This is a genomic window from Collinsella sp. CLA-ER-H11, assembly GCF_040092445.1.
Lineage (GTDB): Bacteria > Actinomycetota > Coriobacteriia > Coriobacteriales > Coriobacteriaceae > Collinsella.
Genome location: NZ_JBBNLN010000002.1, coordinates 1 through 115,343, shown reverse-complemented (window position 1 = coordinate 115,343; position 115,343 = coordinate 1). Strand labels below are relative to the sequence as shown.

Here is a 115,343-nt window from a genome sequence, read left to right as displayed (position 1 = left end):
CGTAGTCGGAATAATAGGAATCCCCGTTTTTCACTCCTACAATCCCACGGTACAAGGCTTGTTAAGCCATTAGCAAAACTTGCAAAATTTAGCAAAAGATGCAAAAGTTAGCAAAACCTGCAAAGGGGCCACCATGGATCGCAGCAAATGTCTCCGCCATGCCAGGCATGCTCGAAGATATTATCGAGCGAACCAAAGAAGCCGCAGATAGCTACCTCTCACAGCCTCACGCGCGCATAAACGGTGTTCAAATTGGCCCAGTGGGCATCGATTGGACATATGCTCAAGAGGCTCAGGGCAACTGGCGCACGCGCATGAATGGCATCTTTAAGCAACTCGGAAAACATGACATCGGGCTTCTCATCACCATCGATGAAGTCACCGTCGATCTCGAAGAAATGCTTCAATTTGCCTCTGTTTACCAGCACTTTGTACGCGAAGGTAAAAAAGTTGCCCTACTCATGGCAGGACTGCCCTACAAAGTATCGGCGTTGCTGCGTAACGATTCCGTCTCGTTCCTCAGACGTTCCCAATATCATCAGTTAGGGCGAATCACTGACGTTGAAATTGCAAACGCGTTTCGCAAAACCGTTGAGGCCGGAGGACGTTCAATCACACCAGAGGCGCTCGAGGATGCTGTGAAGGCCGTCGACGGATTCCCCTACATGATGCAACTCGTCGGATATCGCACATGGGATGTTTCGGAGAACTCGCCCAAAATCAGCGCACCTGATGTCCAGCAGGGCTCTCTGCTTGCCCGTATGGAGCTACGCGATCGAATTCTCGAAACGACCTATCGGGAGCTTTCTGACAAAGACATCGAATTCTTGTTGGCGATGCTGCCCGATTCTGGCCCCAGCAGGGTCTCGGAGATAGCCAAACGCATGGGCGTCGCCAGCAACTACGCAAGCCAATACAAACGCCGCCTCCTGGAGGACGGCGTCATCGGAGAGCGCGGGCGTGGTCTCGTTGGCTTTGACATCCCCGCGTTCAGGGAGTTCCTGAGCGAGAAGGCATCCTAGCACGCCAAGATTGTCCGCAAGGGCAACGGCGCATGGCAATCAACGATTCACCTGGCAAGGACGGCAAGTACTTCAAATAATGCTGATTGCCATGCGTTCTTCTTGTCCTTAGGCGAGCTTGCGAGCGAGCTCTCGCACCTCTTCCAACTTGGGCGACGATACCATGCTGTCGCGCTCGGTCATACCGTTGATGGTGACAATGCCCTGGTCCTCCCACTTGCAGTACGCGCACGCTGACTTGTACATAGTGATCGCCGCATCATAGACGCCCTCGCTGTGGCTATCGAGCAAAAGGGCCGTCTTGGTGAACGGAAATCCCGTGGCACCGAAGGCGTACAGACGGTCGATGGCGGCCTTTTCCTGCGCGGTGATATCGAACCAGTAGATAGGCGAGGCGAAGACGACCATATCTGCGTCTTTCAGCGACTCGATCACACCGGCCATGTCATCCTTCTGCACGCAGACGCCCTCATGGGTGAAGCAGTACTGGCATCCCAAGCAGCCCGCAATCTTTTTGCTGGCAACGCGGACGACCTCGACCGTATTGCCGCCCTCACGCGCAGTCTCGGCAAACGCCTCGACCATAGTGTCGGTATTGGCGCCCTTGCGCGGGCTACCGCTCAATACAACGATTTTCATAGGATTCCCTCTCCTTCATGCTGCAGGCGCGCAGCATGTTTTCTTGTAACCAAAACGAATGGAGCTATTCAGTCGTCTGTAGACCGCATCTCTCGTTCGCGCTCTCCAAAGAAGGTGCAAGCAGAAGCATCACGGGCATTGATCGGCGCCGATATGGATCACGACATGAAACCGTAAGGGTTGGCCAGAGGTTGCTAGATTCAATAGCTCTCAGCAATGGAGCGAATGACGACTTCGGCGATATAATCCGTGTCATCTTGATTGTTCCTGCGCGGAAGGTACAGCTCATGTCCAAGCTCAACATCGACCAGCGATCGATTCGCGATCTTCTCACCGATAAGCGGTCAGACTTCCTCATCCCCGACTACCAGAGGCCCTACGCCTGGGGCGAGGATGAATGCGCAACGCTGTGGGATGACCTGTTCTCGTTCGCTTTTCCAGGCGATGACTACGAGCGTTTCGACAGCGAAAACGACGAATACTTTCTAGGGCCCATCGTCACCTTTAAGAACCTCTCTGGCCAACTTGAGATCATTGACGGCCAGCAGCGCCTCACCACCATCATGCTGCTGCTCCGCGCGTTCTACGACAAGTTCACCAACATGAAGGATAAGCAGTCTGTGAAGATGCGCGAGGCAATCGCCCGTTGTGTATGGAAAACCGACGAGTTCGACGAGCCCGACATGGAGCGCCTCAAGATCGACTCCGAGGTTGCATCGGACAACGACAAGAATGAATTCCTCGAGATTTTACGAGAGGGCAACGTAGGCGATGGCTGGAAGAGCGCTTATGCCCGCAACTTCGCTTTCTTCCAGAGGAAAATTGAACAACTGGTGAGCGAGTGGCCCACCTACACCGTCTACATGGCCACACGCGTTATCAACAATGTGATACTGTTGCCCATTGAAGCGGAGTCGCAGGACACCGCGCTACGCATCTTCTCGACTCTAAACGACCGAGGGTTGCCTCTCTCGGATGCCGACATCTTCAAGAGCCAGTTCTACAAGCATTATTCCGACACGGGGCGCAAGGACGAGTTCATCCGTCGCTGGAAGGCACTCGAGGAGGGAGCGAACGCTATCTTCCGGCCCATGCGCGGCACACCAACCGATGAGCTATTTACGCGCTACATGTACTACCGCCGCGCGAAGAAAGGCATCCGCGACACGACCACCGCATCGTTGCGCGACTTCTTCGGTGCCGATGGCTACGCCATGCTCAAGGAGGACGCCACGCTCGACGATCTCGAGGCGCTGCTCGGCTTCCGGAAACGCGTCGACGCGCAGGAAGGGTTCAGTGAGCGCGTGCTCCGCAGGCTCTTCGTGCTGAACTACGCCCCCAACGGCATGTGGACCTATCTGCTAAGCGTCTGGTTCCTCGCCAACCGCGACAGCAAAAGTGCCCTCGATGACGAGGCACTCTACGGCTTTCTAAACAAGATCACGGCATTCATTCTCGCCTACGCCATTGAGCGCCCCGGCGTGAATGCGCTGCGTTCGCCAGTGTATCCCGAGATGATCAACATCGTGGAGCACCGCCCGGTGGAGTTTCCTAACCACCACTTCAATCGCGCAAATATTGCTGAGCGATTCCGAACCTACGTGTTCACCAACGGCAGGCCTGTAACGAAGTCCATACTCACTTGGTGGGCGTACGCAGACCCAGATCAGCCACTCATGGACCTAGACACCACGCTTGAAATTGAGCACATCTATGCCAAGAAGCGCAACGAGATAGACCCGCTCGTCGATCAATCCAGCCTGGAGGCGTTGGGTAACAAGGCGCTGCTCGAGAAGCGTGTAAACATCCGCGCGGCCGACTACAGATTCTGCGATAAACGCAAGTACTATGAGGGATACACCGACGGCAACGGCAAGCGCAAAGCCGGAACAAAGATCGCGGAACTCAAGCGCCTGACACAAGTCATGGGAGACTTCACCGAAATAGACATCGCGACTCGCACGGCACGGATCATCGATGCCTTCGTGGACTACCTGGGCAACAACGGACTTTTGAGCTAAAGAGCGAACATGTTCGAAAGACTAACCAAGTACGCTGGCAAGCTGGCGGACAGAAACATGAATGTCGAGTTTGGGGGCGGGACGTTCGGACTCGAGGATTTCGTCGACGATTTCTATGAACTGGACGGGTTCGCAGACACCAGCTACTTCGAGACGCTTGAACGCCATAGCATCGACACCTCGGAAGGTATAGACAGCTGCGACATCGACCATGGGGACATTGACCTGATACGTGCATGCATCACGTGGTGCGTTCGTGGCGACCGCTTCTGCGACGGACTCCTTGCCGCGCAAGCTAGGAGCGGGTTTCTGGACCGCTGCCTCTCCCGACTGAAGGAGCTCGACGAAAGTTAGTCAGCGACTCCGAATACACTTGGACCGTGGCCGCCACTAGCGTCAGTAGTAAATCCAGAGACAGTCTCCATCGAAAAGAGTGATTGACCACTGCCGCCAGTTCTCCGAATCCATTTTGCAGGGTTTACACTCGCAGAAGGAGCCCTTGGCAGCATCGTCGTGATGCGCGTCGCCTACCACGAGACTTTCAGGTGATATTTCACAGCGGGGCTATCCGCCTTTATCATCTTACACGTCGCATTGTTTTTCTCGCATGCAGCGCTGGAGTTATTTAGGGAGCATTTAATGGATATGCTGACGTCACTTTTGCCCATGTTCATTCTCCTTGGCATCGTAGTGTTCGCATCCGACAGACAGGAGAAACGGAAGGTCGAACTCGAAAAGGTCAAAGCAAAAGCCGAGTGGGACCGTGCGAGCGAGAGTTTCAGAGACGATGTGACCCAAGAAGAGCTTGAGGAAATTGTCGCCAATACGCGACGATCAGTAAAAAGACTTGAGTCCCTTACCGTAGCCGGGCACAGAGTCTACGGGGCAGTTGCTACTCTCAGCGGCATCAGCTCATGGAAGTTCGTAATTGACTTTGACTACAAGGGCCACCTCACAAGCGATTACACCGTAGCGAGCTCAAACGAAGACTCGGGTATCCCCGAGCGCGTAGCAGTCCTGATTGCCAAGGGAATTAGGACCTGGACGCCAGGAGGCCGCAAGGTGCGCGCGTCTTTCTGCCCCTATTGCGGCGTCAAGGCATCCGGCGACGCGTCGTACTGCTCTTCCTGCGGAGCCAGGCTGCCGCAGGTGCCGAAGAGGCCGTAGCTGGGACTAAAATGGCTGCGGGCATGGACAATAGAATGTAAATCTAAATACTGAACCGGGGTGCCAGATATGACGTTTGACAAACTGTTCGCCAACCAAGAGCCAAGGACCTCCACCCCCGACGCAGACGTGCACGAGCGCGATGATGCGGGTGGACGTCACATAAGCTCGGAGTACCTGACGGCGAGATAGAGTAAGGCGGAAGCCGCATGGCCGAGGGCAGCCAAATAGCTTCCGATTGATTACGTTTCGGCGCATGGAGTTGCGCCCGACAGGTCTAGTTGACGACTCTAACTCTCTGCAAACTCAGCCGTTTCTCCCGTAAGCCTCTGCACACGTTGTTCCTTCTCGACAATGAAACGCTTGTGGTAGAAGAGGTCGGCGAAGTCTAGGATACTGTTCATTTGCGCTGTGTCAAAAAAGGCACCGAAACCCGCTCCCACCACGGGAACAAGTCTGCCGACGTTCTTCAGAGTCAGCTTCTGACCAATTTGAGTAAGGGTTTTCTTAAATACGCCAGCCTCGATTGCCTTCTTGCCACCGTTCTCCAAAGCCTTTTGGGCTGCTTTGTTGGCGAGCGCGCGCATCTGGGCGATAGCGAGCGCGGCGCCACCTTTCTCGACCATCGCGGTCCAGCCCTTCTTTGCGGCTTGTTTCACGGCCGCGCTCTCGGCATATACGAGAACCTTCCCGATATAATCAGTAGCTGGGTTCCCCTTGGGGCACGGCGACATCGCCCTTTGGAACACCTCGCTGGCAATGATGAGCTCTGCGGGGTCTTCTTTGACGTCGTAGCCATAGAACATGGCCACTGACTGGACTGCCCTGAAATAAACAAGCATGCTGAGCGCGATGTTTGCAGGGAGACCCCAGAACCCGATAGCACCCGTTCCTCCGCCCTCGGCAAGTGCGATTCCCATGTGCTGCGGGCGCTCCTTGGCCGAGACGGCAGCGACGTCATATGCGCGCAGCAGACAGATTTGCGAAATATCCGAAACCTTTTGTGCCTGTTTTCCCGCGTTGACGCACTGTATGACGTGTTCTTTGCTCACGCTTGCCTTTGCCGCCTGTTTCTCGAGCTCTCCGAAGCCATCGGCAGCCTTCTTGATGGCAGCCGCCATGAGCTCCTGCTCCGTCAGATCCTCGAATGTATCCCTGGCGATGTCACTAACTTTACCGGCAATCTCCTTGACCGGAGCGGGCGTGAGTTCATCGGCTTTCCTCCCGGCTTTTGCCAGAATACCGGGAGAGGTCATCTTCTCGTAGCGTTTGGCGAGGGAGTCGATCTCTTCACATTCGCGGTCGTCAATTATCGGATCCGGTAGGATATATTCGCCATTCTCAGCAACGACATTTCCCTCGAATGAATCCCCGTATTCACCGCCGAAAGCCTGATGAATCCTCTTCGCTCCGTTCGCGGCCCCCTGCACCATGCCCTTGGCCATATTCCCGAAGTCAGGCATCTTCATATCATTAATGCTCTTTCCCATGGTTCTCCCTTCTCGGTATGTCCGCCTGCCTTATATAGGGCGAGAAATTATCGCGAGGCACTTCATGAACCGAAGGCGCGTATCCGCGAAATGAAATTTGTTCATACTGTTTAAAGATTTTACGCCTAGTGAACCTCCTATCTTTTAGTTGCCTGCTGATTTGTGACCACCGCAGAAGAACCCTTGATTATCAACTTCATCCCACGCCCCCCTACGTTCACCGTCGGCGTTTGCCATATAGTTACTTACGGCTCTTTTGGCTACCTCCAAGTGCCAGGAAAGTTCCCCGGCTATTTTATATTTATTTCCATTAGGAGCCCCATTGGCCAAAGAGCCCAGTATCTTCGTTGACGAGAACGGCGACATGGTGAAAAGGCTCGCTAGCATTTGCTCACACTCATCTACCGCCGCAAATAGTTCGAAAATCCGATAAGACTAATGAAGCGCATGGGCGCGATGTCTCCGCCGTCACGGCTGAATACCTAGACCCCTTCCAATCCCTTGACAACGTGAGGGCTTATTACGACAACTGCCAGCACAAAGCCCTATTTTGCGACGTTAGCCGCACGCGCTCGGCGCACACCAGAGCTACCAACACGGCACATGTCGAAAAAATGAGAGTGGATAATCTCCCACATTGAGCCTTGCTTGGGGCTCAATGTGGGAGATTATCCACTCTCATTCATCAGGCGTCCGAAAATCCACGCTCGTGCGTCCGTATTTCCACACTCGTGCTGCGCGCTCGCGAAGCATCGCGGATGTTGATTAGGAGCGACATGAATCGCGGTATGAAGCCGTAGGGGTTGCCTGGAGGTTGCCCGGAGGCTGCCAAAAGAAAAGCTCCTGACCTGTCGATGCAGGTCAGGAGCTTGAAATCGCCGAATATCAGCTATTCCCACTCTTTCACGCTCGTTTATTGTTGTGCCATTCCAGTCAACTCCAGTTGGGTCGTCGGCTTTAGGTGTCTTGCCACCGAATCTCGCCGTGTGTCTTCGCGTAGGAGTTTGAGACAAAACGTGGAGCAACGCAGAAAACTTTTCGGCATCGAAGGCCCGCAGTTTCATTTTTGTCCCAAGGACAAAACAGGTCGGATTGCAAGTTGCAGACATCTTGGCTGAGGACGTGAATCCGCTATTTCAGCCCCTCTTCACCTATTTCGAGGAAGGAATCATAGCTAGCGGCTTTATCCCTGCGCGTTTCAGCAGGTCAGAAGCCGTATGCTGTGACCATGACTGGAAGAATCGTTGCTGGGGGCTTGGCATTGAATCAAGGTGCGCCTTATTTCAGATATTCCTCAAAGAATGCCTTCAGCTTTCCAAACGGAATGATGTCCATCTGATCGTAAAGGTCGGTGTGGCTGGCACCAGGGATAATGAGCAATTCCTTGTTGTCCCCCGTCAGCTTGCCGTACGCGGTTTCGCTGAAATAGCGGGAGTGCGCCTTCTCGCCATGCACCAGCAACACAGCAGAGCGGATTTCGCTGCTGTATTGCAAAATCGGCATATTCAAAAATGACAGCGAAGACGTCGCATTCCAGCCACCGTTGGAGTTCAGGCTGCGGGGATGATAGCCTCGCGGAGTTTTGTAGTAGGCATAATAGTCCGCTACAAACTGCGGCGCATCCTCCGGTAGCGGATCGACCACGCCGCCCGCCAGCGCATAGCTGCCGTTTTTATAGTCCTCGGTGCGCTGCGCGTTCAGTGCTCTTCGCTTCTCAAAGCGTGCCTGCTCGGAATCCTCGGCGTCAAAATAGCCGTTTGCGGTCACGCGAGTCATATCGTACATGGTCATAGCCGCGGTAGCTTTGATACGGGTGTCGATGGCCGCCGCATTGACTGCCATGCCGCCCCAACCGCAGATACCGATGATGCCGATACGCTCCGGGTCAACGCTTTCCTGCACAGAGAGGAAATCCACCGCTGCGCAGAAGTCCTCGGTGTTGATGTCCGGCGATGCTACATAGCGGGGCGTGCCGCCGCTCTCGCCGGTATAGGACGGGTCGAAGGCAATTGCGAAAAAGCCCAGCTCCGCCATTTTCTGCGCGTACAGACCGGAGGACTGTTCCTTCACCGCGCCAAACGGGCCGCTGACGGCGATGGCGGGCAGTTTGCCTTCCGCGTTCTTAGGCACGTAAACGTCAGCCACCAGCGTGATGCCGTATCGGTTATGGAAGGTCGCCTTGCTGTGCTCAACCTTATCGCTTTTGGGGAATACTTTGTCCCATTCCTGCGTCAGATTCAACTGTTCCATACCTAAACCTCCTTGTCAGTCGCTTTAAGGTATTGCTCGTCGTCCACGGGCTCCAACCACTCGTTGGAGGCCTCCTCGCCCGGAACCTCCACCGCGAGATGGGAGAACCAGCTGTCGGGCACCGCACCGTGCCAGTGCTTTACGCCTGCGGGAATATTTACTACATCGCCGGGGCACAGCTCCTGTGCCGGTTTGCCCCATTCCTGGTAAAACCCTCGGCCAGCCACGCAGACGAGAATCTGCCCGCCGCCGCTTTTGGCGTGATGGGTGTGCCAGTTGTTGCGGCAGCCGGGCTCAAACGTAACGTTGTAAATGCCGACCTGCTCGGTGGAAAGGGGCGCGAGGTAGCTTTGCCCGATAAAGTACTTCGCAAATGCGTCGTTGGGGGCACCGATGGGAAAGGCCATCTCGTTTTGATGCTTGGTTCTTGCGTCGGCGGCATCGCTATCCTCCCAGACCTCCTTCGCCATGCGAAAGGCCGCCCATGCCTTGGGCCAGCCTGCGTAAAACGCCGCGTGCGTAAGGATTTCCGCTATCTCCGCCCTGGTCACGCCGTTGTTCTTTGCGGACATCAGATGATATTGGAACGAAGAGTCCGTCAGCCCCTGTGCCATCAAGGCAACCACCGTCACCACGCTGCGGTCTCGAAGGGAAAGCCTGTCTTCTCGGCTCCACACCTCGCCGAACAGCACATCGTCATTGAGCTGTGCGAATTTGGGAGCAAAGTCCCCCAGGGCATCTCTGCCCGCTGTCTGTTTGATTGCCATGATCGATTTCCTCCTGTCGATGGTTTTGAGTGCAAAACTGCTTCCGCCCAGCTAGGCCGCGCCTAGACTCCTGTGCCCATTCGTCGCGCCTGCTCAAGAGCGGGATGCCCGCCGATTTCGCCCACGCCGTTCAAGCCGCCGGCGAATACCGTTCCGGCAAGTGTGCGCCTTTGGCGAAAATCCCTTGCGCTCCCAATTTATATTGACGAAAATGAAGGTAATACCTAAACCTGACTTTAGGTCAAGGAGTAAATTCGAGATTTGTCCGGAGGGACCATGTACACAATCGGACAGGTGGCGGATATGTTCGGTCTGCCCGTTTCCACGCTGCGCTATTACGACAAGCAGGGATTGTTCCCGGAATTGGAGCGGACGTCCGGCATTCGCCGATTCGGCGATACGGAACTCGAGGCGCTTCGGGTCATCGAATGCCTGAAGAAGGCTGGGATGGAGATCAAGGACATCCGGCTGTTCATGGAATGGTGTGCGGAGGGCCCATCGACATATCCCAAGCGCAAGGCCATGTTCGAGGAGCGAAAGGCCCACATGGAGTCGGAGATCGCGAACATGAACCGTGCGCTGGATATGTTGAAGTTCAAATGCTGGTACTACGAGCAGGCGATCCAAGATGGCAACGAGGATAGAGTGAAGGCGCTGATTCCCGACAATTTGCCGGAAGAAATCAAAGATACCTACGATAACGCCCACACTCAATAATGCCGCCCGATGCTCAAGGGGCTTTGGCAAGGAGTCGTTTTAGGCAGACATGCAAAAAGAAAGCCTCCGAACCAGAAGGTTCGGAGGCTGTTATTCCCGTTATTTCGCTGGTGGCTTTGCCCTATGGCGACGCCGAAACAGCATCAGGCGGTACTCGACGGTATCAAAACGCGAGTTCAGAAGCCAGTTCCCGTTATTCCCATAGGCATAAGCGCATCTGCTCGCGATTGCCTATCGATGCTCTGCCTCGAGCACGGCAGACACCGCATCGAGGAACTCCCGCACATGGTCTGCGGGCTGCAGCGAATGAAGCAGTCCGTAAGACACGAGACAGTCCCAATCGGTAGGGACGGTTTTGAGCATGGGGTGGACGTTGGCCCACAACGGCAGCGTCGCAAGCGCGAGGTCCTCGTTCGCGCCGCGATTGAACACCTCCGCCCGATATTGCGGAAAGTCTACGAGCGCGATTTGAGGATGATGCAAGAGTATCTCGTCGCGCACGCGATCGATTTCGGCGTTCCAGCCCCGGCGTATAAGCATAAGACTGTGATTGTGGAGGTCGTCGAATGTGACGATGTCGCGTTTGGCGAGTTCGCTGTCGACGGGAACGGCGCACCAGAGCGGCTCGCGCGAAAGCTCGAGGCCCAGGCACCCGCGCTCTTTAAGAAAGGCATCGTCGAAAATCCCCACCACGATATCCATGTCTTGCCCGAGGTTCGCCAAACCGCGCGCCGCCGAGGGTGTGTTTTCAAACGTGACCACCTGAAGGCTCATGCCAGGGCAACGTTCCTTCACCTTCGGCCACAGCTTCGTGAGCGGCGTGCTGGGTGTCATGAGCGACACTCCCACGCGGATGATGCGCTTCTCTCCACGCTCGGCGACGCGGGCGCGTGCGATTGATTCTTGAGAGTACTGCACGATATGGCGGGCGTCGGCGAGCAGCGACCTGCCTGCTCGCGTAAGCGAAAGCCCCTGATGCGATCGGTGGAACAGCGTAAGGCCTAGCCGCGACTCCAGCAGGTTCATCTGCTTGATGACGGCCGTGGGCGTGATGAAGGACTCTTGTGCCGCCTTGGAGAAGCTACCCGCCTCCGCCACGCGGATGAAAGTGTCAAGCTGTGGGTTGTACATCGATCCTCCTGTCACGCATTATGTGCCGTATATACCCCATGGTTATATCCATCATTCCAACGTGAACTTCTCGCACGTCAGTAAACGCCGTAGCCTTGTATTCGAAAAGTCACCATTAAGGAGGAGACCATGGAGTATCTGAAGCTCAACAACGACGTAGAGATGCCCATCGAGGGTTTGGGCACCTTCCTCATGACCCCGGCCGAGGCCGAAACGGCCGCAACCGCCGCGCTCGCGGCTGGCTACGAGCACATCGACACCGCCAACGCCTACATGAACGAGCGCGCCGTGGGCCGTGCCATCGCCAAAAGCGGCATCGCGCGCGACAAGATCTTCGTCTCCACCAAGCTCTGGCCGAGCGTCTACGACGCGGGCATGCCGGCGGTGGACGCCACGCTCCAGCGCCTGGGGCTCGACTACGTCGACATGCTCATCCTGCACCAGCCGGTAGGCGACTACCTGGCCGCGTGGCGCACGATGGAAGAGGCGTACCGCGCAGGCAAGGTGCGCGCCCTCGGCCTCTCCAACTTCCCGCAAGACAAGATCGCCGAGGTCATCGAGGTCGCCGACATCAAGCCGCAGCTCGTGACCGTTGAGTGCCACCCCTACCACGTCCAGCGCGACCTGCGCGCCTACCTCGTGCCGTACGGCACGGTGATCGAGGCGTGGTACCCGCTCGGCCACGGCGACAAAGGTCTTCTGGAGGAGCCCGTCTTCGTCGCTCTCGCCGAGAAGTACGGCAAGACCCCAACCCAGGTGATCCTGCGCTGGCACGTGCAGATGGGCACCTCCATCATCCCCGGCTCCAAGAACCCCGCCCACATCGCCGACAACGTGAACATCTTCGACTTCTCCCTCACCGAAAACGAGATGGCCGAGATTGCCAAGCTCGACGGGACCATGACCTACTACACCGCCACTGAGGAAGCACTCGCGGGCTACCTGGCCATACGCCCCGATTTCGACGCGCAGGAGTAGCGCTCAGACGACAACGGACCAACCAAGCCGCCGCCGAGGACCAGTCGACTGTCGAGGATGAGCCCGCCGCAGTGCCCGCTGCAGACGGCAACGTCCTCGTGACCTACTACTCGGCACAGAGCCACACCGCTGTCGTAGCTCAGACCATTGCCGACGAGCTCGGCGCCGATCTCTTTGAGGTGACGCCTAGAACCTGCGGGTTATAACCCCGTGCGCACCCCAGCGTTATAGAACCCTCACCAACGGAAACTTCCGCCGGCGCGGCACCCCTCGTATGGTGGATACGTCAAGTTGCGAGAAAGGAAGGCACCATGGACTACATCACCTTGAACAACGGCGTCAGGATGCCGCAGCTCGGCTTCGGCGTGTACCAGATCCCGGACGCCGCGGGATGCCAGCGCGCCGTGGAGGACGCGCTCTCGGTCGGCTACCGGCTGCTCGACACGGCCGCGAGCTACGGCAACGAAGAGGCGGTCGGGGCCGCCATTCGTGCGAGCGGCCTGCCGCGCGACGAGGTGTTCGTGACGACCAAGCTGTGGATGTCGGATGTGAGCTACGAGGGGGCCAAGCGCGGCTTCGACGCGTCGCTCAAGCGGCTGGGGCTCGACTACGTCGATCTCTACCTCATCCATCAGCCGTTCGGCGACGTCTTCGGCGCGTGGCGCGCCATGGAGGAGCTCTACGAGCAGGGCGTTATCCGCGCCATAGGCACAGCTAACTTCTACCCCGATCACCTCGCAAACCTCATCTCGTTCAACCGCATCGCCCCCGCCGTGAACCAAGTCGAGTGCAACGTGTTCTTCCAGCAGCGCGAGGCGCAGGAGTACATGGCCGGCAAGGAGGTGGCCATGGAGGGTTGGGCGCCCTTTGCGGAGGGCAGAAACGACCTCTTCCGCAACGAGGTCCTCGCTCGCATCGGCGAGGCGCACGGCAAGACGGTCGCCCAGGTCGTGTTGCGCTGGCTGCTGCAGCGCGGTGTGGTCTGTATCCCTAAGAGCACGCACCGCGATCGCATGGAGCAGAACTTCGACGTCTTCGACTTCGCGCTGGGCGACGACGAGATGGTCGCCATCGCCGCGCTCGACACCGGGCGCAGCGCGTTCTTCGACCACCACGACCCCGCCACCATCGAATGGATGTCCGGGCTCGTGCGCAACGTGTAGACGAGCGTCAGACCGCACTGATAACTTACTAGGAGGAATTGCCATGAACTCATTCACGTACGACTACCCGGTCAGGAACTACTTCGGCGAGGGGGCCATGGACCAGGCACTCGACGCCGAGATGGGTGCCATGGGCAAGACAGTGATGCTCGCCTACGGCGGAGGTTCGGTCAAGCGAGCCGGCGTCTACGGCCACGTGGTCGATAAGCTCACGAGCGCGGGCAAGCGCGTGGTGGACTTCGGCGGCATCATGCCCAACCCGACCTACGAGAAGTGCCAGGAAGGCGCCGCGCTCGCACGCGAGGAGCAAGTCGACTTCATTCTCGCCGTCGGCGGCGGGTCGGTCTTCGACTGCTGCAAGGTAGTCTCCGCGCAGGCGATGCTTGACGAGGACATCGAGACGTTCGAGCACGCCGACGGCAAGATGCCGAGCTCGTTCATCCCCATGGGCTGCATCGTTACGCTCTCCGGCACGGGCGCCGAGCAGAACAACGGCGCCGTCATCACCAACGAGGAGACGCACGTGAAGGGCGCCTATCTGGGGGCGATGCCCATGTGGGCGGCGCTCGACCCGGCGCTCACGCTCACCGTACCGCACGCGCAGTTCATGAGCGGCGCGTTCGACACGCTCTCGCACTGCATGGAGAGCTATTTCGGAAGCCCGCGCGAACGCAACGTCACCGACGACATCAACCTCGCCATCCAGCGTAACGTCATCCGCAACATGCGGATCATCGCGGACGACAATCAGAACCTCGAGGCGCTAAGCGAGCTCGTATACGACTCCGCCATGGCCGAGAACGGCGTGCTCAAGATCGGCAAGTCAACGGACTTCCAGGCGCACATGATCCAGCACCAGTACGGCGCGTACACCCACACCAACCACGGAATGGGCCTCGCGGTCATCCACCCTGCGCTCTACCGCCACCTGGCCCTCGAGGCGCCCGCGCAGTTCGCCCGCTGGGCGCGCGAGGTGTGGGGCGTCGACGCCAAGGGCAAAGACGACCTTACGGTGGCGCTCGAGGGCATCGACCGCCTGCAGACGTTCATCGGCGAGATGGGGCTTCCCACGAGCTTCGCCGAGATGGGCTCCGACGCGTCCGACGAGACGCTGCACAAGGTTGCGGACACCTGCGTGCTCACCGGCGGCTGCGCCAAGAAACTGGAGCGCAGCGAGGTGTTCCAGATTCTGACCGAGTGCCTCTAGATCGGCGGGGGTCCCGATCCGCCCGCGCCGAAGGAAACCGGAAGGCCCCTCGTTTTTCACGAGGGGCCTTCTGAGTTTTTGCCCGATTGTGAAACCATGTGGCTTGCAGGTGCGACGGTTGCGAAACGCCCCCATCGGTCGCCATCAGAACCGTACGAAACCGTATGAAATACAAGAACAAATGTTCTATTACTACTCCCACTCGATGACTAATCCAGTCCGAGTGTTGTCGATGCGTGTCGCGTCGTACCGCCCGAGGGCTGATTCGTGCGCAATTTGAGCGAATCAGGCCCTTAATTCGCGGTTTCGGGAATGACTCAATTGATTCGCAAAACCGCAGGTCGCTCCTTTAATCACTCCCTGGTTTCCGCCGGAGTTCGTAGCGGGTGGCGTGAAAAGGGGCGATTCAAAGGGTCGGAGAGATGCGTCTTGGCCAAGAAATAAGGTTAGCCTTATCTTACTTCATGGTTCGTGTGTTATAGTTAGATTGCTCTAACTGTTTGGGGGCGATAGCCATGCACGAACGCAAGGGCTTCTGGGACAAGAATGCCGGTCGGTACGACCGTTTCATGCGAAAGGACCGGGCGGCGTATGAGAAGATGTATGAGCTGATCAGGCCGGTGGTGAAAGCAAAAACCGTGCTGGAGGTTGCCACCGGCACGGGGCTTATCGCAAAGAGCATCGTGAATGCGGCGGCGCACATCGAGGCTACGGACGCTTCTGCAAAGATGATCCTTGAAGCGAAACGGGGCAATCAATCCGCAAAGCTGCACTTTTCCGTACAAGATATGTTCCGCCTGCCCTATGCACAGAAGTCCTTCGAAGTGGTGATCGCGTCCAACGCGCTTCACATAGTGCCGCATCCGGAAAAGGCCCTGCAAGAAATCGGGCGGGTGCTGAAGGACGACGGCGTGCTCATCGCGCCAACCTTCACCCATGCGGGAAACTCGGTTTCCGGCAAGGCAAAAGCCTTTTTCATGAGTATGGCGGGATTCCCCCTCCACAGCAGGTGGACAAGCGAGGAATACCTACGTTTCCTGCGTCAAAACGGCTGGGCGGTGCAGAAAAGCGCGGTGCTGAAGGCCTCGTTCCCGTTGACCTATGCGGAATGCACGAAATCGGAGAGGCCAGATGTCGTTCTTTGAAAACACCCGCAAGCCCGTGGGACTCGGCGGAAAACTTATGGTTGCCATGATGAATCTGGGCCACAGCCCTGTGGCGCGATGGGGACTTCGATTTCTACGACTTGCCCCAAATGCCAAGGTGCTGGATTGCGGCTGCGGCGGCGGGGCGAACATAAAACGGCTGCTGAAAAAATGCCCGCATGGCGTCGTCAAGGGCATCGACTATTCGCCCGTCAGCGTGGAGAAGGCTAGAAAGCTCAACCGAACTGCAATTCAGGAGGGGCGTTGCGCCGTTCTGCAAGGAAGTGTGGCGGATATGGCGTTTGAAAATTGCTACTTCGATGCTGCCACGGCCTTTGAGACCGTCTATTTTTGGCCCGATTTGCCCCGATGCTTCCGTGAGGTCTGGCGGACGCTGAAGCCAGGCGGGACAATTCTTATCTGCAACGAGAGCAATGGCGATACGGACAAGGACGAGAGGTGGACGCAGATCATCGGCGGCATGACCATCTACAAGGACATTGAATTAAAGGCATGTCTGGAGCAGGCGGGTTTTCACGAGGTGCAGATACACAAAAAGAAAAAGTGGCTCTGCGTCACGGCGCGGAAGTAAGGATATCAAGCACGGGCATTTTTGCATCCATCCTGCATATGGCGATAGGCATGACGGTCATAGCGGCTATGCTGGCGGCAATTATGACAGTTTTTATTCACTGAGGAAGAAACCTATGAAATATAAAATTGAGAAAAACACCGTGCAGGAGACGCTGATCCTCCCGCTGTATTCCCGGAAGCTGTGTACGGAGCTGTACCCGAACCTTTACAGGGATGAAACAGCGGTTCGTCTGCTCGACCAAATCGACTACGACTTTTCAGAGGCAGAGAAAAACTCCCGCAGCCTGATGCAGCGCTTTGGTGCGCTGGAGGTGGCCACACGGCAGAGTGATCTTGCTTTCGAGGTGCGGGATTACCTGAAAGGCCACCCCAATGCGGCGGTGGTCAATCTGGGCTGCGGGCTGGACAACACCGGCAGAACCTGCGGCAACGGTAGATGCAAGATCTACAATCTGGACTTCCCGGATGTGATTGCCTTGCGACAGCAGCTACTGCCCGCCGGGGATCGGGAACAAAATATCCCCTGCGACCTGAAAGACACCGCATGGTTTGGCAAAATCGATGCCTCCGGCGGGGCGGTGTTCTTTGCCTCCGGGGTGTTCTATTACTTTCTAACCCAGGAGGTCCGGGAACTGGTGCGGGGAATGGCGGACGCTTTTCCCGAAGGTGTGCTGGTCTTTGATGCTGCCAATCGGACGGCGGTAAAGATGATCGCAAAAACATGGCTTAAGACTGCAAAAATCAAGGATGTTGGGGCATATTTTGCGGTTTCGGATGCCGCCAAGGAAATCGGCACGTGGGACAGCCGTCTGCAGGTCACAAGTCGCGGCTATATGCTGGGTTACAACGATTTGAGAGACCCTTCCGTCAGCGGCTTTTTCCGGTTTCTCGCAAGGGTCGGTGACAACGGGATGAAAATGCAAATCGTGAAAATAAGATTTTGAGAGGCAAAAATGCAAAAGACGAGCGCTTCTTGCCGCCCAATTGGCAAGAAGCGCTCGTCTTTTCTTAACGCGTTGTATGGCGGAGAGAGCGCAAGTTACGCGAGCGCCCTTCTTGCCAGCTCGGCCGCGCCAAGGATTCCTTGGTCGCCGCCGCAGCCCGGGGCGCAGATGTAGCTCTCTATGTCCTTAAGCTCGGCGGTCTGGATGTAGCCACCCAGATATTCGAGGGTCTTCTTGCGGACGATGCCGTAGAGCTGCTCCTGGTGCATCACGCCGCCGCCGAGGACGATACGGCGAGGCGAGTACATGAGCACGAGGTTCGCGCACATCTGCCCCAGATAATCCCCCTCGAGCGCCCACACCTCAGCGTTGTCCGCGAGCTCGGCCGCGGGCTTTCCCCAGCGCGCGGCGATGGCGGGGCCGGAGGCGAGGCCCTCGAGACAGCTCGCGTGGCTCGGGCAGACGCAGCGTCCCTCCTCGGTGGGACGGGTCCTTACCAGCATGTGGCCGGCCTCGGGGTGCAGCATGCCGTGAAGGAGCCTGCCCGCGCACATGACGCCCGCGCCCACGCCGGTGCCGATGGTCACGTAGACGGCGTCCTCGAGCCCCTTGCAGCAGCCGAAGACTACTTCGCCGAGGCAGGCAACGTTCACGTCCGTGTCGTAGGCCACCGGAATCCCGAGGGCGTCGGCGAACGCGGCGCGAAGACCATAGCCTCGCCACGCGAGCTTGGGCGTCTGGAGGATGGAACCGAAGCGCTCATCGTTGGGGTCGACGCAGGTCGGGCCGAAGGCGCCGATGCCCAACGCGTCCACATCGCGGGCGGCGAACCACTCGATCATCTGCGGGACGGTCTCGGCGGGCGTAAGCGTCGGGGTCTCCATACGGTCGAGAACCTCGCCGTCGCCGGACACCACGGCACAGACCATCTTGGTCCCGCCGGCCTCGAGGGCGCCGAGCCTCATTTGCTTTTCGCTCATGTGATCCTCCTTACAAAGGGACGCCCGCAGTCATGGTCAACCGCGGGCGCCCATAACGTTGGCTTGTTTCGAGGCGATCCTACCTGGGCACGCGGTCCTGCCTTGCGGCAAACGGGGCGAGCACGGCGTGCGGCTCGCTTTGGTACCAGTAGGCGACGGTGGAGATGTCGTCCTCGCGCTCGTAGAGCTTGATGTCGTCGTTGCCGAGGTCCTGGAACGTCACGCGAAGGTCCTCCTTGAACGAGATCGGGTCGGGAAGGTGCCACCTGTAGAGGCCATGCCTGGGCAGCGCGTCGTCGTTGGTCGCGAGCATCGGGTTCGGGTTCGGCTTGCCCGCGCTGAAGCGGTCGCGCGTGGCGTCGCGCGTCGAGCGGTACGGGTAGCCGGCGAACAGCGTGTTGAAGCACTGCGCCTCGGGCAGCGCGTGGGGCGGCCTGTCGAGGAAGGCCCAGGCACCGCCGAAGTAGTCCTCGGCTCCCGTCGAGGTGACCGTGGGGAACTCCTCGTCGCCGTCGAGGAAGAACTTCATCTCGCCCTCGCCCCACCAATAGCGCTCCAGGGCGCACAGGGCCATGTAGGTGCCGACGTAGTAGCCCTTACCGCGCACGCCGTCGAGCACGGTGTAGTCGACGCCCCTGCGGGTGCTGCGCTCGCGGTTAAAACGGGCGTGGAAGTACATGGCGTCGTCCGGCACGTCGGTGAGCGCGTAGTTGAACGTGTAGAAGATGTACTTAATGAACCCGGGGTGCTCGCTCGTAAGCGTGACCTTGGCGTGCTTCCTGAAAGGCATCTCGAAGTAGCAGTTCATGCCGCCCGTCGGGTTCACGCAGATGGGCATCGAGTTGACGATGGCGCGCTCACCGAAGCCGTTGCAGAAGAAGTCGCCGACAGGGCACTCGACCGAGGGGGTCTCCTCGTCGTCCCAGTAGAAGCGCAGCACGAGGTCGCGCATGACGAAGCTGCCGGCGGCGGTCTTGTCGGGGACGGTCATCCAGATGTGGCGGATGATGCCGGGGCCCTCGATGTCCGCGAGCGTGATGGTCTCGCCGGACTCAAGGGGCACGCAGCACGAGCCCTTGCGGCCGACGCCGAGGTGGCTGGCCGACATGGCGGCACGGCCCTTCTCGCCCGTGATGTTCTCGGGGGTGATGGCGCGGCTTTCCTCACCGCCGTGCATCCACACGTCCTTAAGGAACTCTCTCATCGTCGACCTCCTCTATTCGTCGTCTTCGCACTCGGCGGAACTGGCACCGTTCACGTAGACGATCTGCTGGCGCGCCTCGTCGACGAGGGCGTCGAAGTCAAGTTTCTCGTCGGGGCGCGCGAGCGCGACCGCCATGGCGAGCGGGAGGTTGACACCCGCGATTACGTGGATCCGGTCGGAGGCGAAGCGGGAGAAGCGCTGGTTCACGCTGCCGCCGAGCGCGTCGGTGAGGACGACGACCTCGTCAGTGCCCGAAAGAGCCGCCTCGACCGCCGCGTCGAGCCCCTCGCCGTTGTCGTTCACGTAGGCGCACACGGCGTTGACGGCGTCGCTCTTACCCGTAAGGAACTCGAGGGTGTCCTTGAAGCCCTGGGCGAGAAGGGAATGGCTCGCCACAACTATCTTTCTCATTGATTCACCAATCTCTTGGGTCGAAGCTAGGCAAGGATGCCGGCGGCGGAGGCGACCATCGCGAGGACGATCACCACGAGGATGAGGGCCGTCATGCTCGCGTTCTTCTTGGTAAAAAGGTAATACGCGCTTCCCGTGATGGCGGCGGGGATCATGGCAGGCAGGATCTTGTCGAGCAGCGGCTGAATCTCCATCGAGACGTCGCCGAAGCTGAAGCTAATCGGGCAGGTGACGCCGATGACCGAGGCGATGAGGCAGCCGACCACGGTGAGGCCGAGCACGGAGGCGGCGGCAGTGAGGTTGGGAAGCTTCTCGCTGAAGTCGGTGACGAGCTTCACGCCCTGCTTGTAGCCGAACTCGAGGGCGTGCATGCGGACCCAGAAGATGGCCAGGATGAGCGCGAACCAGATGCCGGCTCCCACGGGGTTGCCCTCGATGGCCATGTAGGCGGCGATGGAGCCCATGATGGTCGGGATCATGGTCATGAGCAGGGAGTCGCCGACGCCGGCGAGCGGTCCCATGGTGCCGATCTTCAGGTCTTGGACGGCGTCCGCCGCCGCTAGGCCGTCGCGTTCCTCCATGGCCACGCAGGCGCCAAGGATGATGGCAGCGAGCCAAGGCTGGGTGTTGTAGTAGCGGAAGTGGTTGTTGAGCGCTTGCTTATAGTCCTCGTCGTTCGTGTAGATCTTCCTCAGGACCGGCGAGAGGGCGTAGGCGACTGAGGCGCCCTGCTGGGTCTGGTAGTTGAAGGTGCACACGCTCATGAGCCAGCGCCAGTTCGCGTTGCGCAGGTCCTTCTTGGTGACCTTGTAGCCGGAGGGCTTGCCCTCGGCGACGGCGGTGATGTTCTCGTTTTCCATGGTTACTCATCCTCTCCGATGAAGGCGTCTGCGGAAGCGTGGGCGGCGAGCTCGGTGTCCCTCTCGGCACGCTGGTAGAACGCGATCGCGAGGGCAACGCCGACGATGGCGGCGCCGATGATGGGCACGTTCAGGAAGGCCGAGAGGAAGAAGCCGACGAGCAGGTACTGGAAGTACTTGCCGGTGGGCATGTAGCGGAGCAGCATGGCGATACCGATGGCCGGGAGCATCTTGCCGGCGAGGGTGAGGCCGGAGAGGAACCACTGAGGCATGACCTCGAGGAGCCAGTTTACGGCGGGCTGGCCGAGCGTCACGGAGACAAAGACGGGCAGGGCGGCGCACAGGCCGAAGAGCACGGGGCAGACCCACAGGATGGCGTTCATCTGCTTGAACTTGCCCTCGTCGCAGAACTTCTGGGACTTCTCGACGACGAAGCCGTTGAGGATCTTGACGATGACGTCGAGCTGGATGCCGAGCATGCCGACCGGCAGGCCGATGGCGAGGCCCGTGTCGGAGCCCAGGGTCACGCCGTAGGCGGTGGCGATGATGGCCATCGTGCCGTAGTCGGGAATCGACGAGCCGCCGAAGCCCGCGACGCCGAGCTGCATGAGCTGGATGGTGCCACCGATGACGAGGCCGGTCTGCCAGTCGCCCATGACGACGCCGGTGATAAGGCCCCAGAAGACGGCATAGTTGACGAAGATCATCGGGATGCCGTAGTAGTCCACGTGCTTGATGAAGGCCAGCAGGGTCAAAAGGACGACCTGCAGGATAGTGAAGTTGACCATGATCCCTCCTTAGATGAGGTCGGCGACGGAGACGGGCTTGTCGGCGGGCACGAACTGTGCCGTCACCTTGACGCCGCGGGCGATGAGCGCCTTGTAGCTCTGGACGTTCTCGGCGGAGGCATAGGCGCGCTGGGTGAGCTGGACGCCGCCCTCCTTGACGAGCGAGCCGCCGACGATCAGCGACGGGAGCTCGATGCCCGACTCGACCAGGTGGAGGATCGTCTCGGGCTCCTTGGCGATGACAAAGACCTTCTCGCGGTCGTACTTGCCCGCCGCGAAGTTCTTGAGCGCGGTCTGCTCGGAGATGATCGAGACGGCCATGCCCGCGGGGCGCGCCATCCTCATAGTGGACTTCAGGACCTCGTCGCCGGCGACCTTGTCGTCGATGACCATGACTCGGGTCGCGCCCGACACCGGGGCCCACTGCGTCACGATGATGCCGTGAAGCAGGCGATTGTCGATTCGTGCCATAACAACACTCATGTTTGCTCCTATCAAATGAAGTTTTACGTTCGGTACTGCCTCGGCGCTATCCGGATTCGCGCCGGGCAAGGGGTTATCGGATTATTGAGGACGCGCAGTCAGCTTGCGGCGGCGCGGGGAAGGTCACTCGTCGAGCAGGAGGTCCGAGGAGCCGAGGCGCTCTTCTCGCGCCGGGGCGGCGCTCACGCTTATGTAGTCGAAGACATATGCGATCTCGCTTTCGGGAACCTCTACGCGATAGCGCGTCGAGATGCTCGAGAAGCTCTGCCTGAAGGACTCGATGAAATCGGCACGCTCCTCCTCGAAGCGGTCCTGGCCAACGTAGGTCTCAATGGGGTTTCTGGTAACAAGGCGCTCAACGAGACAGCAGAGGTGGACGTAGAGCCCAATGATGGCGTTGCTGCCGATCTTCTCGCCTGTCCTGCGCTGAAGCTCGTGCACGGCGCTCTCGATCTCGTGGAATAGCCGCTCCGGGTCGAGGATGGTGATGGAGCGGATGACGTTCTGCAGCGTCATGTTCGAGAGCAGCTTCTCGTGGAAAGAAGAGAGCTCGGAAGCGTCAAGCCACCTGCCGAACACGGCATCGACCTTAGAGGCGGACGCCGTCGACATGATGTCCTCGAGGGCGACGAAGGGGATGGAGGCGACCCCGGGGTCTCCCGTGCCGATGACGGCGCAGACGCGGTGCTCGGAGAAAACGGCGTCGTTCGACCCGTTCGCGACAAGCTGCTTGAAGGGCCTCGTGAGCAGGCGCGCGCCTATGGTGCGCGGGAGGCTCTGCGAGACGAGCTGGCGTATCCTCTCCGCGGCGTCGACCCCGGACTCGGAGCAGAAGACGATGGCGTCCTCACGGTTGATGCGCTCGATCACCTTGCAGTGCGTCACGCACGCGGCGGTCGCATCGCCAAGAACCTCGGCGATGGACTTGCCGCCGAGCAGCCCGACCCCGATCTCGAGCGCAAGACCGGTAGAGACGTTGTTCACCACGCCGATAGTGGAGTCGGTAACGTTCTCGAGGGCCTTATAGGCCTCCTCCAAGGAGCCCATATCGACGAGGAACACAACCCCGGTGCAGTAGGAATGGCGGTCGACGAGGCGCTGGAGCGGACCGACGATGTCCTTCAGCTGCTGGTCGTAGGGCATGTCGACCGCCTCGTACACATGCATACCGAGCATACGGTTCGCCGCGTCGGCGATGCTCGTCGCCGTTGAGTAGCCGTGGGACAAGATGACGCAGAGCGTTCGAAGGGCCTTCGCGTCGCGAGACTCCGATGCGACGCACAGCGTCAGAAGCGTCTTCGTGAAGTGATCGAGCGAGATTCCCAGCGCCCCTTCCACGTCTGCGGCGACCTGATCGGAAACGCTCGAGGCAAACGGTAATTCGGAGGTCACGGCACCGAGGAGATGGGAGATTTGCTCCGCACAGGCAGACTTTCGCTTAGCCAGGCCGATGCCCGGCCACAACTGCAGGCAAATCTCCTGGGCCAGCAGAAAAGCGACCTTCCTCGAAAGCTCGATGCCATAAGAAGAGCCTGCGTCGGCAAGGACCGCGCCCACGATGCGCTCGAAGGCGCGCGACCTCGAGGAGGTAACGCCGCGGCCGAAGATCAAGTGATCCTCAACGCCGCGCACAGCGGAGACAGCTTGCGAGACGAGCTCGGAGACAGAGAGCTCCCCGGCGCAGAATCGCTCATCGAGAGAGCACAGGGCATCGAGCGCCTGCTCGACCGGCCCTGTGCTCTCGGCGGCATCCAGGGACGCGTCGATCAGAACGCCATCGTCGGGCTGTTGGTCGATCTGCGCGGAGGAGAGGAGCCCGCTGGGAAGAAGATACGGGCGAACGACGACGTAGTCGCCCTCGCGATTGAGGAACGCTTTGGCGCAGCAGTTCGTCACGCAGGCGCGCAAGCCGGCGATGTTATCGGAAAAGTCCGCGTTCACGAGGCAACGGTATGCGCCGCGGCTGATCTTCACATCAGAACCGATTCGGCACCCCTCGCTACGCAGGAAGCTCAAGATGAGATCCTCGCGCTCCTCGGGGGTCCGCTCCTTGAGTGAGGGGACGCGGGCACAGATGGGCATTTTGCTGTAGGCCGAGGAAACCTTCAGGTCATCGGCGGAAAGCGTCGTCGAAAGAACGAGGCGAGCGCGCGGCGCATCCTGGGAGGCATCGAGCCCGAGGGCCGTCGCAAGGCAGTGCTCCATCGCAGAGGGAGAGAGTGCCTCGATGCCGTTCACAAAAACCACGCCCCCGCGCGATTTCGCGATCGACTCGTCAAGAAGCCCGTTGAACGAGGCGGCGTCCGGGACCCCGGCGCAGTCGATGCGCACATAGGAGGAGTCGCGGGACAGCAAGCCCTGGTTCTTGCCGTACTCGTACACAAGGCGAGAAAGGAAAGACTTACCGACACCCACGCCGCCGCTCAAGAGGATGGGTAGGCCAAACGGAGGGTACTGAACCGCAGCCTTGCACTGCTCGACAACGGAGCTGAGGCTCAGGTCAAAGCCCACGGCACGCGCGAAGTCACGGTGATCGGCGATTCCCGTCGCCTGGATGAGGTCGGCGAGCGAGGCGTACTCGCTTGCAGAGAGCTTTACCTGAAAACGCTTCTGGAACGCGCGGCGATGAAAATAACGGACAGGCCTGCCCGCCACCTTAACCACAAGGCCGGCGCGAACAAGGTCGTTGAGGTACTGGCTCGCCAGGCTCCTGGAGATGATGAGCGTCTCGGCGATGTCGGAGGTGGACAGACGGGCAAGGTCGTCGAGCGAGACGGCAGAGGTGAGGGCCTCGAGATGCTCGAGAATCCTGTCCCTCATGTCGACGGGCTTCTTTGCCAAGCTGTCCTGTGCGGTCTTGTCCATGACTTCTTACCTCCTTGTACAAGGAGTATAAGGGGAACACAGAGAACGGAAGGGGGCGCGTGGGGGAATCAACAGCCCCGAGGAGAAGTTCACCACTTGAGGGGCAGAAAACAACGGCCATTGAACATTCAGGGCCGACGCTCAACACTTCGGCTCGACACTTCGCTTTGGAAAGGGCCCTGCGCGATGGTGCAGCCCTCCATCTCGCAGCACAGGTCGCCGAAGGTCGCGAGGATGCGCTCCTTCTGTTCCGTGGGCGAGACGGCTCGGTGGGCAAGGTCCTCTCAAAAGGGGTCGTCCGACGCCGCAAGACCTCGATGACCGACTACCGCCTCGAGCAAGTGGCGGATTACCTCTGCACCATCGAACTTGCCTTGGTCAAGTGCGAGGCCAAGGAGAACGGTGAGGCGCACAACAAGTTCTTCGGAGGTATAGGCTCTTTCAAGAGGAACTGGCTCAAGCAAGCCCGCAGCAAGCGGATATAGCTGGTCTCGCGGTTTCGCAAGGAACGGTCAGTTCTCCTCTGGCGAGGAACCCCGGGCGACGTGCTTCGAGCAGCGGAAGCTGAAGCAGAAGCAGCGCGGGCATTGATTGGTGCCGACATGGGCCCAGACGTGAACAGTGCTACGTCCCCTGTTCACGGGGCGCGAAACCGCAAAGGTTGCACAGAGGTTGCAAAATAAGAAGCCCCCGACCTGTTTTCGCAGGTCAGAGGCTTGAAATCAACGAATATCGTTTATTCCCACTCGATGGTCGCGGGCGGCTTGGACGTGATGTCGTAGCACACGCGGTTGGCGCCGGGAACCTCGGCCACGATGCGGCCGGAGATGCGGGCCAGCACGTCGTAGGGCAGCTTGGCCCAGTCGGCGGTCATGGCATCGCTGGACTCGACGGCACGCAGGATGATCGGGCGCTGGTAGGTGCGCTCGTCGCCCATAACGCCAACGGACTTGATGTCGGGCAGGACCGCGAAATACTGCCAGCAGCTGTGCTCGGAGTTGCGCTCGCCGGTCTGCTCAAACAGACGCTGGTTGTAGGCGTCGAGCTCCTCGCGCACGATGGCGTCGGCGTTCTTGAGGATTTCGAGCTTCTCCTTGTCGACCGCACCAATGATGCGGATGGCAAGACCCGGGCCCGGGAAAGGCTGGCGGAACACGATGTGACCCGGCAGGCCCAGCGCCAGACCAAGCGCGCGGACCTCGTCCTTAAAGAAATGGTCGAGCGGCTCAATGAGGTCGAAGTGCACGCCCTCGGGGAACGGAATCAGGTTGTGATGGCTCTTGATGGTGGCCGTCTTACCGCCCGTCTTGCGAGCGCCGGACTCGATGATGTCGGGGTAGATGGTGCCCTGAGCCAGATACTTAACCGGCTTGCCATCGGTCTCGAGCTGCTGCGCCACGGCGAAGAACTCTTTCCAGAACTGCGTGCCGATGATGCGGCGCTTCTCCTCGGGCTCGGTCACGCCGGCCAGAAGCTCGGCATAGCGGTCCTCGGCGTGGACGTGGATAAAGTCGACGTCAAACTGCTTGGTGAAGACCTCCTCCACCTGCTCGGGCTCGCCCTTGCGCAGCAGACCGTGGTTGATGAACACGCAGGTCATCTGCTTGCCCACGGCGCGGGCGCCCAGCGCAGCCACGACGGAGGAGTCGACGCCGCCGGACAGGGCCAGAATCACGCGGTCGTCGCCGACCTTCTCGCGGAACTCGGCCGTCATGGTCTCGACCAGGTTGTCCATGCTCCAGTTGGGCTCCAGGCCGCAGATCTCAAACAGGAAATTGCTCAGCAGCTGCTGACCGTACTCGGAGTGCTTGACCTCGGGGTGGAACTGCGTGGTGAAAATCTTGCGCTCGACGCACTCCATGGCAGCAACCGGGCACACGTCAGTGCTGGCGGTAACGGTAAAGCCCTCGGGCACCTCGGAAACGGCGTCGCGATGGCTCATCCACACGGTTTGCTCCATGGGCGTGGAGTTAAAGAGCTTGGCGCCGGCCGTGCGCGTGATGGTGGCGCGGCCGTACTCGCCCACCTCGGAGTGGCCGACCTTGCCGCCGAGCGTCACGGCCGTGATCTGATGGCCGTAGCAAAAGCCCAGGACGGGAAGGCCCAGGTCAAAGATGGCGGGGTCGATAGACGGAGCGTCCTCGGCGTACACGGAGGCCGGGCCGCCGGAAAGGATGAGCGCAGAGGCGTTCATCTCGCGAATCTCATCGGCCGAGATATCGCAGGGGACAATCTCGGAATACACGTTGAGGTCGCGGACGCGACGGGCAATGAGCTGACCGTACTGCGCACCAAAGTCGAGTACGAGGACCTTTGCGGAAGCCTTTTGATCCATGGTTTCCCCCTCTTGTTGGCGGGGAGCCGGTGCCCACCCGCGTGAATGAACGAAAATAACCTCCATAGTGTACACGTTATATGGGGTTTCTCGCCCCTCGCAGCCATCAGCGCACGGCAAACGCACGACCTGGGCCCCTATTTGACGGCAATTGAAGTGTTACCAAACGTTACAGATGATGTAATACGTTTGAACATTGGACGCCCTGTGCCACAATACTGCCGAACGACTCCGCCTCTGCGGCGGCAAATACGATAGGAATATCAGCATGAAGCGCATCCTTCTCATCGCCACGGGCGGCACCATCGCATCGACCGAGGACGGCAACGGCCTCTCCCCCGCCCTGACCGGTGAGGAGCTCGCCCAGGGCGTCCCCGAGATCTCGGACCTCTGCGAGCTCGACGTGGTACAGCCCATGAACATCGACAGTACCAATATGCGCCCGAGCGACTGGATGCGTATCCGCGACGTCATCGTCGAGGGCTATGCCGACCACGACGGTTTTGTGGTCCTGCATGGCACCGACACCATGAGCTACACCGCGGCAGCACTTTCCTATCTGATTCAGGACAGCCCCAAGCCCATCGTGCTCACCGGCTCGCAAAAGCCCATGGGCAACCCCTTTACCGACGCCAAGCTCAACCTGTACCAGAGCCTGCTCTATGCGCTCGACGAGCATTCGCACGATGTGTCGATCGTGTTTGGCGGCGTCGCCATTGCCGGCACGCGCGCCCGCAAGCAGCGCACCATGAGCTTTAACGCGTTCATTAGCGTCAACTATCCGCCCATTGCCTACATCCGCAACGACCGCATTGTGCGCAACGGGCTCCACGGCACTCATCTGGGCGAAAACCCGGTGCGTTTCTACGACAGTATCGACCCGCGCGTGTTTGTCCTTAAGCTGACGCCCGGCGTGAACCCGGGTATCCTGGACGCCCTAGCCGATAGCTACGATGCTGTAATTCTTGAGACCTTTGGCATCGGCGGTATCCCCGAGTTTGGTGAGTCGGGCGAGTCGTTCCAGGAGGCGATTTTCCGCTGGGTCGATTCGGGCCGCACCGTCGTTATGACCACGCAGGTCCCCGAAGAGGGCCTCGATCTGGGCGTTTATGAGGTCGGCCGTGCTTACGCCGATCATCCGGGTATTCTGCGCGGCGACGACATGACCACCGAGACGCTCGTGGCCAAGACCATGTGGGCACTCGGCCAGTCACGTGATGCCGCCGAGATCCAGCGCCTGTTCTACAGCCAAGTCAACCACGACCGCATCCCGATGGTGTAATTCGGTTGTCGACGGGTATCCCCTATTCGATACCCTCGAGAAGCTCTGACACCGTCATGCCGAGTGCGGGCGCGATCTTAAATAGAACCTTGAGCGTGAAATTTGCCGTCCCATCTTCGATTCGGTCGAGGTAGGGTCGGCTGATTCCTGTCGCCACACAAAAATCAACCTTGGAGATACCAAGGTCTCTGCGTGTCTCTTCGACCCGCCTGCCAAGAATCTGTTTCGCACGTTCGTCCATGCAGCCGAGTTTGAAATGGAGCCGAACATAAACGTAAACTATAGTTTACGTTTTGCCGAATACACAGGAGTTTTCTATGTCGGGATCTTCGGTCCGCACGTACCGAGCCACGCTTCGCACAAACAGCGCACCGCCCAAGCTCGTCGTCGTTGAAGCAGAATGTCTTTCGCCCGATGAGCGCATAGCATTTGCATTGCTATCAAGTCGCGTCGCCGCCGTTTTGGTCCCTTGCCCGGCGCAAGGTGAACTTGCCATCCAATGCCAAGCGCACAGCTGCTCGCTCAATCAGGCTGCCGTAATCGTAACCAGCCAACGCGGCCTGTCGCTCCTTTTGGAAGCCGGCATCGCGCTCGCCCTCCGCGGCGCCGGATACGAAAACGAGGCCGCCGCCGACATGGTCTTTCAACCACGATCGAGCGGCGGCCTCGCAGCAGCCATCGAATATGCTTGCAGGCTCGTTGCCTAAAGGCGCAAGCTAAAAGCCCAGGCCAAAGCCCATACCGGTAATCGCCGAATACATAAAGTAGACGTTGATTACGTTGAGAAATACACCCGTGATGCAACCGTTGCGCAGGTAGCGCTCGCACACGATGCGTGCCATGGCGGCGGAGTCATCGTTGTTTTTTGCCTGGCGTCCCGCCGTAAAGTACGTCGCCACGCTCAGCAGCAGATTGAGCACCGGCAACGCCAGCAACTCGTAGCTCTTGCCCCAGCGCGTCGCCTCGCCGGCAGCATTAAACTTTGTTGCCACCTCGGGACCAATGTTGGGGATAACACACGCTGCGACCACCAGCGGAATCACCGCAAGTACGAGCAGCGCAATACCCATGTAGCCAGCTTTTTTGCCATATTTAAACATATGCGTCGTCCTTACACGTTAAAGCGGAAGTGCACGACGTCGCCATCGGCCATGACATAGTCCTTGCCCTCAATACGCAGCTTGCCGGCAGCCTTGGCGCCCTGCTCGCCACCGAGCTCGATGTAGTCGTCATAGCCAATGACCTCGGCCTTAATAAAGCCACGCTCAAAGTCGGTGTGGATGACGCCGGCGGCCTGCGGGGCGGTCGCGCCCTGACGCACCGTCCAGGCCTTGACCTCCATCTCGCCGGCCGTAAAGAACGACTGCAGGCCGAGCAGCTTGTAGGCAGCCTGAGCGAGCACGTCCAGGCCGGGCTGCTCCAGGCCCAGGCTCTCCAGGTAGTCGGCCGCGTCCTCGGGATCGAGCTCGGAAAGCTCGGCCTCGATCTTGGCGCAGATAGGCAGCGGCTTGACACCGTCGATGGGCGCCAGGTCGTCGTTGAGCATATCCTCGTCCACGTTGGCCACATACAGGATGGGCTTCATGGTGAGCAGGAACAGACCCTTGGCGGCGGCACGCTCCTCGTCGGTCATCTCCATGGATGCGGCGCGCTTGCCCTCGTTGAGCCAGGCAAGCAGGCGCTTGGCCACCTCGAACTTGGGCATGAGCTCCTTGTCGCGCTTGGCCTCCTTCTCGAGCTTGGGCAGCTGCTTCTCGAGCGTGCCCATGTCGGCCAGGATGAGCTCGGTCATGATGGTGTCGGCATCGCCGGCGGGATCGACGAACTCGCCCGTGCGGCCCACCTCACGCATGACGTTGGGGTCCTTAAAGTAGCGCACGACCTCGCAGATGGCATCGGTCTCGCGAATGTTTGCCAAAAACTGGTTGCCCAAGCCCTCGCCCTCGTTGGCACCCTTCACCAGGCCCGCGATGTCGACAAACTCGACCGTAGCCGGCACAATGCGGCCTGGGTTGACGATGTCGGCAAGCTTTTGTAGGCGGCTATCGGGCACATCGACGATACCCACGTTGGGGTCGATCGTGGCGAAAGGGTAGTTGGCGGCAAGGCCGGTCTTTTTGGTAAGCGCGGTGAACAGCGTCGACTTGCCCACGTTGGGCAGGCCCACGATACCGATGGAAAGGGACACGACAGCTCCTTTTGGTACAGGTACTTCAAACTGCATAAGTATAGCGCCGCCGCAGCATCCGGGCGAATCCGGACACCGCGGCGGCGCAAATGAAGCAGAGATGCGTGAGGGTTCTAGACAGTAGTCCTTACTTAAGCTCGGGCCAGAAATCCTTGTTGGCCTCGATGAGCTCGTCCAGGATCTGCTTGGCAACGCTCGCCGAAGGAATGGTCTTGGAGAGCGTGAGCGCCTGCCAGAGCTTCTGGTAGCTGCCCTCGACCCAAGCCTGGACAACGAGCTTCTCAACGGAAACCTGCTGCTCCATCAGGCCCTTCTGGAACTGCGGAATCGGGCCCTGGCAGATCTTCTCAAAGCCGTTGGAGCCAACGATGCAAGGCACCTCGACCATGGCCGTCGGGTCGAAGTTGGGCACAGCGCCATCGTTGGGGACAATCAGCAGGAAGCGCTCGAGCGTGTTCTCGGCCAGCGCGCAGGCAAGGTCGACGATGTAGTTGGCATGTACATCCGGCTCAAAGCCGCCGTCCTTGGCAGTACCCTTGGCGATGATGTCGCGGCAAGCGCCAAAGACCTTCTTCTCGCGGCCGTCCATAACCTCATTGGCGCGAGTGTAGTTGGGGTCAGACGTCTCGACGACATAGTCCGGGTACAGGTAGTACTTGAGGTAGGTGTTGGGAATCGTCTCGGGATCGACAGCATAGACATCCTTGGCCTTGCCGAAGGTGTGAATCCAGCTCTCCTCGACATGCTGCTCCTTACCGGCCTCGTGCTCGATGCCGTCCAGGTAGCCGTTCTTAGCCATGTGCTCCTTAATCTGCGGCATGAGGTCGTTGCCCTCCTTGTCGTAGATTTTGCTCCACCAACCAAAGTGGTTGAGGCCGTAGTAGCTATACTGCAGCTCGCGACGATCCTTGATGCCGCACATACGGCTCATCTTATCCATAAGGTCGATCGGCATGTCGCAGATGTTGATGATGCGGCTGTTGGGGCGCAGCACGCGGCAGGCCTCGGCGACGATGGCCGCGGGGTTGGAGTAGTTGAGCATCCAGGCGTTGGGGCTGTACTTCTCCATGTAGTCGAGGATCTCGATGACGCCGCCGATGGAGCGCATGCCGTAGGCGATACCGCCGGCACCGCAGGTCTCTTGGCCAACGCAGCCGTACTTGAGAGGAATCTTCTCGTCGAGCTCACGCATGGCGTACAGGCCGACGCGGATGTGAGCAAGTACGAAGTCGGTCCCGGTGAATGCGGTCTCGGGATCGGTGGTGTAGCTAAACTCAACCTCGGGAGCGTTCTCGTGGAAGTAGATCTCGCAGGCCTTTGCCACGATCTCCTGGCGCTCGGCGTTGTTGTCGTAGAAGGTCACCTTGTTGACCGGGAAGCGGTCGCGCTCCTCAAGCAGCATCAGGGCAATGCCCGGAGTGAAGGTAGAGCCACCGCCGGCAATGGTCACGGCATAGTTTTTCTTGGACATGATGTCCTCCTCATTCTGGCCGCTTGCTCAATCCATCCCCGCACGCGGCCTGTACGGTTTGGAATTGTTACCTAGAAGTGGAGTTTTTTATCTCTAGAATCGGCCTTGCGGTGCATACCGGCTCTGCAAGGCCGATTTTTTCGATGGACGATGGTTTACAGAAGACTCTCGAACTTCAGAAGACTCTCGAACTTCTCGCGAACCTGCGGGACGGTAAGGCCGATGATGACCTGGATTGACTGACCTTGAACCACCAAGCCATGCGTACCGATCGCCTTGAAGGAAGCCTCGGGTGCAACGACGCTCTTGTCCTTGACGTTAACGCGCAGACGGGTAGCGCAGTTAGTTACATCGATGATGTTATCCGTGCCACCGAGCAGATCGAGGATGTTTTCGGCAAGCACCAAGCGCTCATCATCTTTACTCTGGGCGACCGATTTGCCAGCAGCAGCACCGCCCTGCTTTTGCTTGTAGTCGGCCTTGGACTTGAGCTCGACCTCAACATCGTCATCCTCGCGACCGGGGGTCTTAAAGTCGAACTTGACGATCAGGAAACGGAAGACCACGACCCAAAGGGCGGTAAAGCACAGACCGACAAGGATGGAGATGGCGTACCGCAGACCGTGTGCGGCCCAAAGGGGCAGCCAGTCCCACGAGAGCATCGAGATGATGCCGCCGTCGAAGATGCCCACGACGCCAAGGAGGTTTTGAGCCATGCAGCCAAGCGCTCCGAGCACGCAGTGGACGACGAACAGGCCGGGCGCGATGAACAGGAAGGTGAAGTCAAGCGGCTCGGTAATACCGCAAAGCATAGCGGTAAGGGTGACGGGAATGAGCAGAGCCTTGACGCGCTGCTTGCGCTCGGGTTTGGCGGTCATGTAAAACGCAATGGCGACGCCAAGCGAGCCGAAGACTTTAGTCCAACCAGGGCAGGTATAGGCAGCCCAGGGTGCAGCATCCTTAAGAGCAATGCTCGGATCGGCAGCCAGTTGGGGCAGGATGTTGGCCCAAGCAGCAAAGATGCCGCCGTTGACCGCCGCGTTGTCGTAATAGAACGGCGTATAGATAAAGTGGTGCAGGCCTGTAGGAATCAGCACGCGCTCGAAGAAAGCAAAGACGCCCACGCCAAACGTACCGGCGGAAAGGATGAATCCCTGGAAGGCGGAGATAGCAGCCTGAACATGCGGCCACACCAGGCAGGCGATAAGAGCGACCGGAACCATAACGAAGAAACCGATCATATAGATGAACACGGAGCCCGAGAACACGCCCAGCCACTCAGGAAGTTCGGTGTCGAAGTACTTGTTGTGAAGCATCGTGGCGATACCTGAAATGATAAGCGCGCCCATGATGCCCATATCAAGCGTTTTGATGCTCGCGATAGTGGCAAGACCAGTACCGCTGCCCGCCTCGACAGAGTAGTCGACCCCAAAGACAGGGCCCCACTGCCCCAAGATTGTGCTTACAAAGTAGTTGAAGGTAAGGTAGATGGCCAAAGCCTCCATGCAGCAGCGAGCGTTCTGCTTGTTCGCGAGCGAGATTGGCAACGCTACGCAAAACAGCAACGGCATCTGGTTAAAGAGCGTCCAACCACCCTGGAGCAGCACATTCCAGCAATCAAACCAAAGATGGCCCGCAGTGGCCATCTCGCCAAAGATCGCCTCGGTGGTAAACAACGTACCCAGGCCGACGACGATTCCGGAAAATGCGAAAAGAATTGCAGGCGTGTACATTGCACCGCCGAAACGTTGTATCTTTTGCATCATGACGGGGAATCCCCCTCTCTTCATTCGGAGCGCTGCGGTTTTGGCTTCACTCGAGACCGCAGACGCGCCGTTTGCGTGTACCTCGTGCAATAGGACGGGTGGGCCCGCTTCCCTGACTTCTTGCGCTTCCATTTTTATCATATCACTTATCTAGACAAGTTAGCATAAATACTACGGTCGGTAAACGGTTAATTATTGGCCGTAAACGGTATATGTCCAGTATTTCGCCTGTTAAATCTGACATAGCTGATGACTGCATTATAAATTTCTTTTCTACTTGTCTAGATGTGCTTGTCTATATCTATAGACATACCTATACTTCATTACAACATTCACCGCCACGTTAAGGAGTCACCATGAAAAGCGCGGTCTTCTATGGAAAGCACGACCTCAGAGTCGAGGAATCGGCAAAGCCGGCCGTGGGCAGGCGCGACGTTCTGATCAACGTCAAAGCTTGCGGCGTCTGCGGTACCGACGTTCATATCTATGAAGGCGACAAGGGTGCAGCCGACGTTACCCCGCCCACGATCCTTGGTCATGAGTTTGCGGGCGTTGTCAAGGCCGTGGGCAGCGACGTCGCTGGCTTTAAACCGGGCGATCGCGTGTGCATCGACCCAAACCATCCCTGCGGCTGCTGCGAACCCTGCCGCGACGGAATCAACCACTACTGCGAGCATATGACCGGTTACGGCACCACCGTTAACGGCGGCTTTGCCGAGTACTGCTCCGTCGATATGCAGCAAGTCTACAAGTTGGGCGATCACACCAGCTTCGAGCAGGGCGCTATGACCGAGCCCGTCGCCTGCTGCCTGCACGGCATCGATATGTGCAACATCAAGCCCGGCAGCACAGTTGTCGTTATCGGCGGTGGCATGATCGGTCTGCTCATGATGCAGCTTGCTAAAAACGCCGGCGCCACCAAGGTTGTCTTGCTCGAGCCCGTCGAAGGCAAGCGCGAGGTTGCGCTCAAACTCGGCGCCGACCTGGCAATTGATTCCATCCACGAGGACGTCCCGGCCCGCCTGAAGCAGGAGGGCGTCGGCAACGTCGATGTCGTTATCGAGTGTGTTGGCAAGCCCGTCACCATCGAGCAGGCCATCCAGATCGCCGGCCACAAGGCTACGGTCATGATGTTCGGCCTCACCAAGCCCGATGAGACAATCACCGTCAAGCCCTTCGAGGTCTTCCAGAAGGAGCTTGTGCTTACCTCGTCCTACATTAACCCTTATACGCAGCGTCGTGCGCTCGAGCTCATCGACTCTGGCAGGCTCGACGTATCCTCGATGGTCGCCAAGGTGGCTTCCCTCGATGAACTCGGCGCCATCCTGTCAGACCCGGCCCTGCGTGCCATGGGCAAATATATAATCGACCCCAGCAAGTAAATCGATTGACACCTGCGCGGGCGGCCCTCATCCGTCGTTCACGCGCCCAGCTCTAGGAGACCGTCATGGCGCGAGCCATCTTCCAAACTATTTATGACAACGTGAAGCAGTCGATTGACGACGGCACATACGCCTATCAGAGTTATCTGCCTTCGGAGACTGAGCTCACGCAGCTGTTTGACTGTTCGCGCATGACGGTCCGTCGCGCCATCTCGATGCTTGCGGCAGATGGTTACGTGCTCCCCCAGCAAGGCAAAGGCATGCGCGTCATTCGCAACATCAGTGACGAGAAGAGTCGTGGTGGCGGCGGACTCGAGACCTTTAAGGAAATCGCGACCAGCCGAGGCTTTGAGCTCAAGACTGTCACCACCGTCTTTGAGCTCCTCGTCTGTAGCAAGGCACTCTCCGGGATTACCGGGTTTCCCGAAGGCTGTGAGCTCACACGCGCCAAACGCATTCGTTATGCAGACGGACATGCCGTGTGCTCCGACGATTCCTATTACCTAAGCTCACAGGTACCGGGACTGACACCCGAGATTGTCAACGATTCGATTTATCGTTACCTCGAAGAAGACCTTGGCATTAAGATTGCCACGGGCAAACGCGATGTAACGATTGAGCACCCCACGCCCGAAGATGCGCGCGTGCTCGATCTCGACGACTTTAACGCACTCGCCGTTATACGCGGGCAGACCTACAACGCCGACGGCATCCTTATGGAATACACCGAGACAAAACAGGTCCCCGGGTTCTTTTTGCTCCATGAAACCGTGACGCGCAACGGTACCGGTCGAACCGGCCACCAAAGCAGCATGAACTAACCATTTATTAGTTGCGGTGGAATAGTTCCTAGAATGGCCAGCTTAAGGGCAAAACAGGAACTATTCCACCGCAACTTTTTTGGCCGGTGGGGCAGTACCTGTCCCACCGGCCATCATTTACGTTCTTTTAGCTAGTCTGCGAGCTTCTCCACCTGATCGAGCATCTTGTCGAGCTTGGCCTTTGCTTCGGCCTTGACCTTCTCAGCTTCTTCATGAGCCTTCGCCTTCTGGGCGGCCTTTTCCTCGGCCTCGGGATCGACGACCACCAGGTTGGATGCATCATGCTCAACCAACTTAAGCGCATGCTCGGGACACACCTTGACGCAAGCTCCGCAACCTAGGCAATACGTGGACTCCAGTGCAAAGCGACCGCTTCCCACCAAATCGCAGGCGAACGTGGGGCATACATTGACGCACTCGCCGCACGACGTGCACTTGTCAAAATCGCACTCCGGCGTGCTCACCTGCATGTTCTGGGCAAGCTCGGGGTGGTTTTGCAGCGTCGAGAGCACCAGCTGCCGCCCGTGCGTGAGCGAACGGCGACGCTTGGTCGTCGTGGTGCCGCACATGGTGTTGAGCGTGCGCTCCAGCTGGGTAATCTGATGGCGATGGGCCTTGAGCTTTTGCGTCACCGAGGCCAGCGCCGCCGTCGCCGGATTGAGCTTGGTCACCGTCAGGCCCGTGGTGCGGGCGATCTTTTCCATGTACTCCTTGCGCTCGTACTCGCGGCGCTTATGGCACTTGAGGCTCTTGGGGTCGACCTCCAGGCCCATGCCCGTACCAGCCCACTCCTCGGCAGTGGCAATGGCCTCGCCCAGAATATCCTCGCCACCGGTGTTGCGGCACTTATCGCACACGCCCAACGGCAGGTAGACGCTCACGTTGGGATAATCGGCCAGTACCGAGAACCAGGTCTCGGCCGTAATATCGCCCACGCAGGCAACGACGACCTCGTTTTCGCGCGGCATGCGCTTAAGGGCGCGTGTGCAGGTGACGTAGGCGGTCTCGTGGCTCGTAGCAGCAGAGACGATATCGTCATACAGGTTTTTGGGCGCCAAGCGCGGCGAGATGATTGCCTCGGTCGGACAGGCAGCGGCGCACAGGCCGCACTTGCGACAGGAGTCGAGGATCTCGATGGCGTCTTCCTCGACCTCGATAGCGTTGACCGGGCACACGTCCATGCACGCGGTGCAGCCGCTCTTTTCGTTTTTGCAGGTCAGGCACGGAATGGTGTTACCGCGCGGACGCTCCTTGTAGTCGGCAGGATTCCACTGCGGCGCCGACGGATCGAGTGCATCGGTCACACCGCCAAGCGGGTTTTTAAGAAAGTCGAAACCCTTGCTGATCTCGATAATGTCATCAAACAGATCGTGTTCCTGCGCCATGCGCGGCCCCTCCCTGAGCAGTGCAAACAAGCAAGAGATAATGATACGCTATCGGCCCACGCCTCGGGCAAATTACACGCGGAGCATCTTTGCAGCAAATAGCCCATGGCCTATCGCCGTCTCGATTGCACAAGGTCAATCAAGCGCCAAACTATGCCTCGCACATGAGCTGCACGAGTTTTTGTTTGGTCACCTTGGCCTGTTCGTTAGCCATATTGCGCTCGTTTCTAAAGACCGCATTTGCAACACCCTGCAGATCGCCATCGGAAATCACGCTGCACGGACCGTCCATCGACGCCGCCGTGGGGCATACGCACAACGGCAACTCGGCATAAAACGCAACGGCCTTGGCGATATCGAGCATCTTGCCGCCGCCAATACCCACTACCATGTCGCAATACTCGGCCTGGGCTTCCTTAGCCATTTCGAAAACGGCCTCTTCCGTACACGGACCGTCATAAATCTTAAAGAACGGCTCGCTTAGATCGTCGTCCAGAAATCCATCGACGATCTGTCTGCACAGCCGATCCTCGGTGCCCTGGTCAAACAAGACATAGGCAGCGCAGCCCAACCATGACAAATACTTGCCTTGACGCGACAGTTCGCCCGGCCCCTGAACATACCGGCCGGGACCGCCGTAAACCACAGGAAGCGCCATACGAGAATCCGCCCTTCATCAAACAACGATTGGTGCAAAGTAACCTGACCCCTTTGCACCATAGCAAAAAGGGGCAAAGCCATCTGTTGGCTTTGCCCCTTCCTTAGCTTGATTTACTCATCCATGAGATAGTAGTGACCCAGTGCGTCGGCACCCAGAATGGCGTTTGCAACCATCTCGGGCGTCACCTCAAACGGCATGTTGCACATGGTGTCATCGGGTGCGCAGGCGGCCTCGGCAACAATCATGGCCTGCTCGCGCGTAAGCTCGGCAACGCCAAGTTCCTTCATCGTGACCGGCAGGCCCAGCTCAATGCAGAAGCCCAAGACTTCCTCGAGTTTCTCAGTCGGAGCATCCTCGAGTACCAGCTGGACGATAGTGCCAAAGGCGACCTTCTCGCCGTGATACATGCCGTGGCACTCGGGCAGCATCGTCAGGCCATTGTGGATGGCATGAGCAGCAGCAAGGCCCGAGCTCTCAAAGCCGATGCCGGAGAGCAGCGTGTTTGCCTCGATGATATGCTCGACGGCAGGCGTGAGCGCACCCTTCTCCAGCGCGACCTTGGCCTTAACGCCATCGGCCATAAGCGTCTCGTAGCAGAGCTTGGCAAGCGCCAGACCGGCCATGCCGCCCTTGCCGCCAGCGCAGGTGCCGCCGTCGGCATCGTGCGTTGCCTGGGCCTCGAAATAGGTTGCGAGCGCATCGCCCATGCCGGAAACCGTCAGGCGCACCGGGCTCGCCGCGATAACCGTCGTATCCATAAGGACAATATTGGGGTTTGCCTTAAGGAAGAGGTACTTGTCGAACTGGCCGTCATCGGTATAAAGCACCGAAAGCGCCGAACACGGGGCATCGGTCGAAGCAATGGTGGGGCAAATGATAACCGGGGACTCCAGGTAGTAGGCGACGGCCTTCGCGGTGTCGAGGATCTTGCCGCCACCGACGCCGACGACGATATCGCAACCGTTGTCGCGAGCGAGCGCAACCAGGCGATCGACCTCGCCCTTGGAGCACTCGCCGTTAAAATCCTCAAACAGCAGCTCGGCCTTAGCCTCGGCAAAGCCGCCCTCGATCTTGGCACCGACGCGCTTCTTGCCCGAAGGCGTCACGATGACGAGGGCCTTAGCGCCGAGCGGCTCGACATAGGAGCCGAGCTTGGCCAGCTCGTCCGGACCCTGGATGTACTTGCTGGGGCTATTGAAAATTGCAGCCATAACTATCCCATTCTCTAAAAGAAAAAAGAAAGGGGCTCCGTACAGATACGTGCGGAGCCCCTCGTTACGATAACAAGAGTCGATTAGAAATCGATGTCGGTGTCGTAGTAGCAGGCCTTGAGGATCTTCTCGAAGTCGGCAGCCTTGGTCTCACGCGGGTTCTCGGGCGTGCAGGCGTCGGTCTCGGCGTTCGCGGCGATCTCGGGAAGCTTGGCGAGGAACTCCTCCTCGGAGACCATCTGCGGGTTCTCGGCGTCGACCTTCACGCCACCATTCGCGTAATCCTTGATGGACTGCGGAATGTTGAGCTGGTCGTTGAGGTCGCGAATCTTCTGGACGAGCGCAGCGATGAGCTCCTCGTTGGTCTCGCCGGGAAGGTGCAGGATCTCCTTGGCCACGTAAGCATAACGCTCGGCAGCACGGGGATCCTTGGAGTTCCACTGGATGACCTTGCCCAGGTACATGGCGTTAGCAGCACCGTGGATGATGTGGCCGTTCTCGAAGGCAGCACCGGTCTTGTGAGCCATGGAGTGAACGATGCCGAGCAGGCCCGAGGAGAAGGCGATACCGGCGATGCACTGAGCCTCGTGCATGTGCTGACGGGCCTCATGGTCGCCAGCATAGGACTTGGGCAGCCACTCGACGATCTCGCGGATGCCGTGCAGAGCGTTGGCGTCGGTGAACATGGAAGCGCAGGTGGAAACGTAGGCCTCCATGCAGTGGGTCAGAGCGTCCATGCCGGTGTGAGCGCACAGCTTGGCGGGCATGGTGTAGGTGAGCTCGGGGTCGACGATGGCGACATCAGGGGTGATGTTGAAGTCGGCCAGCGGGTACTTGATGCCCTTGGCATAGTCGGTAATGACGGAGAAGGCAGTGACCTCGGTAGCGGTACCGGAGGTAGAGGAGATGGCGCAGAAGTGAGCCTTCTGACGCAGCTCGGGGAAGCTGAACGGCTGGATGATGTTATCGAAGGACTCCTCGGGATACTCGTAGAAGACCCACATGGCCTTAGCGGCATCGATGGGCGAGCCGCCGCCGATGGCGATAATCCAGTCGGGCTCGAACTCGCGCATGGCCTCGGCGCCCTTCATGACCGTCTCGATGGACGGATCGGACTCGACGCCCTCGAACAGCTTGACCTCCATGCCGGCCTCTTTGAGGTCGGCCTCAACGTCCTGCAGGAACCCGCCGCGGCGCATAGAGCTGCCGCCAGAAACGATGATGGCCTTCTTGCCCTTGAGGTTCTTCACCTCGTGGCGAGCACCCTCACCAAAGTACAGATCGCGAGGATTGGTAAAACGTCCCATACTGTGCCTCCTAAACAAGCCCCTCTTAGACTTGCGTATATAACGGAGCACCCAATTGGCTCCGTTAGGACCGTTTTGCGCGTTGCCGGCGATGACAATGCGCGATGTCTAAACGTCTCAACGCTCAGACAAACACTATTCTACCGTTCTGGTTGGTCAGTTATTCACCTAAAGCCGACAATGATGAAACGTTTTTTCTATCCCTGAAGACCCTTGTGGGGCATTCATACTCCCAAGCTGGGCAAACGTTTTATCAAGGTTGACCACATATCCCGGGCAGGACTGTGGCCCTCCAAAATGCGCCCCGTTCGCCGCCAAAAATCGACCGTTTGCGGCACCGTGATACCACTCAGTCGTCCAAGGTGCCGACATTTGTGCGACATCCGTCTTCGTGGTGCAAAGGTGCATGTCCAAGTGCGGCACCCCCGGTGTGCCACATGCGGGTAAACTAGAACCTTATATAGAGACATTTGAACCCTAACCGCAGCAAAGGAGGCCCCATGGCATTCGATCCCATTCAAGAGGATTGCCATCGCCTCGTTCTTGAGGCCTTGCGCCGCGACAATATCCCGCTCACCGACGGTGCCGCCGTAGAGCGTCTGATGGAACAATTCACCCGCAACCCCGCGCCGCTCATCGTGCACGACCGCGACCGCGCCGGGCACCTCATTGCCAAGGTGGTCGAGGCTGTCGACTACCGCATTCCCTTTATCCCTGACGATACCCAGGCAGAGCAAGAAGAGGCCGCTGCCGAGAACATGCTTCGCGAGGCAGCCGCGCTCGACCCCACCAACTGGGATGCCCAGCGCATGCTGATCGCCCTCACCGCCAACTCCAACGAGGAGTACGTACAGTACTTGGTATCCAAGCGCGATGAAGTCGAGCACGACCTGGCACTCAAGATCGCCTCGGCGCAGGACCCCTACGAGCGCGAGGCCGCAGGCGACCTTATGCGCCGCCCCTACCTGCGCTGGCTTGCCGCCCTTGCGTCGCGCGCCCTCATTAGCGGCCGCTATCGCATGTCGCTCGAAGCCGCAAACCGCAGCCTCGACTTTGCCCCCAACGATCCGGCCGGCGTCCGTCACACCGCGATGCTCGCCATGGCGAAGCTCGAATACCCCGCCGAGGAGCTCAAGCGCTTTCGCTCTGCCCACTCCGTCCCCTATCTCACCAACACGCCGCTACGCCGTCGTCCCAAGGACGCGGAGCGCGACTTGGACCCATGGACGCTCATCGCGCTGATGAGCGCTGCCTGGCGCGAGCTGGACTACGAGGGTGCCGAGCGCTACTTGCGCATCCTGGTGCGCTCATGCCCGCACGCGGCCGAAGCACTCTACTTCCAAACCGAGTTTCCCGATGGCGTCTATGCCCGCGTCAACGTGGGCGTGGGCTCCACCGACGAGCTTGTCCTTGCGCTGTCCGAGGCGACGCCGGTACTGCAGGAGGGCCTGGGCGCCCCCGACAATGCCAGCTTTGCCGCCTGGGTCGCCACCAACGATATCGTGCGTTCCCAGATCGACGAGCGCATCCTGCGGGCGGCCGAGCAGGGCTTGCCGTTTAAGGGAGGAGACCTCTAATGGATCCGAGCGTCTACATCCCCGCCTACCTGGAGCGCGCCTACGTTGCGTCGCACCCCGAACTCACCGATGCAGCACGCGAGCTTGTCCATAACAACGTGAGCGTCAACCCTCATAAGTATGCGCAGACCGAGCATACCCAAGCGCTGCTGTCCTATGCCGGCGTCCACCGCCACTTGCTCGACGAACTCCATCGCATCGAGGACATGGGCAGCGACGAGGAGTTTGAGCAGACGCGCAACCGCCTGTTCGACGACATGCGCGACGAGCTGCTCAAGATTGTTCGTGTCGATGCGCTGGCCGTCGATGCCCAGTTGCTCGCCATCATCCTGGCGGACACGCCCGTCGATGCCTGCCTGGGCGATCTGATGAAGCTCGAGGCGAGCACGGCCGACTACCTGCAACAGAGCGTGCCCGGGTTTGATATGGAGGCCCCGCACTACTGGGCCAACAAGGTTTTGACGGACGGCGTGACGGCGGCCTATCTCACCGCAAGCGAGCCGGCGCTTATCGGGTGGCTCCACACGCTCGAGGCCATCTCGCAGCTGTGCATGGCGAGCGCTCGCTACCGTGCTGCCGCCAACTATTCTCGCCGCGTTCTTAAGGCGGAAGGCTATCCCACCCGAGCTGCAGGCACCGTGCTACTCGCCCTCGCTCGCCTGGAAGACGAGGACGGCTTTTTTGCCCTGGCCCACCAGCTCGAGGAGCAGATGGGGGCCGATGCCCTCGAGAGCTCCCCCTGGTACCTACTCGCCCGCACGATCCTGTTGTTCAAAACGAACAAGATGCGCCCGGCGACACGCGCGCTGCGCGAGTTTGCCAACCGCTGCGAGGGCGGCGCGTTCTTTTTGCTGAACCCCATGTATCAGACACCGTACCTTCCCTGCCGGCCCGAACCGCACGACCCCTGGGACCTTTCGCATCAGGCAGTTTGGGAGGCCGACGGCATCATCTCGGATACTCCCGACTTTGCCCCCTGGGCCAACGCTTGCGAAGACGTATCGCAGCTTGCCCAGGAATTTGCGCGCCGTTACGGCTTTTAACGGCACAAACGTCACGACCATGTCATTCACGTTAGGAACGGCTTCATGAACTTCCGCTCATCTCTCGCCTGCACCTCGAGCGATATCGCCCGCTGGGGACTGCGCTCCGTCCTTAAGCGCCAGGGCGGCGTACTCCCCGGCCGCATCGCCATGAAGATTGACCCCGAGCTGCTAAGCGACCTCGCGGGCCTTGTCGACCGCAGCGTGGTGATCACCGGCACCAACGGCAAGACCACCACCTCCAACCTCATCGCCGATGCCGTTGCCGCCAGCGGCGCCACCGTGGTATGCAACCGCGCCGGCAACAACATGGAGCCAGGCGTGGTGGGCGCGTTGCTCGAGGCGCGCGGCAACCTTAAGCGAACCGCCAGCAGCAAGCGCGTAGGCGTCTTTGAGTGCGACGAGCTCTACACGGTGCGCGTCCTGCCCAAGCTCAAGCCGACCTACTTTGTGCTGCTCAACCTGTTCCGCGACCAGCTGGACCGCTACGGCGAGATCGACCACACCCAGGACGTCATCGCCCACGCACTGGAGCTTTCGCCGGCAACGACGCTCATCTATAACGCCGACGATCCGCTGTGCGCCTCGATCGCCGCGCGCGTCCCCAACATGAGCATCGCCTTTGGCATCGACGGCGCCACGGGCACCGAGTCCGATCGCATTAGTGACTCGCGTTTTTGCTCGCAGTGCAACGCGCCGCTGGAGTACGACTATGTGCAGTACGGACAGCTTGGAGCATACCATTGCCCCTCGTGCGGCTGGGGTCGTCCCGCGCTGGTCCGTCGCGTAACGGACGTTGAGCTCACCTGCAACGGCTACGGCTTTGACCTGAACTTTGGACCCAATACCGACGCACCCGCAACGCACATCGCCACGCGCTACAACGGCCTATACATGGTCTATAACGTTGCCGCCGCCTTCTTTGCGGCGCGCGAGCTGGGCGTGGGCGCGGCACATCTACAGTCCACGCTCGATGCCTACGTCCCCGCCGGCGGACGCATGGGCCGCTGGGAGATCGCCGGCCGTACCGTCGAGGCAAACCTGGCCAAGAATCCCGTGGGCTTCGATCGCCAGATCCAGTCCATTAAGACGGCGGGCGGCAGACTCTGCGCCTTCTTTCTGAACGACAACGACGCCGACGGCCACGATGTCTCGTGGATCTACGACGTCGACTTCGAGCGCATCGCCGATACCCCAGGGCTTGTCGCCTTTGCCGGCGGCACGCGTGCACACGATATGCAGGTACGCCTGAAGTACGCCGGCATCGACTCCGCCATCATCTCGAATATCGAGCAGGCAATCGGCGCCGTGGCAGACGAGGAGGCTGGCGACACTTTCTACGCCGTCGCCAATTACACGGCCTTCCCGCCGCTGGTCAAGGAGCTCGACGAGCTTAAGGGCACCGATGCGAGCTCGGTTGCCTCCCACGCCGCAACGCGCGCCGATGGCAGCGCTGTCCCCACCGATATTGCGCCGGTCGAGCTCTCGCGCCCCCTGCGCATCGTCTACCTGTATCCCGATGCCCTCAACCTCTATGGCGACGGCGGCAACGTCATTGCCCTCGAGCGCCGCTGCGCCTGGCGCGGCATTCCCGTGCGTGTGGACGAGGTCCGCATGGGCGAGTCGCTCGATCTCACCGACGCCGACATCGTTATGATGGGCGGTGGCTCCGACCGCGACCAGCTTGCCGTGGCACACGAGCTGCTCGCTCAAAAAGACAAGGTCGCGTCCTATGTTGAGGATGGCGGCTCGCTGCTCGCTATCTGCGGCAGCTATCAGCTGCTCGGCCGTTCGTACTATATGGGTGAGAATCGCCTCGAGGGCCTGGGCGTCATTGCCGCCGAAACCGTGCGCGGCTCCGACCGCCTGATCGGCAACGTCGCCGTCAAGACCGACCTGGCACCCGAGCCCTTTGTGGGATTCGAGAACCACGGTGGCCGCACGCTTTTGGACGCCGATGCCACGCCGCTCGGAACGTCTGTCGTCACGGGCACCGGTAACAACGGCGACGATGGCTTTGAGGGTCTCATCTACAAGGGCGTCATCGGCACGTACCTACACGGACCGGCACTGCCCAAGAACCCCGAACTCGCCGACTGGCTCATCACCCACGCTCTCGAGCGCCGTGGCGATGCACAGGCCACCGCTCTGCTGCCGCTCAAGCCCCTCGACGACGCTTACGAGCACGCCGCCCACGACGCCGCGATGAAGCTCCTCCCCTAACGCCCCGCCACCACAAAGGGGACAGGCACCTTTGTGGTGGTTTTGATCTGCCACGTTTGTTTGTCTCGATCTGTAACATCTAGGCCGTTGAAAGTCGTCTTACTGTTACAGATTGAGATATTCGTCCCGACGCCCGCCGTCTGTCTCGATCTGTAACAGATAGAGCCGATTTGCCTGCCCAGATGTTACAGATTGAGATATTTGAAAATCAGGATAGGGAGCCAGCTCCTGTGTGGTGGTTTTCCAGTTTGCCAACGATATACGCGCCGGCAAAAAAGTCTGCTATACTCTTTCCCGCTGTCCCCATCGTCTAGCGGCCAAGGACGCCACCCTTTCAAGGTGGATATCGCGGGTTCGAATCCCGCTGGGGGCACCATTTAAACTGAGAAGCCCGTTGCCCTTGCGGTAACGGGCTTTTTGCTATTCATGTGCCGGGATTCGAACCCGGCAGGGTGCGGAGCTGAGGAAACGCGGAGCGTTTTCCAGCGCAGCACGCAAGGAGCGGAGCGACACAGCGGAAGCGGGCGGCGCCAGCCGCACGCGGACATCCCACTGGGGGCACCAACTTTAAAATGTTCGAACCCGCCGGATGTAAGGTCCGACGGGTTCGTTCTTTTTGCCGTTATAAGACGAAAAGTACTCAACGCCCTTGCGCTAGATAAACAGCTCGCACTCCTTCCGCTCGGCACAAACTTTGCTCAACATCTTGGTAGTCGCAGAGAGCATGACGGGATTTACCGCGCGAGCGCCCCACGGACATACGGCAATGCAGCGCATGCAGGAAATGCAGGCCTTTTTGTCCACCCGCTTGGGATCGTCTTTATCGATAGCGCCAACGGGACACACTGCGGCGCAAGCCCCGCAGGCGGTGCACTCCTTTGTGGCCTTAGGCACCATACCGGTGCCCCCGGCCTTCTTATAGGGACGATTGCCCGGAATAGCCGGCTCAGAAGCATCTCCCGCAGATATCTTTTGCTGAATCTGATTCGCAAACCCAGCGAGCTGCGCCGCGTCCTGTGGGTCTGGCCGACCGGCTGCAAACTGGCGAACAATAGAATGCTCGGCGATGGCAGAAACCGCCGCGATCACCCGAAAGCCCGCGCCCTTTGCCGCATCCTCAAGCTCGACCAGCGTGTCCTCATACGCGCGGTTTCCGTAAACACAAACCAGAACCGCCTGCGCACCGTTTCCCCGCATCATACCCAAGCGCTCCGCAGCCACAGCCGGGACTCGCCCGCCATACGAGGGTACCGTGATCACGGCTACATCCTCTTTTGTCATCGCAACCGTGCGAAAACCAAGCCCGCTATCGGTCAGATCTACAGCAACGGTTTCCCCTTCCAACGCATTGGCAATGTAGCCAGACGCCTTTTCCGTTCCGCCGGTCGGGCTAAACACGATATCGAATACCTTCATCGGATAATCCTCCCCTTTATGAACAAACGGCCGAAACGTCCGCGTGCCAAAACAGGTTACAACTTTTAAGATGCCCCGCGTGAAACGCCCGCTCGGCTGCAAGTTCAAAGCAGGTCAAAGCGGCAAAAAAGAAGGGGCCTCACACAGGCGAGACCCCTTCACACGCAAAATCAAACGTGTCTGTTACACATAGAACAGAATGTCGTCGTAGGTCGGGACCGGCCAGTAGTCGGCGGCCACGATCTCCTCCATGGCATCCACGGCGGCGCGCAGCGTATCCATAGCGGGAACGACCTCGTGCGCGTACACGTTGGCCTGCTCCTGACCATCGAGGGCTTCGGCCTTCTGATGCACGGCATCGAGCGCCTTGATGGAGTCGTTGATGGCGGTGATACCGTTGCAGAGCTTGTTGAGCGTGTTCTGCTCGCACTGCATGGCGGCCTCCGCACCAGCGGCACGAATAGTCTCAAGGCCCTTAGCGACCTTGGTGGCATAGGCAGTAATGACCGGGCGATAGGTACGACGCGCCTCGCGAACCATCGTGGTGGCCTCGATGTTCATGAGCTTGTTGTACTTCTCGAGCTTGCAGTCGTAGCGGCACTGGGCCTCGGCCTTGGTCAGGACACCCGTCTCCTCAAAGAGCGCAATGGCCTTATCGGAAACAAAGGCGGGCAGGGCGTCGGCCGTGGTCTTGTTGTTGGCAAGGCCGCGCTTCTCGGCCTCAACGGGCCACTCGTCGGAGTAGCCATCGCCGGAAAAGAGGATGCGCTGGTGGTCGGTCAGGACCTTCTTGCAGTACTCGAGCGCGGCGTCCTGGAACTCATCCTCGGGCGTACCCTCAAGCGCGTCGGCGAAGGACTTGAGCGACTTGGCCACGGCGGCATCGAGCACCAGGTTGGAGTCGGAGACGTTCTGCTCGGAGCCGCAGGCACGGAACTCAAACTTATTGCCGGTAAAGGCAAACGGGGAGGTGCGGTTGCGGTCGGTGTTGTCCTGCATCAGCTTGGGCAGGGTATCGGCGCCCAGGTCGAGCACGCCGCGCGTGGCATGGACGGAAGCCTTGCCATCGATGATCTTCTCGACGACCTCGGTAAGCTGGTCGCCCAGGAAGATGGACATAATCGCCGGAGGAGCCTCGTTGGCGCCCAGACGATGGTCGTTGCCGGCCGAGGCAACGGAGGCACGCAGGAGCTCCTGATAGTTATCGACGGCCTCGATCACCGCGGTGAGGAAGACGATGAACTGCAGGTTGTCGAGCGGGGTGTCGCCCGGATCGAGCAGATTCTCGGACTCGGTGCCAAGCGACCAGTTGTTGTGCTTGCCCGAACCGTTGATGCCCTCAAAGGGCTTCTCGTGCAGCAGGCAGACCAAGTCGTGGCGGGAGGCGATGAGCTTCATCTTCTCCATCATGACCAGATTCTGGTCGATGGCCTCGTTGACCTCGCCATAGACCGGTGCGAGCTCATGCTGGCAGGGAGCAACCTCGTTGTGCTTGGTCTTGGCGGGAATGCCAAGCGCCCACAGTTCATCGTCCAGGTCCTTCATATAGGCCGAGACGGTGGGGCGGATAGCGCCAAAGTAGTGCTCCTCGAGCTCCTGGCCCTTGCAGGGAGCGGCACCAAAGAGGGTGCGGCCGGTGATGACCAGGTCCTTGCGCTTGCGATAGGCGTCCTTCTTGATCAGGAAGTACTCCTGCTCGTCGCCCACGGAAGGAACGACCTTCTTGGGGGTCTTGCCAAACAGCGCCAAGACGCGCTTAGACTCACGCGAGAGCGCGGTCATGGAACGCAGCAGCGGGGTCTTCTTGTCCAGGGCCTCGCCCGTGTAGGAGCAGAAAGCCGTGGGGATGCACAGGACATCGTCCTTGATAAAGGCGGGGCTAGTGGGATCCCAAGCGGTGTAGCCACGGGCCTCGAAGGTAGCGCGCAGGCCGCCGTTGGGGAAGCTCGAGGCATCGGGCTCGCCCTGGATGAGGTTCTTGCCCGTAAACTTGGTAATGGCGGTGCCGTCGTGGTTGGGCTCCAGGAAGCTGTCGTGCTTCTCGGAAGTAATACCCGAAAGCGGCTGGAACCAGTGCGCATAGTGCGTCGCGCCCTTGGAGATGGCCCAGACCTTCATGGCGTGGGCAACGGCGTTGGCCACATCCAGGTCGAGCGGCTCACCGCCCTCGAGGGTTGCAGCAAGGCGCTTCCAAATGTCCTTGGGGAGGTAATCCTTCATGACTTCCTCAGAGAACACCATGGTCCCGAAGCGGTCAGTAAGTTCGGCCATACGGAACTCCCTTCGTATCGGCACCGCGTGAGAAGCGGTGTTGATTACTAACGAACGAGTCATAGCTTAGACTCGCCGTGTTTCCGCGACATTACCGTTATGTTGCCGTCGCGAAACCAATCAATGAGGTTACCCTATCGAGGCGGCGTTGCCACCCTCAACAGTCAATCAACTGCATAAATTGCAGACCTCTCCCCATGGTTTAAGGGTGGTCAATGTAGGATGGGGCTCTATTAACTGGTATTTCGCATCAGATACCATTCAATATAGCCCCATCCTACATTGACCGCTCTGTTATAGGAAATGCCGATAGCAAGGCATCTTTGATTGGTATCCCCAAATAGCGAGTGAAACTCCACCGTGGCACAGTGGTGCAGTAGAATCCTTACAACACATCACACTATTACGTATCTAGAGGAGCACGATATGCGCGTCGACGAGGTTTTTAAGCAGGCAGCATCCCAGGGCACCGCGCCCATTTCGTTTGAGATGTTCCCGCCCAAGGGCGAGCTGACCCTCGACACGGCTCGCGAGGTGGCAGGCAATCTGTGCAAGCTTTCGCCGAGCTTTGTCTCGGTCACCTGCTCGGCCGGCGGCTCGGGCAACGGTGCCACCACCGCCCCCATCGCGCATATGATTACGAGCGAATTCGATACGCCCTCGGTGGCGCACCTCACCTGCGTTGGCCGCACCCACGCCGACATCGCCGCCAAGATTGACGAGTATCGCTCGGCCGGTGTGGAAAACGTGCTAGCCCTGCGCGGCGACCTGCCCGCTGGCGCGACTGAAGATGACAAGCCCGCCTCGGACTACGCCTACGCCTGCGACCTCATCCCGGAGCTCGTCGATGCCGGCTTTTGCGTGGGCGCCGCAGCCTACCCCGAGGGCCACATTGCCTGCGAGGATCTCAACCTCTCGGTCGAATACCTCAAGCAAAAACAGGACGCCGGCGCGAGCTTCTTTGTGACGCAGCTCTTTTTTGACAACGAGTGCTTCTACCGTTTTCGCGAGCTTGCCGACAAGGCCGGCATCACCGTGCCCATTACCGCGGGCATCATGCCGTTTATGGGCAAGTCGCAGATCAGCCGCATGGTCTTTATGTGCGGCGCGTCGCTGCCCTCCCCCGTCATCAAGATTCTCGCCAAGTACGAGAACGACCCCGAGAGCCTGCAGGCGGCCGGTGTAGATTATGCTGCTCGTCAGCTTTGCGACCTTAAGGAGCACGGTGCCGACGGTCTGCACCTGTACACTATGAATCGTCCTGCGATCGCCGCAACCATTATGGAGCGCCTGGGGTAATGGAAAAACCGCACATCGATACAGCTTTTGGTGAAGTGCCGGCTGACCTTGCGTCGCCGGCGCTCTACCGTATCGATGCTGCCCATCGCCCCCGAGTCGACCGTGCCGAAATGCTGCGCTACCTGGGCTACGGCGGTCAGCAGATTGAGCCCGAGCTGTCGCAGCGTATTGAGCTTGTCGTTGAACGTTTGGAACTGGACATTGAGCCCCGTGGCGTGCGACGCGTGTTTGCCGTCGATGCCACGGGCGTCGACGAGCAGGGCGAGCCTTGCATCCGCCTGGTCGGCACCAACGTTGAGCTGCGCGGCCGCGATATCTATCGCCACCTCAAAGACGCCCGCTTTGCCGCACTCATGGCATGCACCCTCGGCATGGACGCCGAGCGTCGCCTGCGCACCACGGGAGCCCAGCAGCCCCTAGAGGGAGCCGTGCTCGACGCCGCATGCTCTGCCTATGTAGAAGCCGCCGTCGAGCAGATGGACCAACAGGTCAAGGCTGCGGCCGCCGCACACGGACTCGCCGGTAACTGGCGCTTCAGTCCCGGCTATGGCGACTGCCCGCTTACGGCCCAGCGCTCAATCGTAGCTGCACTCAACGCCACGCGGCTCATCGGGCTTACCGTCACACCTACCAGCCTGCTCATGCCCACCAAGAGTGTGACCGCAGTGATCGGTCTGTTTGACGGCGAGGTCCACGACGCCCAGAGCCGCCCCACCTGCAATATCTGCCGCATGCACGAGCACTGCCGCTTCCGCGCCGCCCACACCACCTGCTATTCCAGCCATTAGGAGCCCTCGATGTTTACTCCGCTTATCACCCATGATTCCGACGGTACCGCGCTGGCAGCGCCCGTCAATACTGCGCGTTGTAACGGCGCCACGTACAAGACGTGCACGATCGGCGACCTTCGCATTAAGGACGATCGCCTGCGCGCCGCCATCGAGGGCACGGGACACCTCCTGTTCGACGGCGGCATGGGCACCATGCTGCAGGCGGCCGGCATGAAGGCCGGCGCCCTGCCCGAGCTGCTCAACTTTGAGGAGCCCCAGGTTATCACTGATATTCAGCGTCAGTACGTCGAGGCTGGCTGCGACGTAATCACCGCCAACACCTTTGGCGCCAACGCCCACAAGCTCGACGGCGCCGCCACCGTGGCAGATGTCTTTGCCGCCGCCGTCGCCTGCGCCCGCGCGGCCGGCGCCCACTATGTCGCCGGCGATATCGGCCCCATCGGCGCACTGCTTCGCCCCTTGGGCACCCTGAGCTTCGACGAGGCCTATGACCTCTTTGCCGAGGAAGTGCGCGCCGGCGTCGACGCGGGCGTGGACCTCTTTATTATCGAGACCATGACCGACCTTGCCGAGATCAAGGCTGCCGTCCTCGCCTGCCGCGAGAACTCCGACCTGCCCGTCTTTGCCACCATGACCTTTGAGGAAGACGGTCGCACGTTCCTGGGTACGAGTCCCGAGGTGGCCGCCGTCACGCTCGACGCCATCGGCGCCGACGTTTTAGGCATCAACTGCAGCCAGGGACCGGCCGAGCTCCGAGGGCTCGCCGCACGCATGCTCACCGTTACCGACAAGCCCGTTATGGTGCAGGCTAATGCGGGACTGCCCCGCGTGGACGATGACGGCAATACCGTCTTTGACATCCAGGCACCCGAATACGCCGAGGCCGTCGCCGGCATGATTGAGGACGGCGTGAGCGTCGTGGGTGGCTGCTGTGGCACCACGCCCACGCACATGGCGGCACTTCGCACCCTCATCGACAACCACACGCCCAGCCCACGTCACCGCAAGCCCAGTATGTCGGTCACGAGCGCCCAGACGGTCGTGGACCTTCCCTGTGACGGCCACAAGATCGCCGTCATCGGCGAGCGCATCAATCCCACCGGCAAAAAGCGCCTGCAACAGGCCCTGCGCGACGGCGACCTAGACTACGTCGTGAGCCAGGGCATCAGCCAGCAGGAACAGGGCGCCGACATCCTGGACGTCAACGTAGGCCTGCCCGAGATCGACGAGGTCAAGATCATCCAACAGGCGACCGAGCAGCTCCAGGGCTCCACGCTGCTGCCGCTGCAGATCGACTCCACCGACCCCGCAGCCGTCGAGGCAGCCGTGCGCCGCTACGCCGGCAAGCCCATCATCAACTCGGTCAATGGCAAACGGCAAATCATGGACGAGATCTTTCCCCTAGTCGCCCACTACGGCACCAACGTTGTCGGCCTCACGCTCGACGAAGACGGCATCCCCGATACCGCCGAGGCTCGCTTCGCCATCGCCGAGCGCATCGTAACCGAGGCTGCGCGCTACGGTATCGGACCGGACCGCATCCTCATCGACTGCCTGGTCATGACCGCCTCGACCAATCAACGCCAGGCCGAACAGATTCTGCGCGCCATGTCCCTGTGCAAGGAACGCCTGGGCGTCAAGTGCGCGCTCGGCGTGTCGAACATCAGCTTTGGCCTGCCTGCCCGCCCGCTGCTGGGCTCGGTCTTTTTGGCCGCCGCCTTTGGCGCGGGCCTCGATGCCCCCATCATGAACCCGGGCTCCAAGCGCTTTATGGATACCGTCTACAGCTATCGCGTCCTGAGCGTTGAGGACGAGGGCTCGACCGGATACATCGAACGCTACGCCGGCTGGACCGATCCGTACAAGATCGCCGCGACCCCGGCGGCGGCTCAGGCAGTATCGACCGACACCGCGCCCGCTGCTGGCACCGCCGGCACTGACAGCAACGACGACCCGATTCGTCGCATGGTCGTCTCGGGCCGCAAAGGCGAGATCGCGGCCGAGACCGAGCGTCTGCTGGCAGATCACGACGCCATGGACCTCATCAACAATCACTTTATCCCCGCCCTTGACGAGGTTGGCGTCCTCTTTGACCAGGGAAAGTTCTTCTTGCCGCAGCTCATGGCCTCGGCCGAGGCCGCGCGCGTGGGCTTTGACACCATTAAGCGGCTGATGCCCGCCGGCGAGATTGCCGACAAGGGCAAGATCTGCGTGGCCACCGTCAAGGGCGACATCCACGACATTGGCAAGAATATCGTCAAGATGCTGCTCGATAACTACGGCTATACCGTCTTTGACCTAGGCCGCGACGTCGACCCGCAAGAGGTGCTCAAGACCGTGAGGGAGCGTGACATCAAGCTCGTCGGCCTCTCGGCGCTTATGACCACCACGGTCGTCGCCATGGAGGAGACCATCAAGCTGCTCCATGCCGAGGTTCCGGGCGTCAAGATCATCGTAGGCGGCGCCGTGCTCACCCCCGAATACGCCAAGCAGATCGGCGCGGACTACTACGCCAAGGATGCCGCCGAAAGCGCGCGCATCGCCGAAGAGGTCTTTGGGCAGTAACACAACGGAAACAACCGAGCACCAAAACGTGCCGCATGTGCCACTTGGCACGTGCGGCACGTTAGAATAGACAAGACTATGCTCGTTTTGGCAGATAGGAGTGCAAGGATGGCGATCACGCCCGCAGAAATCGCGGAAACCCGCGGCATGGTTGAGGAGCAGAACCTCGACATCAGGACCATCACCATGGGTGTTTCGCTCATGGGTTGCGGTGACGAGAACCTCGACCGCATGTGCACGAAGATCTACGACCACGTGACGCACACGGCTGAGCACCTGGTCGAGACCGCCGAGAACCTCGAGCGCGAGTACGGTATCCCCATCGTCAACAAGCGCGTTTCCGTCACCCCGGTGGCACAGATCGCCGCGTGCTGCAAGGATGAGGACCTCACCCCCATCGCGCATGCCCTCGACCGCGCGGCCGAGACGCTCGGCATCGATTACCTGGGCGGCTTCTCCGCACTCGTCCAGAAGGGCATCGGCGACGCCGACCGCCGCGTTATCCAGTCCATCCCGCAGGCGCTCGCCGCCACGAGCCGCGTCTGCTCCAGCGTCAACGTCGCCAGTCTGCGTGCCGGCATCAACATGGACGCCGTGCTCATGGCGGCTCAGACCATCATCGATGCCGCTAAACTCACGGCCGACCAGGATTCCGTCGGCGCTTCCAAGTTTGTCTGCTTTGCCAACATGGTCGAGGACTCCCCGTTTATGGCGGGCGCCGTCCACGGCGGTGGCGAGGCCGACGCCGTCATCAACGTAGGCGTCTCGGGCCCCGGCGTTATGGCCGCAGCCCTGGAGACGCTGCCCGATTCCGCATCGATGATGGAAGTCGCCGAGAAGATTAAGCAGACCGCCTTTAAGATCACCCGTGCCGGCGAGCTCATGAGCCGCGAGGCCGCCCGTCGCCTGGATGTCGAGAAGGGCATTGTCGACCTGTCGCTGGCTCCCACGCCCGCCATCGGCGACTCCGTCGCGCGTATCCTCGAGATCATCGGTGTTGGCACCTGCGGTGGCCCGGGCACGACCTGCGCACTCGCCATGCTCAACGATGCCGTCAAGAAGGGCGGCGTCATGGCCAGCTCCAGCGTGGGTGGCCTCTCGGGCGCCTTTATCCCCGTGTCCGAGGACGCCGGCATGATTGCCGCCGTCGAGGCCGGCGCGCTTTCGCTCGAGAAGCTCGAGGCCATGACCTGCGTGTGCTCCGTCGGCCTGGACATGATCGCCATCCCCGGCGACACCCCGGTCGAGACCATCGCCGGCATTATCGCCGACGAGATGGCCATCGGCGTCATCAACAATAAGACCACGGCCGTGCGCGTGATTCCCGCTATCGGCAAGGGCGTGGGCGACTGTGTCGAGTACGGCGGTCTGTTTGGCCGTGCGCCCATCATGCCGGTGAACCCCAACGCCGGCACCGTGCTTGCCCACCGTGGCGGACGCTTCCCGGCGCCGCTGAACTCGCTCAAGAACTAGCTGAGGGGGACTGGCGAGGAGCCCCGGGGAGGGCAAATATATAAGGTCGCCTGCTCGGACAGTCCTGACTCGCACGGAGAGCACATTAAGTGCTCTCCGGCTCGTGCGGAACTCGCGATCGGCCTTATATATTTGCCCTCCCCGGGGCTCCCGCACAACGGGACCTCGGTTGGATTCTATCCCGGTTGCAGTCGCTTCGCTCCTGCACCACATGGTCGATACGGCGGTTTGGCATTGGAACGGTTCTTTTTCTGATATATGCTGGTTGCGGCTCTTCTTTTGGGAGGGGCCGCTTTTTTGTTGCTAGGAGGTTGGCCCGTGGTTGATGGGGATGCTCGCTCTGAGCTTCTTTCTGCTGATTGGAATGGCGAATGGATGCGTCTGCAGGCCGCTCGGCATCGGGCTGATGATTCTTTTGAGTGGGATAAGCGGGCTCGGCATTTTCGTCCACTGGAGACTGCCCCGTATGCTCGGGATTTTATAAAGCTGTTGGCGCTTGAGCCTGGTGAGTCGGTGCTCGATATGGGGTGTGGGGCTGGGTCGATTGCTATTCCGCTTGCTCAGGCTGGGCATTCCGTAATTGCTGCCGACTTCTCTCCTGCTATGTTGGGCACGCTTGATGCTGGCATTGAGTACTATGGGCTCGAGGATTGCATTACACCGCTTGAGCTTGCTTGGGATGATGATTGGGATTTGGTTGGACCGGTCGCAAAAGCGGTGGATGTTGCCTTTGCCAGTCGCTCTGTCACCACGACCAACCTAAAAGGCGCACTTGCCAAGCTTGATCGAACGGCTCGTCGGCGTTGTGCCGTTACGATGGTCGCCAACTCGAGCCCGCGTTATGACCTGCACTTGATGAATGCCATCGGCGCCTCGGTTACCTGCAGCAATGGTTTTGTGTACGCCTTTAACATCCTTATTCAGATGGGTGCACTGCCACAGGTCACGTATTTTGAATCACCCCGCCGCGACACCTTCGATAGTCTCGAGGCAGGCGTGGCAGACTTTTCTCGCATGCTCGAGCACGGCAACGAGGACAAGATCGACCGCCTGCGCAACTATATCGCCCACCACATGATCGAGAACCCGCATGCCGGTGAGCCGGGATCCAAGGGCGTACCGCAGGGACGCTACATGCTCGACCACATCCGCAAAGTCCGATGGGCGTTTATCGCCTGGGAGCCGGTCTCCGTACCCCGCCCGTAGCCCATCTAAAGCTTGCATCGTCTTCCCGCCCGGCATCCGCATTCTTTGCGAACTGGGCAAACGCGCTCCACACCACGCCGTTCCTGCGCTATCGTGGGACAGCTCACGTAGATTAAGGCCCCATTGCGGGGCGCCCCATACATAGAAAGCGAGAACCCATGGCACTGACAGGAGCCCAGGTCAAGCAGCTTCGCAGCATGGCCCATCACCTCAACCCCGCCATCATCATCGGTAAGTCCGATGTCAACGAGGGCACCGTCGAGCAGACGGTCGCCTACCTGGAGAAGCACGAGCTCGTTAAGTGCTCCGTGCTGGACGGCTCCAGCCTTTCTGCCCGCGAGGCCGCCGAGGAGCTCGCCGAGCGCTGCCACGCCGACGTCGTTCAGGTTATCGGCCGCAAGTTCTCGCTGTATCGCGAGTCCTCGCGCAAGGATATCGAGAAGATCAAGCTCGTCTAAAACCGACTGGCCATACCGAGTAGCCTGCGGGCGTCCGAGTGATTCGGGCGCCCGTTTTTTATCGCTCGACAAGCACGCGCTTGAGCCTGCCTTCGACCAGGCGCTCATACAGGCGCCTTGTCTCGGGCTCGGGCACGCCTTGAACCTGCTCTCGCAGGTGGTGCATGTGGCCGCTGTATAGCTCGACAACATCGCGGCGTCGTCCCGCCGCACCGTAAACGCGCATGGCACAGCGAACCATGTCCTCGCGCGCAGTCTCTTGGCGAAGCCCCGATTCAACGAGCCAAATTGCCGATTGCAGGTCATTTTCCTCGAGAGCGGCATTCGCTCCCCTAATCATGCAGTCGATGTACTTGGATTGCATAATGTGGCGCATGCGCGTAAAAAACGTGGGATTGCAACCGGTGGGAACATACAGCGGCCCCGCGTAGAGCTGCTCAACCTTAAGACAAAGCTCAACCAGGTGAGGGCCTCTCGCGCCCATACGGTTTCCCAGGATCTCGCGGCTCAGCTGGTCAAAGAGCCTTACATCGGTCTTAACGTAGTCGCCGTTGAGCCCTATGCACTCGTTTTGGATGAGCACGCACGACTTGCCATCCGGCGTTGGACCCAAAGCCGAGCGCAAGCGCGATACCGTCGAATACAGATTGTTGCGCGCGGCGCTAAACTCGGCATGGGGCCACAACTCCATGGCGATTGTCTCGCGGTCGACCATGGCATCCATGCCCAACGCGAGCCGCTCGGCAAGTGTTGCCGCCTTTTTGCGACGCCACATCTTATCCGTGATGGGAAAGCCGTCGCGCTCGGCGCGAAATGTGCCAAACATGCGCATCTCAATATGGCCGATCGCATCGACAGCCTCAACCTCGCCCGCCTGGAACAGGTGCTCGCTTTCGCCCTCAAAATCATCGCGTAGTGAATACCGCGACAGCTCACGCACCGGAAGCTTCTTGCGAATCCTGACGGCAGGCTCGCCCAGACAGTGCATCGCAAGACGCGCAAATAGCCGATACGATGGGTCTAAAATCCCCGAGCGATTCATAGACATCCAGGCGGCAAGATCGCTATCGCGGCCCGCAGCGGCCAGGTGCAGCGCCACGATCCAGGCTTCTGAGCCACCGACCTGCGTCTTGCTAATGTCGAGCAGCTCCGCCTCTTCGCGAACCGATACCAGCGATGTATTGCGCAGGTACGCCACGCGCTCCAGCAGCAACGCGTTTTCGCGCATGTACGTAATCGATTCGTCGGCGAGCTTGAGCACCTGAACCGCGCGGAACTTCGCGTTGACCGGCCGCCCCTCCGCCAGCGATTGCCAACCCTCCAGCAATAACCCAAACAGCTGAATTTGATTGTCACGAACACGCACCGCAAAGCGGTCGAGCTCGCCAAACGCCACATCGTCGATCACGGGCAAGCCCGCGAGCAGGCGCCGCGCGGCCAGCACCATACGCAGCCAAATGGATGGCGCCTTAAGCCCGCGGATATCGAGCGCCTCGAGTATCTGCGCCATCTTGTCATCGCGCTCGTCGGGTTTAGCAAACGAGCCGTCGAACAGCTCCACCAGCATATGGTCGGCCTGTATGAGAATCCCCGCGATGTCGAGCTCGCAATCATAAGCTTTGCACGCCTTGAGCTTCGCGAGAACATTGCCGTCTTCCGCTCGCTCGGTTAGGTGGCGCTTGACCTCGATATGCGCGGACAGCATGTCGAGCACCTCGCAGGATGTCTGTTCTTGCACAACAGGGTTGGCGGGAAGCCCCAGGTCATTGTCGCCGTAAAAGGCGATAGTAAGCGCCTGGGCTATTTTCCAGGTAGCGGGGTCGACCTCGCGGGCCGCCTGGTCACCCGCACGTTCGATAACGGACGCCATATACCTTGCCAGCTTTGTATTGCACACGCTGACAGCCGCCAGATACACGCCGAGTGCCTCGGCGGCTGTCGGCTCTTGCTCCTGCTTTTCCGCATTGATCATCGCCGATGCTGCACGGCAAATGTCCCCTCCATGCCCGGTCAGGGCAAGATCGGCCCCATACTGCCCGGCAAGCTCCAACACCACACGGCGGTCCAAGAACGCATCGGCCAGGTCCATGGCCAAATCGCATCGGGCCGCCTTTATCAAAATGCGAGCAGCCCGCGATACTAGTTCGGGACGGATCTCGGCAACAAGCTTTCGCAGCCTCAGGCGCGCGTTGTCCTTAGCGCCCAAACACCTAAAGGTGCGATCAGACGGATCCACGCCAAAAATCGGATAATCGCGCACAAAGATAGACTGGTCGACCATCGAAAGCCTCACACCGCACGCCTCTAGCTCCGCAATGCGGCCCTCGCCCATCAATACCATCAAGCAGGCAACGGTAAACAACAGGTTGTTCTCGAGCGATGCGAGATCGGCCAGCGCCGCACCGTACACGTTGACGATTTCGTTTTCGAGCAACCCGGCAACATCGCCCTGTCCATACATTCCCGTCTGCAGGGCAGATACCAGCTCGGGTACACCCTGTGTGAGCCGATAGAAATCAAGCGATGTGCTGATAGAGAACGCCGTGGCCCATGACGAATACTCATAGGCGTGCACCTTGAGCATCTGCGCATTGACTTTTACAGAATCGCCCAGCCCGTGGATAAGCAATCGGTTGGAGGGGCGGCAGGCAATAAAGACCCCCGTCCCCGTAGCACGTAAGCTGCGGATTCGATCGATGAGATCCTCGGTTTCGTGCTGCTCGAGATTGGGCACGTTGTCGATCGCAACGAGCGAATGAGGTTTGTCCTTAAGCTCATCGGCGACAACCTCGAGCTGCATAAAGAGCTCGCGTCCAATCGCGCGGTCGGCCTCGATAATCCGAACCGGCCCTCGCGTGGGGTCCGATTTAACCTCCTGCACGTATTGCAGCAACACCGACGTCTTACCAAACCCATCGGGCGCGTAGAGCAAAACAATTCCCGCCTTGCGCCCTTTAACGATGAGCTCGTTCATCAAGCGATCGCGCCGCACCATATAGCCGCCGCCCGTCGGCATCAACTCGAGGTCGTCCGTATTGCCCAGATCGTTTACCATGCTTGCTCCTCAACTCGACCATATGGACACCGTAGCTGCAGGACCATATGAGCCGCCCCGTGAATAGCGCGACTTAGAGTTTTTAATTGTCTGCCGGTACGTGTTTGGCAAGTTTTTGTACAGCGAGGCCCGATGGTAACTTATCCCCCGACCAATAGGTCTTTGCGCAGGTCAATGCGCTTGCCAGCATGTCCCATCCCATTTGCAGTGTAGCGCAGTCGGCTATTTTTATTTGAGTTGCGCAACTCGCCTACTCCTCGCTACCGCCTGCGACTCTATGGTGGCAAATGTGCATAGAATCTGCTATAGAATGAATCACAAAAATTTAAAACCCTCCAGTCAAGCACGCGGCAAGGTTTCCGTCATGTATACGCCACGGCGTATGTCCACTAAAAAGGCCCCCGCAAAGCGAGGGCCTTTTGAGAAACTATGTAAGATCGCTTGATCGCGTTACTCGCAGAGCGAAAGAGCGGCCTCGTCAGCAACGACAACGCAGTTGGTGTGCAGCTGCAGGATCGAAGCCGGGCATTTGGGCGTAACCGGACCATAGCACATATCGTGCACGGCCTGAGCCTTGGCCTCGCCGTTGGCGACAACCAGGATCATGCGGGCATACATGATGGTCTGGGTGCCCATGGTGTAAGCCTGACGGGGCACGTCATCGATGCTGTCGAACAGGCGGCTGTTGGCCTGAATGGTGCTCTCGGTGAGGTCGACGCAGTGCGTGCCCTTGGAGAAGTGGTCATCGGGCTCGTTAAAGCCGATGTGACCGTTGTTGCCAATGCCGAGCAGCTGCAGATCCGGGTAACCGGCGGCAGCGACGATCTTGTCGTACTCGGAGCAGGCAGCGGCGGCATCGGGGTTGGAGCCATCGGGCACGTGCGTGTTGTTCAGATCGATATTGATGTGATCGAAGAAGTTCTCGCGCATAAAGTAGTGATAGCTCTGGGGATCGTCGTGCGAAAGACCACGATACTCGTCCAGGTTATAGGTGCTGACCTCGGCAAAGTCAATGTCGCCCTTCTCGTACCAAGCAGCGAGCTGTTTGTAAGCGCCAATCGGGGTGGAGCCGGTGGCAAGACCCAACACGCAATCGGGCTTGAGGATAACCTGAGCCGAGATGATATTAGCGGCCTTGCGGCTCATATCCTCGTAGTCTTTAGCTTTAATGATTTTCATTACGCGTCCTTTCTCGTACAAGAGAGGCAAGGCTCCCCTTACAAGCACTTGCCCGCGGCCCGCGTCGGCCGCAACCAACGTGTGCGGCCACCAGGGCGAGGTCGCGTAATATATGTGTCTCGTGTCTAACCGCGTCGAGGCCCCTGCCCGTCCACGGTGACCCAAAGCTGTTTAGCTTCGGACAATCCCCATCTTGCCACGGAGGGCGCCCTCTTTCAAGGGCGCCCTCCGTAAACGTGATTGAATTGTAGGCTAAAGGCCAAGCGGAGCGACTAGCGCTCGCGAGCAACGATGAGCTGGTCCATCTCCTCGACATGCTCGCCAACGGAGCCCTTGATGCTCGAGAACTCAACAGAGTTGCACACCAAGATGGGAACCGTCACATCGTAACCCTCGGCAGCAATTGCCTCGCGATCGAACTCGATGAGCACATCGCCCTTATGGACGACATCACCCACCTGTGCATGCACGCTAAAATGCTTGCCCTCAAGCTGGACAGTGTCCAAACCAACATGGATGAGCACGTCTAGACCATCGACCGTGTTGAGCGCAACGGCATGACCCGTGGGAAAAATCGCCTCGACCTTAGCGTCAGCCGGAGCAATCACACGTGTACCCGTAGGCTGAATCGCCACGCCCTGACCCAAAAGGCCGGTGGCAAACGTCTGGTCTTTGACCTCGGACAACGGAATGACGTCGCCCGAGATGGGAGCATCCAGCGTAAGGACTCGACCACGCATACCAAAAGACCTCAGGACTTTAGTGAACATGCTCCCCCTCGGACATACCAATCAATCAAAATAGCTTTAACAGTTTACCACCTGGCACCCGTTTTTGACCATTAGGGAAGTTCGCGCTTGACAACCTCGACGATGTCGTCAACCACACGCTGGGTCAACTCGTGCGTCTCGGCCTCGGCCATCACACGGACCAGCGGCTCGGTGCCACTCGGACGTACCAGAATGCGGCCGCGACCGTTGAGCTCCTTCTCGGCGGCAGCGACAGCGTCCCAAATGGGCTGACAATCGTCCAGGCCGGCCTTATTGTCGGAATGTACGTTGACAAGTACCTGCGGGTACTTCTTCATGATACCGGCAAGGTCGGTGAGGGTGCGGCCGGTGCGCTTGAGCACGGCCAGAAGCTGCAGGGCCGTCACCAAGCCGTCGCCGGTGGTGTTGTGCTCCAGGAAGATGATGTGGCCGGACTGCTCGCCGCCGATGACGGCACCGTCCTCGAGCATACGCTCAAGAACATAGCGGTCGCCCACGGCGGTCTGGACCATCTCGAAGCCCTGCTCCTTCATGGCGATGGAGAAGCCTAGGTTGCACATAACGGTCGAGACGATCTCGGAGTTGGCGAGCTTGCCGCGAGCGGCCAAGTCGGAACCGCAGATGGCCAGGATGTAGTCGCCATCGATCTCGTTGCCCTCGCTGTCCACGAACAGCACGCGATCGGCGTCGCCATCGTGGGCCAGGCCGATGTCGGCGTGGGTACGCAGTACGAGCTCACGCAGGGGCTCAAGATGAGTGGAGCCGCACTCGACGTTAATGTCGGTGCCGCAGTAGTCGGTGTTGATGGCATGGACCGTGGCGCCCAGGCGCTGCAGTGCGGCGGGCGTGGTCTGGCAAGAAGCGCCGTGGCCGCAGTCGACGGCAACAACCAAGCCGTCGAGCTTAAGGCCGTCGAGCGTGTTGATGGCATGATCGACATATGCCTTGCGGGCGTCCTTCATCTTGATGATGTGACCCACACCGGCGCCGGTCGGCAGCGTGTCGGCAGCCATGGCCTCCTCGGACATGACCCAGGCGCTGATCTCTTCCTCGACAGCATCGGGAAGCTTCATGCCCTTGCGGCTAAAGAACTTGATGCCGTTGAACTCCGGCGGATTGTGCGAAGCAGAGATGACGATGCCGCCGTCGAGCTCGTTTTGGACGGTGAGCAGCGCCACGGCCGGCGTAGGGATAACGCCGCAGCAGTGCGGTCGGCCGCCCTCGGCCATAATGCCGGCGGTCAGAGCACTCTCGAGCATGGTGCCCGAAAGACGCGTGTCACGGCCGATGCAAATGTCCGGACCAAGGAACTTGGTCGCCGCACGGCCAAGACGAAACGCGAGGTCGCACGAGAGGTCGGCGTTGGCGACGCCGCGGACGCCATCGGTACCGAAGATGTTCTGGGGCATAGGATCGCTCCTTCCCAAGTGGGCAAAACGCAGTCGCCCACCCTAGTCGAAAAAGAAAAGCGGGACCCGCCGAGCAATCGGCAGGCCCCGCTTGTACATTGCATCTCGTAAGGAGATAAAACCTTAGCGCTTGGAGAACTGGGGAGCGCGGCGAGCCTTCTTGAGGCCGTACTTCTTGCGCTCGACCACGCGAGCATCGCGCGTAAGGAAACCGGCCTTCTTGAGGTCAGCACGGTAGTCGCCAGCGTTCAGAAGAGCGCGAGCGATGCCCAGGCGCAGAGCGCCGGACTGACCGGAGATGCCGCCGCCATCGCACAGAGCGATAACGTCGAACTGACCGGCGGTGTCGGTCACCTTGAAGGGAGCAAGGGCGTTCTCAACGAGCTGATGACGGCCGAAATACTGCTCGGCGTCACGCTTGTTGATGGTCACCTTGCCGGTGCCGGGGACGAGACGGACGCGGGCGACGGCGTTCTTACGACGGCCGGTACCCTGGTAGACAACGGTGTTCTCAGCCATCTTTAAGCCTCCAGCTCAATCTTCGTGGGGTTCTGGGCAGCGTGCGGATGCTCGGCACCAGCGTAGACCTTAAGCTTGGTCATCTGGGCACGGCCGAGGGTGGTCTTGGGCAGCATGCCGCGAACGGCGCGCTCGATGACCTTCTCCGGGTGCTTCTCCATAGCCTGGCGGAAGCTCTCAGCCTTGAGGCCGCCGTTGTAGCCGCTGTGGCGATAATAGGTCTTCGTGTCGGCCTTGTTACCGGTAAGCTGGACCTTATCGGCGTTGATGACGACAACGAAGTCGCCGCAGTCGCTGTTGGGCGTGAACTGGGGCTTGTTCTTACCGCGCAGGATCATTGCGATCTGGGTGGCAAGACGGCCCAGGACAGCACCATCGGCGTCGACGAGAACCCAGTTGCGCTGGACCTCGCCCTGCTTGGCGTAGTGAGTCGATTTCGAAATCACTTAGACTCCTCCATGTACAGTACGTGTTGTTACAGAGATTCACGGGGCTCTGCAAGTAACCCGTCCATATTACCCCGCTCGCCGCCCAAGTCAACAGGTATTTTGGTTCTGACCAGACTTTCTGCACATGTCGTCCATGGGTCATGACGTCGCGACACTAGCGCTCGACAAATGCCTCGATATCTCCCAGCAAGCGCTTTGCCTCCTGGCGGCCCTGAATATACAGGTCGAGGAGCTTTGCCGGATCGTGCTCAACGTGACCGACCTCGACCGGCTTTTGCGGAGCAACGACCAGTGCGCGGCCCTCGCGCTCATACTTCCACAGATGCATGCGCTGGATGTTATAGCGGTCGTGGCGCGTCTCGATAGCCTCGAGCAGGTAGGGGTAGTCGGCATAGCGGGCGCGCGCGGCGGGCATAAACTCGTAGGGCTTTTTCTCGTATGAGCGGTCCTGCGTAACGATAACGACCGCACGGTCGAAGCCCGCCTCCTCGAGCACATGCTCGATAGGGACCGAATCGGCTACGCCGCCGTCGACGTATTTGTGCCCGTCAATCTCGACCGGCGGCGTCACCAGCGGCAGCGACGTCGAGGCGCGCACGGCATCGAGGTCGAGCACGGCGCTTTTGACCGGCAGGTACGCGGCGGTTCCAAAGAGCATGTCCGTCGCGGCGGCGTACATCTCGATGGGGCTGGCGTCGAACGTCTCGTTGTCAAAGGGATCCAGGCGGTCCTGGACGTCGTTAAAGATAAAGTCGTAACCCACAATAGAGCCCGTGGACGCAAACGATGCGGCACCCATGTAGCGGCTGTCGTTACAGAAAGCCAGGTTGATGCGGTTGGCACGGCCGATCTGGTGCGACTTGTAGTTGACGCCGTTGAGGGCGCCGGCCGATACGCCATATACCGCCGGAATCTCGACGCCGACCTCCATGAGGACGTCGAGCACGCCTGCGGTAAATTGCCCGCGGAAGCTGCCGCCCTCCAGGACGAGCGCGACCTTGCCGGCGTTCTTTGCTTTATCTTCTGCAGTCATGTTGACCTCCTGCTGTTTCGTTTTGGCTTTCTTCTACCCAGTTTTGGGATAGAGAGCGCACAGGTTTTGGAGTTGAGGGGGTGGGGCGGTCGGCGGGAAAGCGCGTCCCACTCTGCGTTGCTGCGGCGCATGGCAGGCTGAGATTCGATATCATCGCATCTATATAGGTTTGAGGCTTTGCGCGGAGAATCCGCGTATTTGCTTCGCAAATCCGCACCGGCTTCGGCCGCCTGCCGGCGTCCTCGCCCGCGGGCTAAAAACGCTCACGCGTTTTCTTAACGCCCGCGCCCTGCGCAGAGTTCGATTCTCCGCGGTATCTGTAAGTAATAAAAAAGCAGGTAGGTGCGTTTACCTACCTGCTTGTAACTATTGGTGGAGGCGCGGAGAATCGAACTCCGGTCCACGAAAGCCCCCTGATTGGCATCTCCAAGCTCAGTCGCTGGTTTTGTCTCGGACGCTTTGCGCGCAGCGACACGCTCGCGGCATCCCAACCGGTTCGGTCTTAGCCCGCGCCATACCGATTACGTGCGCAGGAGCATTCCCCTAAAATGACGTCGCGCCGGTGTCGGGGAAATCACCGGGTTGACGCGCCGCTATAAACTAAGCAGCGAGAGCCATAGGCTCAAAAGAAGAGTTGTTGTCAATTCAATTTGACGGTACCCCTGTTTAACGAGGCGAGGAGACCTCGGCTTGCTTCCTCTCTCAGAGCTATCGTGTCGAAACCAGTCGCCCCCGAATGTCGGGAAAGTCTGGATGGCATTGGGCACGAGCACCCAACACCCGTCGACTTTTCAAGGAACACGCGGGGTGAGCCCCGCTCGTGGATAGCTATCTTACCACGTTCTAAAGGCGGACAGCTGCTCTATGCACGAGCTGTGAAGACCATAATGTGCACCACACTTCGCACTTTTGCTACCGGACACGTCACGTATATTTTCGCCAAGCAAAATTGACCCATCGAAAGGACCGTTATGGATACCAAGCAGCAACTCGTCAATGCCCTCGCAGGTCTGGGCTCAACCATTACCGAAGCTATGGATGTCATCGAAGGCTTTGTCCCCTGCGGACATCCCGCCCTCACGGTATCGAACGCACTCGTCGTGCTGGACGCTGACGATGATGCAGCTCTCGCCCAGCAGCTTGAGACCGTCGAGGGCTTTATCGACCATGTGAGTGAGAACCGCGGCGTGTCCGCCTACCACGGCATCGAGGTCGAGCTCGCGGGTCCAAAAGCTGATCTGCTCGCAGCAATCTGCGAGGTAGGCGCCCTTATGCAGACCGCAGGCGTCAAGAACACCCAGGTCAACGAGTGGGTCTACCGCAGTCTGGCAGCACTCGATAGCTCCGACGAAAAGGCAGCCGAGCAGCTCGCAGAAAGTCCCGCCATTAAGGCCGAGCTTTTGTAAATAGCAGATGCGGGTCCCTTGGCGCATCGTCGTCCAAGAGGCCTGCAAACAGTTCGCGTCAACTGATAGCCGCGTCGCCGCGTTCGGCCAAAATAAGAATCGGCATCATTTGACGAGGTGTCTTTGCTGCAAGATCGGCATGTTCGAGCAGTTTGCGATCGTTAGTTACCAAGTAATCTGCCCCAGCGCGTCTGCATGCCGCCAACACCAAATTATCCTCGTAATCATGATGAAGCGTTAGATACTTATCGGCCAACCACAAATCGGATGCGTCTGCGCCCACGGCGGTGGCGTTTTCGGTCATATTTCGAACAAACGCCAGCGCCGCATCGCCAATCGCGCGGGCAGACGCCTCGTCGAGCGCTCCCCCGCTGGCAAGAACGCTACGCTTCAGCTCGTGTTGGACAACGTACAGTACATCCTTGGCGATATGCACCGGAAAGAGCAACGTTGCGCCAGATTCCGCAGCCCGTCCGATAAACGCACGCGCGGCAAGCGACTCGGCATGGTCGACGCAAAACGAATCAACCCATACGTTGGCATCCACCATTATTTTGAGGGGAGCCCCGCTCACAGGATCATCCCCTTTTGGCGATAGCGCTCGTCCATGGCTTCGGAATAGATTGTGTCCCAATCGCGATCGTCGGATACGGGCAACGTAGCGATGCCCAGGTCCGCGTAAAGTTGATCCGCCGCCGCCCATGATGCGGCGAACGGAGTATCGGGCGCGACGGTCTGCTGCCGGTCGTCGACGGCCGCAAGCACTTCCTCGCACTGCCCGCCACCCTGCGCGACCTTGGCCACCACCTTTTTGATGAGCTCGGGCAGTGACCTGCCCGAAAGCCGCAGCGCTTCCTCGGCACGGTTCTTGACCTGGCGATCCACGCGAACGTTCACCTGCGCCATGCCGTCAACAGCACCCATCTCAACCTCACCTTCGACTTCCGCTATCTTAGCTAGCACAACTATATATTGCTGCTAGCACATGGTCAAACGCAAAAGGCCTGCATTCTGGCGGCTGCAACACCGCCCAAATGCAGGCCGAAAACTAAAGTAAAAGTGCTAGCGCAGATATGCTTTCGCGTTGCTCAGGCTGTAGGCAATCGTCGAGCCATTGTGCAGCAACGACGACGTCTGCGGGGTAATCGCGCCGGTAATGCCGAGCGCCAGGAGCGCCGAGTTGGTGAGCATCACCTTAGAATAGGAGCTCGTCAGACGATCAATGAGGCCCTGACTCATGCGGCGCAGGCGCACGATCGCGGCGAGATCCGTATCGGTCAGGATGATATCGGCGACCTCCTTGGCGATATCGCTTCCGCCACCCATCGCCAGACCCACGTCAGCCAAACCGAGCGCCGGCGAATCGTTGACGCCGTCGCCCACCATGGCAACGTAGCGCCCCTCGCTCTTAATGCGCTCCACGTAAGCGTACTTGTCCTCGGGCAGCAGCTCGGCCTTAAACTCGTCGACCCCTGCCTCTCGCGCAATGCGCTCGGCCGTGCGCTCGGAATCGCCCGTGAGCATGACCACGTGCTTGACGCCCAACGCATGTAGGTCGGCGATGGCCTCGCGAACCCCGGGCTTAAGCGGGTCCTCGATACCGAGCACGCCCACAACGGTGCCGTCGACCGCCAGATACAGCGGCGACAGGCCCTGCATCTGGGACTCAATGCGCTCCTTAATGTCGGAATCGAGCTGCGCGCTCTCGTCCTCAAACACAAAGTGTTCCGAGCCGATAATCGCGCGACGCCCTTCGATGGACGAAGCGATGCCGTGCGCCACAATATACTCGACCGCAGCGTGACGCTCGCGGTGCTCGAGCCCTCGCTCGCGGGCGGCGTTGACCACGGCACGCGCCACCGGATGCGGGAAATGCTCCTCCAGGCAGGCAGAAAGGCGCAGGACCTCGTCCTCGCTCCAGCCGTCGGTCGTGAGCACGCAAGCTAGGCGCGGCTGGGCCTCGGTCAGCGTACCGGTCTTGTCAAAGACAATGGTATCGGCCTTGGCAAACGACTCAAAGTACTTAGCGCCCTTGACCATAACACCCATCTTGGCAGCATCGCTCATGGCAGTCATGACGGCAACGGAACCCGTGAGCTTGAGTGCGCACGAGTAGTCGACCATCAACGCCGCTGAGGTCTTGATGAGGCTGCGGGTGGTAAGCGCGACCAGGCCCGCGAGCAGGAAGTTCCACGGGACGATCTTGTTGGCAAGGTCCTCCATATGCGACTGGCCCTCGGACTTGAGTGAGTCGGCGGTCTGCACGAGCGAGACGATCGAGCGCAGTTTGGTTTGCGCCGTATTGGCGCGCACGCGCACCAGGATGCTGCCGTCTTCCACGACGGTACCGGCGAACACGTCGTCGCCCGCGCTGCGCTCGACGGCAAGCGGCTCGCCGGTCAGGGTCGCCTGGTTGACCATGGCGCTCCCCTGCTCGACCACGCCGTCGATGCAGATAGACATGCCGGTGCGAACGGCCACCAAGTCGCCGGGCTCAAGCTCGGTCGCGACAACGCTTACCTCGGTGTCGCCGACCACCTTTTGCGCCTTGTCGGGCACATCGAGCAGCGAGTTGATGAGCTCGTTTTCGCTCATGGCGCGGGTGTAGTCCTCGAGCAGCTCGCCCACGTTGAGCAGGAACATCGTCTGACCCGCGGTGTCGACATCACGTTTGACGAACGAAATGCCGATGGCCGAAGCGTCGAGCACAGGAACGGTCAGGCGCGGCTGCGCCAGCTCATGAAGGGCAGCGCGCAAAAATGCCATGTAACCGGCCACGACAAACACCGCACGCAGAGGCGTCGGCAAGAACCAACGGCGCGCGTAGTGGGCGCCGATAAGTGTGGCAAGATCCATGACGAGTTTGTGCTTGCGCGGCTCGAGTTGCATCACGTAGCCCGACTTGGCATCGGCGATAGCTTGAGCATCGAGCGCGCCCAAGGCATCGAGCACGCTCGCGCGGCGCGGCTCGTCGTACTCCAGCGCCATCTGGCCGATGCGGCCGTAGACGCGCACTTTGCGCACGCCGTCGATTTCGCCGCCAAGCTTAAGAAGTGCATCGAGATCGCTCTCTGGCACAGGACCCGCCAATTGAAGACGGGTCCTGCCGGGGATCTCGCTAATAATCGAGAATCTCATAGTTTGTGCCTGGGAGCGTTACTCGGCTGCCTCGTCAGCAGCCGCCTCGCTCTGGGTGATGTAGGCAGCCTCGGCAACCATGTCATCGACATTAGCCTTGGCCTGCTCGACCATGTCCTGATAGCAGTTCTTGACGCGCATACCGCACGCGATGCCCTGCACGCAGGCGTTCTTTACCGGAGCGCTGGTGAGCAGCTTGATGCCGGCCGTACCAAGCAGAAAACCGCCACCGACAAGCAGGGTGTTAAACGTCGACTTCTTCATGTTGCTTCTCCCTTTTGCCGCATTGGACGCGGCACGGTGCCTCAGCACCCGAGTAAACAAGTTTGCTCGAGCACACTTTTGGAAAATAGTTTAGTTTATCTAACTATTAAGTTCAACAAAGGTTAACTTTTTGGAAATCTTAAGGCGCGGAACAGCCGACTTCTGGCGATCCGTCTGCCGCAACGTACATCTCCGGCATCCAAGAAAGGCTCTTCCCCGACCCAACAATCGAGGTCTAATACTTTTCCGCGAAGTGAACGAGCAAAATTGGACCCCCGAAGCATCCGCATTTTTCGCCAGCAAAACCGCAGGAAAAACTCGACAAAACCGCAGGAAACAGAGCCCAAAAAGTGTCGATGCTTCAGGGGTCAAAATAAGGTCGTTCACTTCTCGGGAAAAGTATTAACCTTCGATTTCCACAACCCCAAATACACGACAAAAGGCCGGTCTCTTTACCCCTTTCCTACAGTTGCCAGGCAGCCGCCTCCTTTTGCAGCGCAACCATGCGCGCGAATTCTCCACCTGCCGCCTTGAGCTGCGCCGGAGCGCCCTGCTCGGCAACCACGCCATCCTTGAGCACAACGATTTTGTCGGCATTTTCCACCGTACGCATACGGTGGGCAATAACGATAACCGTCTTGCCCGCGAGCAGGCGGGAAAGCGCCTGCTGAACCACAGTCTCGTTCTCTACATCCAAGCTTGCCGTCGCCTCGTCCAACAGCACGATGGGCGCGTCTTTGAGCAGCGCGCGGGCGATAGAGATGCGCTGGCGCTCGCCGCCGGACAGCTTGGAGCCGTTCTCGCCAATCATGGTGTCGTAGCCCTGCGGCATACGACTCACAAACTCGTCGCAGTTGGCGGCACGCGCGGCCGCAAGTACTTCCTCATCGGTGGCATCACGACGCCCGAGGCGGATGTTTCCCATCACCGTGTCGTCAAAGAGCAGCACGTCTTGGAAGACGATCGCGTAATCACGCAGCAGTACCTCGGGATCGACGCTCGCAACATCCACACCGCCCACGGTAACCTTGCCCGCGGTGGCATCCCAAAAGCGCGCGGCCAGGCGGCTCACCGTAGACTTACCGGAACCCGAAGGGCCGACCAGTGCCGTAACTTCGCCTTCCTTGGCGGTAAAGCTCACATCGGTAAGAACTTTCTCGCCGGCGCGGCCGTCCTCGCCCGCGCCATAGCCAAATGCCACGTGATCGAACACCACATCGTGGCCCGCGGGCTCAAATATCTCGCTGCCCCGCGCCACAGGCTCTTCCATGATGGAACGCATGCGCTTGGCAGAGGACTCGGCGGCAAACAGCTCGGACATTAACATTAACGCCTGGTCAAAGGGTGCATAGATACGGCTCACCATAAGCAGGAAGGCAAACATCACCAAAAAGTCGACCTGCCCGGAGGCGACCATCGCGGCGCCCGTAACCAGCGTGGTAGCAATGCCCAGACGCAGGATGGCAAAGGCGGAGTTGACCAAAAGCCCGTTAGCGAGCTCGCCCTTGGTGGTCTCGCGCTCCTCGGCATCGATCACGGCGTTGAGTCCCTCAAGATAATGAGCCTCCTGGTTGGTAGCGCGGATCTCGCGCACGCAGTCGAGCGTCTCCTGGATCGCCTCGGTGACCTTGACCTTCTCGGCGCGTACACGGTCGAACACCGGGGTCATGGGGCCGCGTGTTAGATACAGCACGGCAAAGGCCACGGGAACGCTCCAAAACGCCGCGATTGCCAGCTGCCAGCAAAAGAACAACGACGCCACGAACACAATGGCGCTTGCGATGATGGCACCCCAAAGCTCTCCCAGCACGTGGCTGTAGGCGTGCTCCATGGCTTGGACGTCACCCATGATGGTCTCGGTTAAATCGGCCAGATCACGACGACCGAAAAACGGCAGCGGCAGTTTGCGCAAGCGCTCGGCAATCTCCATACGCTGCTTGCCGCACTCCTCGTAAAAGATGCAGTAGGTGTAGTAATACTGCTGCCAGTTAGAGGCAAAGAGCAGCACGAAAAAGACTAGGAGGCCGCCCACGATCGGCAGGGCATCCGGCAGGTCGGCGCCGGTGGCGAGATGTTCGACAAAGCCGGCCATAACCAGGAATAAAAAGCCCATGCCGGCCATAGTAATGAGATTGGTGAGCGTGGTCCAGAAGACGCCGCGCTTTACGCCGGCGATGCCTTTATCGGATAGGAAATACTTCTTTTGGAATGAGGCGAACATTTAGGCCTCGCCTCCCTTCGTGACGGCGGTATCCGCACTCGCAGCAGTAATCTTCCAGCTCGCGGCTTGCTCGTACTCGGCCCACATCTTGGCATACAGACCCTCTTGGGACAGCAACTCGGCATGGGTGCCCGACTCCTGCACGCTGCCCTGGTTGAGCACCACGATTTGGTCTGCGCCCACTACAGTCGAGAGTCGGTGCGCAATCATAATGACCGTGCGACCCGCCGCCAGTTTGCTAAAGGCACGCTGGATGAGCGCCTCGTTCTCGGGGTCGGCAAACGACGTGGCCTCGTCGAGCACCACGATAGGCGCGTCTTTAAGGATCGCGCGGGCGAGTGCCACGCGCTGGACCTCGCCGCCCGAAAGATATGCTCCGCCGGCACCGAGCATGGTATTGATGCCCTGTGGGAGCTTGGCCACAATGTCGTCGCACTGAGCTGCGGAGAGGGCCGCACGCACTTCGTCGTCAGTGGCCGTAGGCTTGGAGGCGCGCACGTTATCGGCAAGTGTTTGCCGGAACAGCTGGTTGGTCTGGAACACAAAGGCGACCTGGTCCATAAGCTCGTGCGGATCCATATCGCAAACGTCCACACCGCCTACGAGCACTCGACCCGAGGAAACATCCCAAAAACGCGGAATCAGGCTTGCGCAGGTTGACTTACCGCCACCCGAGGGACCCACCAGGGCGAGGGTGCTACCCGCGGAAACGCTAAAACTAACATGGCTAACGGCAGGTGCTTCGGCACCCTCGTACGTAAAGCTCACGTCCTCGAATCGCACGTCGCCGCCGGCAGGGTGCTTGGGTCGGGCGGGCACGGAGAGCTGCTTGGAATCCATGACGCTTCGAATACGAGCCAGCGAATCGGCACTCATCTGAGAGGCCTCGCCCACAAACATGAGCTTGGTCATAGCCGTCGGCACCACGGCCGAAAATATCGCGTAAAACGTGAAGTTGGCCATAAAACGCGCGAAATCCGTCTCGCCCGGCGCCAACAGCAACGCCACGGGCAGTAGGAATGCCACAAGACCATTGAGCGCAGTAAGGTTGAGCACCTGCGGACCTCGGCAGAACGTGCCCGCATAGCTTTGTGCCATGTCGGCGTATTCGGCAATCGCATCGTGGAAAGCCTTAAAGGAATAGACCGTCTGCTGAAACACCTTGACCACGGGAATTCCGCGTACGTATTCGGTGCCGGTCTTGTTCATCTTGACCAACGCTCCCATGTAGGCCTTCATGAACTCGGCGCCTTTGCCGCTCATCATGGTGGCCATGGCGCCAAGCGAAATGGCCACCGAGATAAGGCATGCCGCGCCCAAGCGCCAATCGAGGGCGAAAAGCAGCACGAGCAGGCCTGCAACCATGGCGGTGGCGCCGGCGATATCGGGCAGCATGTGTGCGAGCAAAGTCTCGGTGGAGGCGGCGCATCCGTCTACAACACGACGCAGCTCACCGGTGGCGTGCGTGTCAAAGTAGCCAAGCGGCAGCTTAAGCAGGTGCTCGCTCGTAGTCTTGCGGATATTGGACGCGCAGCGAAACGCGGACAGATGCGTGCACATGAGCCCCACGAAATAAGCTACGATGCTTGCCAGGGCAAAACCCACGGCCCACCAGCCATACATCGCGATGTTAGTGGCTTCGCTCCAGTTGGGCGCCACGGCGATCAGATCGCGCGCGACAAGCCAAATGCACACGAACGGGCCAAAGCTCAGCAGCTGCGAGAGCGCCGAGAGCGCCATGCCCAAATACGTTAGGAATTTACGGTCGCCGGCATATGCAAGCAGCTCGCCGATACCGCCGCCTTCCCTTTTTGATCCCTTTGCCATGAGGTTCCCTTCTGACGGCTTGAGAGTTAACCGTAATCAACTTATCATTGATATGTTAGCCAAGGCACACAATCGAGCCAGGCGTGGACGTTTCCGCAAAGGAAGGGGACGCTTTTGAAAATGCATCGGGCCGCGACCGACATAACCGAGCTCTATGCACCACAGTTTGAGCAGTTTGGCCTGGAGCTTACCGGCAAGGGCGCTGTCTTTACCGGCGAGGTGGCAAACGATCGGGCGCACGGACGCGCATGGATCATGCCCCTCTCCCCTGCCTGCATCGTTATGGAGCATTTCATAACCCCGACGCGCAACATGTACCTAGCCGAATACACGCCCGAACCGTACGCGTGCGTGAGCGAAGTCAGCGCGCCCACACTTATATGCATGCCCGAGGCTGGCATAACGCCCGCGAACCTCAAACCATTGCATGGACCGTGGCCAAACAATGCCGTTTGCAGCTTTATTCAAGATAGCTGTGGCGAGGAATTAAGCCCGCTGTTTGCGGGGGAGCTTTATCACTCGCGCTCGGTGCTCTTTTTGCCTGGATATTTTAACGAACTGGAGCACCGCTATCCCACCGAGTCCGCGGGAATCTTTGAGGCGTTTGCCGAGCCATGGCACGAGGAAGCGACGTCTGCCATCTGCCACACGCTGCGCCGGATTAACGAGGACCGCGCCCGCACCGTAGGCGGACACGTCTATATGCAGGGCATCGTGGAGACCATGGTCGCGGAGCTCGCCTGTTCGCGCGCGGCCCACAAGCAGGCGCGGCAGGCGGCAGGCACACGCGTCAGCATAACCATTGCCGAAGAAGCAACGGCAATGATTGAGCGCGCGCTCGACAAAGGCAGACGTGTGGGTATCAACGAGGTGGCCGAGAGGCTCTACACAAGCCGCTCCAAACTATGCGCCACCTTTAAGGCCCAAACTGGCGAATCCCTGGGCGCCTACATTCGCAGACGCCGCATGGAGCGAGCACAGGACCTTTTGGCCGACAGCTCGCTCACGATAGCGCAGGTGGCAGAGCGTCTAGGCTACCCTCAGCAGGCCGCCTTCGCCCAAGCCTTCAAGCAACACACCGGCACCACCCCCACCACCTGGCGCTCCCAGCATATATAAAGAATGAGGGCGCCATCGGCGCCCTCATTCACCAAATTCAATCCAGCCCACCTGACCCGAACGGCCGAGTCGTCTGGCCGGGGAAGCCCCGAGTCGCCGGGGTGTTTGCTCCAAATGAGTTCCGCATGCAAAGAAGGCCACTAAATGTGGCCTTCGTCTTGCATAGGACTGTTTGAAATTTGGAGGAAATACCCCGGCGACTCGGGGCTTCCCCGGCCTCGCAGCTACGAGAGCGACGTTCTCAGCAACTCGTTGAAGAGCTTCGGGTTGCCCTTGCCGCGGCTTGCCTTCATGCACTGGCCCACCAAAAAGCCGATGACCTTCTGGTTGCCGTCACGATACTGCTGCGCCTGATCGGCACAGTTTGCCAGCACCTCGTCCACAATCGGCTGCAGCGCACCGGCATCGCTCACCTGACGCATACCGCACTCGTCGACGATCTTGTTGGGATCGTCGCCGGTCTGGGCCATGGCCTCAAAGACCTCGTGCGCCTGGTTGGAGCTAATGGCATCGGTCGCGAGCAACTTGGCAAGCGCTGCCACCTGAGCCGGTGCAATACCGGACTCGGTCAGCGAGACACCCGCGCCCTTAAGGTAGGCGATCATCTCGTTCACCAGCAGGTTTGCGACCGTCTGGGCCTCCTTGCCAGCCATACCGGCAGCGGCCGCCTCAAAGAACTCGGCAAACTCGGGGTCGCCGGCAATCTGCTCGGCATCGGCCGCCTTAATGCCAAAGTCGGCCTCAAAACGGACGCGCTTGGCATCGGGCAGCTCGGGGATCTCGCCACGGCAGCGGTCGATGAACTCGTCGTCCAGATCGAACGGCGCCAGGTCGGGATCGGGGAACAGACGATAGTCGTCGGCCGTCTCCTTCACACGCATGACCACGGTGCGCTTGCGGCTGGGCTCCCAGTGGCGGGTCTCCTGATAGATGATGCCGCCCTCCTCGAGCACCTCGGCCTGGCGGCAAATCTCGTAGGCAAGGCCATCGTGCAGGCTCTTAAACGAGTTGAGGTTCTTGAGCTCGGTCTTGGTGCCCAGCTTGGTCTCGCCGCGACGGCGCAGCGACACGTTGCCGTCGCAACGCATGGAGCCCTTCTCCATGGAGCAGTCAGAAATGCCCAGTGTCACAAAGATGCGACGGAGCTTCTCCATAAACAGGCGAGCCTCCTCGGGCGTGCGCAGGTCGGGCTCGGTGACGAGCTCAATCAGCGGCGTGCCGCAGCGGTTGTAGTCGACGAGCGACTCGGCAGCAGCGGTAATGCGGCCCTCGGCACCGCCCACGTGCACCATCTTGGCGGCATCCTCCTCCATGTGGATGCGCAGGATGCGAATGGGCACCGTGTAGGAACCGTCCTCGCGGCGCTCAGGCATCTGCAGGTTGGACGCGTCGTAGCTGGCCAGGTGACCGGCGCGCTGGTTGCCCTCGCGCATGGTCGATGTCATGGACGTGGACAGGCCCTCGGCGTTGGCCGAGGCGCTCGCCAGACTCTGGGCCTCGGCCTCGCCAAACGCGCAGTCGGGGCGCTCGGCGGCACCGCGACCGGTCACGTCCAGGTCCAGGTGACCGTACATGGCAAAGGCGACCGGGCCCTGCGTGGTTTGGAAGTTCTTGGCCATATCGGGATAGAAGTAGTGCTTGCGGTAGAACATCGAGTGGCGCTGGATCTCGCAGTTGGTGGCGAGACCGGCCTTGACGATGCTCTCGATGGCGCGCTTGTTGGGCACCGGCAGGGCGCCGGGCAGGCCCAGGCACACCGGGCACACGTTGGCGTTGGGCTCGTCATCGTGGCTGAGCTTGCAGTTGCAGAACATCTTGGTATCGAGTGCGGTGAGCTCGGTATGGATCTCCAGGCCAATCACGGCCTCCCAATCCTGCAGGACCTCGGAAAGCTCCTTCATTACAGCTCGCCTCCCTTCCCGGCAAAATCGGGCGCGACGGAAAGCGCGGGCGCACCCGTGGCGGCATCGGCAAAGCCGCGCTCCAGGGCGCGGGCAAACGTGAGCAGCTGACGGTCCTTAAAGGCCGGACCAACCAGCTGGGCAGAAACGGGCAGCTTGGTGTCCTCGCCCAGGCCCAGCGGCACCGAGATACCGCCGTTGCCGCAAATGTTGAGCGAGATAGTGTACAGATCGGAGAGGTACATCTGCGTGGGGTCGCTGATCTCGCCAAACTTAAAGGCCGTACGCGGCGAGGCGGGCATAAGGATGGTGTCCACCTTGGCATACGCGGCGTCGTAGTCCTGCGTGATGAGCGTGCGGGCCTTTTGCGCAGCGTAGTAGTACTTGTCGTACACGCCCGAGCTCAGCAGGTAGGCGCCGAGCATCTGACGGCGCTTGGCCTCGGCGCCAAAGCCGTGGGCGCGCGAGAGCGAGCTTTGGTCGGACAGGTTGGCGCAGCCCTCCTCCTGATAGCCGTAGCGAATGCCGTCGAAGCGAGCCAGGTTGGAGAACGCCTCGGCCGGGCCGATGACGTAGTAGGCGGCGATGGCGGCGTCCAGGTGCGGCAGGTCGACCTCGACCAACTCGGCGCCCTGGTTCTGCAGCTCCTGGGCAGCGCGCTGAACAGCGGCCTTGACCTCGGGCGTCAGGCCCTCGGCCTCCATAAACGCGGGGATAATGCCCACGCGCTTGCCCTCGATGCTGTCGTTGAGATGCTCGGTAAAGTCGACGGCGCAATCCTGACTGGTGCAGTCGTACGGATCGTGGCCCGCGCCGGTAAGCGCGTTCATGGCCAGCGCGACATCCTCGACCGTGCGGCCAAAGGGGCCCACCTGGTCGAGCGACGAGCCAAAGGCGACCACGCCGTAACGGCTCACGGCGCCATACGTGGGCTTAAAGCCCACCACGCCGCACAGCGACGCCGGCTGGCGAATGGAGCCGCCGGTGTCCGAGCCCAGCGAGAGCGCGACTTCGCCCGCGGCGACGGCGGCAGCGGAGCCGCCCGAGGAGCCACCGGGCACGCGCTCGGTATCCCAGGGGTTGTTGGTGCGGTGGAACGCCGAGCTCTCGGTGGAGCTGCCAAAGGCAAACTCGTCCATGTTGGCCTTGCCCATGGGCAGGCAGCCGGCATCGAGCATGCGCTGGACACAGGTGGCGGTGTAGACGCTCTGGTAGTCCTCGAGCATGCGGGAAGCGCAGGTGGTGCGCGTGCCCACGAGGTTCATGTTGTCCTTGATAGCCAGCGGCACGCCCGCGAGCGGGGGCAGCGGCTTGCCTGCGGCGCGGTCGGCATCCACGCGCGCGGCGGCCTCGAGCGCAAGCTCGGGCGCCACCTGCAGGAATGCCTGGACCCCGCCCTCGCGCGCCTCGATGGCGGCAAGAGAGGCCTTGGCCACCTCGGTAGCGGTAAAGTCGCCGGCGGCAACGCCCGCGGCGATCTGGGCGGCGGTAAGGGAATCGAAGCTTAGCGCCATTACTCGCTCTCCCCCTCTCCCAAAATGGACGGCACGCGGAAGTAGCGGTCGCGCGCGCTGCCGGCGTTTTCGAGCGCGACGTCGAGCGGCAGGTCGCGCTCGGGCTCGCGCAGGTCATCACCCATCACGTTGGACAGGCTTCCGATGGGATGGAACGTGGGCTCCACGTCGGGCAAGTCATATTGCAAGACGGGCTCGAGCATCTGGACGGCGTCGTTCATGTAGGACGTCATCTGGGTGAGCTCGTCATCGGTCAGTGCGATCTTTGCGTACTCGGCGATGCCGCGCACGTCTTTCTCGCTGAGTGCCATAGGCGCTCCCTTCCGCATAACAGATAAACCGCTCTAGTATACAAGGCAACGCCGCTTGGAGCAGGTGCTTTACCCAAATGCAGCGAAAACGTAACGAGGGCGGCGGGCTGGCGGGCCGGCGGTTCCGCAGCGAAACCGCACCGTCCATAGCGAAAACCGCGCCGTCCGAAACGAAAACCGTCCCGCCCACAACGAAGACCATCACAACATTCGACACTTTTCGTCAATATCGCGATTTTCATCGAATGTTGTGATGGTTTGGAAGTCCCGACCACCACAAAGGCGCCTGTCCCCTTTGTGGTGGTTCTGGAGAATGTCCTATGCCGAGGCCTTGGCCTTGCGGCGCTTGCGGACCGCGTGGATCACGATGTCCAGTAGCAACAGCACAATGGCCACGACCACGATGAGCACGGCAAACTCGCGCTTGCCCCAGTGGCGGCCGGCCAGCGACTTTTGCTTGTCGACGTCCTTCTTGTTGTACTTGGTGCGCACGCAATGCACCAGCAGGCGATGGTCATTTACGCCGTAGGGCGTGCAGGTAACGAGCGTCACCTTGTCGGCGCCGGGCTCGATGGTCAGCGACTCCATCTCCTCGGGCAGCACGACCTCGGAGTCCACCATCTTGTAGGCGAGCGTCTTGTTCATGGTGTGCAGCAGCACCAGGTCGCCGGGCTCCAGCGAGTGGATATCGTCGAACATGCTCAGGTTACGCATGCCCGAGTGCGCGGTGAGCACGCAATGCGTCGAGGTGCCGCCCACCGGCAGGCTCGTGCCCTCCAGGTGGCCGACGCCCGCCATAAGGACTTCCTCGCTCGTGCCGTGGTAGATGGGCATGCTCACGTCGATGGAGGGGATCTCGACCCAGCTCATCATGGGGTCGCGGTCAAAGATGAGCTGCTGAGCGTAGGGCTCGATCTGGTCGGCGGGAAGCTCGGTGGCCTCGCCCGCCAGCTGCTCGTTAAAGGAGCGAGCCTGGAGCAGGATGCGCTCGCGCTCCTCGGCAGACAGCGCGTCCACGGTGCTGGACACGGTGCTGATCTGGTTGAACACGCCCGAGGCCTCAAGCCGGTCCAAAATCCACGGCCAGGTCATAAGGCCCACGCCAATAAGGATGATGACAATGGTGATGAGACGGTCGGCCCAGCGCGGCAGCCGCTTGCGACGGCGCTTGGGTTTTGGTTGAGGTTTGGGCTGAGGGCTTAAGCCGCCGTTGGCCGCGGCGTTATTGCTCTTCATATGTTTGGCGCCCTGCACCATCGCCGGTCACTCCTCTACAGCTCAGGTTGTCTAAACAAATAATAGCCGATTAGCGAGCTTCCACGCCGGACAACGCAGCCTGGCAGCATTGCGCAGTGCGAGTATGGGCCCGCATTTGAGTTTTCAAAATGTCCCGAATCGGCTGAGCGATTCGGGATACAATGTCAATAGAAAACGACGCACCCCGCGTAAGTGTACGAGAGCGCGGGCGGCCTAGTTTTCAGCTTTTGTTAAATGCCCGGGATCCGACCCCCGGGCATTCTTATTTGCGCTTTCGGCGCAAATGCCGTCCACCGTCCGCACCGCGCGTGCGCCTACGGACCTTAAACCGAACCTCATACGAGTCAAGAAACGCGATGACGAACGCGCCCACCGCCGCGAGGGCGGCGAGCGCGTTAAGGAATTTCAGCATTTGGGGACCTCCGATCGAGTCGTCGGCCGCCCGCGCACGGGATGCGTCGCAATGTCATTTTACTGCGAGTGTATGCACCCACGGCTGGTAAACGCGATTTTGACAAACATTTGTTCGATAGTTACCCACACGGTTCCTCTTCCAGAGGAGCCTGGCCGCATTGTCCGGGTTTGCCCGACGTGTTTGCGTTTTCAAAATGTCCCGAATCGGCGGGGCGATTCGGGATACAATAGCTACAGGAAACGACGCACCCCGCGTAAGTACTTTGGAGCGCGGGCGACCAGTTTCCGGTGTTGTTAAATGCCCGGGCCTCTAACCCCGGGCATTCTTATTTGCGCTTGCTGCGGCGCAAATGCCTTCTACCGTCCGCACCGCGCGTGCGCCTACGGACCTTAAACCGAACCTCATACGAGTCAAGAAACGCGATGACGAACGTGCCCACCGCCGCGAGGGCGGCGAGCGCGTTAAGGAATTTCAGCATTTGGGGACCTCCGATCGAGTCGTCGGCCGCCCGCGCACGGAATGCGTCGCAAGGATATTTTACTGCGAGCACTCGCACTTACAGCTGGTAAACGCAATATTTGCAAACATCTGTTCGATATTCATACGCTTGATACATCGGGCAATGGAGCCTGGCTGCGTTATCCCAAAAAGAACGGGGCAGACTCCAGTGCGGAGTCTGCCCCGAAAAGAGAATGGCAAAGCAAGAACGTCGATGGACGAGAAAAGTGTCCGCAAGTCTCATGGCCATCACATCCCACCTGCCAAAGGGATGGGTGAGTGAGCGTTACTCCTGCTCGGACTCCTCAGCCTGCTTACGGCTGCGGATGAGGTGTGCCACGCCGATGCACAGCACTGCGCTGCCAGCGATCCAAGTGAAGGTCACGCCGTTAAGACCGGTCAGCGGGAGGCCGGAGCCTTTCTTGTTCTTGACGGTAAGGGTAACGGTGCCGCCACCAGAAGAGGAATTGGTGACGAGACCAGAACCATTCTTGGATGTGGTCACCGTCAACGTATTCTCGCCCTCATTCTGATTAAGACCCGTGGCAGTAATGGTGAACGTGAATTTGGGCACGGTGTTATAGCCGGGGAGCGTATGGGTCTCCTCGACCGTGTAAGCGCCAGCATCGAGGCCCTTGACGCTGATTTCGCCCTTATCATCAGTCGTAAAATCATAAGCAGTATTGCCCAAAGAACCGTTCACTTAGACATACTGGGCGCCGGCGCCCTCGTCGATTCCCTTGGAAGAGGTGCCGGGCGGAGAGCGGAGCATGGCCACCGGACCCACCGAAACACATCTCCACCGTTCCTTCAACTGGGAAAATGCCGCCCCGGAGCCCGGGAGGGACCCCGGGGCTTTCGGCTAACTGCGGGAACGGCCTATCCGCTCAGTATGTTCAGCTGAGATCAGAAATCAACCGGAGAAATCGACCCTACTAAAAGGAGGCCGTATATGAAGACTGTATATCCCTTTTGCCTCCATATACACAAGAAGCGCCCCTCGGGGCGCTTCTGAGAGGCTCCCCCCTAGGATGGACCCCAGGGGGAGCCTATGGACCTCAAAGGCCGCTGCGAACCGTTCGCAGTCGGGCCGTCGAAGGCCTCGTTACTTAAGCTCAGGCCAGAAATCCTTGTTGGCCTCGATCATGTCGTCGAGAATCTCCTTGGCGACCGTCATGGACGGCACGGTCTTGTTGAGCGTGAACGCCTTGAGCGCCTTCTCATACGAACCCTCGATGCACGCCTCGACCACGAGCTTCTCGGAGTTGAGCTGCTGCATCATGAGGCCCTGCTGGAACAGCGGGATGTTGTCGCGCGAGATGACCTCGGGGCCGTTCTTGCCGATGTAGGCGGGAAGCTCGACCATCGCGTCGTACGGCATGTTCGGGATAGCGCCGCGGTTCTGGCAAATGACCAGGAAGCGAGCGAAGGCGCTGCACTTCGAGCGATATTGAGCACCAATGCGGGCGCTACCGCAGGTGTCGCCCGCGATACTCGGGAGAATCAGCATCGGAATCGGGGGAAGCCGAGGAGGCTGAAGCAGAGGAGGAGAAGGGGACCGCAGGCCTGGAGGCTCCCGCGGTCCACCCGTTTCCGCCTTCGCCAGCAGCCGCGCCGGCGTCCAGCGTCACCGCGGCGGCAACGGCAGCACGCTGCGCCGCGCGCCGCTTCTTGCGCACGTGCCCGGCCGCAACGAGACCCACAACAATCGCCAGCAGCGCGCCCAAAACGCCCAGCGCCACCGCGGTGGTGTTGATGCCCTGCGCGTCCTCGGGCACGGGCACCTCATTCGGAATCTCCGCACGCACGCCCGATACGAGCAGGCGGTGCGAGTTCACGCCGTAGGGCGTGCAGGTCATGAGCGTCACGCGGTCCTCGCCGGCGGTCACGCGCAACTTGGAATCGTCGTCGGGCGTAATCACGTCTATGCGGTCGATCTTGTAACCCAGTTCCTCGCCCATCACCTCGATGTAAAACGAGTCGCCAACCTGCAGTTCGTCCAGGCGCGTGAACAGGAGCGAGCCTGGCACGCCGCGGTGGCCGGTAAGCACGGCGTGCGTGCTCGCGCCGCCCACGGGCAGCGATGTTCCATATAGGTGGCCGGCGCCCGCAGCGAGCACCTCGGTAGAGGTGCCGTGGTACACGGGCAGGTTCACGTCGATCTTGGGAATGCGCACCGAGCACATAAGGCCCGATCCCGCGTTAAGAAGCCCCTGGTAGGTTGTATCTTGCGAGGCGATGGAATCCTCAGAGCCAGAGGCGGTGGAGGCGCCGGAGGTGCTACCGAACGGATCCACGACCTCGCCGATAACGTCCTGACCGCCGGCGGCCAACTGCTCGTTGTAGGCGCGCGCGGCCGCGAGGGCCTCCTCCGCCTTCGGATAGGGCCAGCCATCAACCGTGTTGGCGGCCGCGGTAACTGCGGCCGTCTGCTCGGCCTGGGACATGGCGCGCAGGGCGAGGGGCGTGGCCACGATAACAAAGCCGGCGACAAAGCACAGAAGGGAAAGCAGGCGCAGGGCGAGGGGCGGTTTACGTCGGCTGGGGGAAGCCGGGTTCGAACCGACGCTCGGCGTGCGCATCGTCGATACGGGCTTGATTGCCTTCATGTGGTTCACCTCCGGGGGTGTGGGTGCGAGGACACGGTTAATGCACCACACCCCGCCGCGGGTCCAAGCGCGACGGGGTGCGGCGAAAGGGAATGTGAGAACGCGGCGCACGGGCGCTGATAGGAGACGACGATCGCCCGCTCGCCGCGTCATCAAGCTAGGGAATTAAGAGCGCATACGTGCACTCAGGGCAAAGGCGGCGCCAGCAGCCATGAGCAGCACGCCCACGGTGATGAAAACCTTGATGCCCAGGTCACCGGTCAAGGGCAGCTCGGTGAGGTTCTTGGCGTTCCAAATCTTGATGGTCGAGTTCTCAACGGAGACGCGAGGATCGGTAGCGTCCTTGGCATAAGAGACAGCAGTGATGGTCTTCTGGCCCTCGGGATCGTCGGACTTCACCGTAGCGGATACCGTAAAGGTGAACTTCGGCAGGGAGACGGCGGTGTAACCATTGGGAGGAACGATCTCCTCGATCTCATACGTGCCAGCGTCGAGACCATTAAAGTTGATGACGCCATCGTCGGTGGCGAACACGCCAACTTCGGCACCACCCTGAGTATCCTTAGTCGGAGTCGTGGTCAGGGTCTTCCATGCGCCGTTCTCGTAACCGAGATAGCTGCTTCCCGCCTTGATCGTGAACTTAGCACCCGAGAGCTTAGTGGTCATGTCCTTGGCGGTCTTCACGATGTTGAACTTATAGGAGTAGACATTCACCTCGTTACCAGGAATGGTCTGCTCATCGGAGGTGTTGTTGGGGTTGTGCGACCAGGTAAGTGAGTCCTTGTTGGGGTTGCCCTGGATGGCGGTGGAGTCAGAAAGCTTGGCATCTGCATCAAGGGTAGCACTCACCAGTACGGTCACCTTTGCGCCCTCGTTCAGCGCAGTAGCGCCCGCAACCTGGTTCACGTAGTTGCCAAGGTCGATGACGGTATCTACACCTCCGGCGTACTTACTATCGGTATCAGAAGTGGCAGCATAGGAAACACTGTAGTCGTTACTCACCTTAAGAGTAACGTCTCCAACCTTGACCGATTCAACCTTTACGCCCGTGGCGACGTTACCGACAATCGAAGAAATGGCAGAACTAGCAGTGTCGTTGATCTTGAACACACGTTTGGTCGAATAGCCGGTGTAGTACGGAACGGTAGTTTCAAGCGTGTAGTACACGGTGTCGCCCACGGAGAAGGACGGCTCATTGTTGTAGGTGCCGTCAGCATTGGCAAGATGCTTAGAGATGGTCGGAATCACGTTCTTCACGGTAACGGTGCCATCGACATCGGTGCCCGCAATGCTCGTCGGCGTAATGATGGGCAGCGAGAAGGACTCCTTGTCCGCAGCGGGATTGGTAACGTCCTTCAGGAACCAGATACCCGGGACGTTAAAGGTTTTCACATTGGCGTTGCCGGCCGTAGACGTGGTGAACTCGGTTGCAGCAGGAGTACCAGGGAAGGTCTGGTCCTCGAGGTTCTGGGCAAAGGTGCGCAGCGCGGCATCATTGTTCCAAGGCGAGGAGAGGTTAGGGGCTCCGCTATTGCTAAACACCCGCATGATCAGGAAGCCCATAGGGTTGTTCGACGCGTTGCCCTCGGACACAAAGAAGTTCTTGTCCTGCTTGTAGGCAGTAAGCACGTTCCGGGCATCGCCCGTCTCATCAATGACAGCATTGAAGTTCATCGCGCCCTCGATGGTGCTCACGAGCGCATCGGTGGTATCAATCGTATAGGCAATCGACTTGTCATTGCCAACAACAACGTCCTTCAGCTCGGCAAGCTGCCAGCCGTTGAACGTGTGATCGGCAGCATCCGTCGACTGCTTGTTGATCGTAATGCTGTAGACTGGCGCAGCCTTGGCCGTGGGCGCTCCACCCACCAGGCCGGTTACGGCGATCGCTACGGCGGCGGCGCCGGCGATCAGCTTTTGTACTAATCGGTTCATGATCCCCTTTCAGAAATAAGCCCGACATTCATAAACATCTATCTACATGCGCCATCAGACGAATCGTCCTAGCGGCGCTTTGTAGCGATCCAATACGCTCCCGCGGCGATACCGCCCAGAAGCATGAGACCGGCGCCCACGAGGAGCATGGAGTTCTCGGTCCAACCCGCGCCGGTGAGCGGGAGGTCCGTGAGGACTTTCACGTTGGTGAAGGTGGAGGCGGGGATGGCGTTGGGCTCGGCGTCCTTGCCGATGGTGTTACTCACAGTATTGCCCATGTCGTCCTTCACCTGCGTGACCGTGGTGGAGGTGGTGAGGCCGGTGTACTTGTCGGCCTCATTCAGCTCGGCCTTCACCGTGACGACAACCCGGTACTCGGCCTTGGAGTAGCGAAGCTTGTCGATGGCATCGGCGTTAGGCGCGACCTCCTTCACCGTGTAGGTGTAGGTCTTGGCGTAGTCACCCGCCGTACCGGGGGCATCGGACAGGTTCGACATGTTGAACGTCATCGCGCCAAAGGCCGCCGTGATGTTGTTGAGCTTGGTGGCGTCGGCCTCCCCTGCCTCTGGGGCAACAGAAATCTTGGGTTCTTTGGGCATGGGGGGTGTGTCTGCGTAGTCACCCGTAGCCTCAATGCTGAACTCGAACGGCACATAGCCTTTGTCGTTCTTCGGCCAATCCATATTTCGAACCGATTTGATCACTGGGATCTCCACGGACGTGGTGGTGAGAGTGTCAGAGATGTACGCGTTGCCGCTCTTGTCGATAGACGGCTTTTTGCCATCCGTCCACGCAATGGAACCGTCCGTGTTCACCGTGAACCGATAATCCGTCGGGTTCTTCTCGTAGCCAAACGGAGCCTGGGTCTCAACAAGCGTGTACGTACCCGGCGGCAGGCCCTCGAGCGTGAACTTGCCAGGCGCGGTGTCAGTGTCTACCCACGTGGTATCGCTCGAAGTCGACTGGTCGCTCACCTGGTCGATCACGGTCCAGGACTGGTCGGCCGTACCATCGGCGTCCTTTTTCTTGGTGAGCTTCCACTCAGAACCAGGCAGTTTGTGTTCTGTGTCGCCCTCCGCCACCTTGGTCCAAGACACCGTACCGGTGATCTTGGTGTTGCGGATGGCACCCGTGGAGTTATTCTTGAACGGAACCAGCGAGTTGTTGTTCGTCGTATCCACATAACCCTGAACATAGTTCACCTGCTCGCCGGTGTTGTTCATGGTTGCGTAGTAGATGGTGTCCGACTTCTGATAACCAGCCGGCGCCTTGACCTCGCGAATGTAGTACGTGAAGTAGTCTTTATCGTTGGGATCGCCAATTTTGGCCTTCTGATTCAAATAGTTGAACTGAAGCTCGCCATCATCCGAAGAGTAATCATTGGCACCGCCATCCGTTACCGTAACGATGGGATTCGTTTCATTCTTGGCATCATCGACAGTGCCGTATATCGTCCACGAGGAACCAGAAAGCGGCGTCATGCCGTCCGCAGCGTCAACCTTGCTCCACGCAATGGCAGAGCCGTCCGGTGTATACGACCCGGACCACGGGAAATTGTGACGCTCCTGGTCCATGTCGATAACGGAAGCCGAGTCACCCTCGAAGCTGAAATTCCACGCTTTCGTAGGGTTGTACATCTCAAAGTCGCCGCCCACGTACACACGGCCGTTAGTGGTCACGTGGTCCTCGAAGCTGCCGTCGGGAACAACGATGCTGCCCAACATGGCGGCTGCTGGGTCGTCGTCTGTCCACTTATCATCGGCACCTCCGAGGGCTTTATTGCCCTCAAGGGCCATACCACCGCGGATGGTGACCTGCTTGGCCGTAGTGAAGTTCCACAGGATGCTCTGGGCGGCAGTAGAGTACAGAGACTCGACGGCGCTATCTTCCTCGTACCCGCGGGAGATTTCCACATCATTCCACCAGAAGCGCCAGCCGGTGTTGAACTCAACCGGAGCATCACCGATGATGTTGACGACCACGGAAGCGTCCTCGGGTATATTCTTGAAGCTGAAGTCCACGCCACGGTAGATATTGCCTTTATAGGAGTTGGTAAGATCCGACGCCTTCAGGTTGAAGACTTGTAGCGGAGAACCTTTGCCGTTCCCATCCGCATCCCCGTAAAACGTGATGAGCTTCTCGTTGTTGACAAGGGTCACCTCGCCGGAAACGTTGTTGCCGTTAACGTCGGTATAGTTCGTCTTGCGCGTAAAGGTCTTGCGATCGCCGTTGAACGTGAGTCCGTACTGCTCCTTGTTGTTGTACTTTTTAATGGTGTAATTGGGATTCTCCTCGGCAACACTAACCGTGTAGCTCAATTTGGAATCAAGCTTTGCGAGAGGCGCGGAGATTTTCGCTTTTACTTCGGACTCCAGGTAATCGGTGTAATCCTTACCGTTGATCTTGAGGACGTTGGCTTTGTTGAACAGCGAACTTTGGTCCGCATTATCCCCTTCATAGTATTTGCCCTGCTTCTTCACCACAGACTGGCGCTTGTTGTCAGCATTCCAATTGTTGCCAGGATTCCAATAGGTAATGGGACCGGCGATCTGCGCGGTGTAGTCATAGCCGGTATCCTCTTTCGACTTGCCGACCCAGGCACCCCTGGTCCAAGCACCAACCGTCGCAGTATCTGAGGTCTTTCCCAGACCGGTGTTCATGTTCTGAATCGAGCTGTTTATACCGGCGACCGCAAGCACTGTACTACGGTCGACAGGACGAAACTGAGAACCAAAACCAACGGTGCCGAAACGGAAGCCATCGCCGCTCCAACTCGCCTTGATAGGATTCATGGCAAGCTTGCCACGGACCACGGTAAGGCCCTCCGCCTCAGCGGCATATGAACCGGTGGGAGCGTTACCCGCATTAAGAGTTCTAGTTTCGCTCGGCTTACCACCGATATACATGTCGCGGCCGACGTAGGTGGCCACGCCGGGATCGGGGGTAGAGACATCGATATTCGTACCGATGCCGCTGGAAGTTGGCTTGTGAATGCCCGGAGTGAGGAGTCCAGCATCTTCCGCACTTGCGGTGGAGACCGCGCTAAACGGCGACAACAGAGTGCTCACTACGAGAACAGTTGCCATAAAGCTACATGCGGCGAACTTCTTCACCTTGAGCACCCCATTACAGTTTCCTCGGTAGAAACTGTCTGGACGTCGTTGGCGATGGCCTGCGAGATCGGGGGCATAACAAGCGACGGTACCAGGCTCAAAACGGAAGCTCCGCACAAAACACCTGCTAGCACACGATGTGCCGCTTTATTGTTCTGCTTAGATTTATCTGAATTTGCTGTCATCGATGTCTCCTCCCCAAGAGACCGCGATCTTGCTCTTTCACTATCAAACGTATCTGCGCAACCTGTGATTGCGCACGCTTATAGTACATATTGTAACGATTGTTTGAATATCTGAACAAGAAAACCGATAGTTTTGTAGCGAATTCTCAATTCTCTTGACATTTACTCAGATTTACCTTCGTATATTCGCTATCTATTTTTTGTTTCTACTGGTAATTTAGTTGCCCATCATTTTTTAATGGCATTAGATTTATTTGCACAACATTTTGCTCAAGAGCAAACATCCTGCTCACGGTCGAAAATCGACCGTGAGCGGTAGGTCATTAACAGGAAGGAATATCCTATCAAACTGATGAGAATATCTTTACCCATCGTTGGTTAGAAGCGTGATGTTCAGACAACCATATTTGAATTTTCGCGCAAATTTTAGGCATCAATTCGCCCAAATCGCCTGAAGCCACCGCAAAGGCGCCTGTCCCCTTTGCGGTGGTTCTCCCCCGGCGCTACAGCAGATGCTCCTCGATAAAGATCGCGATGCCGTCTTTGTCGTTGCTGGCGGTTACAAAGTCGGCGGCGGCACGGGTGGCGTCGCTGCCATTTGCCATGGCCACGCCCACGCCGGCGTCAGCCACCATGCAGGTGTCGTTGTCGGCATCGCCAAACACGCAGATGTCCTGGAGCTCCATGTCGTTGAGCTCCGCCACGCGCACAAGGCCGCGCGTCTTGGACACGCGCGGATCCATGAACTCGTAGAGCCGCTGCGTGGTTTGCAGAGCCGCCGCCTTGACGGTGTCGTCGGCAAACGTCGACGCCCGCTCAATCACCCGCGGCATTACCTCGGGCGCCATGGTAAACATCACCTTGGGCTGCGGCTCGCGCAAGAACTCGGCAAAATCGACCACCTGGTAGGGCACGCCGTCGACGCGCGACAGGTGCTCGACGCACGCGTTGCTCTCGGGCACGTAGAACACGCCGTCTCGGGGGCAGACGGGCGTTGCCGGAAGGTCCGCCATGTGCTTGCAGATGCGCGCGATGGTCTCGCCCGGCAGCGGATAGCTCAGCTCGTTGATGTCGTGCGCGCGGTCGATGACCTCGGCGCCACCGCAGCCCACGAGCACGTCTACCAGGCCTTCGATGCCCCAGAGCTCGTACATGGCCTCGGTCGCGTGGGCGTCGCGCCCGGTGCACAGGCCAAAGAGCACGCCGCGCTCGCGCAGGGCGCGGATCGCCGCCACGGTGCGCGGGGACACCGTGTGCTGGCTCGTAAGCAGCGTGCCGTCGATATCGCAGAACACGGCTTTAATGTGGCTGAAGGTGGTGTCCATGGGGGCCTTTCTGGGTTGTGCGGCGGTGTGGGGTGTGGTCGGAAATGGTGTACATGGTATACCAAGGCGCAGGCCGTTGGGACCCGATCACCACAAAGGTGCCTGCCCCCTTGTGGTGGCCGAACCCGAAGGGTGGCCTGGCCCGAGACGCAAAGCATCACAACATTCGACGTTTTTCGGCAAAATCGCGATTTTCATCGAATGTTGTGATGGTTTTTACTGCTTTGCGGCACGGTCCAAGTGCCAGTGGCCAAACAGCAGCAACGCCGCAGGAACTGCCGTCACGACCATGCCCGCACCAACGAGCGTCTGTTGCACGCCAAATGTCGCCGCCAGCCACGGGGCAATCGCCAGCGGGGCCACGCCGGCGAACATGTTGCCAAAGCCCATGACCGAGTTGACGCGGCCGAGCTGCTCGAGCGGAGCCGTCGTTTGCACGATGGTGTTGTGGAGCGGATTGACGACACCCCAGGCAACGCCCAGGGCAATCTGGCCGACAAGGGCTACGCCCACGTACGGCGTCCCCACATAGAGCAAACTTCCCAGGCCCACGGACATGAGCGCCACGAGCAGCGTTTTAAGGTTGACCAGGTGCGGCGGCAAGCGGAGCACGGCCACGGCGCCCAGCACCGCGCCCACACCACTGGCCGACGAGAGCCAGCCCATCCATTCGACACCGACGTGCAGGACATCGCGGTAGAAGAACGACTCCAGCGGATCGAAGGCACCGTAGCCAAAGTTCGAAAGAAAAATGATGCAGAAAAGTAGCGCGAGGACGCTGTTGGTGAAGACTGTCTTGATGCTGGCTGCGAAGGTGGCGCGGGTGGATGTGCTGGGGTTGGAGCTTTGTCCCGCACGCTCCCCTTCCTCTGCCGAATCGGCATCCGCATGCCCGGCGACATGGCTGGTCTGCGGCCTAAAGCCCCAACCGACGACGAATGCCAGCACGGTAAAGAGCATCATGAGCACAAACACCGCGCGCGACGACGCAGCCGCCGCGACAAAGCCACCCAACGTGGGTCCGACGATAATACTCACGTTTGAAAACATTGCGATAGCGGAGTTGATGTCTTTGAGCTCGACAGGGTCGTCGGTGAGGTAGGCCGGATAGGATGTGGCGATGGGCTGGGCGAACCCCATCACAAAGCCCAGGAGCGCCGCGCCGAGCAGGACGATGCCGGTCGCGCTACCAAAAACGAGGATCGCCGCACCGGTTGCCAGCGTGCCCACGATGCTCAGCAAGAAATGACGGCGCGGACCCCAGGCGTCGAGCGCAGCACCACCCGCAAAGGATCCCAAGATCACGAATACGTTCATAAAAAGGACGGCCAGCGATGTCGCCACGACCGAGGCGTCGTCTGCATAGGTGAGCGTTCCGATGACGCCGATAAAGTAGCTGGTCTGAAAACCGGTGTAGATGAGAAAGCGCATCGCCACCAGACGCTTGGCCTGCACGGACAGCGATGGCTGAGGCTTTGAGAAAAGAGAGGCGAGCATAGAGACTCCTTGTTTCATACAAATGCGGACGGCGGGCATTCGCCACCGTCTGTCAAATCAATCTATCCGCATGAAACATTAAGGACGCATCAAGCCCCTTCTCTCCGTTTTTCGCCCGTCATGAACTACTTGGTAGATTGTAAGGCATGCCCCACACATCTACCAAAGCAAAAACCACCACAAAGGTGCCTGGCCCCTTTGTGGTGGAAGTGACGTTTGCCCAGATAAAACCTGCCAAAATAAACCTGTCCCTTTTTGGCATGTTATGGCAACGCAGCGAGCCGGTTCCAAGTGCCCCAGGTCGCCCCGAAAGAGGAGCGACGCGTACTTTGGTACGCGAGCGACGGCTTGAGGGGCGAGATGGGGTGCTTGGGGCCGGCGCAGCGTCAAGCCTGAAGGTGATCTTGGATAAGATCGCAGATGGCTCGGGCGTCGTTGATGTTGATGGCTCGGGTCGCAAAGCCGGCGTCGAAGGCCTGACGCGCCAGTGCCTCGTTGCAGGCAAGGGCCAGCGTGTGACCGTCGACCAGGTCGAGCGAGCTCTTGCCGCGCAGACGGTCGACACCGGAGCGCGCGACCACGATGTTGTCGAAGCCCTCGGTCTTGTAGCCCTCGATGATCACCACGTCGACATCGTTGTAACGCGATAGCAGCTCGCGCGCGGGCATCTCGTCCTCCTCGCGCGTGTCGGCGTACTCCGCCCAGCGCGTGGCGCAGATGAGGCCCACGTGCTTGGATCCGGCCTGGTGATGGCGCCATGTGTCCTTAGCGGGTACGTCGATATCAAAGCCGTGATGCCCATGATGCTTGAGCGAACCCACGCGCAGGCCGCGGCGGGTGAGCTCGGCGATGACCTTCTCGACGAGCGTTGTCTTGCCCGAGTTCTGGTAGCCGATAAACGCGATCGCGGGGACGGCCGGAGTGGGAGCCGCGGGCGTGACGGCGACGGGTGTGCTCGCGGGCGCGTCGCCCGCGGCTCCCACGGCCTCAACAGCAGCGGCCTGACGCTCTGCGCGGTCCCACACGCCCGAGCGGCCGCCCTCCTTGTGCAGCAAGCGAACGTCGACGATCTCCATGCCGCGATCGACCGCCTTGCACATGTCGTAGATGGTCAGGCACGCGGCACTCGCGCCGGTCAACGCCTCCATCTCGATACCCGTCTTGCCCGTCACGCCGGCCGTAACCAGCACGTGAAAGCCAACCTGCCCGTCTGTGCGCGCCGGTGCCCAGCCCTCGGGCACATCATCGACAGGCGTCCCCGCCGCAGCGATGGGCGCAATGTCGCACTTACTCTTGGTAATGAGCAACGGATGGCACATGGGGATGATGTCGCTCGTGCGCTTGATGGCCATAATGCCCGCCACGCGCGCGCAGGCAAGCACGTCGCCCTTTTTGGCGCGGTCCTGCAGCACCATGGCCTGTGTCTCGGGGCGCATGAGGATGGTGCCCTCGGCGACGGCAATGCGATGCGTCTCGGCCTTGTCGGACACGTCGACCATGCGTACCTCGCCCTTGGCGTCCACATGCGTCAGCTCGTCGCGACGGGCGTCACGGGCGGGCTCGGCGACAGCGCTGGCAGTCGGCTGCACGGACGCGTCGGCGCTGCCAGCATTCGCCGCAGCCGTGGCTTTGTGGGCAGACATCGCGGCCCTGCGAGCGGCCTTGGTGGCATCGGCGTACCTGCTCTTGGCCATATGATCATCCTCCGATTTGGGACATAAATCGTTGCGTGCCCTCAATTATCGCGTGTTCCTGCGGTTTGTGGGCCACGGCATCGCGCCAAATCGAAAGTACCTGCATATCATCACCACGGCGCAGCGCCTCACGCACCGAATACTCGGCATCGCTGAACAGGCACGGACGCACGTTGCCATCGGCCGTCAGGCGCAGACGGTTGCAATTCGCACAAAAATGGTTGGACATGGCGCTAATGAAGCCGACCGTTCCCGCCGCACCCGGAAAGTGCCAGTAGCGTGCAGGGCCCGCGCCGGCAGGAGCGTCGTTGATGTCGAGCGGCTCGAGCTCGCCCAGTCCCGTCGCGGCGACCCCGGCATTGATGCGCGCCCGCAGCTCGTCGCTCGGCACGGTGTCGCTCGCGTCCCACAGCTCGGGATTGAGCGCAGGCGCATGTGGGTCCACAGCGCAATGCGAGCTCGTGTGCTCGTCGCCAATGGGCATGTATTCGATAAAACGCAGGTGGATGGGGCGGTCGACGGTCAGCCGTGCGAGGGCCGCCACGTCCTGGTTGAGCCGGCGCACCACAACGCAGTTGACCTTAACGGGCTCAAAGCCCCAAGCCAGCGCCGCGTCGATGCCAGCCATGGTCTGCTCGAGTCGGCCCAGGCGCGTGATCTTTCCAAAGAGCGTAGGGTCGAGCGTGTCGAGCGAGATGTTGACGCGGTTAAGCCCGGCATCTTTGAGCTGCGGCGCCAGCTTGGGCAGCAGGGCGCCATTGGTGGTGAGCGAGATGTCCTCGATCTGCGGGATCGCGCGGATGTCACGAATGAGCGGGATGATGCGGCGGCTGACCAGCGGCTCGCCGCCCGTCAGGCGCACGTGGCGAATGCCCTCCCCCGCCACCAAGCGCACAAAGCGGGCGATTTCCTCGGCGCTGAGCAGCTCGTCGTGCGCGCGGGGCGCCACGCCATCGGCCGGCATGCAGTAAATGCAGCGGAAATTGCACTTGTCGGTAACGGCAATGCGCAGGTAGTTGATATCGCGGCCAAAGCCGTCATGTTGCACGTGCCCGTCCACGCAGCCCTCCCCTCACGAGGCGTTTTATTCTTCGGAAAACATAATACCCCACGCGAGAATCATGCCGACACCCGTACGACAGGACAGGTCACTTCGAGCAAAACGGACTTTCCAAGCCCATCCTCAAAACAGACCATCACAACATTCGATGCTTTTCCCGTTTTTGGCGAAAAACGTCGAATGTTGTGATGGTTTGCCTGCCCACGGTACCCCGTAGAAGGGCCAAAGCGCCCCTAAAGGCCGCCGTCCCAGTGCCGGATCACGAATTCTCGCAGGTCGTTCTGCCGCTTTTGGAACGCTTCGCTTCGATCGCACTTGAGGCCCATAGCGAGCGCGATAGCGTTCATCGCCCGGTGCAATTGCAGCTGGTGGGCAAACTGAGTCCCGGTGAGGACGATCATCCTAAAGCCCAGCGCGCTCAGCACGGTCATACGCTCCGCATCCGACGCGCTGCGCTGTTTATCAAGATGGTCCGAGCCGTTGTATTCAATCCCCGTACCGCTCGCAGGCGCATATACGTCGATCTCGAAATACCCGGCCTTTGCGAGATACTTGAACTCGTTGGGAACATCGACCCGATGGTTGAGCTCGATCTTGGCGTATCCCAGCCCGCCCTGGGAACGTTTTGCTACAACCATGATTGCGGTGGCCGTCTCCATGGGCGACCGCGCGCCATCGTGCACACGCTTGAGCGCGGCGGCCGCGCGTATTGTCCCCTGGCGAGATCGGTTCTCATTGCAATAAGCAATCAAGTCGGCAACGGTATACCTCTGCCCCATCTCGATATAATCGCCTGTCGACAGATGATTCAAATGGTATCGGGCGCAGATTTCGTAGCCATATTCCAGCTGCTCGGGCTCGCTCATCCACGAACCCGCTTGAACAAAGCACATGGCCTCGTCAACCACTAGAAGGCCCTCTGCCACCTCGATAAGATGGCCTGGAGGTACCGGCGACCCAAACACGTGGCATCTAAATCCAGCCGGCGTCGAGCGCTCAAAATCGAAGTTGACGAGCGTGTCGATATGATCGAGCTCTTCTCGTGGAATACCAAGCGAAACCAGATAGTCGGTAACGATCCCAACTGCCGTTGAAGCCCTCAGCCCCTTGGTATCAAGCCCCAATTTGGGCAGGTCCGCAGTCGGCTCCGCCTCGTTAGCAAGCGAGTCCTCATCGTATAGGCTGCTTGCTCGCGAGAGCGGCTCGGACGGGCGCGCCACGTTGTGGTACAGTCAGGCAGTCTTATGGGACAGGACGATCGGCAGGTCCATGAGCCCTCCAATGGAGTCGGATAACCAACCTTATTCCCCTGCTCACGGGTTCGCACACCTTCGTGCGTAAGAAAGCGATTCCACCCGGTCGAGTGGCAAAAAAACCATCACAACATTCGATGCTTTATCCGATTTTGGCAAAAACCGTCGAATGTTGTGATGGTTTGAGGCGAGGTGAGGGGCACGGAGGGGCCAAAGCATCGTGCTCGAACGGGTTAATCCAGCTCTTTTAAGCCATGCGCCAGCTGCCAGTACTCGCCGTGCTGGGCGAGCAGCTCTTCGTGCGTGCCGCGCTCGATGATGCGGCCGTGTTCGAGGACCATGATGGCGTCGGCGTCGCGGACGGTGGACAGGCGGTGCGCGATCATAAACGTGGTGCGACCGCGCATGATGCGGTCCATACCGCGCTCGATGAGCTTTTCGGTACGCGTGTCAATGGAGCTCGTGGCCTCGTCCAGGATGAGCACCGGCGGGTCGGCAACGGCCACGCGCGCGATGGCGAGCAGCTGGCGCTGGCCCTGTGACAGGTTGGCGCCGTCGGCCGTAACCGGTGTGTCGTACCCTCTAGACAGGCGGCGGATAAACGAATCCGCGCAGGCGGCCTCGGCAGCGGCGCGCACCTCCTCGTCGGTCGCGTCGAGCTTGCCAAAGCGGATGTTCTGCGCAATGGTGCCGCTAAACAGGTGCGTGTCCTGCAGCACAATGCCGAGCGACCCGCGCAGGCTGGCCTTGGCAATGTGCTTGACGTCGATGCCGTCGTACGTGATCTCGCCGTCATCGACCTCGTAGAAGCGGTTGATGAGGTTGGTGATGGTCGTCTTGCCGGCACCCGTGGAGCCCACAAACGCGATCTTTTGCCCCGGCTTGGCAAACAGGTTGAGGTCCGTGAGCACGCGGGTGCCCGGCACGTAGGAAAAATCCACGGCATGGAAGCGCACGTCGCCGGCAAGCGGGACCAAGCCGCACGTGAGCTCGGTGCCGTCGGCAGCCACCGCGCGGCCCGACTCATCAACGGCTGCCACATCATGCAAATGCCCGTACGCGCCCACGCCCTGGCCCTCGGGAATCTTCCACGCCCACGCGGCGTCGCCCGTCTGCACCAGCTCCACGCAGCCCTCGTCCACCTCGGGCTCAAGGTCCATGGCGGCAAACAGGCGCTCGGCACCGGCCAACGCGTTGAGCAAGAAGTTGCCGAGCTGCGTAAACTGGTTGATGGGCATGGCCGCCTGGCGCACAAAGACCAGGTAGCTCGCGAGCGCGCCCACGTCGGCGAGCCCCTTGATGCAGAGCATGCCGCCCGCCACCGCGACGATGGCATAGTTGACGTAGCCAATCACGACGGTCATGGGCACCATGGAGTTGGCGTAGCTCACGGCGGCGGTGCCGGTGCGGCGAAGCTCGTCGTTGCGGCAGGTGAAGCCGGCGACATTCGCTGCCTCGCGGTTAAAGACCTTGATGACCTTTTGGCCCGAGACCATCTCTTCGATATATCCGTCCAGGTCGCCAAGCGATGCCTGCTGGGCGGCAAAGAAGCGCTTTGAGCGCGCGCCCGAGTAGCGCGCATACAGCACAATGGCCGCATCGCACACGAGCGTGATGATCGTGAGCTGCCAGTTAAGGATGATGAGCATGGCCGTGGTGCCCACAACCTGAATGGCGGCCTGAATCACGTTGGCAAAGCTGTTGTTAAGCGCCTCGGAGACGGTGTCGACATCGTTGGTGAAAAAGCTCATGATGTCGCCCGAGCGCGTGCTGTCAAAATAACTGAGCGGCAGCGTCTGGATGTGTGCGAACAGATCGCGGCGAATATCGGACACCACGCGTTGGGCCGCGCGCACCATGATCTGCGAGTAGCCCAGGGCCGAAAGCACGCCCGCGGCGTAGATGATCGCCGTCAGGATGACCTGCTTGGCGAGCAGTTCCTCCCCGCCCGTGGCCAAACCGTTAACGATGGGGCGCACCATGTAGGTGCCGGCGAGGCTCGCGATGGCGGCGACGGAGGCGAGCACGCCCACCGCGAGCAACGAGAACTTGGCATGCCCCATGTAGGAAAGCAAGCGGCGTACAGTGCGCTTGAGGTCGGCCGGGCGTGCTTGGGCTGCGGTCTTAGGCATGGCGCTCACCCCCTTCCAAGGGTGATCCGCATGCGACGGAGGAAAACGGATCCTTCGCGCAGTCATCATCGCTGCCGTCGCCGGTGCACGCGTTCCCCGCACACTCCATCTGCGAGGCGTAAATCTCCTGGTATATGTTGTCGCCCGCCAGCAGTTCCTCGTGCGTGCCCACGCCGTGGACGCGACCGTCGTCCAGCACCACAATGCGATCGGCATCCATGACGCTCGCGATGCGCTGGGCGATGATGAGCACGGTCGTATCGGGAATCCGAGCGATGTGCTCTCGAATCTTTGCGTCGGTCGCCATATCGACCGCGCTGGTGGAGTCATCAAAAATGAGCACGCGCGGATGCTTGAGCAGCGTGCACGCGATGCAAAGGCGTTGCTTCTGGCCACCCGAAACACCGGCGCCACCTTGCCCCAACTCGCCGTCCAGCCCGCCGATGCGATCAAGGAACTCGTCCACGCACGCTGCGCGGCAAGCCGCGAGGAGTTCATCGTCCGACGCCTGCGGATTGCCCCACTGCAGGTTCTCGCGCACGGTGCCCGTAAACAGCACATTCTTTTGCAGCACAATGCCCACGGCGTCGCGCAAGGCGACCAGGTCGTAGTCGCGCACGTCGTGTCCGCCCACAAGTACGGCGCCCTCGGTGGCGTCGTACAGGCGCGCAATCAGCTGCACAAGCGAGCTCTTGCCCGAGCCCGTGCCGCCGAGGATGCCCACCGTCGAGCCGCTCTCGATGCGAAGGTCGATATGCTCGAGCACATCCTCGGCTGCATCCGCGCGGTATTTAAAGGAAACGTCGCGAAACTCAATACTGCCGTCCGCTGGTGCCGCAATCGCGAGGTCTCCCGCGGGGTTGGCGATAAAGGGCTCCTCATCGAGCACCTCGGCGATACGGCCCACACTCGTAAGAGCGCGCGTGAGCAGCAAAAACACGTTGGAAATCATCATGAGCGAATTCATGATCAGCAGCACGTAGCTCATAAAGCCCGTGAGCGAGCCCACGCCCAGCTTGCCGGCGAGAATCATGCGGCCGCCAATCCACAGGATGGAGAGCGCAGCCACGTACATCGACAGCTGAAACACCGGCAGGTTGAGCACCGCGCTGCCAAAGGTCTTTGTCGCAGTGCGCGCGAGCTCGGTATTGACGGTGTCGAACTTGGCCTCCTCGTGCTCGGTACGAACGTAGGCCTTGACGGCACGCACGGCGGTGAGGTCTTCCTGTACCACGCCGTTGAGGTGGTCCATCGAGGTCTGGAGTTGGCGGTAGAGCGGGCTCACGCGATAGGTGATGACGCCCAGCACGATTGCCAGCACGGGCAAGATGATCGCAAAGACGGTGGCGAGCGGGCGCGACAGCATCAGCGCGTAGATAAGGCCGACGATAAGCGTCACCGGGCCGCGCACCATAGGGCGAAAGCCGTTGCCCACAGCATTTTGGATAACGGTGATGTCCGTGGTCATGCGGGTGACGAGCGAGCTGGCGTCGTAGTTGTCCAGGTTACCAAAAGCGAGCGTCTGAATCTTTTTGTACTCGGCCTCGCGCAGGTTAGCGCCTAGGCCCGAGGCAACGCGGGCGGACGTGCGGGCATAACCCAAGCCCAGTACCAGCGAAAGCGCAGCGCACACCAACATGTACGCGCCCTGCAGCAGCATGTAGTTGATATCACCCGCAGGCACGCCCACATCGATGATGTTGGCCATGATGACCGGGATAAACAGCTCGAGCACCGTCTCGACCGACACAAAGAACACGCCGAGGATGGCATCGCGACGGTATGCCCCTAGATAGGAAAACAGTATTTTGAGATTGCGCACGCAGGTTCAACCCCCATCAAACGTTGTTCGCAAACGCACGTATTATTGCGCGCCGAATAATGGTGTCAAGTATTCCGAAATCGTTTTCTGCAAGGTTAGCGCCGGCAGCGAGTTCTCGTGATGTGTGTCCATATTCACTCGGAATAATGGTGCGCGAGACTTTTTCGCCCCACTGTCGACACAAACCTTGACTCTACAATCGTTGTAGGGTTTTCACTACACTGGTAGCTAAACGAACCCAGCCAGAAAGCCCCGCCCATGGAACACGACCTCACACGCGGCAATGTCCTTAAGACCATCGCGGTCTTTGCCCTGCCCTATATGCTCTCGTACTTTTTGCAGATGCTCTACGGCATGGCCGACCTGTACATGATGGGGCAGTTTAGCGGCGCTGCCGGCATCACCGCCGTGGCAAATGGCGCGCAGACGCTCTATATGATCACCGTGGCGCTCGTGGGCCTGGCCATGGGAACGACAGTCATTGTCGGCCACGCCGTGGGCTCGCGCCGCTTCGACCGCGCCGAGACCGCCATCGGCAACACCATCACGCTCTTTATGGGCGTCTCGGTGGTGCTGGCCGCCATCCTGCTTGCGCTGTGCCCGCAGATTGTGGCGCTCATTGGCACGCCGGCCGAGGCGGTCGAAGGCACCGCCGCCTACCTGCGCATCTGCTTTGTCGGCATTCCGTTTATCGCCGCATACAACATCCTCTCGGCCATTTTTCGCGGCCTGGGCGATTCGCGCTCGCCTATGTACGTGATTGGCGTGGCATGCATCATCAACATCGCGCTCGACTTTCTGTTTATCGGGCACATGGGGCTCGGCCCCGTGGGCGCGGCGCTCGGCACGGTGACCGCGCAGACGGCCAGCGTTGCCCTCGCGCTCGTGTGGCTCAAGAGCCGCCGCACGAACATCCACGTAAAGCGCAGCGACCTGCGTCCCCAGCCCGAGGTACTCGGCAGCATTCTTAAGATCGGCGTGCCCGTGGCCGTGCAGGACGGCTGTATCCAGGTGGCGTTTATGTTTATCACCGTCATCGCCAACCACCGAGGGCTCGTCGACGCCGCCGCCGTGGGCCTGGTCGAGAAGATGATCAGCTTTTTGTTCATTGTGCCGAGCTCCATGGGCGCCACCGTCAGCGCGCTCACGGCGCAGAATGCCGGCGCGGGCAAGGGCGACCGCGCGCGTCAGGTGCTCAAGGACGCCATGACGATCTCGGTAGTGTACGGCTGCCTGATCACGGTGCTGATGTGGCTGGTGGCGCCGGCGTTTATCGGCTTTTTTGCCAAGGACTCTGCGGTGGTCGCGGCCGGCACCGGCTATATGCGCAGCTATATTTTCGACGCGATTTTTGCCGGCATCCACATTTGCTTTAGCGGCTTTTTCGCTGCGTATGGCAAGAGCTACATCGGCTTTGCGCACAACGTGCTGGCCGTGGCGCTCATTCGCGTGCCGGGTGCGTGGCTGCTGTCGAACGCCTATTCCGACACGCTGTTTCCCATGGGCATCGCTTCGCCGTGCGGGTCGATTTTGTCGGCGGTCATCTGTGTTGTCGCGTTTACCGTGCTCAACCGGCGCGGGGCTTTTGACAAGCTGATGGCGTAGCGGGGCAACGCGAGATCGCCCTTATCGATGACATCATCAGCGACGACCCGGCGACCTACGTGACGCAAATCACGGTGCCCGTATCGCTAGGCTAGACCGAACCTCGTCTCTAGCTCGGTCAACGCCTCAAAAGCATCGCGAGACGCACCTGCCAAGCGCTCACGTTCCGCAATGCGAATTCGCGCCATCAGGTGCTCTTTTGCCTGCACTTGGTCGTGCTTCGTGCGCCCTTCCGCCTGTGAGCAATTACGATTCTCTATATCCATTACGCCTCCGGCACCTGACCAGTAGCCAAGATCTGCTCGAGTGCATCCTCGTCCAGCACGGGCACACCCAGCTGCTCGGCCTTGGTGAGCTTGGAGCCCGCTTTGGGACCGGCGACCAGGTAACTCGTCTTCTTTGACACACTGCCCGAAACCTTGGCACCGAGTACCTTGAGCGCCGCACCTGCCTCGTCGCGGGTGCGGTTGACGAGCGTGCCGGTGAGCACGAAGGTCAGACCCGCGAGCGGCTGTGCGTCGGCGAGCTCGCCCGCCACGCCAGCGTCGGCTGCGGCTTGCGCATGCGCGGCGCCCAGGTCGACCTCGAGCGAAAGGCCCGCTTGGCGCAGACGTTCCAGCACGGCAAGGTTTTCGGGCACGGCCAGGAACTGCTTGACGCTCGCCGCAATCTTGGGACCGATGCCCTCGCACTCGGCGATGTCCTCTTCGCTCGCCAAGATGAGCTTGTCAATCGACAGGAATCGCTCGGCGATGACCTCGCCCACGCTCTTGCCCACGTGACGGATGCCCAGGGCAAACAGCACGCGACCGAGCGGCTGGCTCTTGGACTTGTTGAGCTCGACAATGATTTTCTCAGCCGTCTTGAGGCCCACCGGAATGGGGTCGCCCTTCTTGACGCCCTTTTTGCTGTTGGAGCTGGCGTACACGCGGCCCGTGTCCAGGCCGGCGATGTCGTCGACCGTGAGCTGGTAGAAGTCCGCGACATCGTGGATCAGGCCGGCGGCGATCATCTTGTCGACGATCTCGTCGCCTAGGCCATCGACGTCCATGCAGCCGCGGCTCACCCAGTGAAGCAGGCGCTCCTTGAGCTGCGCGGGGCAGTCGATGGAGACGCAGCGGTAGGCAACCTCGCCGTCCTCGTGGACCACGGGGCTGCCGCACACGGGGCAGACCTCGGGCATGTGCCAGTCGACCGAATCGGCCGGGCGCTTGTCGAGCACCGGGCCCACGACCTCGGGGATCACGTCACCCGCCTTGTGCACGATGATGGTATCGCCCTCGCGCACGTTTTTTCGGCGGATCTCGTCGATGTTGTGCAGCGTAGCGCGCGCGATGGTGGAGCCGGCAACCGTCACCGGATCGAACTCGGCGACCGGCGTGAGCACGCCGGTGCGGCCCACCTGGATGCGAATTTCGCGCAGGACGGTCTGCTTTTCCTCGGGCGGGAACTTAAAGGCGATGGCCCAGCGCGGCGCGCGGGCGGTAAAGCCCAGGTCGAGCTGCTGCTGGAAGCTGTCGACCTTTACGACCACGCCGTCGATGTCGTAATCGAGGTCGCCGCGGTGCTCGAGCGCCTGGGCACAGAACTCGTGGACCTCGGCCGGCGTGGCGCAACGAGCCACGTTGGGGTTGACGCTAAAGCCGGCGTTGCGCAGCCAGTCGAGAAATTCGCGCTGGCTGTGAACGTGCAGCGGATCGGTATCGGCGATGGCATAGATAAAGGTGGCCAGATCGCGGCGCGCCGTGATCTTGGGGTCCTTTTGGCGCAGGCTGCCGGCGGCGGCGTTGCGCGGGTTGGCGAAGGGATCGCGCCCCTCGGCATCGGCCTCGTCGTTCAGGCGCACAAAGCTGCCCTTAGGCATGTAGACCTCGCCGCGTACCTCAATGGTGCGCTCGCGGTCGGCGCCCATGTGGGCGAGTGCCGGCTCGGACAGGTGCATGGGCACATCCTTGATGGTACGGACGTTGAGCGATACGTCCTCGCCCGTGGCGCCATCGCCACGTGTGGCCGCACGTACGAAGGTGCCGTTTTGGTAGGTAAGCGCCACACCCAGGCCGTCGATCTTAAGCTCGCAGGTATAGGTGACGCTGCCGGCACCGAGCACATCCTCGGCGCGCTGGAGCCACGCGTCGAGCTCGTCCAGATCCATGGCATCGTCCATGGAATACATGCGTGCCATGTGCGTGACCGGCGTAAACTGCTCGCTCACGTAGCCGCCCACGCGCTGGGTATAGCTGTCGGGCGTCACCAGGTCGGGGTAGGTCGCCTCGATTTCCTGCAGCTCAACAAGCATTTTGTCAAAGGCGGCGTCCGTGATCTCGGGCGCGTCGAGCATGTAGTAGCGATAGGCGTGGTAATCGAGCTCGTGGCGCAGCTCGGCCGCACGCGCTGCCGCCTGGGTACGGGCATCGGTCGGTACAGCGGCATCCGCGCTCGCGGGCGTTTCGGTATCGATGTCCACGCCGTCACCAAACAGGCTCGATTGCTCCATAGCGGCACTCCTTCGCTCGATTTCAAACGGATACTAGAGTACCACCGGTCACGATAGGGCCGAATAACCCTTTCGAACCGCACCGAATCGGCAGCCGACGGACCGGGGTGGATCGCGCGATCAAACCATGCTCTTATCAGCTTTAAATGATCCGTTTTCCTCCGTCCCCAACGGATCAATAAGAAAAGAGGGCTGTCCCACGTTGACGGGACAGCCCCTCTGGCTTCGATATGTGCGATACGGCCCGTTAGAAACCCTGACCGTAGCCTTGACCCTGGCCCTGCTGGCCCAGTAGCTCCTCCAGATACTGGCGCAGCTGCTCGTCGGTAATACCGCCGTTGCCGGTGTCGGTCGCGCTGTCGTCCTGCTGCTGGTTCTGCAACTCCTCGTCGGAGCCCAGCTCGACGGTGACCTTTTTCTCTTCCTTGCCACGAATGAGCGTGATCTCGACCTTCTCGCCCACCTCGTGGCTGCGCAGGGCGATGATCAGGCCATCGGCGCTCGTAATCTCGTCGTCGCCCAGCTTGGTAATGACATCGCCCTCCTGGATGCCGGCCTTGGCGGCAGGACCGTCCTCGACGACGCTTGCCACGTAGGCGCCGCTATCGGTGCTGAGCTTGTTGGTACGGGCATTGAGCGCATTGACGCTCGAAAGCGTAGCGCCCATGTACGGGTGCACCGGCGTCTTGCCGTCGATGATCTGGTCGGCAATGTTCTTGGCGTAGTTAACGGGAATAGCAAAGCCCACGCCCGAGCTGGAGCCCGAGTAGCTCTCGATGAGCGAGTTAATACCCACGAGCTCGCCGTTGTCGTTGACGAGCGCGCCGCCGGAGTTGCCCGGGTTGATGGCGGCATCGGTCTGAATCATGTTGGCGTAGATGGTGTTGCCGCTGGTAGAGCTCATGGCCGTGGAGCGATAGAGCGCCGACACGATGCCCGTGGAGACGGACTGCTCGTTGCCGAACGGCGAGCCGATCGCCATGACCCACTCGCCCACGTTGAGCTTGGAGGAATCACCAATCTCGATCGGCGTGAGCTTGGAGGCGTCAGCATCCTTGAGCTCGATGACGGCCAGGTCGCTCGAGGCGTCGTTGCCCACGAACTCAGCCTCGTAGGTGGTGCCGTCGTCCATGGTCACCACGTACTGGTCATAGCCATCGACCACGTGGTTGTTGGTGAGGATATGGCCCTCGGTATCGAGCACAACGCCCGAACCGACGCTGCCCGAGCTGTCCGACTCGTCAGCAGACTGCGAAAGCGAGCCATTCTGGCTACCGCTCGAAGTGGCGGTGATGGAAACGACGGAGGGCAGGGCCTTGGCAGAAACGGCCTCGGCAAGCGTGGTGTCCTCGGAGTCGATCGTAATCTTTTGCGTCGACGAACCCGAAGCACCCGCCGTCACGGCATTCTTTCCGCCGCCAATGTTGAGCGTGCCACTCATAATGAGCGCGATGACCAGCAGGGCGCCGCATGCGCAGCCGGCGAGCGCTGTAATGAAAATCGGCAGCTTTTTGGTCTTGGTCTTGACCACCGTGTGTTTGTTTACAACCTGCTGGCCGCCCAACGGCTTGCCGGTCTGCGTGTCGTAGGCCTGCACGTAGGGAATGTTGCTGCCGGCAGGCGTCGACTCCACCTGCACACGCGGCTGCTGCTGGGTCTCGCCAGCGTTGCCCGCATCCTGAGGACGCTGGGAATCGTTCTCGCTCATGGCTGCGATCCTTTCGTCAAATAACCAAAGGCCCGCCAAACATGTGGCGGGCCATCATTGTTCACGTTGAGTTGTACCCCAATATGCAGGTGCACGTGTATGAAAACGCAATCTTTTAGGAAGGCTTAAGTTCTTCTGCAAACCCGAAAGGAGCCCGCACCTGCGGCAAAACCACCACAAAGGTGCCTGCCCCCTTTGTGGTGGAAATCTAGTCCTTAAACAGATAGCCCACGCCGCGGACGGTGGTGATGTGTGCCGCGATCTGCGGGCCCACCTTGGAGCGGATGCGTCGAATGTGCACGTCGACGGTGCGCGTGCCGCCGCAGTACTCAAAGCCCCACACGCGGTGCAGCAGCACTTCGCGGCTGTAGGCACGGTTGGGGTGCGTCGCCAAAAAGCTCAGCAGCGAGTACTCCATCAGCGTCAGGTCGATGGGCTCATCATCGAGCGTCACCTGATAAGTAGCCAGGTTGATCTCGAGGTTATCGATGTTGAGCACATCGTCGGCGGTGACGGTCTCCTCCTCGCCCATCAGGCGCTGTGCGCGAGCCTTGAGCTCGTTGGGCGTCGCCGTGGGGCATACAAAGTCGGCATGCGCGTGGTTCGGCAGACGCAGGGTGCTAAGCGCCTCGTCGTCGACGATCACAAGCATGGGAACGCCGCCGCGGTCGTCGAGCCACTTGGCAATCTGATCGATGCGGTCGCTGCGGATGCCATCGGAATCGAGGATCAGCAGGTCAAAGTCGTGCGCCGCAGTCGGCGAATCGGGGGTTGCCAGGCTCACCTCGACACCCAAGGTGGTCGTCAAGCTGCGGGCAAACTCGTGGAAGCGCGTCGTGCGCGCCATGAACAGGGCACTCTTTTCGGACATATCGGCCTCCAAAGAAATGAGCTCAATCGTACTGGAACAAGCCAGCGCGATTAGGAGTTCGCCAGGTAGTGCTTGATCTCCCACTCGGTGATCGTAGACTCAAACTTATGCCACTCGTCGCGCTTCTTTTTGAGGAAGAAGCTGTGGATGTGTTCGCCGAGGGCATCCTTCATAAACTGCGAGTCCTCAAACACGTCGAGCGCCTCTTTGAGCGAGCGCGGCAGCGGCGTGTAGCCGGCCTCGACCATCTGACGGTCGGTAAGCTTGAGCGTCTCGGCCGTTGCCTCGGGCGGGAGTTCCAGCTTGCGCTCGATGCCGTCGAGACCAGCCGCCAGCGTGACGGCGTTGACCAGGTACGGGTTGGCCATGGGGTCGGGGCTACGAAGCTCGATGCGCGTGGACAGCTGCTTGCCGGGCTTGTAGACCGGAATACGGACCATGCTCGCGCGGTTGCGCAGACCCCACGTGGCGTACTGCGGCACGGAGTCGCCGCCCGTGGTGATGCGCTTGTACGAGTTGACCGTGGGGTTGGTGATGGCGCTGATCTCGCGGGCATGCGCCAAAATGCCGGCCATATAGTGCTTGGCGACGTCGGAGAGGTGGTACTTCTCGTCGTCCTCGCCCCAAAAGACGTTGTTGCCGTCGTGGTCGAATAGCGACTGGCACAGGAACATAGCACTGCCGTCCTCGCCTGCCAACGGCTTGGGCATAAAGGATGCGTGGCAGCCGCTCTCGTAAGCCTGCTGCTTAATGATGAGTTTGGCCGTGGTGACGGCGTCGGACATGCTCAGGGCCTCGGCGTGGCGCAGGCTCATGCCGTGCTGCGAGCGGCCGGCGGCGTGGAAGGTGTACTCCACGGGCACGGACATCTTCTCGAGCGTGAGGACCGTGTTGCGACGCAGGTCGCGAGCGGCATCGCTCACCGAAAGATCGAAGTAGCCCACGTTGTCGAGCGGCTCGGGGGTGTGCTCGTCGGGGAAGTAGTAATACTCCAGCTCGGCGCCCACGTTGAGCAGGTAGCCAGCCTTCTCGGCCTTATAGAACATGCGGCGCAACGCATCGCGCGGATCGCCGGCGAAGGGCTTGCGGTCGGGGGTGCACACATCGCAGAACACGCGGGCAACGCCGTTGTGGCTCGGACGCCACGGCAGAATCTGGAAGGTCGAAGCATCGGGAAACGCCAGCATGTCGGCTTCCTCGGGCGTGGCAAAGCCCTCGATGGCGGAGCCGTCAAAGCCAATACCCTCCTCAAAAGCGACCTCGAGGTCCTCGGGGCTAATGGCAAAGTTCTTGAGGCGGCCGAGAATGTCGACAAACCACAGACGCACAAAGCGGATGTCACGCTGCTCTACGGAGCGGAGTACGTAATCGATGTTCTGCTGGTTCATGTCGCTCCCCTTTCTTTCGGGCGGGTTTCGACTGGTCTATATCGCAGATACTATCGCAGAAAAATGTTTCCGCAGGGTTAAAGCGTATCAAGCGCTCAAAAAACGTGCGCGAACAGGCAGTTGCGAACGAGTGGCTAGCGCGAGGTCGAAGCGCGGTGTTCGATGTGGCCGGGGATCTCGATGCGTTTGGGCGCCAGCTTTGCGGCCTCGCCCACGGTGGTGGTAACGACGTCGATGCGCTCGGAAAGGCGCTCGACTACGCGCTCGGCAATGGTGAGGGTGTCCTGCGCGGCCGTGGTGACGCCGCCAAAGAGCACATGGTTCCAGGGGTAGTCGTCAAACGTCGCGATCTTGAGCCCCGCCGGCAGCGAGGGACCAAGCTGCGCCAGCGCCTCGGTCAAACGCAGGAAAACCAGGCCGTTGACGGCGATAAGGCCGAGCCTTTTGCCCGCGTAGTCGCGGATGGTCTTGTCCAAACGGCCAACGCCCGTGGCGCCACCGTCGGCCAGGGTGACGACCTCGCCCGCAAGGCCGCGGCGCGAAAGCTCGTCGGCAAAGGCCTCGGCGCGCTCTCGACGCACGGGACTGTCGTCGCTTGCCTCGGTGAGCAGGCACAGACGCTCGCTGCCCGCAGCTGCCAAGGCGTCTACCAAGCCGGCGACCAGCTCACGGTTGTTAGATGTCACCAGGTCAACACCGCCGTCGGCAACGTCGCGGTCGAGCAGCACGACGGGCAGACGTCCCGCTGCCGCGGCGATCGCCTTGTCGTTGCCTCCGCAGGTGTTGACGACCAGGCCGTCCACGCCGGCATCGATAAGTCTGGTGAGCGACTCCGCTTCCTTAGCGGGGTCGTTGCCGCTAATGGCCGTCATGAGCGAGCAGCCGCGCGCCGCGGCGCTGGCGGAAAGGCCCTCGAGCATGGCGCTCGAGAACGGGTTGGCGATGTCAGCCAGAATCACACCGATGAGGTTCGTACGCGAGCTGCGCAGATTGCGCGCGGCGGCACGTGGGCGATAGCCAGTGCGCTCGATAACTGCCGCGATGCGAGCACGGGTCTCCTCGGTCATTTGCCCGGGGCGGTTGTTGAGATAGCGCGAGACCGTGGCCGGGCTCACGCCCGCCTCGGCGGCAATGTCCTTGATTCTCATCTGCGCCATAGCGCACCCCGTTTCCCAATGTCGGCAGTCTGAGCCATTTTAGGCATTTTTTAAAAATCTCGGTTGCAAAACGCTGTAGGTGAGTATACTACAACTCGAAACGAAACCGATTTCGTAAACCGATTTCGGTGAGCGTTGGCACACAGGTGCAAAGACGCACCCTACCGTCTTGGCACCTGCGTGCCAACGCCATATCAAAGGTGTACGCACGAGTAAAAGGAGCTGCGCGACCATGGGTAAAACGGTTCTTACCTTCGGCGAGATCATGATGAGACTCTCACCCAAAGACCACCTGCGTATTGAGCAGGCAACCGAGTTTGACGTCCGCTACGGCGGCGCCGAGGCCAACACTGCGCTTTCCCTGGCCTACCAGGGCGACAAGGCCGCTTACGTCTCCGTTGTCCCGGCCAACCGTCTGGGCGAGTGCGCCCTGCGTTCGCTGAAGGCCTACGGCGTCGACACCACGCGCGTCGTGCGTCAGGGCGACCGCCTTGGCTCCTATGTGTTTGAGGTCGGTGCCTCGCAGCGCGGCAACGGTTGCGTCTACGACCGCAAGTACTCTGCCATCAACATGGCCAAGCGCGACGTCTTTGACTGGGACGAGATCCTCAAGGGCATCGATGTCTTCTATTTCTCCGGCGTGACCCCCGCCGTCTCCGATGAGATGGCCGCCGCCTGCAAGGATGCGCTCGCCGCCTGCCGCGCCAAGGGCATCACCACCGTGTGTGACGTGAACTATCGCGGCAAGATGTGGTCGCCCGAGAAGTCGCAGGCCACCATGAGGGAACTCCTGCCGCTCGTCGACATCTGCATCGCCAACGACGAGGATGCGCCTGCTGGCCTCGGTATGACCTGCGTCTCTGGCTCCCTTGCCCACGGCATAGAGGAGCGCGACACCTATGTCGAGATGGCCCGTCAGATCTGCGCCGAGTACGGCTGCAAGAAGGTCGCCTCGGTCGTCCGCAACATCTCCTGCGTCGAGCGCTCCATCTGGATGGGAATGCTCTTTGAGGCCGAGAGCGGCGAGCACTGGTTCTCCCCTGCTCACGACGTGCACGTACTCGAGGGCGTTGCCGCCGGCGACGCTTTCAACGCCGGCCTCGTCCATGCCCTCATCAACGACTTTGACCCGCAGGACGCTGTCAACTACGCGATTGCAGCCTCGATCCTCAAGCTCACTATCAAGGGCGATTCCAACTTGGTGACCGCAGACGAGATCGCAGCCGCGGCATCCGCCGCCGACGGTGGCACCCGCGTCGCCCGTTAATTCGTTCCCCATTCCGCGGGCCGCAGCTTTCCAATCCCATACCCCTGCGGCCCGCTCCCCGATTCCTCCGGCCGGGCAAAACCACCAGTCCCATTCCGGTTTTGCCTGGCATTCCCTACATGACTGGTCGAGCAGCCGGTTTTGGAATTGCTTGAACCCCAAGCAGTGCCTCCGATAACCAATCCAAAATCGGCTCCTGACCAGCACATTTGGCAATCACGCGCCCATGCGCGCCACACATCGAAAGGAACATCATGTTCGATCAGTTCTACACCACGCTTGAGTCCCTGGGCATCGTGCCGGTCGTTGTGCTCGACAAGGTCGAGGACGCCACTCCGCTCGCCCACGCCCTTATGGCAGCTGGCATGAAGTCCGCCGAGGTCACCTTCCGCACCGCCTGCGCCGCCGAGTGCATCGCCGCTATGGCCGAGGCCGAGCCCGAGATGTGCGTTGGCGCCGGCACTGTCCTGACCGTCGAGCAGGTTGAGCAGGCCCGCGCAGCCGGTGCCAAGTTCATCGTCTCCCCGGGTTACAACGAGGACGTCGTGAAGCACTGCATCGACATCGACCTGCCCGTCCTTCCCGGCACCGTGACCCCCTCCGAGGTCACCGCAGCCGAGAACCTGGGCCTCAAGGTCACCAAGTTCTTCCCCGCGGCTCAGTATGGCGGCCTCAACACCATCAAGGCCCTCGCTGCTCCGTTTGTCGGTCACCGCTTTATGCCTACCGGCGGCGTGAGCACCGCCAACGTCGAGGAGTACCTGAGCTCCTCCGCCATCATCGCCTGCGGTGGCACCTGGATGGTCAAGCCGGCCCTGTTTGCCGACGGCGACTTCTCCAAGGTCGAGCAGATCGCCCACGAGGCCATGGACGTCGTCAAGAAGGTCCGCGGCTAGGTTTAGCTCTCTATCGTGAGGGGGGGGCGTGCCCTACACCTCGCCCCCTTTCTTTTAAAGCGGCTCGGAAGCGCGCCGTTTCCGTCACGAACAAGAACCAAAACCGTCTTGTATGCTGATAGAACGTGACGGAAGCGACACGCCTCCAAGCCGCTTTGCCTACTCGGCTGGCCGTCGCGCTCAACTAAGCCACCTCGACAAAAGCCGAGCCACCAAAACAGCTGCGGCGCCGTCTGGAGGAATGGACCCTTGCTTCCGGTCTTTTCCTCCAAGCGGCGCCGCAGCTTTGTGCCCCGGTCACACCCCAACGCAGTTGCGGTGAAATAGGGACTGTTTGCGCCACCTAGGTCACAAAACAGTCCCTATTTCACCGCAACTTATATGGGGATTGATTAGATGAACGAGTCTTTGGACAGCTCAAAATAGTCGGGATGCAAGGCGATAACCGGACCTTGCTCTTCGGGCATCAGGTGCAGGTGCGTCTCTGCCAGATAGCTCGCCGCGTCGGTATCGCCCCTCTTAATGGCCTCGAGAATCCGGCGATGCTGCCGACGAATCGGCTCCCAATCCAAATCCTGCGACACCATACGCAACCAGTTATATCGCTCAAAATGCGTGTTGATGCTCTTCATCCAATCCCACAACATGTGACGACCGGCAATCTCAAAACATGTCTCATGGAACAGGTTATCCAGGTCAAAGAAACGGCGCGTTTCGCCATGGTCGAGCGACTCGGACTCGGTAAGAATCTGCTCAAGCCGCTGCTTTTGCTCGGGCGAGGCGGCCGAACAGCATTTAATTAGCACGCTTCTCTCGAGCTTCTCGCGCAAAAAGCAGGCGTTTTCGGCGCGTTCCATGCTGATCTTAGAGACGTAGGTGCCGCTTTTGGGACGCGTTTCCACCAGCTCCTGCTCACGCAAGCGCACAAAGGATTCGCGAATGGGCGTGCGCCCGATTCCCGTCTCCTTTTCCAGACCAATCGCCGAAAGACGCGTGCCGGGCCTGAGCTCGGCATAGATGATCTTGGAGCGCAATGCGTTGTACGCCTGGTCTTGCAGGCTCTGATAATGCTGGTGCTGTTCCATAAAGCCCTCGGATGAAGCTCACGGTTTGTCGAATTTCACCATGCAATACTATCGCATCCCCCGCCCCATCATAAGTTGCGGTGGAATAGTTCCTGTTCAAGGCCTTCAGCAGCAAAAACAGGAACTATTCCACCGCAACTACAGCCAACGAGTTGTTGCGATTAGGTGAACGTTCACCTTTTTATTGTTTTTCTCTTCGCAAATAAAATCCCGTGCGTATACTTAGGCTCAAACGAAACCGATTTCGTTGAGCGTGGGCAATAGGATGTTAAGACACACCCTACCATCTTGGCATCTTATCGCCCACGCAATGCCATTTGCTTTCTTCCCGTCTCGTTGGACCTTTAGTCCCATTCCGGCACAGCGAGACACTTCCTAGACGACTGACCGTGGGGCCGGCTTTTCTGCTTTTGCAGCAGTGCCTCCGATAACCCTCTTTTGCCGGCCCGGGTCAGCTTTTTCACACAACCGAAAGGACGGGTAGCAACATGCGACCGCTCATCATCATGCATGGCGAGAACATCGACTGGTGCCATACCGTCATTAGAATGCTGATGTATCTTGTGGGCGTTGCAGTACTGGCACTCGGTATGAGTCTCCAGACGGCATCCGGCCTGGGCGTCGCCGCGCTCACGTGCTTTGCCACAACCCTATCCATGCTCACTGGCAAGACGCTCGGCTTTTGGATCACCGCAACCTACGTCGCCTACATCGTGGCGCAATTAGCCATCTTGCGAAGCGAGTTCCAGCCGCGCATCCTGCTCGAGTTGTTCTTCTCAACGCTGATTGGCGGCTTGACCGACCTCTTCATAGCGGTCAACCCACTGCATCCCACGGCACTCCCCACACAGATTGCGACCATGCTGCTCTCCCTCGCTGTCACCGCATTTGACGTAAGTCTCGTCGTCAACATGGGCGTTGTCCCCAACGCGCCCGACGGCTTGGTGCAAGTCATTGCCGAAAAGCTTAAACGCCGCTTTGGTGACGTAAAAGTCGTGTTTGACTGCTCACATGTCGCCGCCTCGCTCGCGTTGTCGCTGATCCTTATGTACAACCTGGGCGGCTTTGGCGTCACGACCGCCATCTCGGCACTGTTCCTGGGCCATGTCATCAACGTCGCCAACAAGCTGTTCGCCCAGCGCTTTGTGCGCGCGGCATTCGGGAAATAGCACCACCGTAAGAACCCGCAAACAGCGCTATACGTTGCTATATCTCACTATACTTTGCTATATCTTGCTATACTTTGCTATATCTTGCTATACTTTGCTATATCTTGCTATATCTTGAGCAAAGGTGGCTCACATGCAAACAAACCCTTTTAAGCCCACAGCAGGTAAAACACCTCCCACGATTATCGGCCGCGAAGATGTACTTGAAGAATTCAGTGAAGGCCTCACCAACGGGCCTGGTGCCCCTGGGCGCCTAATGCGCATAGCCGGCGTCCGTGGAACGGGCAAGACGGTCCTCCTTGACGAGTGCTCACGTTTGGCGCAAAGCCGTGGCTGGACGGTCATAAAAGAGGTCGCAACCGAGGGACTTTGCCAGCGCATTCTCGAACAGCTGCAGCCCAAATTCCAGGCCAAACACGCCAGATTTGATCCCACCGTAGCTGGCATATCCATCGGCAGCATAGATATTGAGCGAATCGGCCCATCGCTACGCGACGCCATGAGACAGACAATAACCAAGAATGGAAATGGCCTGCTCATCACTCTCGACGAGGTTCAAGACGCAGAGCTCGATGAGGTCCGAACGCTCTCCATTGCGATTCAGCAGGTTATCGGCGAAGACCTTGATATCGCCTTTGTTTTTACTGGGCTGCCTTCGATGATTGAAAGAATCATCAACGGAAAGACACTTACGTTTTTGCGCCGTGCCCTCCCCTTTGATCTGAAGGCTGTGGCAGTAACCGAAGTGTCGTACTCCCTCGAGGAAACCATTGAAGCGTCTGGCATGGAGTTGCAGCCAGGTATTGCCGGCCAACTTGCCGAGGCAACGCAAGGCTATCCTTTCATGATCCAACTCGTTGGATACTACGCATGGCAGTTGGCAAGACGCGCACATACAGCGATTATTGGAGAAGAAGAAGCCGAGCGCGGCATTGCAACGGCACGCGAACGCTTCTGCGCCATGGTGATTGAGCCCGCGCTACAGCGCATTCCGCCCACGTGCATCGCTTATCTGCTGAGCATGGCATCTTTGGGGCAGACGAGCTCGACCAGCATGGTTGCCGATGCCCTAAACAAAACGCCTCAACAGGTGAGTTCCGTCCGCAGCCGCCTGTTAAGAGAATCGATTATCGAGGCTCCCTCGTACGGCAAGGTCTCATTTGCCATCCCCTACATGCGCGACTACCTCTACGAGCACAAAGCCGAACTGGAAGTTGAACTGTAGAAACGGCAACTGCCCTGCAAGACGAAAACCGTTTTCGTACGGATTAAAGCAGACGTAAACGATTTTCGTCTTGATTTGCGTACGGAATTAAGACGTAAATTGCGCTTTCGTACGCTTATTACCAGACGCAAATTGTTTTCGTCCGGCCATGCGTCCCCAATCTAGACGAAAAGAGCCCCGAGCTCGTATTGAACTGCATCCCAATTCTTGGACGGGCGCCGATGCCCTGATTGGAGTGGGTATGATGAATTGGACACCTAGTTAAGAGCGAAAGGTGTTCAAGATGACCCAAAGAAGAAAGCGATACGACAGGCAGTTCAAGGTCTCGGCGGCAAAGGTGGTCCTGTCCGGGGAAATGACGGTCAAAGGCCTATCGGAGGAACTCGGCATAAAGGATTCGACGCTGAGAAGATGGGCCCGCGAATACGAGGAGATGGGAGACGGCGCGTTCCCCGGAAACGGCTCCCCGAAGATCAACAAGGACTACGAGATCGTGAAGCTCAAGAAGAAGGTCGAGGAGCTCGAGCGCGAGAACGAGATACTAAAAAATTTCCGGGCCTTCTTGAGTCAAGACCATGCGTGAGGTTCGAGTTCCTCAAAGAGCATAGGGG

General features: G+C 59.9%; 93 protein-coding genes, 1 tRNA gene and 1 other RNA gene. 35 read left to right on the top strand and 60 right to left on the bottom strand.

Features of this window, described 5'->3' with window-relative positions; genetic code table 11:
- Positions 1-98: 98 nt before the first annotated feature.
- On the top strand, positions 99-1,022 hold the full coding sequence (locus AAAX35_RS02080; RefSeq protein ID WP_349116579.1) for an ATP-binding protein: 924 nt from the start codon (positions 99-101) through the stop codon (positions 1,020-1,022).
- A 108-nt stretch (positions 1,023-1,130) separates the two neighbouring features.
- Here the strand turns inward: AAAX35_RS02080 and AAAX35_RS02075 are convergent, their stop codons facing one another.
- Positions 1,131-1,661, bottom strand: a complete 531-nt coding sequence (locus AAAX35_RS02075) for a flavodoxin family protein (protein ID WP_349116578.1) — start codon at positions 1,659-1,661, stop codon at positions 1,131-1,133.
- A gap of 287 nt (positions 1,662-1,948) precedes the next feature.
- On the opposite strand from AAAX35_RS02075, the gene AAAX35_RS02070 reads away from it, so the two are divergent.
- The 3 genes from AAAX35_RS02070 (at position 1,949) to AAAX35_RS02060 (ending at position 4,849) form a co-directional block, all read left to right on the top strand.
- Entirely contained in the window at positions 1,949-3,682 is a 1,734-nt protein-coding gene (locus AAAX35_RS02070; RefSeq protein ID WP_349116577.1) for a DUF262 domain-containing protein, read from the top strand.
- A 9-nt stretch (positions 3,683-3,691) separates the two neighbouring features.
- Positions 3,692-4,036: a DUF6508 domain-containing protein gene (locus AAAX35_RS02065; RefSeq protein ID WP_161155280.1), complete on the top strand. Its 345-nt coding sequence runs from the start codon at positions 3,692-3,694 to the stop codon at positions 4,034-4,036.
- A gap of 285 nt (positions 4,037-4,321) precedes the next feature.
- On the top strand, positions 4,322-4,849 hold the full coding sequence (locus AAAX35_RS02060) for a zinc ribbon domain-containing protein (protein ID WP_204987186.1): 528 nt from the start codon (positions 4,322-4,324) through the stop codon (positions 4,847-4,849).
- A 290-nt stretch (positions 4,850-5,139) separates the two neighbouring features.
- On the opposite strand, the gene AAAX35_RS02055 is transcribed toward AAAX35_RS02060, so the two are convergent.
- From AAAX35_RS02055 to AAAX35_RS02045, 3 genes are all read right to left on the bottom strand, one after another.
- Positions 5,140-6,339, bottom strand: coding sequence for an EcsC family protein (locus AAAX35_RS02055; protein WP_161155282.1), 1,200 nt, complete (start codon positions 6,337-6,339; stop codon positions 5,140-5,142).
- Between the two features lie 1,278 nt (positions 6,340-7,617).
- Positions 7,618-8,589, bottom strand: coding sequence for an alpha/beta hydrolase (locus AAAX35_RS02050; RefSeq protein ID WP_349116576.1), 972 nt, complete (start codon positions 8,587-8,589; stop codon positions 7,618-7,620).
- A 2-nt stretch (positions 8,590-8,591) separates the two neighbouring features.
- Entirely contained in the window at positions 8,592-9,356 is a 765-nt protein-coding gene (locus AAAX35_RS02045) for a carboxymuconolactone decarboxylase family protein (RefSeq protein ID WP_349116575.1), read from the bottom strand.
- 276 nt (positions 9,357-9,632) lie between these two features.
- Here AAAX35_RS02045 and AAAX35_RS02040 point away from each other — a divergent pair, with 276 nt between their 5' ends.
- Complete coding sequence (locus AAAX35_RS02040) at positions 9,633-10,073, top strand: MerR family transcriptional regulator (protein ID WP_349116574.1); 441 nt, start codon at positions 9,633-9,635, stop codon at positions 10,071-10,073.
- 231 nt (positions 10,074-10,304) lie between these two features.
- Here AAAX35_RS02040 and AAAX35_RS02035 read toward each other — a convergent pair whose 3' ends face one another.
- The gene (locus AAAX35_RS02035) at positions 10,305-11,204 is read right to left on the bottom strand and encodes a LysR family transcriptional regulator (protein WP_349116573.1); all 900 of its coding nucleotides are present in this window, start codon (positions 11,202-11,204) and stop codon (positions 10,305-10,307) included.
- 129 nt (positions 11,205-11,333) lie between these two features.
- Here AAAX35_RS02035 and AAAX35_RS02030 point away from each other — a divergent pair, with 129 nt between their 5' ends.
- The 7 genes from AAAX35_RS02030 (at position 11,334) to AAAX35_RS02000 (ending at position 17,235) form a co-directional block, all read left to right on the top strand.
- Complete coding sequence (locus tag AAAX35_RS02030; RefSeq protein ID WP_349116572.1) at positions 11,334-12,182, top strand: aldo/keto reductase; 849 nt, start codon at positions 11,334-11,336, stop codon at positions 12,180-12,182.
- Between the two features lie 71 nt (positions 12,183-12,253).
- On the top strand, positions 12,254-12,388 hold the full coding sequence (locus AAAX35_RS02025; protein ID WP_349116571.1) for a hypothetical protein: 135 nt from the start codon (positions 12,254-12,256) through the stop codon (positions 12,386-12,388).
- A gap of 105 nt (positions 12,389-12,493) precedes the next feature.
- A complete protein-coding gene (locus AAAX35_RS02020) occupies positions 12,494-13,345 on the top strand; it encodes an aldo/keto reductase (protein WP_349116570.1) in 852 nt (283 codons plus the stop codon).
- Between the two features lie 43 nt (positions 13,346-13,388).
- Positions 13,389-14,552, top strand: a complete 1,164-nt coding sequence (locus AAAX35_RS02015) for an iron-containing alcohol dehydrogenase (RefSeq protein WP_349116569.1) — start codon at positions 13,389-13,391, stop codon at positions 14,550-14,552.
- Positions 14,553-15,067: 515 nt separating this feature from the next.
- Positions 15,068-15,697, top strand: a complete 630-nt coding sequence (locus AAAX35_RS02010) for a class I SAM-dependent methyltransferase (protein WP_349116568.1) — start codon at positions 15,068-15,070, stop codon at positions 15,695-15,697.
- Complete coding sequence (locus AAAX35_RS02005) at positions 15,684-16,289, top strand: class I SAM-dependent methyltransferase (protein WP_349116567.1); 606 nt, start codon at positions 15,684-15,686, stop codon at positions 16,287-16,289. Before AAAX35_RS02010 ends, AAAX35_RS02005 begins: the two co-directional genes overlap by 14 nt.
- 115 nt (positions 16,290-16,404) lie before the next feature.
- Positions 16,405-17,235 carry a class I SAM-dependent methyltransferase gene (locus AAAX35_RS02000; RefSeq protein WP_349116566.1) on the top strand — a complete coding sequence of 277 codons (831 nt, stop codon included), beginning with the start codon at positions 16,405-16,407 and terminating at the stop codon, positions 17,233-17,235.
- Between the two features lie 95 nt (positions 17,236-17,330).
- On the opposite strand, the gene AAAX35_RS01995 is transcribed toward AAAX35_RS02000, so the two are convergent.
- The 7 genes from AAAX35_RS01995 to AAAX35_RS01965 form a co-directional block, all read right to left on the bottom strand.
- On the bottom strand, positions 17,331-18,215 hold the full coding sequence (locus AAAX35_RS01995; protein ID WP_271737631.1) for an ROK family protein: 885 nt from the start codon (positions 18,213-18,215) through the stop codon (positions 17,331-17,333).
- 79 nt (positions 18,216-18,294) lie between these two features.
- Positions 18,295-19,419: a glycoside hydrolase family 172 protein gene (locus tag AAAX35_RS01990; RefSeq protein WP_172676343.1), complete on the bottom strand. Its 1,125-nt coding sequence runs from the start codon at positions 19,417-19,419 to the stop codon at positions 18,295-18,297.
- 12 nt (positions 19,420-19,431) lie between these two features.
- Positions 19,432-19,830: a PTS sorbitol transporter subunit IIB gene (locus AAAX35_RS01985; protein ID WP_349116565.1), complete on the bottom strand. Its 399-nt coding sequence runs from the start codon at positions 19,828-19,830 to the stop codon at positions 19,432-19,434.
- Positions 19,831-19,856: 26 nt separating this feature from the next.
- Positions 19,857-20,690 (bottom strand): PTS system mannose/fructose/sorbose family transporter subunit IID, encoded by an 834-nt coding sequence (locus tag AAAX35_RS01980; RefSeq protein WP_271737632.1) that lies wholly within the window; start codon positions 20,688-20,690, stop codon positions 19,857-19,859.
- Between the two features lie 2 nt (positions 20,691-20,692).
- Positions 20,693-21,478 carry a PTS sugar transporter subunit IIC gene (locus tag AAAX35_RS01975; protein ID WP_271737633.1) on the bottom strand — a complete coding sequence of 262 codons (786 nt, stop codon included), beginning with the start codon at positions 21,476-21,478 and terminating at the stop codon, positions 20,693-20,695.
- Between the two features lie 9 nt (positions 21,479-21,487).
- Positions 21,488-21,961, bottom strand: coding sequence for a PTS sugar transporter subunit IIB (locus AAAX35_RS01970; RefSeq protein ID WP_055287016.1), 474 nt, complete (start codon positions 21,959-21,961; stop codon positions 21,488-21,490).
- A 123-nt stretch (positions 21,962-22,084) separates the two neighbouring features.
- Positions 22,085-24,826, bottom strand: a complete 2,742-nt coding sequence (locus AAAX35_RS01965) for a PRD domain-containing protein (RefSeq protein WP_349116564.1) — start codon at positions 24,824-24,826, stop codon at positions 22,085-22,087.
- 59 nt (positions 24,827-24,885) lie between these two features.
- On the opposite strand from AAAX35_RS01965, the gene AAAX35_RS01960 reads away from it, so the two are divergent.
- The gene (locus AAAX35_RS01960) at positions 24,886-25,311 is read left to right on the top strand and encodes a hypothetical protein (protein ID WP_271737635.1); all 426 of its coding nucleotides are present in this window, start codon (positions 24,886-24,888) and stop codon (positions 25,309-25,311) included.
- Between the two features lie 251 nt (positions 25,312-25,562).
- On the opposite strand, the gene guaA is transcribed toward AAAX35_RS01960, so the two are convergent.
- Entirely contained in the window at positions 25,563-27,161 is a 1,599-nt protein-coding gene (gene guaA / locus AAAX35_RS01955; protein ID WP_035136929.1) for a glutamine-hydrolyzing GMP synthase, read from the bottom strand.
- Between the two features lie 268 nt (positions 27,162-27,429).
- Here guaA and AAAX35_RS01950 point away from each other — a divergent pair, with 268 nt between their 5' ends.
- Both AAAX35_RS01950 and AAAX35_RS01945 read left to right on the top strand, forming a co-directional pair.
- Complete coding sequence (locus AAAX35_RS01950) at positions 27,430-28,443, top strand: asparaginase (RefSeq protein WP_349116563.1); 1,014 nt, start codon at positions 27,430-27,432, stop codon at positions 28,441-28,443.
- A 317-nt stretch (positions 28,444-28,760) separates the two neighbouring features.
- Complete coding sequence (locus AAAX35_RS01945; RefSeq protein ID WP_271737637.1) at positions 28,761-29,150, top strand: hypothetical protein; 390 nt, start codon at positions 28,761-28,763, stop codon at positions 29,148-29,150.
- A 9-nt stretch (positions 29,151-29,159) separates the two neighbouring features.
- On the opposite strand, the gene AAAX35_RS01940 is transcribed toward AAAX35_RS01945, so the two are convergent.
- The 4 genes from AAAX35_RS01940 to AAAX35_RS01925 all read right to left on the bottom strand — a co-directional run bounded on the left by AAAX35_RS01940 (position 29,160) and on the right by AAAX35_RS01925 (position 33,868).
- Positions 29,160-29,543: a DUF1648 domain-containing protein gene (locus AAAX35_RS01940; protein WP_117765273.1), complete on the bottom strand. Its 384-nt coding sequence runs from the start codon at positions 29,541-29,543 to the stop codon at positions 29,160-29,162.
- Between the two features lie 11 nt (positions 29,544-29,554).
- A complete protein-coding gene (gene ychF, locus AAAX35_RS01935) occupies positions 29,555-30,631 on the bottom strand; it encodes a redox-regulated ATPase YchF (RefSeq protein WP_035136922.1) in 1,077 nt (358 codons plus the stop codon).
- A gap of 127 nt (positions 30,632-30,758) precedes the next feature.
- The gene (locus tag AAAX35_RS01930; RefSeq protein WP_117716789.1) at positions 30,759-32,102 is read right to left on the bottom strand and encodes a 6-phospho-alpha-glucosidase; all 1,344 of its coding nucleotides are present in this window, start codon (positions 32,100-32,102) and stop codon (positions 30,759-30,761) included.
- A gap of 155 nt (positions 32,103-32,257) precedes the next feature.
- Positions 32,258-33,868: an alpha-glucoside-specific PTS transporter subunit IIBC gene (locus AAAX35_RS01925; protein WP_349116562.1), complete on the bottom strand. Its 1,611-nt coding sequence runs from the start codon at positions 33,866-33,868 to the stop codon at positions 32,258-32,260.
- 356 nt (positions 33,869-34,224) lie between these two features.
- On the opposite strand from AAAX35_RS01925, the gene AAAX35_RS01920 reads away from it, so the two are divergent.
- Together AAAX35_RS01920 and AAAX35_RS01915 are read left to right on the top strand one after the other, a co-directional pair.
- Positions 34,225-35,250, top strand: coding sequence for a zinc-dependent alcohol dehydrogenase family protein (locus AAAX35_RS01920; protein WP_349116561.1), 1,026 nt, complete (start codon positions 34,225-34,227; stop codon positions 35,248-35,250).
- Between the two features lie 65 nt (positions 35,251-35,315).
- Positions 35,316-36,071, top strand: a complete 756-nt coding sequence (locus AAAX35_RS01915) for a GntR family transcriptional regulator (protein WP_117770020.1) — start codon at positions 35,316-35,318, stop codon at positions 36,069-36,071.
- 131 nt (positions 36,072-36,202) lie between these two features.
- Here AAAX35_RS01915 and AAAX35_RS01910 read toward each other — a convergent pair whose 3' ends face one another.
- The 4 genes from AAAX35_RS01910 to AAAX35_RS01895 all read right to left on the bottom strand — a co-directional run bounded on the left by AAAX35_RS01910 (position 36,203) and on the right by AAAX35_RS01895 (position 40,635).
- Positions 36,203-37,456, bottom strand: a complete 1,254-nt coding sequence (locus AAAX35_RS01910) for a 4Fe-4S binding protein (protein ID WP_349116560.1) — start codon at positions 37,454-37,456, stop codon at positions 36,203-36,205.
- Positions 37,457-37,607: 151 nt separating this feature from the next.
- A complete protein-coding gene (locus AAAX35_RS01905; RefSeq protein WP_117848093.1) occupies positions 37,608-38,114 on the bottom strand; it encodes an iron-containing alcohol dehydrogenase in 507 nt (168 codons plus the stop codon).
- Positions 38,115-38,227: 113 nt separating this feature from the next.
- Positions 38,228-39,328, bottom strand: coding sequence for a glycerol dehydrogenase (locus AAAX35_RS01900; protein WP_117848094.1), 1,101 nt, complete (start codon positions 39,326-39,328; stop codon positions 38,228-38,230).
- Positions 39,329-39,411: 83 nt separating this feature from the next.
- Positions 39,412-40,635, bottom strand: a complete 1,224-nt coding sequence (locus AAAX35_RS01895) for an iron-containing alcohol dehydrogenase (RefSeq protein ID WP_117655226.1) — start codon at positions 40,633-40,635, stop codon at positions 39,412-39,414.
- A 500-nt stretch (positions 40,636-41,135) separates the two neighbouring features.
- On the opposite strand from AAAX35_RS01895, the gene AAAX35_RS01890 reads away from it, so the two are divergent.
- The 4 genes from AAAX35_RS01890 (at position 41,136) to AAAX35_RS01875 (ending at position 45,854) form a co-directional block, all read left to right on the top strand.
- Positions 41,136-42,212: a hypothetical protein gene (locus tag AAAX35_RS01890; RefSeq protein WP_349116559.1), complete on the top strand. Its 1,077-nt coding sequence runs from the start codon at positions 41,136-41,138 to the stop codon at positions 42,210-42,212.
- Complete coding sequence (locus AAAX35_RS01885) at positions 42,212-43,255, top strand: hypothetical protein (protein ID WP_349116558.1); 1,044 nt, start codon at positions 42,212-42,214, stop codon at positions 43,253-43,255. Before AAAX35_RS01890 ends, AAAX35_RS01885 begins: the two co-directional genes overlap by 1 nt.
- Before the next feature lie 45 nt (positions 43,256-43,300).
- Positions 43,301-45,478, top strand: coding sequence for a MurT ligase domain-containing protein (locus AAAX35_RS01880; protein ID WP_349116557.1), 2,178 nt, complete (start codon positions 43,301-43,303; stop codon positions 45,476-45,478).
- Positions 45,479-45,777: 299 nt separating this feature from the next.
- Positions 45,778-45,854: transfer RNA gene (locus AAAX35_RS01875), tRNA-Glu, on the top strand.
- A gap of 278 nt (positions 45,855-46,132) precedes the next feature.
- On the opposite strand, the gene AAAX35_RS01870 is transcribed toward AAAX35_RS01875, so the two are convergent.
- Together AAAX35_RS01870 and AAAX35_RS01865 are read right to left on the bottom strand one after the other, a co-directional pair.
- A complete protein-coding gene (locus tag AAAX35_RS01870) occupies positions 46,133-46,894 on the bottom strand; it encodes a 4Fe-4S binding protein (protein ID WP_349116556.1) in 762 nt (253 codons plus the stop codon).
- Between the two features lie 183 nt (positions 46,895-47,077).
- The gene (locus AAAX35_RS01865) at positions 47,078-49,165 is read right to left on the bottom strand and encodes a glutamine synthetase III (RefSeq protein ID WP_195919387.1); all 2,088 of its coding nucleotides are present in this window, start codon (positions 49,163-49,165) and stop codon (positions 47,078-47,080) included.
- A gap of 426 nt (positions 49,166-49,591) precedes the next feature.
- Between AAAX35_RS01865 and AAAX35_RS01860 the strand changes: the two genes are divergently transcribed.
- The 6 genes from AAAX35_RS01860 to AAAX35_RS01835 all read left to right on the top strand — a co-directional run bounded on the left by AAAX35_RS01860 (position 49,592) and on the right by AAAX35_RS01835 (position 56,957).
- Entirely contained in the window at positions 49,592-50,464 is an 873-nt protein-coding gene (locus AAAX35_RS01860) for a methylenetetrahydrofolate reductase (RefSeq protein ID WP_349116555.1), read from the top strand.
- Positions 50,464-51,252: a hypothetical protein gene (locus tag AAAX35_RS01855; RefSeq protein WP_250786843.1), complete on the top strand. Its 789-nt coding sequence runs from the start codon at positions 50,464-50,466 to the stop codon at positions 51,250-51,252. Before AAAX35_RS01860 ends, AAAX35_RS01855 begins: the two co-directional genes overlap by 1 nt.
- Positions 51,253-51,261: 9 nt before the next feature.
- Positions 51,262-53,820: a homocysteine S-methyltransferase family protein gene (locus AAAX35_RS01850; protein ID WP_349116554.1), complete on the top strand. Its 2,559-nt coding sequence runs from the start codon at positions 51,262-51,264 to the stop codon at positions 53,818-53,820.
- Between the two features lie 108 nt (positions 53,821-53,928).
- Positions 53,929-55,293, top strand: coding sequence for a PFL family protein (locus tag AAAX35_RS01845; RefSeq protein ID WP_349116553.1), 1,365 nt, complete (start codon positions 53,929-53,931; stop codon positions 55,291-55,293).
- A gap of 375 nt (positions 55,294-55,668) precedes the next feature.
- Positions 55,669-56,499 carry a methyltransferase domain-containing protein gene (locus tag AAAX35_RS01840; RefSeq protein ID WP_349116671.1) on the top strand — a complete coding sequence of 277 codons (831 nt, stop codon included), beginning with the start codon at positions 55,669-55,671 and terminating at the stop codon, positions 56,497-56,499.
- A gap of 158 nt (positions 56,500-56,657) precedes the next feature.
- Complete coding sequence (locus AAAX35_RS01835; RefSeq protein WP_117839974.1) at positions 56,658-56,957, top strand: YhbY family RNA-binding protein; 300 nt, start codon at positions 56,658-56,660, stop codon at positions 56,955-56,957.
- Positions 56,958-57,015: 58 nt separating this feature from the next.
- On the opposite strand, the gene AAAX35_RS01830 is transcribed toward AAAX35_RS01835, so the two are convergent.
- The 8 genes from AAAX35_RS01830 to ssrA all read right to left on the bottom strand — a co-directional run bounded on the left by AAAX35_RS01830 (position 57,016) and on the right by ssrA (position 66,105).
- Entirely contained in the window at positions 57,016-60,012 is a 2,997-nt protein-coding gene (locus AAAX35_RS01830; protein ID WP_349116552.1) for a BTAD domain-containing putative transcriptional regulator, read from the bottom strand.
- A gap of 450 nt (positions 60,013-60,462) precedes the next feature.
- Entirely contained in the window at positions 60,463-61,191 is a 729-nt protein-coding gene (gene nagB, locus AAAX35_RS01825; protein ID WP_349116551.1) for a glucosamine-6-phosphate deaminase, read from the bottom strand.
- Positions 61,192-61,463: 272 nt separating this feature from the next.
- Entirely contained in the window at positions 61,464-61,961 is a 498-nt protein-coding gene (locus AAAX35_RS01820) for a PTS glucose transporter subunit IIA (RefSeq protein WP_117839977.1), read from the bottom strand.
- 71 nt (positions 61,962-62,032) lie between these two features.
- The gene (gene glmM, locus AAAX35_RS01815) at positions 62,033-63,370 is read right to left on the bottom strand and encodes a phosphoglucosamine mutase (RefSeq protein ID WP_349073807.1); all 1,338 of its coding nucleotides are present in this window, start codon (positions 63,368-63,370) and stop codon (positions 62,033-62,035) included.
- Between the two features lie 123 nt (positions 63,371-63,493).
- Positions 63,494-63,889, bottom strand: a complete 396-nt coding sequence (gene rpsI, locus AAAX35_RS01810) for a 30S ribosomal protein S9 (RefSeq protein WP_022094634.1) — start codon at positions 63,887-63,889, stop codon at positions 63,494-63,496.
- Between the two features lie 2 nt (positions 63,890-63,891).
- Positions 63,892-64,335, bottom strand: a complete 444-nt coding sequence (gene rplM, locus AAAX35_RS01805; RefSeq protein ID WP_022094635.1) for a 50S ribosomal protein L13 — start codon at positions 64,333-64,335, stop codon at positions 63,892-63,894.
- A 157-nt stretch (positions 64,336-64,492) separates the two neighbouring features.
- A complete protein-coding gene (locus AAAX35_RS01800; RefSeq protein WP_349116550.1) occupies positions 64,493-65,371 on the bottom strand; it encodes a patatin family protein in 879 nt (292 codons plus the stop codon).
- Positions 65,372-65,741: 370 nt separating this feature from the next.
- Positions 65,742-66,105, bottom strand: a transfer-messenger RNA (tmRNA) gene (gene ssrA / locus AAAX35_RS01795).
- Positions 66,106-66,342: 237 nt separating this feature from the next.
- Here ssrA and AAAX35_RS01790 point away from each other — a divergent pair.
- Positions 66,343-66,777 (top strand): hypothetical protein, encoded by a 435-nt coding sequence (locus tag AAAX35_RS01790; RefSeq protein ID WP_349116549.1) that lies wholly within the window; start codon positions 66,343-66,345, stop codon positions 66,775-66,777.
- A 58-nt stretch (positions 66,778-66,835) separates the two neighbouring features.
- Here the strand turns inward: AAAX35_RS01790 and AAAX35_RS01785 are convergent, their stop codons facing one another.
- The 6 genes from AAAX35_RS01785 to AAAX35_RS01760 form a co-directional block, all read right to left on the bottom strand.
- Positions 66,836-67,351, bottom strand: a complete 516-nt coding sequence (locus AAAX35_RS01785; protein WP_349116548.1) for a PIN domain-containing protein — start codon at positions 67,349-67,351, stop codon at positions 66,836-66,838.
- Positions 67,348-67,701: a hypothetical protein gene (locus AAAX35_RS01780; protein ID WP_349116547.1), complete on the bottom strand. Its 354-nt coding sequence runs from the start codon at positions 67,699-67,701 to the stop codon at positions 67,348-67,350. The genes AAAX35_RS01785 and AAAX35_RS01780 overlap by 4 nt, the downstream gene beginning before the upstream one ends.
- Before the next feature lie 138 nt (positions 67,702-67,839).
- On the bottom strand, positions 67,840-69,855 hold the full coding sequence (locus AAAX35_RS01775) for a heavy metal translocating P-type ATPase (RefSeq protein WP_349116546.1): 2,016 nt from the start codon (positions 69,853-69,855) through the stop codon (positions 67,840-67,842).
- A gap of 78 nt (positions 69,856-69,933) precedes the next feature.
- Positions 69,934-70,179, bottom strand: coding sequence for a DUF6110 family protein (locus AAAX35_RS01770; protein WP_022094642.1), 246 nt, complete (start codon positions 70,177-70,179; stop codon positions 69,934-69,936).
- A gap of 463 nt (positions 70,180-70,642) precedes the next feature.
- Entirely contained in the window at positions 70,643-72,400 is a 1,758-nt protein-coding gene (locus tag AAAX35_RS01765; RefSeq protein ID WP_349116545.1) for an ABC transporter ATP-binding protein, read from the bottom strand.
- Positions 72,401-74,227 (bottom strand): ABC transporter ATP-binding protein, encoded by a 1,827-nt coding sequence (locus tag AAAX35_RS01760; protein ID WP_349116543.1) that lies wholly within the window; start codon positions 74,225-74,227, stop codon positions 72,401-72,403.
- A gap of 120 nt (positions 74,228-74,347) precedes the next feature.
- Here AAAX35_RS01760 and AAAX35_RS01755 point away from each other — a divergent pair, with 120 nt between their 5' ends.
- Positions 74,348-75,346, top strand: a complete 999-nt coding sequence (locus AAAX35_RS01755) for a helix-turn-helix transcriptional regulator (RefSeq protein ID WP_349116670.1) — start codon at positions 74,348-74,350, stop codon at positions 75,344-75,346.
- 224 nt (positions 75,347-75,570) lie between these two features.
- Here AAAX35_RS01755 and gatB read toward each other — a convergent pair whose 3' ends face one another.
- The 16 genes from gatB to AAAX35_RS01675 form a co-directional block, all read right to left on the bottom strand.
- Positions 75,571-77,247 carry an Asp-tRNA(Asn)/Glu-tRNA(Gln) amidotransferase subunit GatB gene (gene gatB / locus AAAX35_RS01750; RefSeq protein ID WP_349116542.1) on the bottom strand — a complete coding sequence of 559 codons (1,677 nt, stop codon included), beginning with the start codon at positions 77,245-77,247 and terminating at the stop codon, positions 75,571-75,573.
- Entirely contained in the window at positions 77,247-78,761 is a 1,515-nt protein-coding gene (gatA, locus tag AAAX35_RS01745; RefSeq protein ID WP_349116541.1) for an Asp-tRNA(Asn)/Glu-tRNA(Gln) amidotransferase subunit GatA, read from the bottom strand. Before gatA ends, gatB begins: the two co-directional genes overlap by 1 nt.
- Entirely contained in the window at positions 78,761-79,072 is a 312-nt protein-coding gene (gene gatC / locus AAAX35_RS01740) for an Asp-tRNA(Asn)/Glu-tRNA(Gln) amidotransferase subunit GatC (RefSeq protein ID WP_055250987.1), read from the bottom strand. The genes gatA and gatC overlap by 1 nt, the downstream gene beginning before the upstream one ends.
- 318 nt (positions 79,073-79,390) lie before the next feature.
- Entirely contained in the window at positions 79,391-80,308 is a 918-nt protein-coding gene (locus AAAX35_RS01735) for a class C sortase (RefSeq protein ID WP_349116540.1), read from the bottom strand.
- 1,220 nt (positions 80,309-81,528) lie between these two features.
- A complete protein-coding gene (locus AAAX35_RS01730) occupies positions 81,529-81,945 on the bottom strand; it encodes a prealbumin-like fold domain-containing protein (protein WP_349075651.1) in 417 nt (138 codons plus the stop codon).
- 402 nt (positions 81,946-82,347) lie between these two features.
- Positions 82,348-82,752, bottom strand: a complete 405-nt coding sequence (locus tag AAAX35_RS01725) for a hypothetical protein (protein ID WP_349116539.1) — start codon at positions 82,750-82,752, stop codon at positions 82,348-82,350.
- A complete protein-coding gene (locus AAAX35_RS01720; RefSeq protein WP_195361729.1) occupies positions 82,712-83,851 on the bottom strand; it encodes a class C sortase in 1,140 nt (379 codons plus the stop codon). The genes AAAX35_RS01725 and AAAX35_RS01720 overlap by 41 nt, the downstream gene beginning before the upstream one ends.
- Positions 83,852-84,016: 165 nt before the next feature.
- The gene (locus tag AAAX35_RS01715) at positions 84,017-85,786 is read right to left on the bottom strand and encodes a SpaA isopeptide-forming pilin-related protein (protein ID WP_349116538.1); all 1,770 of its coding nucleotides are present in this window, start codon (positions 85,784-85,786) and stop codon (positions 84,017-84,019) included.
- Positions 85,787-85,854: 68 nt separating this feature from the next.
- Positions 85,855-88,899, bottom strand: coding sequence for a SpaA isopeptide-forming pilin-related protein (locus AAAX35_RS01710; RefSeq protein ID WP_349116537.1), 3,045 nt, complete (start codon positions 88,897-88,899; stop codon positions 85,855-85,857).
- Between the two features lie 688 nt (positions 88,900-89,587).
- Complete coding sequence (locus AAAX35_RS01705; RefSeq protein ID WP_349116536.1) at positions 89,588-90,409, bottom strand: HAD family hydrolase; 822 nt, start codon at positions 90,407-90,409, stop codon at positions 89,588-89,590.
- Positions 90,410-90,625: 216 nt separating this feature from the next.
- Positions 90,626-91,906, bottom strand: a complete 1,281-nt coding sequence (locus AAAX35_RS01700) for an MFS transporter (protein ID WP_349116535.1) — start codon at positions 91,904-91,906, stop codon at positions 90,626-90,628.
- Positions 91,907-92,292: 386 nt separating this feature from the next.
- Positions 92,293-93,600 (bottom strand): molybdopterin-guanine dinucleotide biosynthesis protein B, encoded by a 1,308-nt coding sequence (gene mobB, locus AAAX35_RS01695; protein WP_349116534.1) that lies wholly within the window; start codon positions 93,598-93,600, stop codon positions 92,293-92,295.
- A gap of 4 nt (positions 93,601-93,604) precedes the next feature.
- A complete protein-coding gene (moaA, locus tag AAAX35_RS01690; RefSeq protein WP_349116532.1) occupies positions 93,605-94,660 on the bottom strand; it encodes a GTP 3',8-cyclase MoaA in 1,056 nt (351 codons plus the stop codon).
- Between the two features lie 233 nt (positions 94,661-94,893).
- Positions 94,894-95,568: a hypothetical protein gene (locus AAAX35_RS01685; protein ID WP_349116531.1), complete on the bottom strand. Its 675-nt coding sequence runs from the start codon at positions 95,566-95,568 to the stop codon at positions 94,894-94,896.
- Positions 95,569-96,146: 578 nt separating this feature from the next.
- On the bottom strand, positions 96,147-98,045 hold the full coding sequence (locus tag AAAX35_RS01680) for an ABC transporter ATP-binding protein (protein WP_349116530.1): 1,899 nt from the start codon (positions 98,043-98,045) through the stop codon (positions 96,147-96,149).
- Complete coding sequence (locus tag AAAX35_RS01675; protein WP_349116529.1) at positions 98,038-99,867, bottom strand: ABC transporter ATP-binding protein; 1,830 nt, start codon at positions 99,865-99,867, stop codon at positions 98,038-98,040. The genes AAAX35_RS01680 and AAAX35_RS01675 overlap by 8 nt, the downstream gene beginning before the upstream one ends.
- Before the next feature lie 258 nt (positions 99,868-100,125).
- Between AAAX35_RS01675 and AAAX35_RS01670 the strand changes: the two genes are divergently transcribed.
- The gene (locus tag AAAX35_RS01670; RefSeq protein WP_349116528.1) at positions 100,126-101,472 is read left to right on the top strand and encodes an MATE family efflux transporter; all 1,347 of its coding nucleotides are present in this window, start codon (positions 100,126-100,128) and stop codon (positions 101,470-101,472) included.
- An 86-nt stretch (positions 101,473-101,558) separates the two neighbouring features.
- Here the strand turns inward: AAAX35_RS01670 and AAAX35_RS01665 are convergent, their stop codons facing one another.
- The 6 genes from AAAX35_RS01665 to AAAX35_RS01640 form a co-directional block, all read right to left on the bottom strand.
- Positions 101,559-101,738: a hypothetical protein gene (locus tag AAAX35_RS01665; RefSeq protein WP_349116527.1), complete on the bottom strand. Its 180-nt coding sequence runs from the start codon at positions 101,736-101,738 to the stop codon at positions 101,559-101,561.
- The gene (gene ligA / locus AAAX35_RS01660) at positions 101,738-103,966 is read right to left on the bottom strand and encodes an NAD-dependent DNA ligase LigA (RefSeq protein WP_349116525.1); all 2,229 of its coding nucleotides are present in this window, start codon (positions 103,964-103,966) and stop codon (positions 101,738-101,740) included. The genes AAAX35_RS01665 and ligA overlap by 1 nt, the downstream gene beginning before the upstream one ends.
- Positions 103,967-104,213: 247 nt before the next feature.
- On the bottom strand, positions 104,214-105,674 hold the full coding sequence (locus AAAX35_RS01655; RefSeq protein WP_349116524.1) for a trypsin-like peptidase domain-containing protein: 1,461 nt from the start codon (positions 105,672-105,674) through the stop codon (positions 104,214-104,216).
- A gap of 208 nt (positions 105,675-105,882) precedes the next feature.
- Positions 105,883-106,545: a response regulator transcription factor gene (locus AAAX35_RS01650; protein WP_349116522.1), complete on the bottom strand. Its 663-nt coding sequence runs from the start codon at positions 106,543-106,545 to the stop codon at positions 105,883-105,885.
- A 50-nt stretch (positions 106,546-106,595) separates the two neighbouring features.
- Positions 106,596-107,933: a glutamine synthetase family protein gene (locus AAAX35_RS01645; RefSeq protein WP_349116520.1), complete on the bottom strand. Its 1,338-nt coding sequence runs from the start codon at positions 107,931-107,933 to the stop codon at positions 106,596-106,598.
- A gap of 134 nt (positions 107,934-108,067) precedes the next feature.
- Positions 108,068-109,090 carry a LacI family DNA-binding transcriptional regulator gene (locus tag AAAX35_RS01640; protein ID WP_349116519.1) on the bottom strand — a complete coding sequence of 341 codons (1,023 nt, stop codon included), beginning with the start codon at positions 109,088-109,090 and terminating at the stop codon, positions 108,068-108,070.
- A 232-nt stretch (positions 109,091-109,322) separates the two neighbouring features.
- Between AAAX35_RS01640 and AAAX35_RS01635 the strand changes: the two genes are divergently transcribed.
- Both AAAX35_RS01635 and eda read left to right on the top strand, forming a co-directional pair.
- Positions 109,323-110,357: a sugar kinase gene (locus tag AAAX35_RS01635; RefSeq protein ID WP_349116518.1), complete on the top strand. Its 1,035-nt coding sequence runs from the start codon at positions 109,323-109,325 to the stop codon at positions 110,355-110,357.
- 254 nt (positions 110,358-110,611) lie between these two features.
- The gene (gene eda / locus AAAX35_RS01630) at positions 110,612-111,253 is read left to right on the top strand and encodes a bifunctional 4-hydroxy-2-oxoglutarate aldolase/2-dehydro-3-deoxy-phosphogluconate aldolase (RefSeq protein WP_349116517.1); all 642 of its coding nucleotides are present in this window, start codon (positions 110,612-110,614) and stop codon (positions 111,251-111,253) included.
- A gap of 392 nt (positions 111,254-111,645) precedes the next feature.
- Here eda and AAAX35_RS01625 read toward each other — a convergent pair whose 3' ends face one another.
- Positions 111,646-112,338, bottom strand: coding sequence for a GntR family transcriptional regulator (locus tag AAAX35_RS01625; protein ID WP_195240517.1), 693 nt, complete (start codon positions 112,336-112,338; stop codon positions 111,646-111,648).
- Positions 112,339-112,826: 488 nt separating this feature from the next.
- Between AAAX35_RS01625 and AAAX35_RS01620 the strand changes: the two genes are divergently transcribed.
- The 3 genes from AAAX35_RS01620 to AAAX35_RS01610 all read left to right on the top strand — a co-directional run bounded on the left by AAAX35_RS01620 (position 112,827) and on the right by AAAX35_RS01610 (position 115,315).
- Positions 112,827-113,507, top strand: coding sequence for a DUF6198 family protein (locus tag AAAX35_RS01620; RefSeq protein ID WP_349116516.1), 681 nt, complete (start codon positions 112,827-112,829; stop codon positions 113,505-113,507).
- 133 nt (positions 113,508-113,640) lie between these two features.
- Positions 113,641-114,732, top strand: a complete 1,092-nt coding sequence (locus AAAX35_RS01615; protein WP_349116515.1) for an ATP-binding protein — start codon at positions 113,641-113,643, stop codon at positions 114,730-114,732.
- A gap of 283 nt (positions 114,733-115,015) precedes the next feature.
- On the top strand, positions 115,016-115,315 hold the full coding sequence (locus AAAX35_RS01610) for a transposase (RefSeq protein ID WP_229026336.1): 300 nt from the start codon (positions 115,016-115,018) through the stop codon (positions 115,313-115,315).
- Positions 115,316-115,343: the final 28 nt, after the last annotated feature.

Bases quoted from the DNA above. Each gene is read 5' to 3' on its own strand.
- gatC (WP_055250987.1), bottom strand. From the start codon at position 79,072: ATGGCACTCAGCGAGAAAGACGTGCGCGGCATCGCCGAGTACGCAAAG.
- AAAX35_RS01820 (WP_117839977.1), bottom strand. From the start codon at position 61,961: ATGTTCACTAAAGTCCTGAGGTCTTTTGGTATGCGTGGTCGAGTCCTT.
- AAAX35_RS01840 (WP_349116671.1), top strand. From the start codon at position 55,669: ATGCGTCTGCAGGCCGCTCGGCATCGGGCTGATGATTCTTTTGAGTGG.
- AAAX35_RS01640 (WP_349116519.1), bottom strand. From the start codon at position 109,090: ATGGCGCAGATGAGAATCAAGGACATTGCCGCCGAGGCGGGCGTGAGC.
- AAAX35_RS01905 (WP_117848093.1), bottom strand. From the start codon at position 38,114: ATGGCGCTTCCTGTGGTTTACGGCGGTCCCGGCCGGTATGTTCAGGGG.
- AAAX35_RS01680 (WP_349116530.1), bottom strand. From the start codon at position 98,045: ATGCCTAAGACCGCAGCCCAAGCACGCCCGGCCGACCTCAAGCGCACT.
- AAAX35_RS02015 (WP_349116569.1), top strand. From the start codon at position 13,389: ATGAACTCATTCACGTACGACTACCCGGTCAGGAACTACTTCGGCGAG.
- AAAX35_RS01990 (WP_172676343.1), bottom strand. From the start codon at position 19,419: ATGAGAGAGTTCCTTAAGGACGTGTGGATGCACGGCGGTGAGGAAAGC.
- ligA (WP_349116525.1), bottom strand. From the start codon at position 103,966: ATGGAGCAATCGAGCCTGTTTGGTGACGGCGTGGACATCGATACCGAA.
- AAAX35_RS01760 (WP_349116543.1), bottom strand. From the start codon at position 74,227: ATGGCAAAGGGATCAAAAAGGGAAGGCGGCGGTATCGGCGAGCTGCTT.
- AAAX35_RS02010 (WP_349116568.1), top strand. From the start codon at position 15,068: ATGCACGAACGCAAGGGCTTCTGGGACAAGAATGCCGGTCGGTACGAC.
- AAAX35_RS01970 (WP_055287016.1), bottom strand. From the start codon at position 21,961: ATGAGTGTTGTTATGGCACGAATCGACAATCGCCTGCTTCACGGCATC.
- AAAX35_RS02035 (WP_349116573.1), bottom strand. From the start codon at position 11,204: ATGTACAACCCACAGCTTGACACTTTCATCCGCGTGGCGGAGGCGGGT.
- AAAX35_RS01655 (WP_349116524.1), bottom strand. From the start codon at position 105,674: ATGAGCGAGAACGATTCCCAGCGTCCTCAGGATGCGGGCAACGCTGGC.
- AAAX35_RS01665 (WP_349116527.1), bottom strand. From the start codon at position 101,738: ATGGATATAGAGAATCGTAATTGCTCACAGGCGGAAGGGCGCACGAAG.
- AAAX35_RS01995 (WP_271737631.1), bottom strand. From the start codon at position 18,215: ATGAGCGAAAAGCAAATGAGGCTCGGCGCCCTCGAGGCCGGCGGGACC.
- AAAX35_RS01635 (WP_349116518.1), top strand. From the start codon at position 109,323: ATGGGTAAAACGGTTCTTACCTTCGGCGAGATCATGATGAGACTCTCA.
- AAAX35_RS01715 (WP_349116538.1), bottom strand. From the start codon at position 85,786: ATGAACCGATTAGTACAAAAGCTGATCGCCGGCGCCGCCGCCGTAGCG.
- AAAX35_RS01920 (WP_349116561.1), top strand. From the start codon at position 34,225: ATGAAAAGCGCGGTCTTCTATGGAAAGCACGACCTCAGAGTCGAGGAA.
- nagB (WP_349116551.1), bottom strand. From the start codon at position 61,191: ATGAAAATCATTAAAGCTAAAGACTACGAGGATATGAGCCGCAAGGCC.
- AAAX35_RS01945 (WP_271737637.1), top strand. From the start codon at position 28,761: ATGTCGGGATCTTCGGTCCGCACGTACCGAGCCACGCTTCGCACAAAC.
- AAAX35_RS01895 (WP_117655226.1), bottom strand. From the start codon at position 40,635: ATGGGACGTTTTACCAATCCTCGCGATCTGTACTTTGGTGAGGGTGCT.
- AAAX35_RS01985 (WP_349116565.1), bottom strand. From the start codon at position 19,830: ATGAGAAAGATAGTTGTGGCGAGCCATTCCCTTCTCGCCCAGGGCTTC.
- AAAX35_RS01735 (WP_349116540.1), bottom strand. From the start codon at position 80,308: ATGAAGAGCAATAACGCCGCGGCCAACGGCGGCTTAAGCCCTCAGCCC.
- AAAX35_RS02070 (WP_349116577.1), top strand. From the start codon at position 1,949: ATGTCCAAGCTCAACATCGACCAGCGATCGATTCGCGATCTTCTCACC.
- AAAX35_RS01725 (WP_349116539.1), bottom strand. From the start codon at position 82,752: ATGCTGATTCTCCCGAGTATCGCGGGCGACACCTGCGGTAGCGCCCGC.
- AAAX35_RS01845 (WP_349116553.1), top strand. From the start codon at position 53,929: ATGGCGATCACGCCCGCAGAAATCGCGGAAACCCGCGGCATGGTTGAG.
- gatA (WP_349116541.1), bottom strand. From the start codon at position 78,761: ATGGCGCTAAGCTTCGATTCCCTTACCGCCGCCCAGATCGCCGCGGGC.
- AAAX35_RS02000 (WP_349116566.1), top strand. From the start codon at position 16,405: ATGAAATATAAAATTGAGAAAAACACCGTGCAGGAGACGCTGATCCTC.
- AAAX35_RS01900 (WP_117848094.1), bottom strand. From the start codon at position 39,328: ATGGCTGCAATTTTCAATAGCCCCAGCAAGTACATCCAGGGTCCGGAC.
- AAAX35_RS01835 (WP_117839974.1), top strand. From the start codon at position 56,658: ATGGCACTGACAGGAGCCCAGGTCAAGCAGCTTCGCAGCATGGCCCAT.
- AAAX35_RS01645 (WP_349116520.1), bottom strand. From the start codon at position 107,933: ATGAACCAGCAGAACATCGATTACGTACTCCGCTCCGTAGAGCAGCGT.
- AAAX35_RS02045 (WP_349116575.1), bottom strand. From the start codon at position 9,356: ATGGCAATCAAACAGACAGCGGGCAGAGATGCCCTGGGGGACTTTGCT.
- AAAX35_RS01800 (WP_349116550.1), bottom strand. From the start codon at position 65,371: ATGACTGCAGAAGATAAAGCAAAGAACGCCGGCAAGGTCGCGCTCGTC.
- AAAX35_RS01855 (WP_250786843.1), top strand. From the start codon at position 50,464: ATGGAAAAACCGCACATCGATACAGCTTTTGGTGAAGTGCCGGCTGAC.
- AAAX35_RS02060 (WP_204987186.1), top strand. From the start codon at position 4,322: ATGGATATGCTGACGTCACTTTTGCCCATGTTCATTCTCCTTGGCATC.
- AAAX35_RS01965 (WP_349116564.1), bottom strand. From the start codon at position 24,826: ATGGACAAGACCGCACAGGACAGCTTGGCAAAGAAGCCCGTCGACATG.
- AAAX35_RS01975 (WP_271737633.1), bottom strand. From the start codon at position 21,478: ATGGTCAACTTCACTATCCTGCAGGTCGTCCTTTTGACCCTGCTGGCC.
- AAAX35_RS01870 (WP_349116556.1), bottom strand. From the start codon at position 46,894: ATGAAGGTATTCGATATCGTGTTTAGCCCGACCGGCGGAACGGAAAAG.
- AAAX35_RS02050 (WP_349116576.1), bottom strand. From the start codon at position 8,589: ATGGAACAGTTGAATCTGACGCAGGAATGGGACAAAGTATTCCCCAAA.
- AAAX35_RS01620 (WP_349116516.1), top strand. From the start codon at position 112,827: ATGCGACCGCTCATCATCATGCATGGCGAGAACATCGACTGGTGCCAT.
- mobB (WP_349116534.1), bottom strand. From the start codon at position 93,600: ATGGCCAAGAGCAGGTACGCCGATGCCACCAAGGCCGCTCGCAGGGCC.
- AAAX35_RS01720 (WP_195361729.1), bottom strand. From the start codon at position 83,851: ATGAAGGCAATCAAGCCCGTATCGACGATGCGCACGCCGAGCGTCGGT.
- AAAX35_RS01890 (WP_349116559.1), top strand. From the start codon at position 41,136: ATGGCATTCGATCCCATTCAAGAGGATTGCCATCGCCTCGTTCTTGAG.
- gatB (WP_349116542.1), bottom strand. From the start codon at position 77,247: ATGAAGGAGCTTTCCGAGGTCCTGCAGGATTGGGAGGCCGTGATTGGC.
- AAAX35_RS01865 (WP_195919387.1), bottom strand. From the start codon at position 49,165: ATGGCCGAACTTACTGACCGCTTCGGGACCATGGTGTTCTCTGAGGAA.
- AAAX35_RS01780 (WP_349116547.1), bottom strand. From the start codon at position 67,701: ATGGGTGCTGTTGACGGCATGGCGCAGGTGAACGTTCGCGTGGATCGC.
- AAAX35_RS02055 (WP_161155282.1), bottom strand. From the start codon at position 6,339: ATGGGAAAGAGCATTAATGATATGAAGATGCCTGACTTCGGGAATATG.
- AAAX35_RS01850 (WP_349116554.1), top strand. From the start codon at position 51,262: ATGTTTACTCCGCTTATCACCCATGATTCCGACGGTACCGCGCTGGCA.
- AAAX35_RS01880 (WP_349116557.1), top strand. From the start codon at position 43,301: ATGAACTTCCGCTCATCTCTCGCCTGCACCTCGAGCGATATCGCCCGC.
- AAAX35_RS02040 (WP_349116574.1), top strand. From the start codon at position 9,633: ATGTACACAATCGGACAGGTGGCGGATATGTTCGGTCTGCCCGTTTCC.
- AAAX35_RS02065 (WP_161155280.1), top strand. From the start codon at position 3,692: ATGTTCGAAAGACTAACCAAGTACGCTGGCAAGCTGGCGGACAGAAAC.
- AAAX35_RS01705 (WP_349116536.1), bottom strand. From the start codon at position 90,409: ATGGACACCACCTTCAGCCACATTAAAGCCGTGTTCTGCGATATCGAC.
- AAAX35_RS02020 (WP_349116570.1), top strand. From the start codon at position 12,494: ATGGACTACATCACCTTGAACAACGGCGTCAGGATGCCGCAGCTCGGC.
- AAAX35_RS01610 (WP_229026336.1), top strand. From the start codon at position 115,016: ATGACCCAAAGAAGAAAGCGATACGACAGGCAGTTCAAGGTCTCGGCG.
- AAAX35_RS01650 (WP_349116522.1), bottom strand. From the start codon at position 106,545: ATGTCCGAAAAGAGTGCCCTGTTCATGGCGCGCACGACGCGCTTCCAC.
- AAAX35_RS01755 (WP_349116670.1), top strand. From the start codon at position 74,348: ATGCATCGGGCCGCGACCGACATAACCGAGCTCTATGCACCACAGTTT.
- AAAX35_RS01950 (WP_349116563.1), top strand. From the start codon at position 27,430: ATGAAGCGCATCCTTCTCATCGCCACGGGCGGCACCATCGCATCGACC.
- AAAX35_RS01625 (WP_195240517.1), bottom strand. From the start codon at position 112,338: ATGGAACAGCACCAGCATTATCAGAGCCTGCAAGACCAGGCGTACAAC.
- AAAX35_RS01915 (WP_117770020.1), top strand. From the start codon at position 35,316: ATGGCGCGAGCCATCTTCCAAACTATTTATGACAACGTGAAGCAGTCG.
- AAAX35_RS02030 (WP_349116572.1), top strand. From the start codon at position 11,334: ATGGAGTATCTGAAGCTCAACAACGACGTAGAGATGCCCATCGAGGGT.
- AAAX35_RS01860 (WP_349116555.1), top strand. From the start codon at position 49,592: ATGCGCGTCGACGAGGTTTTTAAGCAGGCAGCATCCCAGGGCACCGCG.
- AAAX35_RS01790 (WP_349116549.1), top strand. From the start codon at position 66,343: ATGGATACCAAGCAGCAACTCGTCAATGCCCTCGCAGGTCTGGGCTCA.
- guaA (WP_035136929.1), bottom strand. From the start codon at position 27,161: ATGGATCAAAAGGCTTCCGCAAAGGTCCTCGTACTCGACTTTGGTGCG.
- AAAX35_RS01700 (WP_349116535.1), bottom strand. From the start codon at position 91,906: ATGCTCGCCTCTCTTTTCTCAAAGCCTCAGCCATCGCTGTCCGTGCAG.
- AAAX35_RS01770 (WP_022094642.1), bottom strand. From the start codon at position 70,179: ATGAAGAAGTCGACGTTTAACACCCTGCTTGTCGGTGGCGGTTTTCTG.
- glmM (WP_349073807.1), bottom strand. From the start codon at position 63,370: ATGCCCCAGAACATCTTCGGTACCGATGGCGTCCGCGGCGTCGCCAAC.
- AAAX35_RS02005 (WP_349116567.1), top strand. From the start codon at position 15,684: ATGTCGTTCTTTGAAAACACCCGCAAGCCCGTGGGACTCGGCGGAAAA.
- AAAX35_RS01925 (WP_349116562.1), bottom strand. From the start codon at position 33,868: ATGATGCAAAAGATACAACGTTTCGGCGGTGCAATGTACACGCCTGCA.
- AAAX35_RS01830 (WP_349116552.1), bottom strand. From the start codon at position 60,012: ATGGTAAACGATCTGGGCAATACGGACGACCTCGAGTTGATGCCGACG.
- AAAX35_RS02080 (WP_349116579.1), top strand. From the start codon at position 99: ATGCAAAAGTTAGCAAAACCTGCAAAGGGGCCACCATGGATCGCAGCA.
- AAAX35_RS01670 (WP_349116528.1), top strand. From the start codon at position 100,126: ATGGAACACGACCTCACACGCGGCAATGTCCTTAAGACCATCGCGGTC.
- AAAX35_RS01930 (WP_117716789.1), bottom strand. From the start codon at position 32,102: ATGTCCAAGAAAAACTATGCCGTGACCATTGCCGGCGGTGGCTCTACC.
- AAAX35_RS01885 (WP_349116558.1), top strand. From the start codon at position 42,212: ATGGATCCGAGCGTCTACATCCCCGCCTACCTGGAGCGCGCCTACGTT.
- AAAX35_RS01980 (WP_271737632.1), bottom strand. From the start codon at position 20,690: ATGGAAAACGAGAACATCACCGCCGTCGCCGAGGGCAAGCCCTCCGGC.
- AAAX35_RS01910 (WP_349116560.1), bottom strand. From the start codon at position 37,456: ATGGCGCAGGAACACGATCTGTTTGATGACATTATCGAGATCAGCAAG.
- AAAX35_RS01940 (WP_117765273.1), bottom strand. From the start codon at position 29,543: ATGTTTAAATATGGCAAAAAAGCTGGCTACATGGGTATTGCGCTGCTC.
- AAAX35_RS01765 (WP_349116545.1), bottom strand. From the start codon at position 72,400: ATGTTCGCCTCATTCCAAAAGAAGTATTTCCTATCCGATAAAGGCATC.
- rpsI (WP_022094634.1), bottom strand. From the start codon at position 63,889: ATGGCTGAGAACACCGTTGTCTACCAGGGTACCGGCCGTCGTAAGAAC.
- AAAX35_RS01615 (WP_349116515.1), top strand. From the start codon at position 113,641: ATGCAAACAAACCCTTTTAAGCCCACAGCAGGTAAAACACCTCCCACG.
- AAAX35_RS02075 (WP_349116578.1), bottom strand. From the start codon at position 1,661: ATGAAAATCGTTGTATTGAGCGGTAGCCCGCGCAAGGGCGCCAATACC.
- eda (WP_349116517.1), top strand. From the start codon at position 110,612: ATGTTCGATCAGTTCTACACCACGCTTGAGTCCCTGGGCATCGTGCCG.